Here is an 83,842-nt window from a genome sequence, read left to right on the forward strand (position 1 = left end):
TATTCATGACGGACTCCTTTTGTTGGTTGATCCCCATGCCCATGCGAACCAGTACGTCTACTTTGGCGCAAAAAGACGGAGGGAGTCCATCCCATCAATCAACATTTATCCTATTGGCGTACGACAGAAGACTCAGCCATCTTATGATGAGGAGGTGAAGTCAAGGTCATGACCTCGATCGCTTCGGTATCGGTGGCGAAAATTCTTTCAGTTCCGATTGCCTGGATCAGGCTTGCACGGTCCAAGACGTCCCACACCTGCTTTTTCACATTGGAGAGATAAAGCTCGACGCCCTGACCGCGAAGGGTTTGCTCCAGCGACTCAAGCATTTCCACACCGGACGCGTCAATGTCATTGATGCCCGATGCACCCAGCAATATGCGTCGGACTACGCGGCCGCTATTGAGCCTGTCGTTAATAAAACGCTCCAGGGTCGCGGCAGTCAGGAAATTGAGCGCCGAATCCATGCGTACTGCCAGCACATCCGGGGCCAGGGGCGGCAGATCGAAACGCTGGCGATCTCTCAGCGTGCCGTCGCCATGCCTGCCAACTTCGATAATGCGGGGATGCGTACGACGATACAGGAAGGACACCATGGTCAGTCCGAGTCCGGCAAATACGCCGTAATGCAGCTTGGGTGTAAATGTCAGGGTCACGACAAAAGTTACCGCCGCCACCCAGGCATCATCGCGCGATATGCGGAACAAGCGGCGCAGCCCCGCAATGTCGATCAGGTTAAGCACCGGCACAACGATCATCGCCGCCAATACCGAATAAGGCAGGTAAAAAACGAATCCGGTGAGGAATAACAGGCTTAACAGGACGCATAGCGCGGCGATCAGCGACGCCCATGCACTTGTAGCGCCGGCGTAGAGGTTTAATGCTGATCGCGAAAACGAACCGCTGACCGGGAATGCGCCGACAAAACCGCTGGTGATTTTGGCCAGACCCTGACCAATGAGTTCCTGGTTTTCATCCCATTGCTCATTCGTCTTGCGAGCCAGCACTCGACAGCTTGACATCGCTTCAGTGAAGCTGATCACCGCCAGAATCAGTGCCGCAGGCCAGAGTTCACGGTGACTATCGAAAGAAATCGCCGGAGGCAAAGCCAACGCTGGCAGCCCGGCGGGAAGCGCGCCGACAATGGCGCCGCCATATGATGCATAGTCGAGCGCCTTGCTGGCCGCAATGCCGACGACTGTGACAACCAGGATACCGGGCAATCTTGGAAAGAAGCGCTTGAAACCGAACAGCAGGAGCAGGGCGGTACAGCCAAACGCCGCGGTCATCAAGGTACGCGATGATGGCATCAACAATTGGTTTGCGATCTCGGCGGCATCACGCGACTTGACCTCAATTCCAAGCAGGTGCGGTAGCTGCGACAGAATAATGATCACTGCAGCGGCGTTGATGAAACCCAGCACCACAGGCTGCGACACCAGGAACGCCGCTTTGCCGAGTCGGAAGGCGCCGAGCAGGAATTGAATGAGTCCCGAATAGACGGCGAGCCAGATCGCCAGCGCGACCCATTCGGCGCTGCCCGGGCTTGCGAGCGACGATAGGGAGCCAAATACCAGAATGCTCGTCAGTGCGACGGGGCCGACCGCCAACAGCGCCGAAGATCCCCAAAGCAGACCGACAACGGTGGGCAGCATTGCAGCGTACAAACCGGTATGCGGCGGCATGCCGGCAAGCGTGGCATAGGCCAGTGCCTGCGGAATCAGCACGAGACCGACACTGATACCCGCCCAGATGTCCGCTTTCAGGGAGGCGGGTGACGGGCGAGGCCAGCGTAGGAAAGGAAACAACCGGGCAGCGGCGGACCGTGTGCTCATACTTGCATCGTTCTTTGTAATTTGGGTTGGCGCATGGTCCGCCAGGGACGTCGAAATGACGGCGATGACAATGATAAACGCAAGGATGCATTATCCATATCGATGCGGCTTGAGAAATTCTCGGTCAGGGTAATATTGCCAGAATGCGCGGAAAAAGGCTTCCCTGGAAAACGTATGCCGGAAGGAAAATGTGCTTTGATTTAACCGAGGCTGGATCGGGAAGCCTGTGCATCCCAGACATCATCCGGGGCCGAAAAGAAATATCAGGCCAACTTACCGGATGGATTTGCGGGAGGGGAGGTTTAATGAGATTGAGTCACATTGACAACGACAATGTATGACGACTCTGACTACCCGAACCCGGCATCGACAACCAGGACAATCCACAGCAGGATTGTGTTGCCGACGCCGGTTTATATGGCGTCCCCACGGGGATTCGAACCCCGGTACTCACCGTGAAAGGGTGATGTCCTAGGCCTCTAGACGATGGGGACAGAAACCTGTGCTGAGTGCGGGCGCCATTCTACTCGAAGTCTTGCGGAACGCAAAGAGGGATTTTTGTAATTCGGTAAACGCGAGACGCGCAAAAGTGCCAATGACGATTTGAAAGCCGCTTTGAACAATGGAACTCGTTGAGTTGCGCCACATCTGAAGTTTCAGCGTGCCAAATATTTCTGCATTGCCTGCTTCGGTTGTGAAGCTTCTCACGTAACGGGGAACGTGCAGGTGCATATAGCATTGCGAGTGTCTTTGTATTTTTCGAGGAATGGCCAATGCCGCTAATCGACTACGAATCGATCACTATTCCTTCCAATTACCTGGACTCACGCGAACGCTTCATCGCTGAAGGCCTTCGCCTGGGTGCGCAGGCGCGATGCTTTTATCATGCATCTGATGCGGTTGCGGCAGATACGCTCACAACCGATGTGGTGTACCTCGGCGCGAGGGATGCAGCAACGCTGGTCATTGTCTCAAGCGGCACTCACGGCGTGGAAGGCTACGCAGGCGCTGCCTGTCAATTACACTTCATGCAGGCTTATCGCGCGCACTTTGAGAAAAGCGATATTGCCTACCTGCTTGTGCATGCCGTCAATCCATGGGGTTATCTGCATTGCCGCCGCGTTACGCAAGAAGGCGTCGACCTGAATCGCAATTTTGTCGATTTTCCCCTGGAGTCAACGACGCCTTCCATTTACCGTGATTATCACGACATACTGGTATCGCAATTTCGGCCACTTCCAGCAGGCCTGTGGAATGAACTATCGTTGCTGTCGCGTGGATTGACGCGCCATAGCAGACGGCAACTGCAGGCAGCGGTGACGGCCGGCCAATATGATTGTGACGATGGACTGTTCTATGGCGGCTCTGCACCCACGATCAGCCGTCTGGTCTGGGAAGACATTGTGCGCACTTATGCAACGGATCGCGGGCGGGTTTTTCTGCTCGACCTGCACACCGGCCTCGGGAAGCGTGGCGCGGGCGAGTTGATCAGCTATTTGCCGCCGGACGCAGCGGATTTTCAAGAGATGTCAGGTTGGTTCGACGGAGAGTTGCGTTCAATGCAGGGCGGTGAATCGGTGAGCGCGGCAATCAGGGGAACCTTGACTGAGGGCTTTGACAAGTCGCTCGATGGACAGAGCTATGCGGTGGGATTGGAGTTCGGGACGGTGTCGGGGCTAGCCGTGCTGAATGCCTTGCGTGCGGACCAGTGGTGCCGCAATCATGCAGCCACCGTTGCGCCATGGCGGCGCGAACAGATCCGGCAGCGAATGAAGCAAGCTTTTGTCCTGGATGACGAAGAATGGCGTCGCCGTGTGGCAACAAGATTCGATGATGTCATGTGCCGGTTGATTACCGGTCTTTCGCGGACACCAGCGAATTCATGAGCTGAGCGCAGCGCGATCGAAGTGAAAATGGCGGCTGCAAATTCAATGCAGCCGCATACGGATTCATCGCCGACGCTGATGCATGTCGGGAGTCGGCCCACGCTTTTCCAGATGGCGGAAGGTGATCCGTCCCTTGCTCAAATCGTAGGGCGAAAGTTCAATGGAAACCTTGTCGCCGGCAAGGATACGAATGTGATTCTTGCGCATCCGTCCGGATGAGTAAGCGATCAACTGGTGGCCGTTCTCGAGGTTGACGCGGAAACGTGAATCCGGCAATACCTCTTCAACCATGCCTTGCATTTCAAGAAGTTCTTCTTTAGCCATTTTTTATCCAATATAAAACGCAACCGTCCCTAGATCCCAATGAGTTCGAGGCTCGGCTGGTAATGCGGTGATGCGGCCCTTGTCGCCAAGGGTACGTAACAGGATCACAGGCCGTGGCTGGCCGGTACGAAGATTCGTACCGATATCCGAACCGGATCTGGCACTTGCATCGCTGCGTGTATCATGCGTGACGCACGCGGACGGTACTGTGAAACTTCAGGACTGCCGTGCTTCCGCGCAGAGAGGAAACGCGACCGTGGAATGAGGGGTTATAGAAAAGTAAGCAGTACTAACACCAAAATACTGCCTATGAAAACAGACGAGCTAGTTTATCACATACAGACCGAACACGCTCCGGTGAGTCACAGATGATGACTGTTTGCCTCGCTTTTGCACCGCTCGCTCAGGCGAGGACTGTTTCATCGACGTTAATGATGACAGGCGAATCGCCGACTTCACCAAGATCAAGCTTTGTCATTGCGTCCTGAATCAACCGAATCGCGCGTCGGCCCATTTCCATTGCACGCTCTTCACTGGCGGTGGCAAGCGCACCTATGACAAACGGTGTAACAACGACAACAAAATTACGGCTGCGCCTGTTTGGCTTCTCTTCGGTTGGAATGCGTTTAACAAACCGGAATGCACCGCGCGATATGGGCTCTACCAGAAAATAAGGAAAGCAGGCGACGACGTACTGCTCGGCCCACACATCGACATTCACCATCTTCGGCTTCTTTTATCAGTCTTGTTCGTCCATCACTCATGTGCATGATAACGACAAGTTGCCGATACCGCACGGAATGCATGTATAAACTTTCAACTGGCGGACAACAACAAGCGCGAGTCTGGATTAAACCAGGGCAAGCGACAGGAAATCCTAAGGTTTCACCATGCTCCGCTCACCACCGAACAATGATCCGCCACGCCGGACCAGATCCTGAATGCGAATGAACATGGCAGCACGGTCGGCATACACAGCATCGACAAACTGTTTGGGCGCTGTAGTCTCTGGATCATAGGTGGCGCTCCATCCTGACATTTCAAGGAGGATGGGGATCAAAGCCAGACCTTTTTCTGTCAACGCATACACTTCCTTGCGACGGTCCGATTCGTGTGGTCCCTTGCTGAGTATTCCTTTGCCCTCAAGGTGTGCAAGCCGTGCGGCCAGAACGTTCGTCGCGATGCCTTCGCCAGAATCGAGAAACTCTCCGTACGTATGTTTTCCCCAAAAGACGATATCGCGCACAATCAGCAGCGACCAGGCGTCCCCGAAGGTTTCCAGCGCAAAGTTGACCGGGCAATGCGATTTATTTTCAGCACGTTTCATGCAGCCACTCTAACACACTTGCATCATGCAAGTAGATTGCTATACTGTCCTCACCTTCTCGCCATCAAGTAAAAAGCTGCGGCAAGGTTCCAGCGATTTCCTCACCACGAAAGGAAGGCATCATGTATGTCCAGCCGTATCTGTTTTTTAATGGCCAGTGCGAAGAGGCACTTGAGTTCTACCGCAAGTCACTGGAAGCCGAAGTGACGCAACTGATGCGTTTCAAGGACAGTCCTGAGCCGCATACTCCGGGCATGCTGCCTCCCGGCTCGGAAAACAAGGTCATGCACGCCAGCTTCCGCATCGGTGATACGACCGTGATGGCATCGGATGGCATGTGCACCGGGACGAGCAGCTTCGGGGGCATTTCCTTATCGATTGCGGCGCAGGACGATGCCCGGGCGGAGCAACTGTTTGCGGCACTGTCCGAAGGTGGCAAAGTTACAATGCCGATGTCCACAACATTTTTCGCGTCCCGTTTCGGTATGGTGACGGATCGCTTCGGTGTCGGCTGGATGGTGATTGTGGCATCCTGAAGCAGGCATACGAGACAAGCGAACATCGATAACTTGACGTAGCACCGGCGAATACGCGACAAGCTATGAGCCGAGTGGCATTGCAAAAAAAGCCCGCTACCGGTAACGGCTAGCGGGCCAAATCCATCCTTTTTGGGAAGGTGGAAGACAAGCTCGGACCTCGGGTCCCGATCCAAAAAAATACCCGCTTGCCTTGCGGCAGCGGGCTCATAAGATCATTTTTACTGCTGGGACCTTCAATATATGGCTCGGCCTCCCGCGCATCTGTGATGACGGTCACGAAGGCGAAATAAGGGGCTCCTCCCATTTCAACGACGGCTTCCACGTTGTATCGACGCAGCATGTCGTAACGCCACTACCAGATAACATTCATAACATGCGCGCTATTTCAGTTGCAGCAGCACGCTCCAGTATTGCAAGTTGAAGTTTTGCCGCTTGCAGTATTTGCTGGTCAGACAATCCTTTTCCTCCGCCTGGGGAAAGATCTCAGGAGAATGGTTCCGCGAAAGTACCCCAGCTTCGTTTAACCTGAGCCGGCGGCGAGCGACGGATTGCAGAACATTGCCCCCTATCGTATCGATCTTGCGCGCGGGCGCATCGACATCGATCACGACTTCACAGTGCGAGGCACTGACAAAACGTGACGACTGAACAGCCCGTGTCCAGTCAGCAAAACGCTTCAGCGGCCGATTGCCGCGCGAGTAACACAGCAGGTCGCCGATACGCGGTTTCACGGTTGCAGGATCGCATGCCCGATACGCGTAGCTGTCCGACCCATCAAACGCCGCCTTGATATAGTCGGAATGTGTGGCGGTATAGCGAAACTGTTCGCCGCTCAGGCCTGCGCGATCCATTAGAAAGGATATGAATGCGGCTGACCATGCCGAGTCATTGAGCGCTGCGCGTACCGCGGCTTCTCGCAAGGCACTGCGAACACGATCGTCCTCTGCGACCAAACCTTCTAATACCTTTGCCAGTTCGATTTCCCTGGTTCGTTCACGCGTGCCTGGGTCTTCGAGCAGTTCTGGTACGAACACCAGTTTCCGATGCAAGGGTTCGCCATCGACATGGCGACCTAATGTAATCCAGTACTCCCATACCCTGCGCCACGCAAAGCGACCGGATTGTGTCGGTGACGCTTCGCCGGACACTGGGTCATGCAACAGCTCGGTTTCGGATTCAGCGGAGCCGAACTTGAGAAGATGGCCGTCGTCGCCGATGCGATGACCGTTAAACTCGCGATATTCGCGGTCGGCAAGCGCGACAAGTCTGGTGGCGAACGCGACATTGTGTTGTGATGCCCTACAGTCCGCTGCAATAGCCGTTCCCGGCAGGGATAACAGGGAAAAGGCAAACAGACAGAGTGACAAGGGCCTGCGGATGAACATAGGGAGTCCCCGGGACGAAGCAAGGCTATTTTATCCGGCTCCGGTTTCGATCTTTGCAACACGCAAGCTGAATAATCGGCGCAGATGTGCAACTGCTGGACGTGATACTCAACCGATTGCGTCCAGTGCATCGATTTCGCTGGCCGCCCATTTTACGAAACTCGATACCTTGGATTTCATTTCACGTAGAAGAGCGGTGTCGTCAGGCGCGTGCATGCAGTTGAGCATCAGGTTCCAACCTGTTGCCGTTTGCACGAGATTTTCAAGAATCTGACGGCGGTTCTGCATCATGCGAATCTTGAAATCGTCCATCATCGGAACTTGCAGGTCCACTGATTTTCGCCATATGTCGAGCATGTCGTCGAGACGATCGAGATCAAGTTCCACTTTCATTTTTTGCGCTTCCGTTCAAAGGCGATGATTACTTATTCAGGATTGACTATGTGGCCAAGATCATGCCCCGATGCAAGTATTAACGACGCAAACTACGATAACTACGGTCAGTAAGCTTGCGAAGGATATGAGGCATAACTACGTTTGCTACACACGTAACCTGTGACATCGATATCTTAGCTCGAAGGAAGGCTAAAGCTTCATTTCCATTTGGCATGACAATCTGCGTATTATCAATTGCAACCATTTGTAATTCGGAAATTGCCTACACGATATTCCGCGCATTCCGATTTATTTCTATGCGCCAAAGCTGGATACTCTCCTTCATCACGTACCCTATTCCCGTACGAACAACAAGGAGCCCATATGTTCGCGACACAGACACCGTCCAACCAGTTCGTTTCCTCGCACACTGCCCAGGCACTGCCGAACGGAACACGCCAAACCAAGCTCTGGTCTTCGCTCGAAGAAGTATGCCAGTTGATGCAAGTGCCGGTATCGCAGGCTGACGACACGATACGCTTTCAGCATATGCAGTTCCGTGCAGGTCAACGTATTTACACCATTGGTCAGCCGTTCGACATGTTGTACGTGGTGTACTCCGGCTTCCTCAAGACCGTCGCGATTGACGAATCCGGTAACGAGCTGGTACTCGGCTTTCCGATGAAGGGCGACATGTTCGGCATCGATGGTATCCACGGCAAGGCATACACCTCGGAAGTCGTTGCGCTGTCCACCTGCGACGTTATCCTTATCCCATTCAAGACCCTGCTGACCATCGGCAAGGCATCGCCCGACGTCGAACAGGCAATGTGGGGCGCCATGGGTCGTGAACTGATTCGCGAACAGCGCATGATCAGTTCGATCGGCTCGCTGGGTGCCGAAGCACGCGTCGCCCGCTTCCTGATTTCGCTGTCCGAGCGCTTTGCGGAAATTGGTTTTTCCAGCAAGCAGTTCAACCTGCGCATGACGCGTCAGGAGATTGGCAGCTATCTTGGTCTCACACTGGAAACCGTCAGCCGTACACTGTCGGCATTCAATGCACTCGGCCTCATTTCTGTTGAGCAAAAGACCGTTACCATCCATGAACCAGATACGCTAAAGACCTTGCGTCGTTTGCCGCCGTCAAAAAACGGTGTTCGTGGAATGGTGAAACTTGCCGCTTGACCGGACGCCCATGCGAAAGATATTGCACAGCGCCGCTACGGTAGTGGCGCTGGTTGTGGGCACAGCTCTTGGTGGTTGTGCCGTAATACCTGTCCCGATTCCGGTCAGTAGCGGAAACGACAGTGGCTTCTGTCCTCCCGGACAGGCAAAGAAAGGCGCTTGCTGATCGCAGCCAGATAGCCTGCGTGTGGACCTGTTTGCATACTTACGTGTCCCAGCATTAGATCGGCTCAAGCCGGTCAAAGCTGGTCTCACGTATGCGAATGATCTTTGCCGTATTTGCTTCGCTTTCAAACACGGCGATAAAGGAATGATCGACCAGTGAAGGTTCGAGCCGTACCAATCGCAACTCTTCTCCCGCTGCAAACACCTGGCCAGCGTTGGTCTTTAGTTCTCGTACCATTTTCACACGGCCTCCGTTGCCGAGCCACTCAAAAATAGTGTTGATTCTTTCCAGCTCATTCATGACACGATAGTGTTGTAAGACAATGCAGCCACCTATGCTGAGCTGCACCTGTTTAGGATTAAGCCCTATCAGTTGAAGAGAAAGATGATAGCAGCGGGCAAGCTGACTTAACATTCCATACCGCAACGATATTGACGTAATCTTACCCATTACAAATTACGCGGTGAAACTTTTTACCCTTCATCGTTGTCTGTACGCCGCAATGGCTCCCTGATTTGATGTCAGCTTCAGTCGCGCACTTCTACTTTGCCGCGATCGTCTTTATCATGGATGCTAATCCATTCCGTTTTTTCGACACCCACCATGATGAGATGCCCGTGATCCGTGCACGCGCCCTTTTGTTTGCCAGTCTTTCAATGCTCGTTGCCGCACCGGCGTTCGCGCAGGCATCTGCCAGTTATGTGCAAGCGGAAAATAGTATTGCCGCAATTGATCCAAAATGGGCACCGAGCTTTGCCGCCTTTGAGCAAGCCGATAAGGAGAAGACCCCACCGCCAGGCGGCGTCCTGTTTGTAGGTAGCTCGTCGATTCGTTTGTGGGATGGACTTGAAACACAGTTCGATGCTTTGCCGGTGGTAGTCAAGCGCGGCTTTGGCGGTTCCAGGATGGAAGATTGCAAAACTTATCTTGGTCGCCTGGTTGTTCCGTACAAGCCGCGAATAGTACTTGTCTATGCGGGCGATAACGACCTTGCCGAAGGGCGTACACCGGAACAGGTGCGACAAAGCTTTGTCGACTTTGTGAAAGGCGTGCATGCAAAATTGCCCCAGACCCGCATCGCTTATATTTCCATCAAGCCGAGCCCCGCACGCAAAGCACTGCTGGGCAAGATCCAGCGTGCCAATACGTTGATCAAGGATTACGTTGCTTCAGACAACAGCCTTCAGTTCATCGATATCTTTACCCCGATGCTGGACGTCGACGGTACGCCCCGCAAGGAATTGTTCCGGGAAGATGCGCTACACCTGAATACCACCGGCTACGCGCTATGGCGTTCGGTTATTTCTTCCTACATACTACGATAACGACGACATGGCGCAAGTATCTAACCGGGTGCCGTCCTCGTCTTCGGCCTTGCTTCGGCATCGAAACGCAAGGTAATCAGCGCGGCAACGTACAGGCAGGCGAGTCCCCCGAAAAGCAGCATGACATCGGTCCACACTGCTCGTTGTGGTGTGCTTTCCCCATACACCGACAATGCCAGCAGGACCGCCACAAGGTGCATGCAAAACACGGGAAGCGACGCGGCACCCAGCGTTTGAAGAAAAGGCAGACGAGGCACATGGGCCTTCAGCCATTCTCCGAAGTGCATGATCAATATAAGCAACGCGAAGAAGTTGAGCAGTCGGAAGGGACCGAGATGCCATTTGTCGAAAAGATGATTGATGATGCTTTCACCTTCGACAGGAACCTGTCCCGCAATATAACGCCAGATCAGCAAGGGCATGGCGAACGCGAGGCACGCGGTGATCAATGCTCGTGAGAAGGGTTTGCGATTCTTCATCTGGCCTGTCGCGGTCAACGCTCCCATCCACAAGCCGAGTATCCAGAGGAACTGCCAGGCAAAGGTTTCGAAGGCACCGGTTTCCTTGTATGGCACCTGCAGATCGGTCACTGTAACAAACGCATCGTACATTTTTTCGGAAACAGCAAATTGCGATACCGCCCATAACACAATGCTGACAGCAAGTATTCCGCGCCAGCCATGCTTGAGGCCGCGCTCAAGCACGATGGGGCTGACCAGCATCAGTACGATATACAAAGGCAGGATGTCGAGCAGCGGCGGGTTATAAATCAACAGCAAGCCGCCGGTCAGGCCAGCAAGCGGTTGCTCCAGATAAAAGCCGATCAGGTTCTTGAGTGCGGGTTCATCCCGCGAGATACCCAGCGCAGCAATGATGGTAAACAGCAGCAGCAACAGTGCTGCATGACAGGCATAAATTTTCAGGGCACGCGCCAGAAAGGCGTTCCGCATCGCCGGAATGCCATCGCGTTCAGCCTTGCTGGTATAGATCATTCCCGCCATGAAAGCGGACAACATCACGAAACCCTCGGCGGCGGAGACATAGCCGAATGGTTGGCCCAGCATGCTCGAAAACCGGGTCGGCATGTGCGTAATGTACATCAGCACCAGCATCAGGCCGCGTAGTAAGTCGAGCTCCCAGCGTCGATTCATGCAATTCCTTGTTGGTGTTATAAATGGTTTCAACGACAAATTGATGCCTTCACAAAAGGCATTTCTCTGACGGCGAGACAAGTGACGGCAATGCGAAAGCTTGCCGGATTACAGCGTCGTCCTTAATCCGATAAACACCCGACGGCCGGCTGCCGGTTCGAAGAAGCGCCCATTACCGTCATTGACGATCACCGAGCCGGCATACTGCTTGTCGAATACATTGTCGAGCCTGCCGTACAGGTACCATTTCGTGGCACCGGCACGGAATTCCCGACCCGCGCGCAGGTTGACCACTGCATAGCCAGGCGCAGCATCGGTATTGAGATCATCAACATAAGCTTTGCTTTCCAGCCGCACTTCCATTGCCGTGCTGAGTCCAGGCGCGGGTCGGTATTCCAATTGCGTGAAGAGACTGTGCATTGGTGCGCCAGGCAGGCGGTTGCCCGCCGCAACGACAGTGTTTTGCCCTGTCAGGAAGCTTTGACGGAACTGCGCGTCGAGCAGCGTATAGGCAAGCTGCGTATTGAACCGCCCGATGTCGTTGCGCCAGCTGGCTTCAATGCCGCGACGCTGCACCTTGTCAATGTTCTGGAAGATCGAGCGGCCGTTTTCCGTTGCCTGCGGAACGATCTCATCGCGACTACGCGCGTTGAATAGCGCAAGGTCCAGGCTCTGTGCACCAGAACGCCATTTCATGCCGACTTCACCCTGCAGGCTGCGCGAAGGCTGCAATCCGAGGTTGGGACCTGTCGCGCCGGCACGGTAGGCGGACTCGGCCAGTGTCGGGGTTTCGAATCCACGGCCGAGGTTGCCATAGATATTCAAGTCGTTACTGGCATACCAGACAAGGCCGAGGACCGGACTCGTGTTGCGATAGTCGACGCTGCCACTGTCGTTCGGGCTGGCGACAGTAACGTAACGATCATCCACCGACAGGCGCACGCGACTCGAACGCACACCGACAGTCGCCTTCCACTGCGGCGCGAAAGTCCAGTCCACCTGACCGAAGAGGTCGACGTTGCGCGCGCCGTCAAGCTCATCGCGGCGCAATGCGCCGCTGCTGCCGTTGTTGTTGACGAACCCTTTGCGTGCCTGATCAAGATCATCTGCTTCCATGCCGATGGTCCAGTTCAGCGGCATGCCGTTGGCCCTGGTTGCATGCGTCCAGCTCACACCGATGCCGCGATAATGGTTGTCGAGATCGACCACGCCGCCCGAAGAGTTTGCGGCCGCGCCGCTAAAGGCCAGGGTTTGATTGACCTGCCGGGTTCCCGCGTAAAGACGGCCATTGAGGGTATTGCTGCGATCAAGCTTGTGTTCGAGGACAAGGCCAGCCTGTTGCTGCTCAACGGATTTGCGCGTATCGAACATCAGCGCCGCAGGGACCACCTGACGCGGATTCTGCTCAAACTGTGCACGTGTAAGCCCTAACGGATCCTGTGCCAGCGGCTGCCTGAACACGTTGACGACGCCGGTTATCCTGGTGTCATTCGTAGGACGCCACAGTACTTTGCCATTGAGCTGAGTGCGTTCAGCCGCACTGTGGTCGCGATACCCGTCGGTTTCGTAGTGCGACACATCGAGCAGGCCGCCGAGCTCGCTGCCGCCACCGGCGACGGTAAAACCGGTTTGGCGTTGGCCGTCGCTGCCGGCACCAAGCGACAAGCTGGCCATTGGAGGTTGCGGTGCGAGCGGCGGATCGTTGGTGAGTACCTGAACCACACCGCCGGCCGCGTTGCCGTACAACTGCGCCAGTGGGCCACGCAGGATTTCGATGCTGCGGGTGGAGTTCAGCGTCGCGGTGGCTGCCTGACCCTGCCCGTCCGGCATGGTCGCCGGAATGCCATCAATCAGAATGCGCACACCGCGCACGCCGAAAGTGGAACGCGTACCGAAACCGCGTACCGACAACTGCAAGTCCTGCGCATAGTTTTGCCGCTCACGAATCTGTATGCCGGGCACAGTCGACAACAGCTCCGACATGTTGACCAATGGAGAAGCCGCGCGGAATGGATCGTTCGTCACGGCATCAACCGAGGCGGCGGCATCAAAGCGTTTTTGTTCGGTACGGCTGGCCGATACGACAACCGGGTCGAGCTGCTTTTCCTGTTGCGCGCATGCATTGACCGTAAAGCCGAGGAGTACGGTACCTGAAGCAAGGGACAGCAGGAGATCGGAGTGATTCGGTTTTCTCATGTTGTTGCTATCGTGGCCCGTGCAGCATTGCGCGTCACCGACGTAGCCAATGTGATCAATTCCGGTTATCGATTGGAGAACAATTGCCGAAGCCGCCAAGGCCAGCTCGCCGCTGCTTTGCGTACCCTCGAATGATAGCGATTCCTGCGCCGTCGTTGATGAGCTGCATCAGGATGACGCAACATAAGCCTTGTTGTTTTCTGTCGGTACAGACAGATTAGCTGCCTGCGCAGCATGACGGTGTTTGCCGCCGGCAGGTTCGATGTAAGTGGACGTAACAGGCTTTGGGATTTAGCGTATCGCGACCGATATTGAATAGTGAGTGAGCGTGCCTCACTCATGCCGCCTGGCATGTTTTGTCCACACTGTTGTCCACACTGTTGCATTGGGGACATGAAATGAATGCGTACCGCACTTTTCTCGCTTCAGCAATTCCCGCTACGATCCTTATTGGACTTGTTTCGTCCACACTTGCAGAGGAATCGCTACAAGTTGTCGTTGACATCAAAGCTGTTTCTTTCGACGTCGCAAAAAACCTGCGCGTGGAACCCAGCCAGATTCCACTCACGGTACAGGCCCCTCTTGAGGTGGCAGCAAAGGTCTGCGATGTGGCGGTCACAACGCTGGGCGCGCAAGGTGGCAGCGGTGCGGTCGGATGCATGGCGACGAAAAGCTCACCCGCACTGGAGAAGCTGGTGCAGGAAAAGCTCGGTCAGTAACACGTAGCGGATAGCAAAGAACCAGCGGTGCTCCGGGTTTTATTTCAATCGAAAAAGCGGGTGAACTCTTCCACCGGTGTCCGTTCGGTAACCAGTTGGCTTACGATCGCGTCAGTATCCTCATATCCAAGCGACATGCTACACACCATGGCTTCGTTGTCCGGCCATTGCAGCAACTCGCGCAGAATGGAGTGGTACTCATTAATAGCTGCCTGTGGGCAAGTCTCCAGCCCATGGGCGCGTGCGGCAAGCATCACGTTCTGCAGGAACATACCGTAGTCGAGCCAGCTGCCCTTTTCCATAATGCGATCAATCGTGAAGAACAGCGTGACCGGCGCACCAAAAAACTCCACATTGCGCCGGTGCTGGACTTGCATGCGCGCCTTGTCGCCTTTGGCAATACCGAGCAAGCTGTACAGGTCCCATCCCACCTTGCGGCGGCGTTCGATATACGGGGACTGCCACTGACGCGGATAGTACGGGTATTCCTCGTGATACTTGGTTGATGCTTCAGGATCATTGAATGCGGCGACCAGTGCGTCAATCACGCGGCGCTGCATGTCGCCGGTCACGACGGTGACTTTCCAGGGCTGCGTGTTGGTGCCCGAAGGCGCCCGGCTTGCCAGCTCAAGGATGGATGTGATGGTTGCCTTGTCGACCGGGGTCGACCGGAAGGCGCGCACCGAGCGGCGTCCGCCGATCAGTTCGGCCGCCATCCGCAACATCGAGCGGTCGTCGGCTTCACTCATGCTTGAATTCCGGCTTGCGCTTTTCGAGGAAGGCCTTCATCCCCTCCTTCTGGTCCTGGGTGCCGAACAAGGCATGGAAGGTACGGCGTTCAAACAGCACACCTTCGGTCAGCGTCGATGCATAGGCACGGTTGACAGCCTCTTTGGCTGCCATCACGCTCGGCAATGACATCGCGGCGATGACGGTGGCCGCTTCAATCGCTTCCTGTTCAAGCTTGTCGGCCGGCACGATACGCGACACCAGGCCTGCACGTTCCGCCTCCTGAGCGTCCATCATGCGGCCGGTCAGCACCATGTCCATCGCCTTGGATTTTGAGACGGCGCGAGGCAGGCGCTGTGTACCGCCCGCACCGGGAATGATGCCAATCTTGATTTCCGGCTGGCCGAACTTGGCATTGTCAGCGGCGATGATGAAGTCACACATCATCGCAAGCTCACAGCCACCGCCGAGCGCGTAGCCGGCAACAGCCGCAATCACCGGTTTGCGCAATTGAAGAATCGTTTCCCAGTTGCGCCCGATAAAGTTATTGCGCACCACGTCGATGTAATTCATCGGTTGCATGGCGGCGATATCCGCACCGGCTGCAAATGCTTTGGTGCTGCCGGTCAGTACGATGCAGCCGATGTCATTGTCCTGCTCCATCGCCAGCAACGCTGTACCGAGGGCATCCATCAATGCGTCGTTAAGCGCATTCAGCTGGGCCGGACGATTAAGCTGGAGAATGCCTACGCGGCCTTCCTTACGGGTCAATACCAGATCTTCTTGCATACATCCCTTTCTAGGTGCCAATGCTCTACCATGGCGTGCCGGGCCAGGCCCAGCTTAATTGATTAATTTTCTCCGCACCGTCGCCGTCATGGCCTGACGAATAACGCGCTGCAGTTCGGCGGGCGCCATACGGTCGGCAACTTGCTGGCAATAGTGTAACGTTTCCGGCATCACCTTGACGCCGAGTTGCTCCGCCTGCAAACAGCGCAGCAGCGCCAGCCGCTTATGACCGAAGCGAACTGAACGCTCAAGGAGTACTTGCATGGCCTGCGCGTCGTTGCCATCCGACACGGCGCGCTTGAGCTGACGGATCGCTTCCCGCTTCATGTTGCCGAAACGTATCTACATCGAACGGCGGTATTGTCCGCCGACTTCGAACAGCGCGCCGCTGATCTGGCCCAGCGAACAGATGCGCACTGCATCCATCAATGTTTCGAACACGTTCTTGTCGTCGATGACAGCCTGCTGCAATTTCCGCAGCATGGCTGGCGCACGGTCCGCATTGCGCGCATGGAAATCGGCAAGCCGCTTGAGCTGCGACTGCTTTTCGTCATCGGTGGAACGGGCCAGTTCCAAGGTTTGCGGCGTTGCATCGCCCTTGGGGTTGCGGAAAGTGTTGACACCGATGATGGGCAGCGTACCGTCATGCTTGAGCTGCTCGTAGTACATCGATTCTTCCTGGATCTTGCCGCGCTGATAGCCGGTTTCCATCGCGCCGAGCACGCCGCCGCGTTCGGCGATACGCTCGAACTCCTGCATCACCGCTTCTTCGACGAGATCGGTCAGCTCCTCGATGATGAAGGAGCCCTGGTTCGGATTTTCATTTTTTGCCAGTCCCCATTCGCGATTGATGATGAGCTGGATCGCCAATGCACGGCGTACCGATTCGTCGGTCGGCGTGGTGATCGCTTCATCGTAGGCATTGGTGTGCAGCGAATTGCAGTTGTCGTAGATCGCGATCAGGGCCTGCAGCGTGGTGCGAATATCGTTGAAGTCGATTTCCTGTGCATGCAGCGAACGGCCGGACGTCTGGATGTGATACTTGAGTTTTTGCGAGCGTTCGTTGGCGCCGTATTTTTCGCGCATCGCGACTGCCCAGATGCGGCGCGCCACGCGGCCGAGCACCGTGTACTCCGGATCCATGCCGTTGGAGAAGAAGAACGATAGGTTGGGCGCGAAGTCATCGATATGCATGCCGCGCGCCAGATAGGCTTCGACGAAAGTGAATCCGTTGGACAGCGTGAACGCCAGTTGCGAAATTGGATTCGCACCGGCCTCGGCGATGTGATAACCGGAGATCGATACCGAATAGAAATTACGCACCTGATGGTGAACAAAATATTCCTGGATGTCGCCCATCACCTTGAGCGAAAACTCGGTCGAGAAGATACAGGTATTCTGACCCTGGTCTTCCTTGAGGATGTCGGCCTGCACGGTGCCGCGCACATTCTGCAATACCCATGCCCTGATCTTGGCGGCTTCGTCAGCAGTCGGCTCGCGCTTGTTATCGGTGCGGAACTTGTCCATCTGCTGATCGATCGCGGTGTTCATGAACATCGCAAGGATAGTTGGCGCCGGCCCGTTGATGGTCATCGATACCGAGGTCGACGGGCTGCAGAGATCAAAGCCGTCATATAACACTTTCATGTCATCGAGCGTGGCAATCGACACCCCGGAGTTGCCGATCTTGCCGTAGATATCCGGACGCGATGCGGGGTCCGCGCCGTACAGCGTGACCGAATCGAAAGCGGTGGACAGGCGCTTGGCATCCATGCCTTCGGACACGAGCTTGAAGCGGCGGTTGGTACGGAAGGCATCGCCCTCGCCGGCGAACATGCGCGTCGGGTCTTCCCCTTCGCGCTTGAAGGCAAACACGCCGGCGGTATAGGGGAAAGAACCGGGGACGTTGTCCAGCATCAGCCAGCGCAGGATTTCACCGTGGTCCTGGAATTTCGGCAACGAGACCTTGCGGATCTTGGTGCCGGATAAGGTGGTTTGCACGAGGCGTGTGCGGATTTCCTTGTCGCGGATCTTGACGACGTAATCGTCGCCTGCATACGCGGCTTGCATGTCGGGCCACATTGCGATCAGCTTCTTCGCTTCGGCATCAAGGCGGTTGTCGCGATCGCTGATGAGGTCGTTCATGTCGATCGTCTTGCCGGCCGCTTCCATCATGCGCGCCGCTTCCTGCAAATGCTGGCGCTCGCGAGCCAGTGTCACCTGCTTGCCGACATGCTGATGGTAGCCGCGCACCGTGTCGGCGATCTCTGCCAGGTAACGCGTGCGTGCCGGCGGCACGATGGCGTTCTTGCCCGACGAGAAGCGCACTGAGACCGGCGCCAGCTTACCCGGTTTGGCCTTCAGGCCCAGATTGGTCAGCGCCGGCAGCAGGCCCTGATAAAGCGCCGTGACGCCGTCATCATTGAAGCGCGACGCCTGGGTGCCGTAAACCGGCATCTCGTCCGTCTTCTTGCTCCACAATTCGCGATTGCGCTGGTACTGCTTGGCGACATCGCGCAGCGCATCCTGTGCGCCCTTGCGGTCGAACTTGTTGATCGCGACGAAATCGGCGAAGTCGAGCATGTCGATTTTTTCAAGCTGCGATGCGGCACCGAATTCGGGTGTCATCACATACATCGACAGGTCGACATGCGGGACGATGGCAGCGTCGCCCTGGCCGATACCGGATGTCTCCACAATGACCAGATCAAATCCTGCAAGCTTGCAGGCGGCAATCACATCAGGCAGCGCCTGCGAGATTTCCGACCCGGCTTCGCGGGTGGCGAGCGAACGCATGAAAACACGCGACTGACCGTTCCAGGGATTGATTGCGTTCATGCGGATGCGGTCGCCCAGCAAGGCGCCGCCTGATTTGCGGCGCGAGGGGTCGATCGATACCACGGCGATATTGAGCGCGTCGTCCTGGTCGAGGCGGATGCGGCGGATCAGCTCATCGGTCAGAGACGACTTGCCCGCGCCACCAGTACCGGTGATGCCGAACACCGGGGTCTGGATGACGTCGGCGGCCTTGTGCAGTTCGGTCTTCAATGCGGGGGCGACCTTGTCGTTTTCCAGCGCGGTGATCAGTTGCGCCAGCGGACGCTGACGTTCCTGGATGTCGCCTTTCGTCAGAACATCAAGCGACGCAGGTGCATAGGTCGACAGGTCGACATCGCAGGCCTGGATCATCGACAGGATCATTCCCACCAAGCCGAGCCGCTGGCCGTCTTCCGGCGAGAAAATGCGGGCTACGCCATACGCATGCAAGTCGGCAATTTCGGCGGGAACGATCACGCCGCCGCCACCGCCAAAAACCTTGATATGGGCGCCGCCGCGCTCCCTGAGCAGGTCGATCATGTACTTGAAGTATTCAACATGCCCGCCCTGGTAGCTGGAGATGGCGATGCCCTGTGCATCTTCCTGCAGCGCCGCGGTGACGATTTCATCGACCGAGCGATTGTGGCCAAGATGGACCACTTCGGCGCCATTGGCCATCAGGATGCGGCGCATGATGTTGATCGAGGCGTCGTGGCCATCGAACAGCGAGGCGGCGGTAACAAAGCGCACCTTGTTCGCGGGCTTGTATTCGGTCAGTTTTTGAGCGATGGAAAGGTCGGTCATGATGATCCTTATTGCAACTGTCGCAACTATTGCGACTGAGATTTGCCGAGGGCTGCAAAAGGCAGCCCGGGATGGTCGGAAAATGGCTTGGACCAAGTATAAAAACTCTGCTCGTCACCTGCCATGCCTGAAAGCGTCAAAGAGTTTGCGCGGATTTGCCATCCCGTCGCGTTTTCTTTGCTGCTTTTCCGCACCGCCAGGTCACTGCTCTGCTTTCGTATCAACCCAGGTCTTCTTCCCAGAATTCGTTTGTACCGCGCTGGTCATTGCCGCTCCGTGCCTGTTCATGCTTGCGCAGTTCGACGCGGCGTATCTTGCCGGAAATCGTCTTTGGCAAGTCACTGAACTCCAGCCGGCGAATCCGTTTGTAAGGTGCAAGTTTCTCTCGTGCAAACTCAAAAATGGATAAGGCCAGTTCGCGGCTCGGTTGATGACCTTCGCGCAGGGAAATGAAGGCCTTGGGTACGGACAGGCGTAATGCGTCGGGACTCGGAACAATGGCTGCTTCGAGCACCGCTTCATGTTCGATCAGGACGCTTTCCAGTTCAAAGGGGCTGATGCGGTAATCGGACGACTTGAATACATCGTCGTTGCGGCCGACATAGAAATAATAGCCATCGGCGTCGCGGGTGGCAGTGTCGCCGGTATGGTAGTAGCCGTCACGCGTCACTTCGGCGGTCTTTTTGGCGTCGCCTTCATAGCCGAGCATCAAGCCGATCGGACGAGCGTTGGTGTCGATGCAGATTTCGCCTTCATCGGCGGGCTGGTCATTGTGGTCGAGCAAGGCGATGCGATACCCCGGCAGCGGCCGGCCCATGGAACCCGGCTTGAGCAGCTGTCCCGGCGTATTGCCAACTTGCGCGGTCGTTTCAGACTGGCCGAAGCCGTCACGGATGCGGATGCCCCATGCGCGTTCAACCTGCTCGATGACTTCCGGATTGAGCGGTTCACCCGCGCCGACCAGTTCGCGCAGCGGCAACTTGTAGGCGGCCAGGTCTTCCTGGATCATCATGCGCCACACCGTCGGTGGCGCACACAACGAGGTGACGCCGCAACGTGCGATCACGTCCAGGCAGTTCTTCGCACTGAAGCGCGCATAGTTGTAAACAAACACTGTGGCACCGGCATTCCAGGGCGCGAAGAAACAGCTCCACGCATGCTTGGCCCAGCCTGGAGAGCTGATGTTCCAGTGGACATCATTTTTCTTCAAGCCTATCCAGTACATGGTGGACAAATGGCCGACCGGATAACTTTGGTGGCTATGCAAGACCAGCTTGGGCTTGGAAGTGGTGCCGGAAGTGAAATAGAGCAGCAGCGGATCGGTCGCCGGTGTTTCGCCGTCCGGAACAAATTCCGTGCTGGCCGGGGCGCTGTCCTCGATTGCATGCCAGCCTTCTGTCTTGCCGCCGACGCTGATCCGGGTATAGCTGCCGGTAAGCGACGCAAACTTGGCGGTCTCGGAAGCTTGTGCAATCACATGCCGCACCTGGCCACGTTCAAGTCGGTCAGCCAGGTCTTCCGTTGACACCAGCATCGTAGTCGGTACCATGACCGCACCGAGCTTGATGCCGGCAAGCATGGTTTCCCAGAGCTCGACGCGGTTTGGCAGCATCAGCAGCACCTTGTCGCCACGGCCGACACCCAGTCCGCGCAAATAGTTGGCGACCCGGTTGGACCGCTCGGCCATCTCGGCAAAGCTGATTTTCTGCTCACTGCCATTTTCATCGACAACCCACAAGGCAGGCGTCTGGTTGCCGCGGGCTTGCACATCGAAGAAATCGAGTGCCCAGTTGAATTTGTCGAGGATTGGCGCCTGATAATCGCGGTAAGCGGTGTCGTAGTCTTCGCGATGGCGCTGGAGGAAATCGCGGGCTTCTAAAAATGCCTGTGTGGCCTTCATGCTTTCACCTTGTCTCCGAGATGAACATAAACGAATTTCCGGCGCGGTCTTGCGTGGCCTTGAGCGACATGCCCGGTGCCTGGTGCCTGGTGGCCCCATGGTGTCGATGGCTCTTGTTGTGCACATGTGTCGCTGTCGCGACGCCGGCCCGGCTTTGAGTATAGGCAAGCCACGGCCCCGCAGCCATGTCCAAAAGTGCCATTATTGCTGAAAGTATTTGCCAGTTCCCGGTCGCAGGGCAAGGCGTGGCCCGCCATCCGGGATAAAATCTATCCCAACAGCATTTTTTTGAGTTTGAACTAGCGCATGGAAAAGGGAAGTATCTCGATTTACTTCGTCCACTCCGCCCTCGATCCCATCGTGGAACGCGGCCTGGATGCGGAAGCCATCCTGCGCAACGCGGGGATCTCCCCCACCCTGCTCCACAGCCCGCAGGGGCGGGTCACGGCACAGAACTTCAGCGCCTTATGGCTGGGTGTTGCCCGCGCACTCGATGACGAACTGTTCGCCCAGGATGCACGGCGCATGAAAGTCGGCAGCTTCGCGATGATGTGTCATCTGCTCGTGCATTCCCCGACCCTCAATGACGCGCTGCAGCGCATGGCGCAATTCTTCAACCTGATTCTCGATGATTTTCATTGCAGCCTGGAGACAGACGGACGGCATGGCCGCTTCATGATTCGCGAAAAGCCGGGACCGCGCGCACCCCGCGTCTTCGGCCATGAGACGCTGCTGATGATGCAGCACGGCGTGGCCTGCTGGCTGGTTGGCCGGCGCATCCCTATCCTGTCGGCGGCATTTGCCTATCCCGAACCTTCGCGCAGCGCCGAATATCCGTTCATGTATTCGCAGCAATTGCGCTTCAATGAAGATGCCACCGCACTTAGTTTCGACCGCAGCTATCTCGACCTGCCGGTGATCCAGAACGACGTCACGGTCAAGGACTTTCTGCGCGTGGCGCCAGCCAATATCGTGCTCAAATACAAGAACACGACCGGCCTCGCCGCGCAGATTCGACGCCGCCTGCGCTCAGCCGCGCGCACGGAATGGCCGGACTTCGACAGCTTTGCGCAAAGCCTCCACATGACACCGTCAACGCTCAGGCGCCGCCTGGAAGATGAAGGTCAGTCGTTCCAGGCCATCAAGGACCAGCTGCGGCGTGATATGGCTATCGACTATCTCTGCCATACCTCCAAGAGCGTGATGGACATCGCGATGGAGCTCGGCTTTGCGGAGCCCAGCGCCTTTCATCGCGCATTCAAGAAATGGACAGGCACCGGGCCTGGGGAATACCGGCAGCGGATGAACCCGAGGTAGCGGGTTGAAACCGCTTATTGGTTTGGATAGTTGGCTCCGACTATGCATCGGGACGCACGAATGACCGTCGCGAAAAACTATTTCTTCGGCGCCTTTGCTGCCTTCTGCTTTTTTGGAATGGCAGGCTTTTCTTTCTCACCTTGATCGAGACATAACAAGGTATCGGCGTACGACATGAACCGGTTGAGATAATCCGGTGAGATATCGCGCATCAATGCCAATGAGCGCAGCACCAGCATGTGGGAATTAATCGGTCCGGCATTGGCTGGCGCTTGCTCAAGTGCCTGCGCCACTTGTTTGTCGGCGCTTAGTTTTGACCAGGTATTCCTGAACTTGCGTATTGTCTTCAGTTCCGATCGCGTCTTGGGCGGCGACTCGGCATGCATCTCGGTATTCGTCCTCGCGTGCGTATCAACACCTCCAGCACCTTCAGCACTTTCCGAAGAATGATGCTCAAGCCGGTGCACCAGCGCGCTCAACGAAGCGCATTGTTCACGCGCCTTCAGTGTCGCGATAAATTGCCGCAATCCCTTGAAGTCGCCTGCGGCCAAGAGCCGCTGCAGATCGCTGGCCGCATGGGGATACTGCCGTACGTTGCAGGCGGCGGTTTCCCTGGCGTCGCACTGCGCTTGTTCAAAGCGCTCCCTGAACGCGGCCAGCGCTTTTGCCAGTTTTGCGTCGAGCATGCGCCTGACGCTTCCCTGATGCGCCATGGCACGTTTGGCGAGCACGTCAATATAGTGCAGACGCACTGGATCAAACCGGTCCGCACCTGCGGCGCGCAGGGAAACGATCAACGCGTTCAGATCACGAGATGCGTCCAATGACGCAGCCGCAATTTCCCTGAAATCCGATTCATCCATGAGGTGGCGTATTGGCATTGGAGGTTTTCGGCACAGGCGCCATTTCCACCCGCCGGTTTTGCGCACGCGCCGCTTCATCGATGTTGGGCTTGACCGGCTGCTCGGAACCAAAAGCGGCGGCGAATACCATGGAAGACGGCATCCCTTCGTCGATCAGGGTACGCGTGACCGTCAAGGCGCGTTGCGCGGACAACTCCCAGTTGTCCGCGAAGCGGCCGCTGCGTATGGACTTGTCGTCGGTAAAGCCGCTCACCATGAGCATTTCATTGCGTGCGCCCAGATACGCACGCAGCGGTGTGACAAGGCTATTTAGCAGCTGCCGGCCTTCGGGCTGCAGCTGATCCGAATTGACTGCGAACAGTACCTGCCCACTGATGCCGATGCGCCCATTATTCAAGGTGATACGGCCCGACGCCAGGGGGATCGCCAGCGCTTTTTCCAGGCTCATGCGGCGCTGCTCTTCAAGCTGGCGCTTTTTCACTTCATCTTGCAGATGCGAGGTCAATTCCATCTGGACGGCCACGACGCCCATCAGTATCAGCACAAAAGCGCCCAGCAAGCCTGACATCAAGTCGCCAAAGACGGCCCACACCGGCGCGGCGTGCTCCGCACCTGCGTCAATGTCTTCCATTACCTAACCTCTTCCGCAAGCACGGCCTGCTTTGCGGGCAGTTGGCGCAACTCTTCCAGCATTTCTTTTTGCGATGTCATGCTGAGGTCGATGATTTCACGTGCCTGCGCCACATAATACGCAAGTTGTTCGTCGCTTCTCGACATGGACTTGTCCATCGCGCCTTCGATGCGCTGCAAGTTGGCGATGAGCTTTTCATTGGCTTCGCCGAAAGCCTGTACCGCAAAACTGAATGCCTCACTCAGGCTCGATACTTCCACGGCGCTACTGGTCACATGTGCGGCAATGTCGGAGAGCTTGGCGGCTTCGGTCGATACATTTTCAGAGAACGCGTTAGCGGCTGCGTTAAGCGCCACCGCCGAAGAGGCTACCAGGGAATCGATCACCGAGCGCTGTTCAGCAGAAGCATGATTGATTGCATTGAGCAATGCATTGAGTGTTTCCATGATGCGGCTGCGTTCTTCCAGCAGTTCATTGTCGCGCGCAACGCTGCTGGAAATTTCCTGACGCAATTGCCCGATAACTTCCGCCGCGGCACGCGGCGCTTCCGAGGCTGTCTCGATCAGTCGTGTGATCGGCTCCTCCAGGGCAGTGCCCAGCGTTGTCAGATGGCTCGTCAGTGCGGTTTGCAATTCTCCCAGCCTGTCGACTGCCGCATTGCCACGCAAGGCTTCCTCATCCTTGAGGGCGCCGAGTTCGGTACGTAACAGCTGGGCCAATTGATCCATGCGTTCGCGATGCTGGTCGATCCAGTGCGCTTCGGCGGTCATACGAGAGTGCATCAATTCTTCGGCGCAAGTAATCAGGCGCGTTGTTTCAGACAGCGTATTGCCGGCACTCGCCTGTGCCTGTTCGGTGATGTCTTGCGCAGTCTGGATCAAGGTGTCGCAGATTTGCTGTTGCTGCGCAAGCGTCTGGGCACCGGTCTGCGCCAATTCGTGCTTCAGCGTCACTGCCATCGCTTCCAGGGACTGGGTCCAAGCCTGCTGTCGCTGTTTATCACGCTCCGTCTGATCGGTTTGCAGGCTGGCGTAAGTCTCGCCGACGGTGGTTACAAGCGCGTGTGAACGCTGTTCGAATGTTTCGTTGAATGCATCCAGCGAACGCCCCACATTCGTGACAATGCCCGCGCTTGCCTGTTCGTGACTCTTGAGTGCCGCGGTCCAGGTTGCGGAAACGTTGGCGGCGGTGTCGCTGAACCGCGCAGACAAACCATCGAGCTGCATCTGTACTGTCTGGGCCAGGCGTTCGTGCATCACCGTCGCTTCACGTGCGATGCCGCTCATCGCAGCTTCGACGACGGGCTTGATGCTGTCGCCGGCCGCCTGCGCGCTGAGGCTCAGACTTTCACGCAAGGATTTGTCCACTGCGGATGCCAGACCGGTGTAGACCACTTTGACATTGCTATGGAAGTCTTCCTGATTGCTGAGCAGGCGCTGGTTTAACTGTTGGCTCATGCCATCCATCTGCGCCATCATCGCGTGCAGTTTATCGACGACTTCGGGCAAGGCCTGGGACTGCAACTGCAAAGCCTTGAAGGTTTCCTGACGCTGATGCGCAAGTGAAAAACGGCGCAGTACGGTGGCAATTCTGGTGTCGAGCATTTGCGCTGCCAGCATTCTTTCGCGTCGGCAGAGCGCTGCCATCAGGCCCAGCATCGCGGATGCGGCGACCCCGGCCACCGAGGTACCAAATGCCAGCCCCAGGCCCGAGACCGGCACTGCCAGTGCGGAGCGGATCGCCTCGAGATCGGTGGTTTTTTCCAGCGCAAAGACGGCGCCCTTAAGAGTGACTACCATGCCCAGGAACGTACCGAGCATCCCCAGCATCACCAACAGACCGACCAGATAAGGTGTGAGGGCCGGACCGGGCAAACCGACACGTTCTCCCTCGACGCGCAAGCGCACGGGATTTTGCAATGAAGCGTGCACACTGCCCAGCCAGTCGCCGAGGTCCGTAAGGTTTTCAGGAATCGCTGCCAGCGCTGCCGTCAGGGTAGACGTTGCATGCCGAAACTGACGTAGTTCCAGGGCGCCAAAGCCATAGACCACGCCAATAATAGCCGTCATGGCGATTGCCAGAAAACTGGAGTCGATAAACCCGACACCCACCCAAATGACCGCAAGCGCACCCACAAAGAAGGCGGCGGTAAATAAATGTCTATTCATTGCATATCTTGCTATTGAATGCTTCAATGAGCCCTAAGGTCGGTTGCAGGCGAAGTTCCAGTTCAGCCAGCAGCAGCATTTGCATGTCATTGCAAAAGCGCGCCAGCCAGCCTCCCGCCTGCGTCCAACTGGCAGGGTCGTCTGCCTGCTGCGTATCAACAAGCAACTGCTGATGTGCTTTAAACAAATGCTCAAAACGTTTTTTGAGCAGCACCGGTAACTTCGGGAGCAATTTAGCCTCACGATCGCGCAGTATTTTCTCAAGCGCTGCGTCCAGCTCGGCAAGCTTTTTGAGGGCTGGTGACGCTTGCGCGAGTGCTTCCCTGACATTGACGCGCAATGGTTGGATACCCAGTTCCATGTCGCGTTGATGTGCCTCGTAGAACCGGCGATATGGCACATAAGCCGCCGCAAGATCTATCGGCAATTCGAGTTTTGGGGTAGGCAATGCTATGTGTGTCTTGCCCGAAGCGGGCGAACAGCTCTTTCTGATTGAATTGACAAGGAATGCCTGTATCCGGTCGAATTCGATACCCAAGTCAGTACGCGTGACGGATCGCGTCTGCGGCTGCTTATTTGACGAGCTTGCAATACCTTCGCCGTGCACAGCGGACAGCGTGATGGCATCGGTAAAGTGAATCCACAGACCCAGCTTTTCAGCGAATGCATTCTCAGGCTCGACAGAATCGACAATAGCCAAGTCGGCAAGACAACGAATAAGTTCTGAGCTGTGGAAATTTGTACGCGGTAAAACTCGCGTCATATGCAGGTGCGATCAAAATTGAAAAAACGGGGGAATGGTACTTCACGCGCAACCCGCATGGCCCCTTGCTTTGGCCGGCCGCTGATGAAACTGAACCACTTCTGGCCGCCATTTCATGGCACCTAGCCAGTCGGGATTATATCGTGGAGGAGTGGAAACTCAAACGAACGGGACGTGGAAGTCGTACCAATAATGCGTTGACAGACATGAACCTTCTGTTCATCAGGCAATTTTGATAATTCCCATCGGCAAATGCGCGGATGACCGGTCGTTACTCCGGCTGCTATGTACACACCACTGTGTCGGGCGATGCTTCCGACCATACGCTGGCGAGTGATGCGGACCTTCACACCTGCGGCGCGCTAATGCGCTAACCAGCCAGGCACCCGTGCTTTGTCATTGTGCGCCATCCGAATTGATTTCGCATGCGCTTCCCTGGTTGATTATGGAGAATCGCCGGACGTGCGAGCAGCCATTGATTCTCCTGAAACGAGCTTCTGCTTCTATCCGTCTTTCCGTGCCGCGCTGTATCCTGCGAACGACTCTTTCAGCGTCGCATGGTTGAGCAGCATTTCTGCTTTCAGGCGCTGCCCGCCCGCGTCGTAGATGCGCGTGCGCACCCAGTAGGACTCGGTCCGCTTGCTCTCCGACAAAGCCACGATTTCACGCCGGATCAGATAATCTTCGCCGACAAAGAGCGGTCCCTCGATCATGCGGATTTCCTGATCGGCAAAGAGGCCGACGACAGGCTGCTTTACCGGGAATTTCGCCTTGGGGTTGCTGTACTCGGCGAGAACGCTGACCATTTCAAGTGGAATAACCGCGCGGCCCCACGGCGATGCCGTTCCGTCCGCATACCAGGGCGAACTTTCGGTGATCCGGGCAAGTTTTTGCTTGAGCGAGAACGGATAGAGTTTTCCCATATGCTGATCCGCATCCATGCGCACCGGCTCATCTTCGGCTCCGGTCATGCCGACATGCAGGTCCGATAAAATCACGAGCCTCTCGGGCGGACGAAGCTTTGCCATGCGCTCTTCCAGCAGCGTCGTCCCGTGGTCTGGTCCCAGGCTTGCGCTGGCTTCCAGCACCGGGGTACCATCCGCCTTTTCGGCCCATGCGCGTGCCCGTGTCGCGCCCGGCGCAGGTAGCTCAACGAAAGCCCGTACGGATTCTCCCTCGACGACCATGTTCTGGAAGTGTGCCGAGAAGCAGCCACGCTCGAACCAGGCGTTGCTCCACAATTGCGTCAGCAAGGGCACGAACTGGCTGAAGTGCGTTGGCCCTTCGATAGGCCCGGCCCGGAAGCCGAGTTTCTCGGCCATCGCATCGTCATGGATGGAGGTATGGCCGCTGTACTCCTGTTCGGCCAGCATCTGTTGCGGTTGCCGTAATGGCCCGCAGAGTGAAAGTGGAGTGTCAAAGCTCATTGGCATGTGCTCATTGGCGTGTGGTGTCACAAGTAAATTGATTGTGTATATCGGTACGAGCCTCATGCGAACGGAGGCTCATCCCACCAGGGAAAGAACGGCGGCATGTCGGTCGACACCTTGTTGGGAAAAACTGCCGGGCGCTTTTCCAGGAAGGCAGTTACGCCCTCCCGGGCATCGGCGGATTGTCCGCGTGCCTGGATTGAGCGGCTGTCGATGCGATGGGCATGCATCGGGTGCGGTGCGGCAGACATGCGCCATAACATCTGACGCGTTAAGGCAACGGACACCGGGGCTGTGTTGTCGGCAATTTCACGGGCAAGCGCATAGGCGGCAGGCAGCAGTTCGTCGGGTGCATGCAGCGAGCGCACCAGGCCCCGCGCAAGCGCCTCGTCGGCACCGAAGACCCTGCCGGTCATGCACCACTCAAGCGCTGTTTGCATGCCCACCAGCTGCGGCAGAAACCATGACGATGCCGCTTCGAGCGTGATGCCGCGTCGCGCGAAGACGAAACCGAAGCGCGCCTCGGTGGAGGCCAGCCGCACGTCCATGGGCAACTGCATGGTGGCGCCAATGCCTACGGCGGGACCATTGATTGCGCCGATGACCGGCTTCCGGCTCTGGTATATGCGCAAGGTATTCGTGCCGCCGCCATCGCGGTACACGTCCCCGACCTTCAAGGATTCGCGGGAGAGCTCGCCGGGGTTGGCCTGGCGGTCGAACGTCGCACCGCCCGATGACAGATCGGCACCCGCGCAAAAAGCCCTGCCGGCACCGGTGATGACGACCACGCGTACGTCATCGTCCGCATCGGTTTCGTCGAACAACGCGATAAGTTCTTCGCGCATCTTTGCATTGTAAGCATTGAGCTTGTCGGGTCGATTGAGCGTGATGGTGGCAATGCCCCGGTCAACGCTGTAGAGAGTCGTTTCAAGAGTAGGCAAAGGCATGGTGTCTCCGGATGGTATAGGAACAGCGCCCGCGCAATAGTCAGGCCGCGACCGTGATGCGGGCATTCTCAAGGTCTGACTACCAGGTCGGTGTCAACCGGCCAGCATCCCTGCCAGACGCTGGCGAACCAATCCGTCAGCCTCTGCCATGATGCGGTCGATGAGCTCCTTGACCGTGGGGACGTCACGGATCAGGCCGGCCACCATTCCACAAGACCACGCGCCGGCATCCATCTCACCCTCCAGCATGATGCGCGGATAGACGCCCGCCACTTCATTGGCAATGTCCTCGAACTTCAGCGATGCGCCGAGCTCCCGTTCCTTTTCCAATAGTCGCTTCACGGCGTCGTTGACCAGCACGCGTTCCGTATTGCGCAGCGGGCGCATGACGAGCCGTGTGTCGAGTTCGCTGGCAGCGACAATCGCCTGCTTGACGTTGTCGTGCACCGGCGCTTCTTTCGTGGCAATGAAGCGGGTTCCCATGTTCATGCCGTCGGCGCCCAGCGCAAGCGCGGCTACCAGGGATCGACCGTCGGCCATGCCGCCGGAAGCGACGAATGGAATGCTGAGCTCTTCGGCTGCGCGTGGCAGAAGGATGAAGTTAGGCACGTCGTCTTCACCCGGATGTCCGCCGCATTCGAAGCCGTCGACGCTCACCGCGTCGCATCCGATGGCCTCGGCCTTGAGCGCATGGCGGACCGCGGTGCACTTATGGATTACCTTGATGCCCGCTTCCTTGAGCGCCGGCATCCACTTCTGGGGATTGTTTCCGGCGGTCTCGACCACCTTCACGCCGCCTTCGATAATGGCGTTGATATAGCCCGGGTAGTCGGGCGAGTTCACTGCGGGAAGAAAGGTAAGGTTGACACCAAAGGGCTTGTCCGTCATTTCCTTGCAGCGACGTATCTCGTCGGCGAGTGCCGCAGGGGTGCGCTGGGTCAGGCCGGTAATGATGCCCAGTCCACCAGCGTTGGAGACCGCCGCTGCGAGTCGAGCGTAGCCGACAAAGTGCATACCGCCCTGAATGATGGGATGCTGGATGCCGAATAGTTCAGTGATTCGTGTCTTCATAGGTTCCTAATGAAACGGCTGTCGTTGTAGTCCGAAACCGACCATCACCTGATCAATGAACGGACCAGAAATTCTTCAGAGGCCACCCGGCTATCATGTAGCGACTGTAATGTCCCGCAACGTGAAACGGATAGTCACTGGCATGTTACCTCAAAGCTGAAAACCCCTGCCCTGGCCGCCGAAACCGCCCTGATCCCTTGGACTTGCAATTCAAGTTTCCTGTAGGAAAAGCCCTAAATGTTTAAGATTCGTCTGTAAGTGCTTGTAACATCAACACTTTTTAACTAATCCACACTCCCTGTGGATAACTTTGTGAACAACTGCATGTTGACGACCGGAAAGTCTAGATTCCATGCGGGTTTCTCTTAGAATGGCTAAATTATGAGCACAGGAAAGATCTCAGAAAAATCAATGACTTACGTCAATGGTATTTATCTGTACCAATAGAGGCTGATCAAAATACAACTACCATGTTTATGGTAACTTTTGTTGTGCACAAGTCTGGTGATTTAAAGATGATCTAATACCGATCCCAAGCTATAACGTGACAAATGAGATCGATGGATTTTTTTGACTGGCAAGGCGCAGGAGGAGTCAATAGCGGGCTATTGACGACGAGTGCAACGCGTGCGTTATGGGGTGGGATTGGTATAAAGCACCCAGGATGACTTCGACCTGCAAGCGGCAAAGGCAAACTATCACGTCGAGTTCCTGTCCACAGAATCATGGCTAGGCAGCAATGCAGAATCTGCCTGATGGCTAGCCGCTATCGGGTGTACAAATCGCGTGTTCAACTCGTTGCCTATCCGTATTCCAGGCGTATTTGGCAATTCCCTTATAATCGTATGCGACCGCCCGTGCCGATCGGGTGTCCTCTCAATGGAAGCACATGTGGTGCACAGATCCAAGAAGCACATCGATTTCTGTGATGAAATCTTTTGCCGGCGCTCCGATCAATAACCCCGCAATTACGATTGCTTCGTCCGTATAGTCGACCATGACAACCCTTTCTTCCGCATCCGTTTTCCATCGCAACAACGTCATGATCACAGGTGAAGGCAGTCAGGTAATGCTGTTTGCGCATGGCTTTGGCTGTGATCACCATATGTGGCGACATGTGACGCCGGCGTTCGAGGGCGACTATAAGGTCATTACCTTCGATAACGTGGGCGCAGGAGATTCCGACGCCTCCAAATTCGATACGGGCAAGTACGCAACACTGCATGGCTATGCGCAAGACATCCTGGACATCCTGCACGCGGTGGATGCACGCAAGGCAATCTTTGTCGGCCATTCGGTCAGTGCCATGGTTGGCATCCTCGCGGCTATCGCGGAACCGGATTTGTTTGAACACCTTATCCTGGTCGGACCTTCACCCAGCTATATCAACGATGACGGCTACACCGGTGGATTCACTCGGCAAGATATCGAAGAAATGCTTGAATTCCTGGATGGGAATTATCTAGGCTGGTCCAGTGCGATGGCACCGGCAATCATGGGCAACTCGGACCGCCCTGCTTTGTCAAACGAGCTTGAAAATAGTTTTTGCCGTACCGATCCGACCATTGCCCAGCATTTTGCACGCACGACTTTTCTGTCCGATCATCGCGACGACCTACCCAAACTTGCCGTACCCGCATTGATCCTGCAATGCTCTGACGATGTGATTGCCCCGGACGTAGTAGGTCGTTACATGCATGCGCGGATACCGGGCAGCAGTTTCGTGCAAATGAAGGCAACAGGCCACTGCCCTAATCTGAGCGCTCCGGAAGAAACTGTGAGCGAGATGAAAAGTTACCTTAGCCGATCGCGTTGATGAGTGTCGATCCACAACCAAACCCCGATCCTTACTCGTTCGAGGACGACCCTGCGGAACTCTACGAGGACGCGCCTTGCGGATACCTGTCGATTCTGCCAGACGGCACCATCATTAAAACCAACGCAACCCTTCTGGCGTGGACCGGATATCGGCGCGACGCATTGATTGGCAAGAAGCGCTTCCAGGAACTGCTGCCGCTGGTCGGGCGCATGTTCTATGACACCCACTTCCATCCCTTGTTGCTGATGCAAGGCTTCGCCAAAGAGCTTGCATTCGAGATTGTCTGCGCCGACCAGCAGCGCATCCCGATCATTCTCAATTCCACGCTGAAGCGCGACAGTTCCGGCAATCCGCTGGTCATCCGGATAACGCTTCTCGACGCCCGCGGCAGGCGTGCGTATGAAGAAGAACTGCGCCGCGCAAAACGCAAGGCCGAAGAGGCGCAGAACGCGGTAAAGCTACTTAATGCTTCGCTTGAGGAGCGTGTCGCGCAGCAAGCTCAGGAACGGGACCGGATCTGGCGCATGTCGCGCGATATGCTGGTGGTTGCAACGATCCAGGGAAAACTGATCAGGACCAATCCGGCCTTCTACCGCACGTTGGGCTGGATTGATGAAGAGCTCGAAGGCATGACTTGCTGCGATCTCGTGCATCCTGAACATCTCCAGGCCTTCGGGGCCGCACGCGTGCAATTGCTGGCGGGACTTCCCATCAATCGTCTGGAAATGCCTTACCGTCACAAAAACGGCACCTATCGATGGATTTCCTGGACGATCATGCCTGAAGGCGAGCTTATCTATGCAGTCGGGCGCGATGTGACGGACGACAGGATACAGGTGGAAACGCTGCAGAAGACAGAAGCGGCGCTGCACCAGTCCCAGAAAATGGAAGCGATAGGCAAGCTGACCGGCGGTGTTGCCCATGATTTCAATAACATCCTGCAGATCATCTCGGGCAATATTGATTTGCTGAAGCGGGATTTCGCCGGCATCCTCCACGCACAGGGCCGATTGAAAAACGCGACCCAGGCCGTCGAACGCGGCGCAGCAATTGCCGCGCAACTACTGGCCTTTGCACGCCGCCAGCCTTTGCAACCCGTGCCAACCAACCTCGGGCGGGTTGTCCGCGAGATGGAGGACTTGCTGTGCCGTGCGTTGGGTGAAATGGTCAACATTGAAGTGATCGTAGGCGGCGGTTTGTGGAACGCAACCGTAGACCGGGGCCAGTTCGAAAACGTCGTTCTCAATCTTGCCATCAATGCGCGCGACGCAATGAACGGCAACGGCAAGCTGACGATACACGTTGGCAACGCCATGCTGGACGAACATTATGTGCAAACGCATGCGGGCGCGGTTCCCGGCCAATACGTGATGCTGTCAATGACCGATACCGGTTCGGGTATGTCGCCGGAAACCCTGGAACGCGCATTCGAGCCTTTCTATACCACCAAGCCGCAAGGTGAAGGAACTGGTCTCGGCTTGAGCATGGTATTTGGTTTTGTCAAACAAAGCGGCGGTCACATCAACGTGCAGAGCGAACTCCACAGCGGCACCACGTTCGAGCTCTACTTTCCGCGTACGCATCAGGACGAAGTACCCATTGCCGAACCGCGGAGTGTCAATGTCACCGGCGGAAAGGAAACGATCCTGGTGGTCGAGGACGATCCGGCTGTGCAGGCGGTGGTGGTGGATATGCTATCGGGACTGGGTTATCACGTACTCAAGGCCAAAGATGGTGAGAGCGCACTGACAGTCTTGCGTAGTGGTCTCGCCATTGATCTCTTGTTTACGGACGTGGTGATGCCTGGACCGATCCCGGCACCCGAAGTGGCAAGGCAGGCGAAAGCACTGCTGCCCGAGATCGAAGTCCTGTTCACCTCGGGATATAGCCGGGACGCCATCGCTCATGGCGGCAAGCTGGACCCTGGTGTGCAATTGATCAGCAAACCCTATCGCCACGAACAGCTTGCTCAGCGGATTAGACACATGCTTGAAAAAAAGAACGCAGCGCCTGTGCAGGCGGCGCGGTCACAGCCTGGCGATGACGCATCCCGCAGCGCCATGAGCCCGCCATCGCATCGTATCCTGGTTGTCGAGGACAATGCAGACGCTCAGCAAATGCTTTGCCAACTGCTGGCTTTAATGGGGCACACCGTCGAGGGCGCATCGAATGCGGAAGACGCGCTCACGCTGCTCGGTTCAAAAGATTTTGACGTATTACTGACGGATGTTAACCTGCCCTTCATGTCCGGAACGGAATTGGCGAAACAGGCCCTGGACATCGATGCGTCGATAAGAATTATCTTTTCATCCGGTTATGGCGCTGTCGAAAGCGAGGGAATCCAGGCGCTCTCCTTGCCGAAACCTTTCGGCCTCGTACAACTGAAAGAGGTCTTATCGAAGCTGTCGCAAGAGGTGGGGTAGCGATTGTGCCCCCGCTCTCACGGCCTGGTGAGGTCGTTATACCAATTCCATCCCATAACGCAACATGACAGCGCGTCTTTTTCCGCCTGGCTGAAGCCAGAGGCGCGGCTGAGCCTGAAATACAGGGTACGCAAGCCATACCAGGTTGAAATCACGCACTGTCGCGCTCAACGATGGAAAAGCCGATGTCGTGGATGGGATCCAGGACGGCCTGGCCATCGGCGCGGGAAATGATGAATTGCGCTGCCTTGCGTCCGATCGATGTGCCGTCGATGCGCACCGTTGTCAGCGCCGGATGCAGGTCGCGCGCAAAACTCAAATCGCCGAAGCCGATCACGGCAAGCTGTTCGGGGACCTTGATTCCACTCGCCTGCGCCTCGGTCAAAACACCGAGAGCAATCAGGTCGGAACTGCAAAACACCGCGTCAACCGCGGGCTGCCGCTCCAGCAGTTCACGTAATGCGCTGCGACCGCTACCCAGTGTGGTCGGTGCCGGCACCACTACCCCCGGGACCGCGGATTGGTCCTCATGGCACATGCCCAAGCTCATTGCGGCGTCCGAAAATGCCTGATGACGGCGTATTGCGCGCTCGTCATTGCCATTGATGGAAGCGACGCAACGTTTGCCGCGCCGATGAAGAAAATCCGCGACCGCCGCGCCTATTTTTTCATGAGAAAAGCCGACCAGCATGTCAATCGGCGTGGGAGTCAGGTCCCAGGTTTCCACCACCGGAATGCCACTGGCCAGCAAGCGGCGGCGCCCGTCGGCGGAACGCATGATGCCGGTCAGGACCACGCCGTCCGGACGCCGGCCAATGATCGCTTCAAGCAGCGCATCCTCACGTGAGTCCCGATAACCGCTCTGGCCGAGCATCAGTTGATAACCCCGTTCGGCAAGGGCTTCGGTCAGCGACTGCACCATCTCCAGGAAGACCGGGCCGGCGATCGTGGGGACAACAGCAGCGACCAGGCGGCTCTTGCTGGAGGCAAGGCCGCCGGCCAGCATATTGGGCACGTAGCCGGTGCGTTCGACCGCATCCTTCACCTTGCGTAATACCTCCGGTGATACGGCGTCGGGGGTGTTCAGCGCGCGCGATGCGGTGATGGGTGCGACGCCGGCAAGCTTGGCAACGTCGCGCAAGGTGATTCCGCCGCCACTACGGCGACCGCGTCGTTCACGCGGTTCTTCGGTCTGATCGGGAAGTGATTTGGTGGCCATCCATGAATTATACCGAGCATGCCGATGGTAGCGCTATCAACACCATGCTATATGGCGTCGGGCTGTCGTGGCAATGCGTCATCCGGTCCTGAAAAGGTCATGCTGATCAAGGATGGCGTAGACGATTTCAGGATGCCTGTCCATGCATCGCCGCACCGCCGCGGGAACCGACTGCCGGATCTTCCGGCACAAGCCAGGGCGGTCTTCGAGTTCAATAATAAGTCCGCGCACGGTGCGCACCTCATTCGACCCTGGCGCAATCTTCAGGGTAAGGCCAAGCTGAGCCTGTATCCGTTCACAGACATGCAAGAGTTCGGCATAGCTGCAGACGCGTTCGATACGTTCGATGAGCCGCTTTTCTTCTTCCCTGGTCAGGCGGAGGACGCGCAAGTCCGCTTGCGGATCGGCGAGCAGAAGCTCACGATTGCAGGTGCAGGCACCTGGCGGGCATTCTTTGCGAATCGGAAAAGAAAGCGCTTGCAACATCGTCATCTTGCGAAAGCGGACTGCTCCCTGTTGGCTGTGGCGTCATCCCGGTGTGGGCCGGGAACATAAGGCAGTATACTGTGCACGGGAACCAGAAACTTGGCAATGCGCAGCGATCACCGGTCGTGACAGTAGAGCCGTATCCGATTGCAGTATATGCAATACATCGCAGCCAGCTGCAAGCAAGTACACTTGACCACCATTCTGACCACCATTGTTCCCGATTCATCAATCCTGAGATTCGCCGTGACCGGCGCGAATCGCATTTCGCGTAACCCCGGCCCTGTTTTCTTTCATGCAAATCGAACTGATCCACGAGCGCCTGCGAGCATTGGGCGCCAAACCGACACATGCGCAGCGCGTGCTGCGCGACTGGCTGCAGGCGCGGCCATATGACCACGGTCGGCGACGTCCGCAGGACTTTTTGCCAAAATCACTGCGTGACGGCTTGCCTGCAATGGACGCCGACTTGCATGGTATGGCGAAGCTGTTGTCGTCCCATCCAACCGACGACGGCTCGGCGCGCCTGCTGGTCGCGCTACATGACGGACAAACCGTGGAAAGCGTATTGCTGCCGCGTGGCGGCCTGTGCGTCTCCAGCCAGGTGGGTTGTGCGGTAGGATGCCAGTTTTGCATGACTGGACGCAGCGGCCTGATACGCCAGTTAAGCAGTGGCGAAATCCTCGCGCAGCTTGCGCTGGCGCGCCGCCAGCGTGCCGTGTCGAAGGTCGTGTTCATGGGCATGGGCGAACCCGCACATAATCTTGATAACGTCATGGACGCGATTGAATTGATGGGCATGGAAGGCAACATCGGCCACAAGAACCTGGTGTTTTCGACAGTCGGTGACCCGCGCGTATTCGATCGCTTGCCACGTGGCCCGGTAAAGCCGGCGCTTGCCTTATCACTGCATACCACCAAGCGGGCATTGCGCGAAAAGCTGCTGCCGCGTGCACCACGTCTGTCGCCGCAGGAACTGGTGGAACAAGGCGAACACTATGCACGCGCAACGGCCTACCCCGTGCAATATCAGTGGACTTTGCTTGAAGGCATCAACGATGGCGACGATGAACTGGAAGGTATCGTTGCGCTCCTCAAAGACAAGTATGCGGTGCTCAACATGATTCCTTACAACACCATCCCGGATCTTGCGTTCAAGCGTCCATCATGGGAGCGTGCTCGCGATATCGCCCGCTGGCTGCATCGCCGCGGCGTGCTTTGCAAGCTGCGCGATTCGGCAGCGCAGGAAGTCGACGGCGGTTGCGGTCAGCTAAGAGCGCGGGCACTTGCCGCCGACACACGGACGATTGCCGTTTATCCGGCATGAAGCGCATTAATGTGCGTGACAGGTAATCGTCACATTCCCTGTATTTTTTAATTTTTTGCAAGCCAACTTTTTCTGATGACATTTGCTTCCCTTGGCCTGATCGACCCACTCCTGCGTGCGCTGGACGCCTTGCACTATACGCAGCCAACTCCGGTACAAACCAACGCCATACCCGCCATTCTTGCCGGCCGTGACGTGATGGCTGCGGCGCAGACAGGCACCGGGAAAACAGCCGGCTTCGCATTGCCGCTGCTGCAAAAACTCAGCATGGAAGGCGCACCCGTTGCCAGTAATTCAATACGCTCGCTCATCCTCGTGCCGACGCGCGAACTCGCTGAACAGGTACACGAAAGCATTCGTGCCTACGGCAAGAACCTGCCGCTGCGCACCCATGTTGCCTACGGCGGCGTGAGTATCAATCCGCAAATGATGAAGTTGCGCAAAGGACTGGACGTCCTGGTCGCGACGCCGGGTCGGCTGCTCGACCTCTATCAGAAAAACGCCGTGCGCTTCAACCAGTTGCAAATCCTGGTTCTGGATGAGGCGGATCGCATGCTCGATCTTGGCTTCTCCAGGGAAATCGATGCAGTGCTCGCTGCCTTGCCCGCCCGCAGGCAGACCTTACTGTTCTCGGCAACTTTTTCGGAGGCGATCCGTGCGCTTGCCGCAAGATTGCTCGTCGATCCGCTCAGCATCGATGCCGGAAAGCGCAATACGACCGCGAAGGCAGTCAAACAATGGATTGTTCCTGTCGACAAGAAACGCAAGACCGAACTGTTTTGCCACCTGCTGAAAAAGAAGGCATGGACTCAGGTACTGGTTTTTGTAAAAACCCGCAGGGGTGTGGAAGAACTGGTCGAAGTCCTTGCTGCCCGCGGCGTCAGCGCTGACTCGATCCACGGCGACAAACCGCAGCCGGCGCGCTTGCGCGCTCTCGAACGCTTCAAACGTGCGGAAGTACAAATCCTGGTGGCGACGGACGTTGCCGCACGCGGACTGGACATCGACGATTTGCCGCAAGTCGTCAACTTCGATTTGCCGATCGTTGCCGAGGACTATGTGCACCGTATCGGCCGCACTGGTCGTGCGGGCGCAACGGGTGAAGCGATTTCATTAGTGTGCGCGGACGAAGTGCAATTACTGTCCGCGATAGAGACGCTGACACAACAGCTCTTGCCACGATTTGAGGAGGCTGGCTTTGAGCCAGATCATCGTGTTCCACTGACGGACGCGCGCGGCCAGGTAGTAAAAAAACCGAAGAAACCCAAAAAACCGAAAACTGGCAAACCCGCCTTGCCTGCCAAGGCGTGAACAGGATTGCGCTCTACGGCATTATCGGATTCTCCCACGTCGTCCGCTACCTCACCAGGGCTGCACCGACATTACGCTGTCCTTGTAGAGATTACATTCACTGACCTTGACATGGCCTGCACCGTGTAAAAACCACTGCGCCCCCGGGCCGCAGCCTGACGACGTTTGCGGCAGATCTAGGCCTGGCTAGCGAGATCGGCACAGCGTTTGCTAATGAAGGACTATGTCCGTGAATAGCACGGCTAACGAGAACGTGCTCTCTCATTTTATTTCGGAGAAAAAATATGGCTCAAGACAAAGTCGCAATCGAAGCAGTCAACGCAGTAAGCAAGCTCTTGCAAAGAATGCCCGATGCTACCGCCAAGGCGGATGCGCTCGGCGTATTGATGATGACCAATTACAACCTGCTACGCGATGTAGAGGGAGACGACTTTGTTCGCGCCTGGCTGCAGACAGCCTTGCGCGATTTGGAGGAGAACCCGCCGGTATTTGGCGTCGAAACCAGGCACTAAGTCCGGCATTGCGGCTGCAGCGATTGTCGCCCATTCCACGCATCGTCCGGGTCTGTCCTGCTTCCAGCTATTGTTCCGACAGTTGCGCAGCCTTATAGGCTCGTGCCTACGCAATACCGCAAACGCATTGACTGACGAAGTGCCCGGCGCAAATGTCGAATCATTTTTACTATCGACGTCAACGCTATGGCGAATACACCGGCACACCGGCCACAAGGTGCCCCCTCTTCAATGTCACACGATAAATCATGCGAGAGATTTTTACACCGGACGCACCATATATTCCCGCAGGGGCGCAAGCCTTTCTGCCCGCCTGTGAATGGGTGCTCCCGGCATCCGCGAATTCTCGTCGCAATGCCTTCACCGTTCGAAAAGCTTTGCCAGCAGGCATGCCTGACTGCCTTGAAGTGAATATCCTCTACCTCGACAACGGCATAGAACGCTGTACCGCTGCGATCTATTCGGGGCACGCCTATGTCGTTCATTACGAATTCAAGGCGCGTTGACGCACAACCGGGCATGACGGAAATAGTGACTGGGGGATGTGCCTTCAGTGCCTTCAGTATGCAAATGTACATAACTATAAAAAGGACAGACAGAGAGTGAATAACGCATGGATCATGCTGGCTCTGGCCATCGTCGCGGAAGTGGTCGCAACGAGTTCAATGAAGCTATCCAGTGGCTTCACGCGTTTCTGGCCTTCCCTGGCTACCGTATTCGGTTACGCCATATCGCTGTATCTTCTTTCACAAATCCTGAAAACGCTGGAAGTAGGCATCGTTTATGCAATATGGAGCGGTGTCGGTCTCGCGTCCGTTGCGTTGATTGGTGTTATTTGGTTTGGCGAAACGGTCACCGTAATCAAACTCGCTGGTTTGTTTGCCATCCTGGTGGGCGTAGTGTTGCTGAATCTCGCAGCTAAAGCATCCTGATTTATCTTTTGACATCAGATTCAGCAGGCGGGCAGGGAAATAATTTTCAATTGACAAGAAATCGCGGTTCGACCTGATGGTATAGCGAGACTTCTTCGTTTTTTCCGAAGAAAGCCAACTGAATTCTTCGCTTCTATCCATGTGGCGACACGGGTAGGATAATGACTTTCAATGTTTAAGTGCTGGAGCGCAAAAATGCCTGAACATACCGAATGGGAAATCGTCGATACCCCGTCCGCACCGAATGGTCGCAAATCGTTTCGACAAATGATGCAATCGGTACTAGGACGCCGTTGGCGGTGGAAGGTCGCCGGTGTCGGCACTCTCGCGGTGATATCGCTGACGTTGTTTGCCATGCTGACCGGGGTGGTCATTCTTTTCATGACGCTTTTTGGACTTCTGTCGGTGGGTGTGGCGAAGCTCATGCAGTGGATGAGCGGCCATCATGCAGGGACACATGCCAGCGTGCCGAGCACGCATGGCAATCCATGGCAAGATTCGCGGCGCCGCTGATGATGATCTAAAAGGTATCCGGGCGAAGGCGCAGACCGTCACCGTGGTGCTGTACCTGTGCAGCGCCACACGCTCAACTCGGCGCCTGCGCTATGGAACCAACGATGGAAACCTGATGCGACCCTGCGTCAGGTCACGCAGCGCAGCGCGGGCGGCATCGAGCGCACCCGCTGGCAAATGCACCAGCAGTCTTACAACTGAGCTGTGGCTACTTTCTGCGAGGATGTAAGCTTGCTGCTCTACCCAACGCCGCACACGCGCTTCGTCCGCGTAATCAATCTCTATCTGCAAATTGACCAGCGCAACGCGTTCTATGCGTTCCGCATTTTTCAAGGCCGCCGCTACGGCATCGGTGTAAGCCCGCACCAGCCCACCCGCCCCCAGCTTCACGCCGCCGTAGTACCGGACTACTGTTGCCAGCACGCCGTCGAGTTCATGATGGCGCAACACTTCCAGCATCGGTCGACCGGCGGTCCCGGACGGCTCGCCATCGTCCGACATCCCTGATTGTCCTCCCGCCATCAATGCCCAGCAAACGTGCGAAGCCGCCCGGTGCTGCGCACGCAATCCGTCAATAATGCGCATCGCCGAGACACGATCGGCAACTGGCACCACGAGGGCAATGAATCTGCTCTTTCGGATGTCGAGTTCCGCATTGACCGCTGCGGCAAGGGAATACGTGGGCACGTTGAGGAATGCGCGGGATGAATGGTGGAAGGAAAGGGAAAGCGTGTTGGCAAGTGTATCAGCGTTGTCGTCCGGCCTTCCAGATGCTGCCGGCCATCACTGCCTCACCGCGTCCACGCTGTTTTCATATGCAGGCGAGCATTCCGCGTTTCGGCATTTCTGACAGGATAAAAAAAAGCCCGCAGACCTTGCGGCTGCGGGCTAATCCAATTCAAGAAGAGTTGGAGGAGACAGGTGCAATGGTAAGCAGCCATCGCCATGCTGTCTGCTTTTTATCTGTGATAGCAGATATATCGCCGCGTAATATCAGGCAACGGGGATCCGGCATTAAACATCAGACAGTGCGAAATGATGGCGTCAATGCCGCCGCGCCAGGCTTTCAGCCGCAGTGCATGGACTGGGCCTGATGCATGCGACAGTAGACAGTAAGTCGATGCCGTCGACTGCTGGAACAACACTTTGGCGGGTCACTCTATGAACGTCGGGCAAACGCAAAGCGCACTTTGGTGTAGTCTCAACACGTTGTGCACCACCGTCACATCACTCTCAGGCAAGCTTTCCATCGATAAGCAGGCTTTGACAAGCATACCGCGAGTGCACTACCGCAGCAGCCAACCAACGTCATGCCAGGCATGACGACTTTGAACAGGGGCTTGCCATGAACGAACAATTCGACGCCATCGTGATCGGTACCGGGCAGGCCGGCCCTTCTCTGGCGGTACGTCTCGCGCAGTCCGGAAAAAAGACTGCAATCATCGAACGCAACTTGTATGGCGGCACCTGCGTCAACGTGGGCTGCACGCCGACCAAGACGCTGGTCGCCAGCGCGCGTGCCGCCCATATGGCTAGGCATGCCGAGGCCTACGGGGTGATGATCGACGGCACGCCGCGCGTTGACATGGCGCGCGTCAAGGCGCGCATGGATGCCGTCGTCAGGCAATCCAGCGACGGTGTGCGCAAGTGGCTGCATACCACGCCGGGCCTGACGGTGATTGAAGGCCATGCCCGCTTTGTCTCGAACCATGCGGTCACCGTAAATAGCGCAACGCTGGAAGCGCCACAGATCTTCATCAACGCAGGCGGTCGGGCCGCCATTCCCGACATCCCGGGTTTGACGCAGGCCGGTTATCTCACGAGTTCGACCATCCTGGAACTCGACCATCTGCCCGAACATCTTCTGATCATCGGCGGCAGTTATATCGGGCTGGAGTTCGCGCAGATGTACCGCCGTTTCGGCAGTGCGGTCACGGTATTCGAAGCCGGTCCGCACCTCATCGGCCGCGAAGAGGCGGAGGTGTCGCTAGCCGTACAGCAGATTCTCGAAGGCGAAGGGATCCGGTTCCACTTCAACGCCAGCAAGATGCGCATTTCCGGTGCCGGAAACGTGAGGACCCTGCATGCCGAATGCGACAGCTCACCGGTCGACAGCAGCGGCTCGCATGTGCTGATCGGCGCCGGCCGTATGCCGAATACCGATGATCTCGGATTGGAGCAGACAGACATCGTGACTGACAAGCGCGGCTACATCGTTGTCGATGACCGGCTTGCCACCAATGTGCCCGGCATCTTTGCGTTGGGCGATGTCAACGGCCGTGGCGCCTTCACCCATACGGCCTATAACGATTACGAAATCCTTGCTGCCAATCTGCTCGACGATGATCCGCGCAGGCTAAGCGACCGCATCCCGGTCTATGCTTTATATACCGATCCCCCACTGGCGCGGATAGGCATGGATGAAAAGGAAGCACGCGCATCCGGCAAAAGAATTCTGAAAGGGAAGATGATGATGTCCCGCGTCGCACGAGCGCGGGAACGCGGCGAGACAGATGGCTTCATGCAGGTGCTGGTCGACGCCGACACGAAAAAGATCCTCGGCGCAACGCTGCTCGGAATCGAGGCCGATGAAGTAATCCATTTGCTGCTGGACGTCATGTATGCCGGCGCGCCCTACACAGTGATACAACGCGCCATGCATATTCATCCGACGGTGGCGGAACTGATTCCAACCTTGCTTGGCGATCTAAAGCCGCTGGAAGCCTAGGCGCGGCCGTGCTTCCGTACCTCATGCAACAGCAGTTCCGGGCGTGATTTCCATCCCGCATCTACCTACGCGCACCCGGCATGCCGCAGGCTTTTTCGATTAGCCGTACACTGACCGCTGATCGTCTAACCGCAACCAGCCCAACCTATGAAAGGATGTTTCCATGATGCGCAACATCGGCTCTTCCGATATCGCAGTCGCGCCACTGGCATTTGGTGGCAATGTTTTCGGCTGGACAGCCGATGAAGCAACTTCTTTTTCGTTGCTCGATCATTTTGTCGCTTCGGGCATGAACCTGATTGATACCGCCGACGTGTACTCGGTCTGGGTACCGGGACATACCGGCGGCGAGTCCGAAACCATCATCGGCAAGTGGCTCAAGCGCAGCGGTAAGCGTGATCGCGTCGTCATTGCAACGAAAGTCGGCATGGAAATGGCGCCCGACAGAAAGGGCTTGCGCAAGGCATATATCCAGCAAGCGGTAGAGGATTCGCTGCGCCGCCTGCAGACAGACTACATTGACCTCTACCAGTCCCACAGCGATGATGCGAACACGCCGCTGGAGGAAACGCTGGGAGCGTACGCAAACCTGGTGAGGCAAGGCAAGGTAAGGATCATCGGCGCGTCCAACTACAGTGCTGCGCGGCTGGAGCAGGCCCTCGAAGTCAGCCGCCAGCACAAGCTTCCGATGTATCAAAGCCTGCAGCCGCATTACAACCTGGCCGAACGCAACGAATTCGAAAGCACGCTGGAGCCGGCCTGTCTTGCGCATGGCATTGGCGTCATCCCTTACTACAGCCTTGCCAGCGGCTTCCTGACCGGCAAATACCGCTCGAAGGAAGATCTCGGCAAAAGCGTGCGAGGCAAAGGCGTTAGCAAATATCTTGACGAGCGCGGCATGCGCATCCTCGCAGCACTCGATGATGTGGCGCGCGATACGCGTTCAACGCCTGCACAGGTGGCCCTGGCATGGCTTATCGCGCGCCCCAGTATTACTGCCCCGATCGCCAGCGCCACCAGCATTGCCCAGCTCGACGAGCTGATCGGGGCCACCAGGTTGCAGCTCGACCCGGCCATGATCGATCGTCTGACAAAGGCATCGACCTAAGGACTGACTACCTCGCCTGTGATCCATGCTGCGAGTTCCGGGGTATAAATGTCGATGTATGTCATCGACATTTACGCTCTGGAACTTGCAGCAAGGGGTGTAGTCGTATCGGAACCCATGCTTCTGGCGAAGGACGACAACATGCAAAGCATCAATCCGCATTCGGGACAGGTAGTCCGCTCCTACGATCCGCAAGACGATGCGGAAGTCGACCGTCTGCTCAGTGCGGCGGAAACGGCGTTTCATGATTGGAAAAAGAGCTCGTTCACTGACCGCGCGCAGTTGATGAAGACAGCCGGTGCCACGCTACGCGACCGCAAGGAGCAGCTTGCGGAACTCATGGCCGATGAAATGGGCAAGGTCATGCGGGACGGCATCGCGGAGATTGAAAAATGCGCGGGCTGCTGCGACTACTACGCCGATAACGCGCAGCGCTTTCTTGCCAGTCATGCGGTGCCAACCGATGCCGAAGATAGTTATATCGCCTTTGATCCGCTCGGACCGGTGCTGGCGATCATGCCCTGGAATTTTCCGTTCTGGCAGATTTTCCGCTTCGCTGCGCCGGCACTGATGGCCGGCAATGTCGGCGTGCTCAAGCATGCTTCCAATGTGTCCGGTTGTGCGCTCGCCATCCAGGACATTTTCAAAACCGCCGGTTTTCCCGCGCATGCGTTCACCTCGCTGCTCATTGAAAGCGCGCGTGTCGAGCGCGTGATCCGCCATCCGGCGATCAAGGCCGTGACGCTGACCGGCAGCACGCCGGCCGGCCGCTCGGTTGCCACGACAGCGGGCTCCGAACTGAAGAAGACAGTGCTCGAACTTGGCGGCAGCGATGCCTATGTGGTGCTTGATGATGCGGACCTGGACGCTGCGGTCGACATCTGTGTGAAGAGCCGTCTGATCAATGCCGGTCAGAGCTGCATCGCGGCCAAGCGCTTCATCGTGGCAAAGTCCTTGCGTACGCAATTCGAGAAGGCATATGCGGAGCGCTTCGAAAAAATTCGTTATGGCAATCCGCGCGACGAAAATTCCAACATCGGCCCGATGGCTCGCGTTGACTTGCGTGACGAAATTCATCGGCAGGTGGAGGAAAGCATACGGCAAGGTGCGCGCCTGCTTACCGGTGGAAAAATTCCGGCCGGCGAAGGCGCCTACTATCCGCCGACGGTGCTGACCGACGTCATGCCGGGCATGGTCGCATTTGATGAAGAAATTTTTGGCCCGGTCGCGGCAATTATTGAAGCAAGCAACGAAGACCATGCCATCGAACTGGCGAATCAGTCGCCCTTCGGTTTGGGTGCGGCGCTATTTACGCGGGACAAGGAGCGGGCAAACCGGCTTGCGCGCCGTATCGAAGCAGGTAGCGTGTTCATCAACGCATTCGTGAAGTCCGATGTACGCCTGCCATTTGGCGGCGTCAAGCAGTCGGGCTACGGACGGGAGCTGTCGTGGTTCGGCATTCAGGAGTTCGTCAACGTCAAGACGATCTACCACGCCAGGATAGAAGCTGCGACTGGCGCCGCGTCAAAGGCATCAGGCGGCGCGCTCGAGTAATACCAATCCCTGCCTGCACCATCCCGGTAATTTACGGAATGCGGCTTGTTCAACGCTTATTCTATGTACTCAGGCGCAACGATGCGCTTGCCGACAAGGAAGGCATCGGCAACGATGCGCAACGGCGAGAAATCGGCGTCTGATTTCCCATTGCGCACCAACTCGGCAAAGTGGGCATACAGGCCGGGATATTCGGTTTCCTTTTCCTGCAGGACGAGCTTGCCGTCGATCTCCAATCGCGTACCGCCCATGTGCAGTGCCAACTTTTCAGCTTTCGTCGATTCGACGAAAATACTCCAGGTCTGTTCGTTTTCCTGCAGGAAGTCGTAATCGGCGCGTACGCTCACACCGGTGTCAGTCATCATGTCCATGCCAACCTGTATCGGCGCATCGCAATTGACGGGAATATGCAGGTCGGCTTTCTGCACAAAGACCGTGTCACTGAGGATGCGCGTCAGGATGGAAAGTGAATTGATGCCCGGGTCGAACACACCCATCCCGCCAGGTGCAAAGATCCAGGTCTGGCCCGGATGCCACTGCCGCACATTTTCCTTCCAGACGATCTGTACGCTCCGGAGACTGCGCTGCGCGATCCAGTCCCGCGTGGCTTCCACCGCCGGTGCAAAGCGCGAATGCCAGCTGGCGAGCAGCGAGATACCCCTCGCTTCCGCGAGGCGCCTGATGGCTTCGGCTTCGCCCAGCGTTGCAGCTGGCGGCTTTTCCAGGAATACATGCTTGCCGGCGTCGATGGCTTCCTTCGCGATCGCATGGCGGACCTGTGGTGGCGTACAGATGGCTACGGCTTCTATTTCAGGATGGGCCTGCAACATCTCCGTCATGCTTTTGTAAGCCCGGACACCTTCGGGACGCGCATGCGGCGAGCATCCGGCCACGAGTTCCAGGTGGGGGTTGGCGTTAATCGCCGGAATATGCTGATCGATAGCGATCTTGCCCAAACCAACCAGGCCGATGGAAAGCGGTTTGCTGTTATTCCTGCTTGACGAGTTGGTCATATCCTTGTGCCTGTTCTTGCATGCGCCGATGCGTCGGCCTGTATGGAAAAATATGGCAATAACACCTCGCGTATGGCGCAGGCGCAATAGTTCGATGTGCCGCTGCATGCGGCATGGTGCCGATCATAGCAGCCGATCTTGCGATGCTCTTTCCATCCCTTTTGCAAGTTTGAAGAAGCGCAAAGGGCAAGAAAGACACGGCAAAGTATTTTCCCGGCAGCAGGACTTTTGTGAGGATGAATATGTCACGAAAAATTGCTGAGGAAAATTGCTTTTCACTGCACCTATCAGAACGTTAACCATGCTTTCGGTTCAACCTTGCCGAGCCGCTCGGCAAGCATGCGCTTCGCTCACGTACAGCGATTATCTGCAATGCGATTTCAAGGGTTTATGCACTGCAAGGCGTTGTTGTACGTCGTGTGCCCGTCACTGATAAACTACGGGAACCGTCAAAGCGGTACCCCGACAAGCAAGGCGTTGATGCAGGCAATCGCTTTCTCCCTGAGCAACGCCACACCATTTGATCGCGTCCATGTATCCGGCAGCTCGCGCAGGCCTGCCAGATCCTGCGCGGCAGCTTGATCCACTGATTCGCTCGTCCTGCGTTGGCCAAAGTGAGTACAACATGACTTATCCAAACACCCAGCTCTTTATCAACGGCCAGTGGCAAGATGCCGCCGATGGCCGCACGCTTGCTGTTCATAATCCCGCTACTGGCCAGGAAATCGGCCGCGTCGCGCATGCCAGCCGCGCCGACCTGGACAAGGCGCTGGAAGCGGCGCAAAAGGGTTTTGAAACCTGGCGCGACATGACACCGGCTGAACGCAGCAAAATCATGCGCAAGGCTGCCGGCTTCATGCGCGAACGCGCCGAAAACATTGGCCGCGTACTGACGCAGGAGCAAGGCAAGCCGCTGATCGAAGCCAAGGGGGAAGCGTTGGCTGCGGCAGACATCATCGAGTGGTTCGCGGAAGAAGGCTTCCGCGTGTATGGCCGTATCGTGCCGTCGCGTAACAACCTGGCCATCCGCCAGATGGTGCTGAAGGATCCGGTCGGCCCGGTGGCTGCGTTTACGCCATGGAATTTCCCGATCAACCAGGTGGTACGCAAGGTCGGCGCCGCCCTCGCCGCAGGCTGCTCGATGCTGGTCAAGGCGCCGGAAGAAACACCGGCCGGCCCGGCGGCATTGATCCAGGCTTTCGTCGACGCCGGCATTCCGCCCGGTGTGCTGGGCCTGGTCTACGGTAACCCGGCCGAGATTTCGAGCTACCTGATCGCACATCCCGTCATCCGCAAGATTACCTTTACCGGGTCCACGCCAGTGGGCAAGCAGCTCGCCGCGCTGGCAGGCCAGCACATGAAGCGTGTGACGATGGAACTGGGGGGGCATGCGCCGGTCATCGTTGCCGAAGACGCCGATATCGCGCTCGCGGTGAAGTCCGCCGGCGCCGCCAAATTCCGCAACGCCGGACAGGTTTGCATCTCTCCGACACGCTTCCTGGTGCATGAAAGCATTCGCGGCGAGTTCGAGCAAGCGCTCGTCAAGCATGCGCAAGGTTTGAAGGTTGGCGATGGCTTGACCGAAGGCACACAGATGGGACCGCTGGCCAATCCACGCCGCCTGACCGCCATGGCAGAATTCACCAAGGATGCGGTCGAGCGCGGCGCCAGGGTGCTTGCCGGCGGCGAGCGCATCGGTGACGGCGGCAACTTCTGGCAGCCGACCATCCTGGCCGATGTGCCGCTGGAAGCGAAAGTGTTCAACGACGAACCGTTTGGCCCGATGGCCGCGATCCGTAGCTTCAACACCCTGGAAGAAGCGATCGCCGAATCCAACCGCCTGCCTTATGGCCTGGCCGGCTACGCGTTTACCCGTTCACTCAAGAATGCCGATCTGCTGGCCCGCAAGGTGGAAGTCGGCATGCTGTGGGTGAACATGCCTGCCTTGCCATCGGCCGAAATGCCGTTCGGCGGACTCAAGGATTCCGGCTATGGTTCCGAGGGTGGTCCGGAGGCAGTGGACGCGTACCTGAACGTGCGCGCTGTTGCGGTGATGAACGTTTAAAGCGATGTAAATAAATGGCAGAAATGGCAGGCAGGCTTTGTGGAGCCTCGCCTGCCCTGCTAACAACCGCCATTCAAATTACTTTGGGGGCGGTAATCCGGCATACCCCATGTTCATGGGCGAGCCGCTGTAGTGGAGGGTTGCTGGCAATCAGTGCGCCACTATGGCGAAGGCAGGAACGTCGCTGACGTGTGGCCAGTCGATATGTGTTGATGCCGTACCCTGGTACTGCTGGTACAGATTGCTGTTCATGTATTCGTCAACTATAGTGAGCTCACCCGGGCGCCGGGTGTTTTCTCGTGACGAGGTCGCCGTGCAGGAAGCAGCTCCCCTCTCGATGCCGCGGTTGCACAGGGATACCCTTTATTACCGCCATCGCCTGCCAGTGCGTCTGATGCATTGGATCAACGTCCTGTGCCTCATCGTCCTGTTCATGAGCGGCCTGTCCATCTTTAACGCGCATCCGGCGCTTTACTGGGGGGATTCGTCCTACAGCGGTCGTCCTGCCATCCTGCAGATCACCTCAGTCGACATCGATTCTGCGCCAAAAGGTGTCGTCCGTATTGGAGGTTATCAGATCGATACCACGGGTGTCCTGGGCGTCAGTACTGGCCGTGACGGCACGCCAAGCAGATATGCCTTTCCGTCATGGATGACGCTCCCCGGATATTATTCATTGGCATATGCACGGCAGTGGCATTTCTTCTTCGCATGGCTGTTCGTTTTCAATGGCGTGGCATTCCTCGCGTACAGTATCTGGAGCGGTCATCTTGTACGTGATCTTGCACCCGGCAAACAGGAGCTGAGAGGAATCGGCGAATCGGTCAAGGATCATCTCCGTTTCCGGCATCCGCATGGCGAAGCGGCAAAGCATTACAACGTGCTTCAGAAGCTGGCTTATCTCACTGTCATTTTCATCCTGCTTCCGCTTATCGCACTGATGGGAATGGCAATGTCGCCGATGCTCGACAGTGCCATCACTGGCTGGGTCGACTGGTTCGGCGGGCGGCAATCCGCGCGCACCATTCATTTCATCATCGCATGGCTGCTGGTCGCGTTTGTACTGATTCACGTTTTTGAAGTGGTTGTCAGCGGCTTGTGGAACCATCTTCGCTCAATGATTACCGGCTACTACGACACCGGCCCCGAACCAGCCTCTGGAGCGCGCCGTGAAATCACATAAATCGGGCAGGCGTGCATTTCTGCACCGTTCCGTGCAAGCCTTGGGGCTGCTGGGAATTGTCGGGTGCGACCGCCTCAGTCAAAATGAATCGTTTCAAAAACTACTCTCCACCGGAGAAACATTAAGCCGCGTGGCGCACAAAACATTATTGCCACGCAAGGCAATGGCACAGGAATTCGGCGAACGTGATCTGTCGCCGTCCTTCCGCAGCAACGGAACAAGCAATCCAGAGAATCCCGTCTATCAAGCCTTGGCCGCAAACGGTTTTCAGGGATGGAAGTTAACCGTAGACGGCATGGTGGAAAAACCACTTCAACTGTCGATAGCCCAGCTGCGCGGGATGCCGAGGCGCACCCAGATTACACGCCACGACTGCGTGGAAGGTTGGAGCGCCATTGGACAATGGACCGGCGTACCCCTTGCCCATGTTCTCGATGCCGCGCACGTGCATCCGGATGCACGCTTCGTCGTCTTCCATTGCGCCGATCCCATGGATGGTCCGGGATCGGCACATTATTATGAAAGCATCGACTTCGATGACGCCTTTCATCCTCAGACTATCCTCGCTTACGAATTGAACGGCCGTGAATTGCCGATCGCAAATGGCGCTCCACTACGTCTGCGGGTTGAACGCCAGCTTGGTTACAAGCATGCCAAATATCTCAGCCGCATTGAACTGGTTGACAGCCTGCGCAATATTCGGGGCGGAAAAGGCGGCTACTGGGAAGATGGGCATGGCTATCAGTGGTACGCCGGTATCTGACAAATCCCTTCAGATCAAATCAAGATGGCTGTGATGAGTCGCTAACGAGTCGTTCACCGAGAGCGCGCAACAGGTTTGCTCCATCTCCCTTCCACGCACTCCCATGCATGCACGCTAAGGTGTCGGGTAATTCGGATGCCAGCTTTTCCATCAATTGGCGGGTATTTGTTGAATGCGAAAAATAATCCAGTGGCTGTCGAAACGCCTCGCTTGTCTCCAGAATGTCCTCCTCGGTCAGGGCACGTGCGCCGATGCCGCCTTGGGTGAAGAGGTCTCCACAGAACATCGTTTTGGTTCCGGTATCCATCAGATAACCTGTTTCCCAGCCATGAGGCAAATGCGGTGCATCAAGCCACTTTACCGAATGCTTCCCCAATGTAAGCTCTTCGCCGTCGGCCATTGCACGGGCTGGCCGGTCCGCAATATCATTCACTGACACCATTGCTGCAATCCGACTGCACAACGGTACAGAATCAGGTGCAACAGCAAGCCACTCATTCAGAGAACCACATTCATCCGCTTCGAAATGTGACAGTGCAACGAACCGCAGACGGCTGACAGGAATGACGCTTTCAACGGCTTCGCGAACCAAAGGAAACATCTTCCTTGGCCCTGTATGAAAAAGAAGGGGCTGGTCATCCAGAATCAGATATTGATTGAATGAGAACCCGCCGGGTACGATGTCCACCGGCGTATTAATACGATATATGCCGTCAGCGATCTCATGAACATTCGTGCCGGTAGATGCATTGGTAGTGGCCATATCAACCTCCAGGCAAAGTAGCTAAAGGAGAGGGTGAGACAGGTGTAGAGACAGGTGTAGAGACAGGTGTAGAGACATGGGAAGGCTTAGCGATTTGCAGCCCGACAGTTTATGTCGGGCTGCAAATCGCTAAGCCTTCAAATATGGTCTTCTCACCAAATCTGGTCGGCTTGATGCACCGCAAAGAACAGCGGCTACGGACAATAAGAACTCGAGCGCCGCCAGATGCAGACAGTCTCAATCCGTTCAATGGAAAGCCGGCATTGCCGCTTTTCCGGTACGAACGATCGAGCAAAAAACGCTGCGAACAAGGGCTGCCTGCGCGACAACTTTCGGCGCAGGCAGCTTCGTTCAAACAGCTTTTGCGTACTTCCTGAGCTTCTGTATTGCGCGCTCAGGCGCGCTTGATATCCGACGCCCCAAGGAATATCCGATTCCACGTCGGACTGATCGTAATTTCGTTAATGCATGCATGTGAGGGCATCTCTGCGATGAACCGGATGGTGCGACCGAGATCTTCCGGCTGCAGCATCTTCGCGCGTTCTTCGGGCGAAGGCGGTATCGGCCGTTTGTCCATGATCGGCGTTGCGACTTCTGCGGGACACACAGCACATGCACGAATACCGTTGATGCATTCCTCCTGATTCAAGTGCTCGGTCATGGCCACCACCCCATGCTTGGCTGCGTTGTAAGCAGGTCCGGTCATATAGGTATCGTACTTGCCGGCCCAGGATGAAATATTGATGATCAGGCCTGATTTGTGTTCACGCATGGACGGAAGCACCGCTGAAATACAATAGAAGCTGCCGTCAAGATTGACACGAATGACTTCATTCCAGCCGCGGGCATCCTGATTCTTCCAGAATCGGTTCGGTACATTCAGACCGGCACTGTTGATCAGGATATCGATGCGGCCATGCCGGTCCAGGATGGCTTGGCTTGCCTGCCGTACTGACTCGGAATCGGTGACATCAAGGACCTCGAATTCTGCCTTCCCGCCATTGGCAACGATGGCTTCGGCTTCGGCTTTAAGCAGTTCGGGGCGACGCCCCGACATCACCACCGTCGCGCCTGCTTCAGCCAAGGCCTGTGCACCGGCCAACCCGATTCCCGACCCTGCGCCAGTAATCCAGGCGATGCTGCCTTGAAGAACCGTCATATTTGTCTCCTCGAAATCAGTTTCAACATTGTTATAGGAATGGACGATCAAGCATTGCGTCGCCGAAGCTTCCCGCTACGCGCTGCCTTTTACTACGGCGCATGCTATAGGCCGTGACATTGATTTAAAACAAACTTAGTCATCACCGGGCCATCCAATAATAGGAACTGCCAGGCTAAACATTGTCTGTGCAGCATGCGGATGCAACTTTAATCAAACTCTCGGAAGCGACTACCATGATACATTGGTAAGGCCACTTTGCATGTCGCGTGTTTTCCAGTTGGCCAGTTCGCAGAGCGGCGAAGAATGAGGTTGCGTTACTTCGGGATGCCATGACGGCGATCGAAGCTTGTCACGGCTTTCAATATATAAATATAGAAGGAGTGAGACAAATGACCGATTCTTTGTGGGCCGGCGCGCCCTGCCTTGCGATGCGCGCTTTCCGCTTATCCCGTGTTTCGCGCATTCCGATTGTGATGAACATCCGCATGGCCGTGGTCGCCGTTGCGGCCAGTCTGACGCTGGCAGGCGTTCCTGCGATCGCTCAGGATAAACCGATCAAGATCGGCGTTCCGACTGCCGTGCAACTACAGGTCGGACGCGACACGCAGGAAGCGATCAAGATGGCGATGGATGAGATCAACGCCAAGGGCGGCATTCTTGGCCGCAAGCTGGAGATGGTGGTTGCGGATGAGACCGAAAATCCGGAGACCGGTATCAGTGCGATCAAGAAATTGACCGCCGATGAAAAAGCCGATGTACTGATCGGCGGCTACACCAGCGGCGTGACCCTGGCCCAGTTACCACATATCTCGCAGGCCAAGACCATCTACCTCGGCATAGGCGCCGCGTCACCTTCCATCACCGCAAAGGTGAAGCAGGACTACGAGAATTACAAGTACATATTCCGCACCGGCCCGATCAATGCGGCACATCAGGCAAGAGGTGTGGTCGACTTCATTTCCGGCATGCTGATCGGCGAATTGGGTTTCAAGAAGATCGCCATCGTTGGCGAGAACGCCAAATGGGTCCAGGACTTGGTGCCGGTACTCAAGAAGGGGGCGAGCGAAGTCGGCGCGGACATCAAGCTCACCGAATTCTTCGACACCAGCACATCGGACTTTTCGCCGCTTCTGTCGAAAGTGCGCGCTAGCGGGGCACAGTATCTGATCGTCATTCTCTCCCATGCTTCGAGCGACACATTTGCCAAGCAATGGCATGATGCGCGCGTCCCGATTCCCTACGGCGGCATCGACGTCAAATCGCAGGACGGCGACTTCTTCGACCGCGTCGGCGGCAAGTCGATCAGCGAGATCGCGGCAAACTTCGCCGTCCGCGCTCCACTGACGCCCAAGACCGTTCCATTCTTCGACGAGTTCAAGAAGCGTACCGGCCGCGTGCCGGTATATACCGCGTTCGGCGCCTATGACTCGGTTTACGCTTATGCGCAAGCAGTGGAACGCGCGAAAAGCTTCGATACCGATGCCGTTATCAAGGCGCTCGAAAAAACGTCGATGCCCGGCATTGCTGGCACACTGGAATATGACGAGTCTCATGACGTCAAGGCGGGCGGAAAATATATGAACCTGCTGTTCGCGCAGTGGCAGGACAAGGGCAACCGCGTGGTCATGTGGCCCAAGGAATTGCGGACCGGGAAAATGATCATGCCTCCGTGGATGAAGCAATAAGGTCGCAGTGATGCCGGGCATAAGCCCGGCGCCGGATACCGATTCCCGCATTTTCAGTTTGCCCTATTGTTTCCGGAATGGATTTCCATGCATTCCGATTTGCGCCGGCGTGCCAATGGCTGCTCCGGCCCAGGAGACGTCCTTGTCAGAAATTCTTATATTTGGCGCGGTTACCGGTTCGATCTATGCGATGCTCGCGGTCGGCTTCACGCTTATCTTCGGGGTCGCCCGCATACTCAATCTTGCGCATGGATCGTTCTACGCGCTCGGCGCCTATGGCACCTATGCGCTGACTTCGATCGCCGGACTGCCGCTCTGGCAGGCCGCCGCGTTATCAGTGTTCGCAGTGGCGATATTCGGTGTGCTCGTCGAACGCATCCTGATCCGCCCGATGCGAAAGTCGCAGCTGGCAGTACTGATGATTTCTCTGGCCGTGGCATTGATCGTCGAGCAAATGCTTTTCCTGGTTTTCGGCTCCGAATACCGCAACGTCCCCTCGTTCATCGACGACAAATTTACGATTGCGGGCGTGGATATCGCCGGGCAGCGGCTTCTGACGCTGGCGGTTGGCGCGGTGGCCATTGGTGCGCTGTATCTTTTCATCCAGACGTCCAGGCTGGGGAGCGCGATCCTCGCCATTTCGCAAGACCCTGAAGCGGCGCAATACATGGGCATCCCCGCTGATCGGGTGTTTTCCCTGGTGATGGCGCTATCGGCTGCGCTGGCAGCTTTGGCGGGCATCATGGCCGGGCCCTTTCTTTCGGTGAATCCGTCGATGCACCTGCTGCCCCTCGTCAAAGCGTTCGCCATCGTCGTGGTGGGCGGGCTCGGCTCGATCCCCGGGAGCATTCTGGCGGCATTCATGCTCGGCTATGCCGAGACGCTGGTCGCCTACCTGGTATCGACATCGTGGACGGAGATCGTATCGGTGCTGGCAACACTGCTCATGCTGGTGCTGCGTCCCGCCGGCATGTTCGGCAGGCGCGCCGCATTCTAGACCCTTGGCCAACATCGGGAGACATATGAGAAACAAGACGATTGATCTGACCGGCGCGGGCTTCATGCTTGCGCTGCTCGCCGTGCTTCCCTTGATCTTCGGAAGCGGGTATCTGATCGGGGTGCTCACGGTCGCGGCGATATACGGAATCTGGGCGGTAAGCTGGGACTTCATGTCGGGCTTGACGGGGCGCGAGAACTTCGGCCATTCGCTGTTCATCGGCGTCGGCGCCTATGCCGCGGGCTTCCTGAATACGTCTTTCGGATTGGGGCCATGGTGGAGCCTGCCTGCGGCAATGGTCGTGGCGGTACTGTTTGCCCTCGTCATGGGATTCCCGACGCTGCGGCTCAAAGGACCGTATTTTGCGCTGGCAATGTTGTCCGGCGCCGTCATCATGCAGCGCCTGATGCTGATTTTCTGGGAACACACCGGCGGCGAGGAGGGCATCACTGGCATTGAGCCGCTGCTGCGTTCACCGCTGCATTTCTACTGGCTGGTGCTGGCGACGCTGGCGCTCGTGACCTTGCTGCTGCTAGCTATGGCTCGCTCGAACTGGGGGCTGATTCTTCGCGCAATCCGGGGCGACGAAGCAACCTGTCTTGCCGCGGGCATCAATGTCACGTTCTACAAGATAGCGTCGCTCGCGATCAGCGCTGCGTTTGCCGGGCTTGGCGGCGCCTTGTATGCACACTACCAGTTGCAGGTCAGCCCTCAACTGTTTGCCGTGGTAACGTCGATTACCGTCATCACGATGGTCTACGTCGGAGGCATGACGTCGATCTACGGCGCAGTCGGCGGCGCGCTTCTGCTGACGTTGATGACCGAGTTGCTGCGGGACTTCGGCGAATGGAGATTGATGATTTACAGCCTGGTGCTGATCGCCATTTTGTTCTTCCTGCCGAACGGGTTCGTTGCACCTGCCTGGACATGGTTGCGCAACCGTCTCGCCGGCGGGGAGGCGCCCGAGCGCAAGCGTGCATCCGGAGCCCTTGCTTCCGATCGCCGTGATATCGGCAGTACAGCGTCAGGGAGGGAGACGGCATGAGTCTGCTCATGGTGAAAAACCTGGACAAACGATTCGGCGGCCTGCATGCCGTCAAGAATGTCAGCATCAATGTTGAGCAGGGTGAAATCGTCGGCATCCTGGGGCCAAACGGCGCCGGCAAGACCACCTTGTACAACCTGCTCACCGGTTTCATCCCTGCCGACAGCGGCGAGATCCGCTTGAATGGCCGTTCACTGCGCGGCCTCGCGCCGCATAAGATCGTGGGGTTGGGAATGGCACGCACGTTTCAGCTCTGCCGGCCTTTCGTTGGTATGTCGGTGCTGGAGAATGTGCGTGTCGGAAGCCTCGGGCCGCGCGTCCCCGCCGGCGATCTCGACAGCCGGGCGCGTGGACTGCTTGCCGATGTAGGACTGAAGGGTAAGGAAGATGTCCCGGCGGAGCAGTTATCCTACGGCGACCAGCGCCGACTGGAGATCGCACGTGCGCTTGCCACTGAACCGCTTATTCTGCTGCTCGACGAACCTTTTGCGGGTCTGGGCTCGGCAGAGATCGCGGAACTGTCGGCATTGATACGCCGCCTGCATTCGCAAAAGGGGCTGACCATCCTGCTCATCGAGCACAAGCTGCGCGAATTCATGAAACTTGTCGCCCGCGTGGTGGCGATCGATTTCGGCGCGGTGATCGCGACCGGCACGCCGGAGGAGATCGTCGCCCATCCGGGCGTTATCGAAGCCTATATCGGACGGCAGGAGGCTGAACATGCTGCTTGAAATCGAACATCTGTCCGCCTCCTACGGCAAGGCGCTGGCGCTGGAAGATGCGACATTGAACGTTGGTGACGGCGAGATGATTGCGGTACTCGGCCCCAACGGTGCCGGCAAGACAACTCTTCTCAAGGCCATTTCACGCGCCATTGCCGCCCAGGGCAGACTGAGCTTCAATGGCGACTCGCTGCATGACTTGCCGGCGCATGCGGTGGTCGGCCGCGGGATCTGCCATTGTCCGGAGGGGCGCCGCCTGTTCTCGGAGTTATCGGTCCGGAAGAACCTGATGCTTGGCGCTTATCTACGCAAGGACCGCGACGCGATCGCCCGCGACTACGAGCGCGTGGTCGGACTGTTCCCCATTCTGCGCGAGCGTGCCTCGCAGATCGTGAGTACCCTGTCCGGTGGCCAGCAGCAGATGGTCGCCATCGGCCGCGCGCTGATGGGCGCCCCCAAACTGTTGCTGCTCGACGAACCCTCGGTAGGTATTGCACACCGCCTCAAGATGGAGATCTTCGGCGCGATCAAATCCATCCGCGACAGCGGCGTCGCCATCCTGATGGCGGAGCAGGACGCGCAGTCGGCGCTTCGCATTGCTGATCGCGTCTATGTACTGGAGCATGGACGGGTGGTGCAGTGCGGGACCGCGACTGAAATGGCCAGCAACGACCGCATCCGTCAGATTTACCTTGGGGTTGAATAACCCGATCAGGCCGGATCGACCGGTGCGGGCGGTACGCCACCCCGCTCGATCGACTCGCCGGCAAGCAGGCATAAATCTTCTCGGTAACGGTCTGCAACGAGCTGGACGCCAACCGGAGCCGTGCCCGCCATGCCGGTGGAAACCGTTAATCCCGGCAAGCCGAGGAAAGGCAGGCCGATCTGTGTCATTTGCGCGGCCCACACGCGAGCGTAGGAAGCGTCCCCTTGCAGGTCAAGCCCGTCGGGAAAAGGTAGTTCGGCCGATACCGGAAGCAGCAGTACCGGATAGTCAGCCAGAAATTGCCGCCATTGACGCAAGAGTGTCGCCCTGCGCGTGAACGCATGCGAGAACGAGGACAGATCGAGCGATTTCGCTCTCGCCTTATGCCCGGCAAGCGCGGTCAGCGCACCGGGGTCGTTTTCCCTGATGGCGGCGGCTTCCATGGCATCGAAGCCGTCCCCAAGCCACAGGACGATCTGAAGATCGGCCGCCTCTTTCATCGGTGGAGTATTGTCAATCTCATCGACGCGCCAGCCGTCCTCCCTGAGCCGCTGCGCCGCCTCAACCAACGCCGACTCGACTTCAGGCCGTGTCTGCAGACCATCGGGCCGTAGGCAAAGCGCTGCGACACGCGGCGCTGCGGGACCTTGCAAAGGCGCCGGCACCCACCACGGATCCCGCAGGTCAGGCGCCGCCATCGCGGCAAGGCCGAGCCGCACATCCTGAATGGTGCGGCCGATCGGGCCGGAGACCGCCGTAAGCTGAGGCCCTATCGCCCGTTCGGGTAACGACGCGTTATAGGCGGGCACCCGTCCGAGCGTCGGCCGCAGTCCGTGCACGCCGCAAGCGTACGCGGGATACCGGATCGATCCGGCGATATCCGTGCCGTGTGCAAGGTGTCCGATTCCTGCTGCCACCGCAGCCGCCGCGCCGCCGGACGACCCGCCAGGCGTCAGTGCGGGATCGCGCGGATTGCGCGTGTTCCCGTGCAATAGATTGCTCGTGAACCAGCGGTAGCTGAACGCAGGTGTATTGGTCCGTCCCAGTATGATCGCGCCCGCCTTGCCTAGATTGTCCACGACCGGGCTGTTCGATTGCGCAATCAGATCGCGCTGCAGTGCGACGCCATTGGTGGTCGCGTAGCCTGCCTGATCCACATTGACCTTTACGGTTACCGGAACGCCGGCGAGCACGCCCAGAACTTCGCCGCGCGAGATGGCGGCGTCGATGCGTTCAGCCTGCGCCAGCACCTCCTCCGGCCGGTATTCCACCACAGCATTGATCGAGGGGTTGACCGCAGCCAGTCGTTCCAGTGCAGCCTGCGCGGCCTCACGCGCCGAAATCTCTTTTGTCTGGACTTTTGCGGCCAACTCCGAAGCCGACAGGCGCCATATGCTAGACATGTTTTCCTCCGCTCTGGTTATGCGAATTATGCGAAAACGTTTGTTCGACATCATCGTGGCAGGTTTGCCCGAACCAGGTTTCGCTAGCCTTCGCCGACCGCGCAGGCATATGGCTTCACTGTAACCAGATAACTCGGTTGCCATTTTGAACAAAGGCAAAGTGCCGTCCTTGAACTGGTCCGGAAAAATGTCTAGTCGTTCGCGCCAGCACCTTCAGGCGCCTGTTCGGCCTCCCGGAAATTTAAGTGTTGGCTGTTCTCCGACGGCCGCCCAAAAGTGTTTGGGAACATCCCATACTCAGCCCGGAAAAGCCGTGCCCCGGTCCATTTTCTACGCAATCCCACCAGCAAAAATACCTTGAATATTCAAGTGGTTAACGGCTACTCCCTCGCGCCCGCCCAATATTGGCACGCTTGCTGCAAGTACTTCCAGCAAGTGCAATAACAGACGCATTGGAATGAAAGCAGGCTGCGCTTCCGTCCATGGGATACAGACCGCATTTGAGTTTTTCAGGAAGACAAGTGGCACCTGCGTCGCCATCCTATGGAGCACTTCTACACTTTTAACGGAGAAATCCCATGAGAACCACACGCACCCTGCTTTTTGTGATCGCCCTGCTGCTCAGCCCTTGCTGGGCTCTGGCGCAGTCCGCATCCGCCGTCTCCGGCAACGCCACCCTGACCTACCACAAAACCAGCAACAATCGTCCCCTGGTGCTTCAGTGGAACGTCCAGGGGCGCGGGGACATCTGGATCTTTCCGGCTGGTGGCATCTTCACTTTCAATTTCCACGCAGACCATTTACATCCAGGCGCTCATGTCGGCCCGAATCAGATACACGTTCAGGGTGTCTTGGATACACCCGGGATTTCCGGCGTTCCTGCAGGCCAAGTATTGGCAGGGATCATCTACACGGTGGACGGTGATACGCCGGAGAGCGGTTTGTCGCGTATCTCGGAGAAGATACAAGTTATTAACAAGTCCTCCGTTGATATTCCGTTGGATGTGATCGGCATGGGGTCGAAGCCGGACGACAGTGAGTACGCCGGTCCTCCAGTGACGGATCTGGAATATCCAGCGTTTCAAACCATGATGGGAACAAGCGCACTATTCTCTGAAAAAGGTTCGACCGCAGAAGCGCCCTTTGGACCGCTCACGATCAGTCGGGTAATTACCGTCAGGGGATTCAATCCACAATCCTCGCGCCAGCGTGTGACGGTACGTGCCGGCGAAACCATGACGATTCTTACCGAATTAAGCCTGGTTGCTTTTTCAGCACCGACAACGCCGGCCCCATCGGCGGCCCCCCAGTAACTTAGCGTGATTTGCACTTGACAACGAAAAGACGATGTATCAACACTGAATCATGAGGAAAGGAGGCCACCATGTCCTTGTATCTCACTCGCTTCAGTTATACGGCAGAAACCTGGAGCGCTATGATCGAGCGCCCGGAAGACCGACGGGATATGGCTCGCGTGATCATCGAGTCGGTCGGCGGCAGGCTCCACGGCTTCTGGTACGCCTTTGGCCAGTACGATGGCTATACGCTCTGGGAAGCGCCTGACAATGTCAGGATGGCGTCCGTCGCCCTTGCCCTTTCCTCCCGCGGCGCGATCAAGTCACAGGAAACACATGTCCTTATGACCGTCGAGGAAACCCTTGAAGCCCTGAAGGGAGCAGCACAGGTACCCTATCGCCGCCCAGGTCACAGCAACTAGAGCCTGAGCCGGGACTAGCTTCGAGTCACAAAGTTGCTTCCGGCGGAAAGTGGATAGCAAGCAAAGCGCTGATCAGGGAAGTGGGCTTGTCCACCTAGGAACGGTGCCAATGACCACGCGCTCAATGCAGGCAGTTTACGGACGGATAATGTCGCAGAGGTATCTGCTTCCCGCTCGCAGCTGGGTGACGTGACCTGCCGATAAAGTTTTTCTGATCCCGATCAATGAGGATAAATATCCTGCGTTGACAGTAACCGGCCCCGGCGCGCAGGCTTCAATATGGCTCGGCCAGCCCGGCCGGAAGTCATTCCCTCGTCTCTATCCTCTCGGCTCCCTCGGCATTTCGCACTTCTCTTGCACAAGGAACTATCATGCTGCAAACATTGCGTCCCGATCCCACATTTCATCCATCGGCGCGGTTGGCGATGGAAGCGGAACCTGAACATATTGCCTATACCGTGCTTCTGTCACCGGATCGTTCGCGGCCCGATGCCTTAGCCGTCATCGACGTCAATCCGCAAAGCGGGACTTATGGCTCGGTGGCAAACCAACTCGCGATGCCACACGCCGGCGACGAATTTCATCACTTTGGCTGGAATGCCTGCAGTTCTGCTCTTTCCCCCATGTCGGGCCATGCCTTTCTGCAACGCAGGTATCTCATCATTCCCGGTATCCGCTCGTCACGCGTCTACATTGTCGATACCCAGCCTGATCCGAAAGCCCCTAAACTGGTCAAGACCATTGAACCCGAAGAGATAACGCGCAAGACCGGGTATTCACGTCCCCACACCGTACATTGCGGACCGGAAGGCATATACATCAGCACACTGGGTGGTGCCGGCACGGACGGCACACAGGGACCGCCGGGTGTATTCATCATGGATTGTGAAACTTTTGAAATCCTTGGACGTTGGGAAATTGACCGCGGGCCGCAAAAACTGCACTACGATTTCTGGTGGAATCTGCCACGTGACTATATGGTGTCGAGTGAATGGGGCCTGCCGCCGCAGTTTGAAAACGGCATCGTTGCTGAAGACCTGCTGGCCAACAAATACGGTCACTCGGTGCATTTCTGGAGCCTGCGCGAGCGCAAGCATCTTCAAACTATCGATCTCGGTGCAAATCACCAGATGGCGCTCGAGATTCGCCCGGCACACGATCCCACGCGGGAATACGGCTTTCTTGGCGTAGTCGTCGATACGACCAATCTGGAAGGATCAATCTGGACCTGGTATCGTGAAAATGGCAAATTCCAGATCAGGAAGACTGCTACGATTTCGCCCGAACCGGCTGACGCGGGGCAACTTCCGACACTGCTGAAAGGCTTTGGCGCGGTGCCGCCGCTGATCAGTGACATCGACCTTTCTCTTGATGACCGCTTCCTGTATGTCGCGTGCTGGGGGACCGGCGAACTGCGGCAATATGACGTAACCGACCCGATGAAACCGGCGCTGGCAGGCAGCGTGCGCATCGGCGGCATCGCGCAGCATGCAAAGCACCCGAACGGTCGGCCATACGGCGGCGGCCCGCAGATGACTGAAATCAGTCGGGATGGCAAGCGCGTGTATTTCACCAACTCGCTCTACAGCAGTTGGGATACGCAGTTTTATCCGGACGGTGTGCCGGGCGTGCAACTGATGTGCAATGTCGGCGAGAGCGGTGGCATCGAACTCGATCCATCGTTTTATGTTGACTTTGGGCCCCATTACGCCGCGCACCAGATCCGCCTTCAAGGCGGTGATTGCTCAACCGATTCGTTCTGCTATCCCTCAGTTTGAACACCACTGCGCTCTGGCTCATCGTTGTTGTGCTTGGTCTCTATCATGGCATCAACCCGGCAATGGGATGGCCGCTAGCGGTCGCCAATGGCATGGCGAACCAGCGCGCCAGTTCCGTCTTTACGACCCTGCTGCCATTGGGCGGTGGGCATTTCATGGCGATGGCCATCGTGCTGGTGCCGTTCGCCTGGCTCAGCTGGTATGTAGAATGGAGCCGTGCCATCCGCATCGGCGCCGGCATGGTCGTGCTGCTGTTTGGCGCTTTCAAACTGATCAACCGGCGCCACCCGCGCCTGCTGGCGCGCATTCCCCCGACCCGGCTTGCATGGTGGTCGTTCTTGATGGCTACCGCGCATGGAGCAGGATTGATGCTGGTGCCGTTCATGCTAGGCCTTTGTGTGACGCCGGCACCCGGCACGAAAGCGGATGCCGTGACGATGGGCCATACCGCCGTGATGACTTATATGGCGCGATCGGATCTAGGTACTGCAGTGCTGGTGGCAACGGTGCACACCCTCGCGTCCATTCTGGCCGGCACAGGCGTCGCATGGGTTGTATATCGCTATCTCGGCTTGCGCTTCCTGCGGCGTGCCTGGCTTAACCTTGACCTGGTATGGGGCGCAAGTCTGGTCCTTGCCGGAGCAACCGGAATCGGGCTCGCGATGTGACAGCATCGGCGAATATCATGTTCCGACGCCCTTCGACCGGAATGAACAAAGCTGCCACTATCCTCGCATCGTAGTACGGCGTAGGTATGCGCGCATCGTTGATGCCTGATCAGGCCTCTGCTGTCCTAAAGCACTGCCGAACTGCCGCCGTCCAGATTGATGCTGGTGCCCGTGACATAACTTGCCGCTTCGGAAACGAGAAAGGCGATCACGTTGGCGGCTTCTTCGGCGCGGCCGACTCGCCCCAGCGGTATGTCTTGCGCGACTTGAGCGTAGAACTGTTCCACCGGAATTCCTGCCTTAGCCGCCTTCCTTTCATGCTGTCCCGCTTGTATCAGGCCGATGCAGACGGTGTTGACCAGAATGTTGTGCGGTGCGTATTCCTTGGACAGCGCCTTGGTGAAAGCAAGTCCCGCAGCGCGGGTCACAGTGGTCGGCATGGATTTGGCGCGCGGCTGCTTGGCACCGATATTGGTGACATTCACAATCCGCCCCCAGCGCTGCTGTTTCATGTAGGGTACCGCCAAGCGTGACAGCCGAATTGCGGCAAACAGCTTCAGCTCAAAGTCGGTTTGCCATTCCTCGTCGGTGACCGATTCGAATTCGCCGGTAGCGGAAGTGCCGGCATTATTGACGACGATGTCGAGCCCTCCGAACGCTTTGATCGTTTCATTGACCAGCCTGCTGCAATCCTCGGCGCGGCTGACGTCCGCCTGCACTGCGGCGACTTGGCCGCCTGCGGCACGAATCTCGCCCGCCACCAGATCCAGCAGTTCCCGGCCGCGTGCGGCGACAACGACACGTGCGCCCTCATGCGCGAGCCGTAGGGCAACCGCTTTGCCGATGCCCTGAGAGCCGCCGGTGACGAGTGCAACTTTGTCTTTCAATTGCAAATCCATTTTTCTTTCCTTATCGAGTCATCACGAAGGTCTTCGTTATTTTAAATAAGGTGAAGAATGTCCGCTGCGGGTCGCGTCCCGCGCTTTCGTTCTGTGATACCGCCGTCCGGAAAGTGGCGCCGAGCCGCCGCTGGCTCTGGACGCGCATAAGGACGCACGCCGGGGAGAATAAACTGGCGCACGAATGGAAATCGGGCAAGGCACTTCGTTTAGTTTACCAAACCGGCAGCATCCCAGCCGGTATGTTCTGTCATGGATGGCTGTAAAGCCCCCGATCTGAGAGCTCGCGCTTTTAGTCGCATATGATGTTACTGCTGATCGAGCGCCGTAAAATGATCGGCTTCCCTCCCAGGCGGCGCTTGCACAACCAGTGCGCTAGCGCCGAGTCGAGATGGGTGGCATGGTTCGGGAACCAGTCGGCCAACGCCTGCACCAAGGCACGGCATACCTCGGTATTGCCCTGAGCAAGCAGTTCCTGCACCTCATGCACCGACTTGAGCACGGCATCATGTTGCTCGATGTGGCAGTCACGCGGCGGGAAATCGGTGTTGCGCATCCAGGCGTTTTCCTCGCCAAAATGCGCCTGAAGATGCTCTTCCATGGCGCCAAGCAGCTCGGGCAGTTCATCATCCCGCGCTGCCTGCAGGCGCGCGATTAGCTGCACGAATTCCTCATGGATCTGATCCATCGGCGCGTAGCCCAGGATATGGGCATCGCTCCAGTTCAGTGGTCCGTTTTCATTCATGGCGCTGCCTTGCCTTAATGCGTAAGGAAATCCAGCACCATGCGGTTGAAGGTGTCGGCATGTTCCCACTGTGCCCAATGGCCGCAGCGATTGAAAATGTGCATCTGTGCATTCGGGATGCCGGCGATCAGGCGCAGGCCCACGTCCATGGGCACAAAGCGGTCCTCGCGTCCCCAGATGACGAGCGTGGGTGAGGCAATCTCGCCCAGGCGGTGCCCCAGATCGGGGAACTGCTTGGGATTGACCTCGGAACTCTTGACGAAATTTTCCAGGTGGTCGCGTCGTGCCAGCATGTTGTTCAGGCGCGCCTGGAACAGCTCCTCGGTCAGTTGGCTTGGGTCGTACACGAACACATTCATCATGCGCTTGAGGTTCTCGATGGTCGGATCCCGGTAGAGCGCGCCGATCAGCTTGATGCCTTCGGTCGGCATGGCGACGAACTGGCTCGGTCCGCCGGTGCCGCCGCCCATCAAGATCAGCTTGCCCACGCGCGTCGGGTTGGCCAGTGCAAAGGCCACGGTGCTGTGCGCGCCCATCGAATTGCCGATGATATGGGCCTTTTCCAGTCCGATGGCATCCATCAGGCCCTTGAGCGAGCGGGCGTTGAGGTCCGAACGTGAACCGCTGTTGACGATAGGATCGCTCTTGCCCCAGCCCGGGCAGTCGAGCAGGACGACGCGGTAGCCGGCGTTCACCAGCGGCTCGATGTTGCGATTGAAATTGGCCCAGCCGCTGGCGCCCGGTCCGGAGCCGTGCAGCATGACGACGGTCTCGGCGCCCTGGCCGACGTCGTTGTAGTGCAGCTGGAGATTGAGCTCGCCGTCCTGGATGCGGACCAACTTGCTGGTGGAAGCTTCGGTCAGCGCGATGTTATTTGCAGACATCATCATATCCTTCTTCATTAATTAGTTCATGAGTTCGACGGCCGCCACCGCGGCGGTAGCGACCAACGTCGGGGCAGGGATCTCAGCCCGCCTCGGCCGCGATCGGTTGCACGTGCTCGCGCGCCCTGCACAGATCTAGCGCCACGTCCACAATCATGTCTTCCTGGCCGCCCACCATGCGGCGCTTGCCCAGTTCCACCAGAATATCGACCACCTTCAGGTCGTACTTCTTCGCTGCCGCTTCCGAATGGCGCAGGAAGCTGGAGTAGACGCCCGCATAGCCGAGCGCCAGCGTCTCGCGGTCCACGCGCACCGGGCGGTCCTGCAAGGGGCGCACGATGTCGTCGGCCGCATCCATCAGTTTGTACAAATCGCAGCCGTGGTTCCAGCCCATGCGATCGGCCGCGGCGATGAATGCTTCCAGCGGCGCATTGCCCGCTCCAGCGCCCATCCCCGCCAAGCTGGCGTCAACACGGTCGCAGCCCTCTTCGACGGCGACGATGGAGTTCGCCACGCCAAGGCTCAGGTTGTGGTGCGCATGCATGCCGGTCTGCGTCTCCGGCTTGAGCACATCCTTGAATGCGCGGAACCGGTCGCGCACATCGTTCATGTTCAGCGCGCCGCCCGAATCCACTACATAGCACACGGTAGCGCCATAGCTTTCCATCAGCTTGGCCTGTTCGGCCAGGCCCTTGGGCGTTTGCATGTGGCTCATCATCAGGAAGCCCACGGCTTCCATGCCGAGGTGGCGCGCGTATTCGATGTGCTGCCTGGAGACATCGGCCTCCGTGCAGTGCGTTGCCACGCGCACGATGCGGGCGCCGGCATCGTAGGCCGCCTTCAGGTCGTGGACGGTGCCGATGCCTGGTAACAGCAGGGTAGCGATCTTGGCATGCTTGACGACGCTGGCCACCGCTTCGATCCATTCGATGTCAGAGTGGGCGCCGAAGCCGTAGTTGAAGCTGCCGCCTTGCAGGCCGTCGCCATGGGCCACTTCGATGGAGTCAACCTTGGCCTCATCCAGGGCTTTGGCGATCTGCTTGGCTTGCTCGATGCTGTACTGGTGGCGGATGGCGTGGCTGCCGTCGCGCAGGGTCACGTCGGAAATGTAGATCTTTTTGTCCATGTCAGTTTCTCCGTCAGGCGGCAAGTGCGCGTTCAGACAGCATGCGAGCAGCCATCTGCTCGGCCGTGCGCAGGCCGGCGCTGGTCATGATGTCCAGGTTGCCGGCATAGGCGGGCAGGTAGTGGGCGGCGCCTTCGACTTCCAGGAAGATGGAAGTCTTCAGGCCGCTCATACGGGGGCCGACGCCCGGAATGTTGAGTGGCGCGCCGGCTTCGATGCGGTCGAACTGCACTTTTTGCTTCAGGCGGTAGCCGGGTACGTAGGCCTGCACGGCGGCGGCCATGCGCTCGACCGATTCCGCAATCTTGTCTTCGTCAGCAAACTCGCTCAAGGTGTAGACCGTGTCGCGCATGATCAGGGGCGGCTCGGCAGGATTGAGCACGATGATGGCCTTGCCCTTGGACGCGCCGCCCACTGCTTCAATGGCCTTGGATGTGGTTTCCGTGAATTCGTCGATGTTGGCACGGGTGCCGGGGCCGGCCGACTTGCTGGAGATGGAGGCGATGATTTCGCCGTAGTGCACCTTGGCGACGCGATTGACGGCGGCCACCATCGGAATGGTCGCTTGACCGCCGCAGGTCACCATGTTGACGTTCAGGGCATCAAGATGGTCTTCGCCGTTGACGACTGGAATGCAGTACGGGCCGATGGCCGCAGGCGTCAGGTCGATCATGCGAATGCCGGGTTTGATGCCGCGCAGGAAGGCGTCGTTCTTGACGTGGGCGCCGGCGCTGGTGGCGTCGAACACGAAGTCGATGTCAGCGAAGTTGGGCAGGCGGCTAAAGCCTTCCACGCCTTCATGAGTGATCGGCACACCCATGCGGGCGGCGCGCGCCAAGCCATCGGAAGCCGGGTCGATACCGACCATGGCGCCCATTTCGATGTTGATGCCGTGGCGCAGGATCTTGATCATCAAGTCCGTGCCGATGTTGCCGCTGCCGATGATGGCAGCCTTGAGTTTTCGGGTCATGGGAATCTCGCGTGTTTTCGGTTATTCATGAGCCAAAGCGTGCGCGCACGCTGCCAACCCCGCTGATGCGGGCTTCGAAGGCGTCGACGGGTTCCACGGCCACCATCGGGCCCAGAGCGCCGGTCATCACCAGATCGCCCGCACGCAGGGGCTGGCCCAGCGTGGCGAGCTTGCGTGCCAGCCACACCGCAGCGTTCAGCGGATGGCCTAGGCATGCGCTTCCGCTGCCTTGCGAAACGACGGAGCCTTTGCGTTCGGTGGTCATTTCGCACAGCTTGAGGTCGAGCCCATCGAGGCGCACAGGCACTGCGCCGAGGACGATCAGACCGCTGGAGGCGTTGTCGGCCACGGTGTCGACGAACTTGATGTTCCAGTTCGCGATGCGGCTGCCCACGACTTCGATGGCAGGCAGCACGTATGCCGTGGCATTGATGACATCCACCAGCGTGGCATCGGCCAGGTCGAGGTCCCGCTCGAGCACCAACGCCACTTCGGCTTCGACTTTCGGTTGCAGCGTGCGCGTCCAAGGGATTTCCTCATCATCGCCGTAAATCATGTCGGCGAACAGCGTGCCGAAGTCAGGTTGGTCGACGCCCAGCTGTTTCTGGACGGCGGGGGACGTCAAGCCGATCTTGCGGCCCACGATGCGACGGCCTTGCGCCTGGGCGTGGCGTACATTGGCCAACTGCACCGCATAGGCGTCGTCACCGTTGGTAATCTCGTCGCGCAGGGGCGCGATCGGGGTACGGGTCTGCTCGGCATTGCGCAGCCGTTCGGCCCATGCATTGATCTGTTCGTTGGTACTCAAAAGATTCTCCTAGGTTTGCGTGTCTGCGGTGTGCATGAACAGGATTCCATAGCCCGCGATCAGCTCGGGAATGGCTTGGTAGTAACGTAGTAAGCAGGGCAGGCGGTGATTGGCCGGCAACGCCGCGCGCGCAACCAGCCATGTTTTGGATTCGTGCGCGGACAGACCTGCATCCTGCTCGATCGATTCTTCTTGCAGCTGCGTCAGACGGTCCAGCTCGCCGGACTCCAGCGCGTCCATCCAGCGGGCATCCCATTCGGGGTTGAGCGGTTTCATGTTGGACGTTCCGTTTGCGAGAGCCATGCCGGCGGCCATCACGCGCTTGGTTTTGGCGTCGCGTTCGGCTTGCGTGGGCTCCCGTTTGACGGTAATGCGTTCGCGTATATCGGGGTCCGGGTGAGCCAAGGTGGGCACCGGTGGCTCATGGGATAGTCCCCCGGACCCGATCAAAAGCGTGCGGCGTGGTTCGTCGTTCAAAAAGCGGCCGATTGCTTCCCCCAATTGGCGACAGCGTCGCAGGCGTGCAATCCCCGGCTGTGCAACGGCATTGAGGAAGATCGGGATCACCGGCGGTGTCGCGAGGCCGCCCCAGATAAACTGGAGCGCCTGCACAAAACCGTGATCCACCTGCATACGCCTGGACACTGCAATGTCAAAATCGTCATCCATCAAGTGCCCGGCCAGAGCTAATGCTGCCGATTCCTCGACGTTGAGGTTGCCTGGAGGGGTCAGGTAATCACCCACTGAGGTGGCTTGGCTGCCGATACAAAACGGAGGCATCAACTCATTGAAAAATCCATTGTAATGGTCCGGTCCAATGAGCACGACGAGCTCGGGATCAAAGGTCGCGACCTGCTCGCGAAGCCGGGCAATGGCGTCCTGCATATCCTTTTCGAGTTCGCTGCCGATCGGGTTAAGTCCGAACAGCGGCGAATGCGACATACCCAGGAAGGCACGTTTTGCTTTCATGTCTGCCTCTCCTCGCCTAACGCAGATTAACGCTTGCGTTGCAGAATTGATCATTCAAATCATCAAGGCGCGTGAGATCGGCGTCCAAGTGCGGAGCTTCGAAATTGGGGACGGATAGTTTGATCATATGGGTGTCCGGTGCAAACGAATAGTCGGGCGGCTAAATGCCTTTCAGGCCAGCTAAATATACTGTTTAACGCCCTCCGATAGGGTGCACACTGCGCACCACAACAGATGTCGCCATTGCAAAAAATCAAGAAAAAATACGCCGCAAAGCCCTGTGGCTGCTAGCGGGTGCGCATTGTGCACTCAAATCGTCGTTCATATTGCTTCCGGCGGATGCAGGTCATAGGATTCACACACTTGTTAAAGGAGATGACCGCAATGAACGCGAGATTGGATACCAGCCCCTTCGCCTCCATGGTGGATGAGCAACCTTACGAATTCCGCGTGGCGACCAGCGCCTACCGTGGTCCCGAAACTTTTGCGCAGGAAATGCAGCAGATCTTCTATAAGACCTGGATCTACCTGTGCCATGAAAGCGAGATCGCCAACCCTGGCGACTTCAAGTCCACCCAGATCGGTACCCGTCCCGTGATCGTGTCCAGGGGACGCGAGGGAGGTATTCACGCCGTCCTGAACGCCTGTACCCATCGCGGCGCGACCATCTGCCGGGAAGAAAAGGGCAACACCCGTGCCTTTGTGTGCCCCTACCACGGCTGGTCGTTCCGCCCGTCGGGCGAATTGATTGGCATTCCCGACGAGGCGCGCTACCACGAGAACTTCGATAAATCCGACAAGAACCTCAAGCCTCTACCGCGGATCGCCTCCTACGGCGGACTGGTGTTTGGCTCGTTCAACCCGGACGTCGAAGACCTGGAAACCTTCCTGGGCGGCGCCAAGCAGCACATTGACATCTGGCTCAGGCGCACCGCGGGCGGCACCTACAAAGTCGCCACTTCGCACAAATACGGCTACCAGGGCAACTGGAAGTTCCAGACTGAAAATGTCTATGACGGCTACCATCCCGGCTTTGTTCATCGCTCGGCCTTCAATACCGTGCGCAAGTTCGAAGGTTCGTTCGAGAACCGGGAACTGAATGCGTCGGTGCGCCAACAGGGCTTCACCCGCGGCTATCCCGAAGGCCACGGCACGCTGGAAGCCGGCGCTCCTTTGGAATCCGGCGGCATTGATCCCGCCGTCCGGCAAGCCTATAACGACAAGCTCGCCGCTCTTTATGGTGCCGAAGGCGCGGCGGAAGCGCTGACCAATCGCCAGTTTTTGATTTTCCCGAACCTGGTCATTTTTGACTTCAACATTCGCGTGGTGCAACCGATCTCTCACGATTGCACGGATGTGTATTCGTACCCATTGCTGATTGAAGGCGCGCATGACGACATCAATAGCAACCGCATGTTGGACGCGCAAACGCGAGTAGGTACCGCCGGCATCCTGTCGGCCGACGACATCGACGTCTTTGCAGGCGCTCAGAATGCACTGAAGACCGAGGTTGTCGAGTGGATTACGCTCAGCCGCGGCTTGGGCAAGGAAGAGATCAAGCCCGATGGCGAACGGGTCGGCGTCTACAGCGACGAAGCGCCGCAACGCGCTTTCTGGCGCAAATGGCGCGACCTGATGACTTCCGCCTCTTAAGCACTTGCCGGATTCCCAAGGAGACCCCATGACCCACCCCGTCCAGAAACTTATCCTGCGCGAAGCCCGTCTGCTCGACGAAAATCGCCTCGACGACTGGCTCGCGCTCTACCTCGAGGACGCCAGCTACTGGGTGCCGATCGACGAAAACGCCGATCCACTCAAAGAATCGTCCATCATTTACGACAACCATTCCCGATTGGCCATGCGGGTCGAGCAGATCATGCGCCAGAACCGCGTTGCGCAGAACCCGGGATCGCACACGTTGCGCATGGTGTCGAACATCGACATCGAGGATGTCGATGCCGCCACCGCCACCGCCACCTTTGCGTTGCTGCTGACCGAAGTGCGCTCCGGCGACTGGCGTCAGCAGGGGCTCGGTGAAATGCGCCTGTTCCCCGGCCACTGCAAAGTAGTGTGCAAAAAGGTAGGCGACGACTGGAAGATCCAGCACAAGACGATCGTGCTGCTGAACCGCAAACAGCCGATCGTGGGACTATCCTTCATCCTCTGATTGATGTAATGCCTGGCATGCCGCTTGAAAAGGCGGCATGAACAGGCGGATATAGTTTTTGGTTTTAAGCAATCAATTCCTTTTTGCCAGCACAGGCCACCTTGCCCGAGGTTGAAACAGAGTATGCGCGGCATAGGCCAACGGCCATGCCCGGTTCCTCAAACAACGTTGGCCGCCTTGCATGCGTTTGTTAACTAACCGTACGGGCAACCTCATCCAATCCTTCAACACCGCCCGCAACTGAATCAGGAGACTCGGTATCATGAACACCCCACGTCGCACATTCCTTGGTTTCGCCGCTGGCGCGCTGCTTCTGGCCGCCGCCACCTTGCCTACCGCCGCGCAAGCGGCATACCCGGACAGGATCGTCAAGATCGTCGTTCCCTTTGCTCCGGGCGGATCGTCGGACAGCGCGACGCGCATCCTTGCCGAACAACTCGGCAAGCAATGGAAGCAACCGGTCATGGTAGAAAACAAGCCGGGCGCCAATGGAACCATCGGCGCCGCCCAAGTCGCCAGATCGGAGGCCGACGGCTACACGATTCTGCTCGCACCAGTCTCCATCGGTACCGTCAAGCTCTTTGTCAAGAATCCCGGCTTCGATCCCGCCACTGACCTGCTTCCGGTCACCCAGATCGCACGCGGCGACTACGTGCTGTCAGTCCATAAGGATGTGCCCGTCAATACGATGGGCGAACTCGCCGAATACGCGCGCAAGAATCCCGGAAAATTGTTTGACGGAACATTCGGCCAAAGCTCGATGCTGGCGTTCCAGCATTTTGCGGACCTGATGAATTTCCAGCGCGAGAACGCCCAATACCGCGGCGAGGCGCAAGCAGTGAATGCACTGGTGGCAGGCGAGGTCCAGGTCGTATTGTCCACCTTGACTGCAGCCAAGCCTTTCATCGATAGCGGTCGCATCAAACCGCTTGGCATCCCGGCCAAGGCGCACTCGCCCATCGCGCCAAACATCAAGACCGCGGACGAGAGCGGCGCCAAGGGTTTCTATGTCGACTTCTGGTTCGGCTTGATGGTACCCAAGGGCACGCCCGATGATGTGCGCAAGAAAATTGCCGCGGATGTCGCCGAAGCGCTCACGAAGAAGGAAGTCAAGGAACGCTTGTACAGCATGGGACTGATTGCCAAGTCCTCGACGCCGGAGGAATTCAGCAAGTTGATTCAGTACGAATCCGTGCGCTGGGTAGAGACGGCCAAACGCGCCCGCCTGGAACCCCAATAACCACCCGAGGGGCAAATAATGCTAGCTTTGAATAAAGTGCAGGCGGGCGTGAATGGGCTTGCCGTGATGGAGCGCGACGTGCGCGAACCGGGCGCCGGCGAAATGCTGGTCAAAGTGCATGCCGCCGGCGTATGCGGCACAGACATGCAGATCTACCATGGCCAGGGCGCGTTCGCCAAGCGCGTCGCGCTGCCCACCACACTCGGCCATGAGATGTGCGGAACCGTGGTCGCGCTCGGCCCCGAATCCATAGGAAGCCATGGCGCGGGTCGCGTGAAAGTCGGCGATGTGGTGAGCCTGGAGAGCCATATCCCCTGCTGGAACTGCAAGGCATGCCGGACCGGCCGGGCCCATGTATGTCCCAATACGAGGTATCCGGGCATCGACATTGACGGCACGTTTGCTGAATACGTCACCGTCCCTACCTCGATCGCCTGGGTGAATCCGCCGGGCGTGGCAAAGGAGATGGCCGCGCTGCTGGAGCCCCTGGGCATTGCAGTGCATGCCACGATGGAAGGCAGCGGCGTGTCCGGGCAGACTGTCGTGGTCAATGGCTGCGGTCCGATCGGATTGATGAACGTTGCGGTGGCGCGGCATTTCGGCGCCCGTCGCATCATTGCGGTCGATCCTAATCCGAAGCGTCGCCAGACTGCCCTGGCAATGGGCGCCGACCGGGCGGTTGACCCGGTGACGGAATCGCCCGCCGATGTGGTGCGCGACATGACGAATGGCGAACTGGCCGACGTGGTATTCGAGTACACGGGCAGTCACGATGGCGTCAGGAACTGTTTTGCGATGGTCGGTTCTTTGGGCGACGTGCGCTGGTGCGCCACGCCCGGCAAGCCGATGGATTTCGATTTCGGCGCCTGGCGCAAAAGCCGGCCCACGATCTACAACATCCATGGCCGCCGCCTGTGGGATACCTGGGAAATCGCCGCGCCGCTGGTGTACGACAACAAGATCGACTTGCGTCCGATCGCCAGCCATCAGATTCCCTTGTCTGAAGGCACGCGGGCGTTCGAGCTCATCTTATCCGGTGACGCGGTCAAGCCCCTGATTCTTTGTTCCTGAAGAGGAAGCCATATGGACACCAAAACTCCCTTGCGCGTGCAGCGCATTCACGATGCTGCCTTGGGCGTCAAGCTCTTTGACCTGGTGCATGTGGATGAGTGCGCCCTGACGCCGTTCGAAGCCGGCGCGCACATCGAGTTGCAGTTGCCTAATCACGTATTGCGCAGCTATTCGTTGCTCAATGCGCCGGGCGAGCAGCACCGGTACCAGATCGCCGTCCACAATTCGCCCGACAGCAAGGGCGGATCGCGTTACATGCATGAGTCGCTGCAAGAGGGCGATGTGCTGTTATCCAGCCTGCCGCGCAACAATTTCCTGTTGGATGAATCTGCCGAGTATAGCTGCCTGATCGCTGGCGGTATCGGCATCACGCCGCTGCTTTCAATGGCGCGCCGCCTCAACGCGCTGGGACAGCGCTGGGAACTGCATTACTGTGCCCGCACCGGTGCGCATGCAGCCTTTGCGGACGAGGTGCGCGCGCTGGCCGCCGCTTCCGGGAATGCCGCCTATTTCTATTTCGACCAGGAGCCTGGCGGCCAGGCGCTGGATCTAGCCGGCCTTTGCCGGAGGGTGCCCGGCAATGCCCATCTCTACTGCTGCGGTCCCAAAGGAATGCTCGATGCGTTCGAGCAAGCCACCGAACATTGCCGCGACCGCGCCCATGTCGAATATTTCACTGCCAAATCCGAAGCGGCGCTGGACGGAGGTTTCACCGTCGAACTGGCGCGCAGCGGCACGACGCTGCATGTTCCGGCAGGGCGCTCGATTCTGGACGTGGTGTTCGATGCGGGTGTCTCGGTGCCATCCTCTTGCCGCGAGGGTATTTGCGGAACCTGCGAGACACGGATTCTTGCGGGCGAGGCAGACCATCGTGATGCGTTGCTGTCCGATGCCGAGAAACTGGCGAATAAATCAATGATGATTTGTTGCTCGGGCGCCAAGAGCAAGGTGCTTGTGCTAGATCTCTGAGCGAGGCAAGGGGCGCGAAAAAGGAAGCGACTGGCCGTATAATCCGGCATCATCGTGCTGACAGAGAAACGCAACCATGGAACAGGAATCCTCAAGTAGCTACCGGCATTGCCAGTCGCTGGTCAAGGGCCTGGACCTCCTGGCAGCGCTCAATCGCAGGCCCAGCGCCTCCGCCTCGATTACCGAGTTGGGCCGGATGACAGGGCTGCATCGCACCACCATCAAGCGCTTGCTCGAAACCCTGCGCCAGGAAGGTTACGTGGAATGCGATGCGGCTACCAACATTTATCGCCTGACATTCCGTGTACAGCGGTTGAGTTATGGATTCCGGGATAACGTACAAATCTCGGAAATTGCATGGCTTCAAATGCGAATAATTTCCAAGGCCTTGGTCTGGCCTTGTTCCTTGATCACGCTGGAAGGGGATGAGATGGTAGTCCGCGTCTCCACGCGGCCTTACAGTCCATTGTCATTTCACTCAGGTATGCCCGGCAGACGCATGCCGTTGCTGACCACCGCCGCAGGACGCGCGTATCTCGCCTTTGCTCCGGAAGCGGAGCGGAAGATCTTGCTTGACATGCTGCGTCAACGTTCGGACATCGACGCTGTCCATGCTAAAGATCCTCACTTCATACGCACGTTGTTGTCCGAAACGCGGCAACGAGGATACGCCATCAATCAGGGAGAGTGGGGGGCCGAGCCCAAGTTTGGCGGTGTTGCCGTGCCTTTGAGATTTCAGGAACGCGTCCTGGCCTGTCTCAATGTGATTTTTCTGGTCCGCGCAGTCAAAGATGATGCAGCCTTAAGTGCCATTGCCTCCAAACTTCTTGCGCACGCCAAAATAATCGAGCATGACTTCGCCGCACATCAAGAGCAATTGGCATGAGGCCGAAACAACTCGGTTCCTGCCACTACTGGAAAAGTCACCCCGCCAATACAAGCGCCCGGTGAGAGGAAATTGGCGCATGGATGAGACCTACATCAAAGTAAAAGGTGCTTGGCAATATCTCTATCGCGCGGTCAAACGAGTCACCCGGCCGATGCTGGGTGTCAAATCGTTTCGAGGGCCCAATTCATCATCTCAGTCATTGAGTTGATGCATAGAATTTACAAAGTCCAGTTCCTGATTCAAGGTTGCGCCAGGACGTCGTTTGCCGACCAGTTTTACACGTTGGCAGGACAAGTCCGTCAAAATTAAACGGCCATGTGGCAGCCGGCAGCGCTCCATCTTTAACGTGCTAACGCGACAGAACCAAGCTTTGCCTGGCTTGCTGGAATGCTTATTGCTGCGTACCGTCCCTGTCGGCGCGCCGGGCAATGCTATGCCGTTTTGGCGCCGGCCTACCGCCACATCTTCCAAGGGACGTCATATGGCTTTTGGGCAGTCAGCAGCGAGCTCGGTGGACGCCGGCCGCCTTGCCGGTTTGGAAACAGGCAGGGATGACACAGTGTTGCAGGAATGGCGCACCCGGGCACTAGCAATGGAGGCAGCCGTGGGCCGCGCCGTGATCGGCCAGGCTGAACCCATCCGGCTGATCAACATCGCTTTGTTCACCCGCGGCCATGTGCTGCTCGAAGGCGATGTCGGCGTCGGCAAGACCACGGTGCTGCGGGCCTTTTCCAAGGCCGTCGGCGGAAAGTTCGAGCGGGTCGAGGGCACGGTGGACATGATGCCGGGCGACCTGGTCTATCACACCTATGTCGACGCGGAGGGCCGCCCGCGCATCGACCCTGGACCGCTCTTGCGGCATGGCGAGGAACTGGTCACCTTTTTCTTCAACGAAATCAACCGCGCCCGGCCGCAGGTACAGGCCCTGCTGCTGCGGGCCATGGCGGAGCGCACGGTGTCGGCGTTCGATCGCGAATACCGCTTTCCGCATATGACCGTGTTCGCTGATCGCAACCGCATCGAACGGGAGGAAACCTTCGAACTGGCTTCTGCCGCGCGCGACCGTTTCCTGTTCGAGGTCAGCATGACCACGCCTACCTCGCGCGAGGTGCGGCGCGCGCTTGCGCTGGACCCACTCTTTCATGACGCTGACGCCCTGGTCGACAGTGTCGAGGCCGGCATGTTGCCATGGACCGGGATGAATGCGTTGGCGGCATTGGTACAGCGCCAGGTGTCGGCCAGCGAGACGCTGCAGGACTATGTGCTGGACCTGTGGCAGGCCACCAGCGCGCCGCTCGGGTACGGCATACGGCTGGACGGCGTCGACATGGACAGGCTGATCCTGGCGGGCGTGAGTCCGCGCGGCGTCAGCGCGCTCATGCGCGCGGCTCGCGTGGCGGCCTGGCTGGACGAGCGGCTGTATGTGACGCCGGAAGACGTGCAGGCAGTGCTGCGTCCGGCCTTCATGCACCGGATCTTCTTCACGCCCGTCTATGCGCTGCGCCACGCGGAAATTGCCGATGCGCTGCTGGGCGAAATGGTTTCCCGTATCGCCGCACCCTGAACGCAGGCGGCACGCACCATGGACGACATCGCCTTTTTTTACCGCATCCCCGGCCGCAGCGGCGGGCACCGGCCGGGCGCCCACCAGGCCAGCACGAATGGCGCCGGTCATGCATTTCACAGCCACGCCCGGCTGCTCGATCTTCCCGATTCGCGCCGGCTCGATGTGCGCGCTAGTCTGCGCGCAGGCCGTGGCGAATGGCTAGTGCGCGCCTACCGGCAGCGCGCGGCGATCTCACTGCGGCTGGTGGTGGACGTCTCCGCCTCCATGCAGGTGGGCGCGCCGCTGCGCAAGCTCGACATTGCCGCCCGGATCGCCGAGTCCGCGGCGCACAGCGCCTTTGGCGTAGGCGACACGGTCGGCATGCTGGCGTTCGATGCGGCGCACCGCGAAGACCTGTATTTCCCGGCCATGCACAGCCGAGGCGCCGGGCAGCAGATGCGCCTGGCTATTGCTGCCTGCAATCCCAGCAAAACCGCCGGTTGCGCCCTGGTGGAAACGGTGCGCCAGCTTGCCGGACGCCGCGAGCTGGTCTTCCTGGTATCGGATTTCCACTGGCCACTGGCGGTAATGGCCGAAGCGATGGACATGCTGAGCCATGCATGGGTGGTGCCGCTGGTGGTATGGGACCAGACCGAGCTTGCGCCGCCGCCGGTGGACGGCTTCGTCACCCTGCGCGATGCCGAGACCGGAGCGGCCACGCCGGTCTGGGTCAATGCGCGGCTGCGCCAGCGCTGGGCGGCGCAGCTTGCCAGCCGTCGTCGCGCGCTCGACGCACTATTCGGCTCGCGCAACCTGCTACCCCTTTATCTTCATGGCGGCTTCGATGCAGCAGCGCTGTCGCGCTATTTTCTGGAGCTTGTGCCATGATGCGCCGGCTGCGCGCCTGCCTGCTGGCGGCCTGTGCCGCATGGCTGACGCTGCCGCCAGTCGCTACGGCCGAGGGCTTGCCGCTGGCGCCGCGCACCTTTGGCTACACAATCGGCGACATCCTTGTCCAGCAGGTATTGCTAGTGCGGGACGGCAAGGACTTCAAGCCCGAGTCGCTGCCGCCACAGGGCCGGGTCGGGCGTTCGTTCTGGCGCCGCGATGCGCGCGTTGCGAAGGATGCGGAGGGACGCAGCTGGCTGCTGGTGGAGTACCAGATCATCAATGCGCCGCCTGCACTGGAAGTGTGGTTCCTGCCGCCACTGCAAATCAAGGGCGCCGGCGCCGCCGGCATGCTCGACGTCGCGCCGTGGCGCTTTTCGATCGGCCCGCTGACGCCGCCAGAAGCATTTAATGCACAGGGTCTAGGCGCCATGCGGGACGACCTGCTGCCCCCGGCGGCACCGCTGGCGCCGCTGGCGCGGCGGATGTGGTTGGCCGCCGGTGCGCTAGCGGTGACGCTGCTGTCGTGGGCGACGGCGCTGGTTCTGCGGCGCCGGTGGCTGCGCGGGCGCCTGCCGTTTGCGCGCGCGCTGCGCGACTTGGCCCGCCTTCCCGACGATGCGCCGCAGGCATGGCGCCGCCTGCAGCATGCGCTCAATGATGCCGCCGGGCAGGTGGTCCGAACCGACAATGTCGATCAGCTGCTGGCGCGCGTGCCGTACCTGGCGGCAGAGCGCTCCGCCATCGAGAAGTTCTGCCGCGAAGCCAGCGCGCTGTTCTTCAGCGGTGCGGCGCCGGAGGGCGACGTGCGCGCGCTGGCGCGCCGGCTGGGACGCCTGGAACGGCGGTATGCGGCATGAGCGGCGTCGGCTTTGTCCAGCCATGGTGGCTGCTGCTGTCGCTGCTGGCCCTGCTGCCGCTGCTGCGGCGGCCGCAAGACGAGCAGGTGTTCAGCTGGACTGAGCTGCTGCCGCCCGATCCTGCCGGCCGCTGGCGGCAGCGGCTGGAAAAGGCGCTTGCCGTGGCTGGCCTGCTCGCGCTGGCGCTGGGCATGGCCGGCATCGGCCTGCCGCAGACCGTCGCCACGCGCCAAGGCAGCGGCGCCGAGATCCTGGTGCTGCTGGACCGCAGCGCCAGCATGGACGCGGCCTTGGTGCCGCGAGGGCAGGTGCCGCGCGTGGACAAGTATGCGGAACCGAAAAAACGCAAGATCGCGCGCCGCGCGCTGGCCAAATTGGCCGCCGGAAGGCCGCACGATGTGTTTGCGCTGATGATGTTCAGCATCAACCAGTTCCAGGTGCTGCCCTTCAATTCGCAGCCGGAGATGATCCAGGCGGCCATCCAGGCCGGCGGCGTCGGTTCCGGCCTGGGCGACACCGATGTCGGCGGCGCCTTGCTGGCGGCGATTGCCCGCTTCGACGACAGGCCGGCCAATGGCAACCGCATCCTGCTGCTGGTCTCGGACGGCGGCGCGCCGATCACGCCGCAGACGCGCACCGAGATTGCCGCCAACCTGCAACGCAACAAGATCACGCTGTACTGGATCTACCTGCGCTCGTTCAACCAGCCGCCGCTGGCTGAAAGCGCCGACCCGGCGTACGACCGCAGCGTCGAGGTGGCGATGCACCGTTTCTTCAGCACGCTGGGCACGCCGTACCGGGCCTTTGAAGCGGAAAGCCCATCGGCGATGGACCACGCCGTCGCCGAGCTGAGCCGGCAGCAGATGCTGCCCATCAGCTACCAGGTCAAAGTGCCGCGCGCCGACGGCGCCTGGCTGGCTTTCCTGTGCGCCGCACTGGCATTTGTGCTGCTGCTGGCGCTGCGGATGCGCCACTTGGCGTTGCCGGCAGCGCGACAAGCTTCGTCGCCGGCGCCATGAGAACCCGGACCATCCACTGGCTCTTTGCGGTGCTGGCCGTTGCCTGCCTAGCGGTGCTGGGCCAGGCGCTGCTGGCGCAGCGCGCGGCGACCGCCTATAACAGGTCGCTAGCCGACCCGCAGGCGTCTGCAGGATCGGCGCCTGCAGCGGCCTTGTCGCGCGGCGTGCGTCTTGCCGCCGCCGGTGATGTCAACGCCGCACAACAGGCATTCCAGCTGGCCTTGCAGCAGGGCGATCCCGCGCTGCGCAGGATGGCGCGCTACAACCTGGGCAATCTGCATTTGCGCCAGGCGTTGGCCATGCGGCGCGACGATATGGAGGCGGCGCCGCTGGTCGAGCTGGCCAAGCAGTATTACCGGCAGGTGCTAGCCGAGGAACCATCGCACCAGGAGGCCCGCTACAACCTCGAGCGCGCGCTCTGGCTGCAGCCGGAGAACGTGACTTGGTACAGTGCCAAGGACAAAGCCGAGGCCCGCGAACGCCGGGCGACAGCGTCCAAAATCGAGCCGGGGGAACTGCCATGAGGGGATGGGCGCGTGACTGGCTGCTGGCGCTGGCCACGCTGTTGCTGGTGCTGGCCGCGCTACTGCCGCCGGTGACCATGGAGCGCCGCGTTTTTTCGCATCTGCTGGTCTTCGATATCACTCAGAGCATGAATGTGGCCGACCAGTCGATTGACGGCGCAAGCCTGACCCGCCTGGCCTGGGGCAAGCGCATGGCTTCGCAGGCGCTGGCGGACCTGCCCTGCGGCTCACGCCTCGGGCTCTCGGTATTCGCCAGCCGCCGCACGCTGATGGTGCTGGCGCCGGTCGAAATCTGCGCCAATTACGACGAGCTGGAGCAGGCCATCAGCCAGATCGACAGCCGGATGGCCTGGAACCAGGCCAGCGTGATCGCGCGCGGACTCTACACCGCCATCGAAGCCGCGGCCGAACTGCCGCAGCCGCCGTCGGTGCTGTTCATCAGCGATGGCCATTCGGCGCCGCCGGTGGATGAAGAGAACGCGCCCGAGTTTTCCTCACCGCCTGTGCCAGTGCGCGGCGTGGTGATGGGCGTGGGAAGCCTGATGCCGCAGCCGATACCGCGCAGCGACAGCAGCGGCCGTTTCGTCGGCTGGTGGGAAGCCGACCATGTGGTGCAGCGCAGCCGCAGTGAAGACGCACCGGACAGCCAGGAGCACCTGTCGGCGCTGCATGAAAGGCATCTGCAGGCGCTGGCCCGCGTCACTGGCCTGTCCTATGCGCGCATCGATTCCGCCGCTGCATTCCGGCGCGCTTCGCAAGACCCGGCGCTGGTTCAGACGCTGCGCGTGCCGACCGACGTACGCTGGATTCCGGCCCTGGTCGCTGCGCTGCTGCTGACCACGTTCTTCCTGCCGCGGCGCGCCGCCGTCTCCTCCGATCGTGTCCAAACGGGCGCCTGATCGAAGCCCGCTGCGCACAAGTGTCTCGACGGTTGTGTCGCGTTCAGCGAGAAGGTCCTCGCCGTCCGGTAGACCGCTGCCATTCGGCCATGGAACAAGGGCAAGTTCGTCGGTCAAAAAGCGCCCCTGAAGTTGAAGGAAATCTGGGGCATCCGTACTCGGCTGCAACTGGAGCACCAAACCCGCGACCTGGCGTTGTTCAACCTGGCTATCGACAGCAAGTCCGCAGCTGCGATCTACTCAGCATCCGCGTCAGTGAAATCACACAGGGTAATCGAGTGCTTCCGCGAGCCATCGTAATGCAGCAGAAGACGCATCGGCCGGTGCAGTTCGAAATCACCGAGCAGACACGCAACTCGATTCTTGTTTGGAATCAGTGTGCCCATCTGGCTAACAACGATTTTCTTTTTCCAAGCCGTATTTCGGCTTCTCCTCATTTGTGACGCGCCAGTATGCGCGTATCGTTGATGGCTGGATTGAGTTCATTGGGTTGGATTCGACAGCGTATGGCACCCACACGATGCGAAGAACAAAAGCCACGTTGATCTACCGGCGCACGAAGATTCTGAGGGCAGTACAGTTACTTCTTGGCCATACGAGGTTAGAAAGTACAGTTTGCTATCTGGGCATTGAGGTCGACGACGCACTGGAGATCGCGGAACAGACGGAAGTATGACGTATAGCCGCCGGTCGGTAGCTAGCGTTTCAGACGTTGACCGGCCATAAGCGGATATTAGAAGTACACGACCATATGACCGCTTCCTCGCACATTTCGGGCGGCGCGACTACATAAAGGTTTAGAGTAGATTGTAGAGAAAAGCAAGGTATCGCTTTTGCCGCATATTGGAAGTTTGCCCCTTATGCGATCCTTCATCCGCGCCATGCTGTCCCTACCAGTACCAGCCCGCGCCGACTGTATGCGATCTTGCTCTGCTGCCTGAATAACGAAAGGAGTAGACATCCTGCTCGTTTCCTGTATGGTGGGCAACTGGACTTCGGGTCCCATCAAGCTGTATTTCGTTGTCAGTCTCTTCCCTCGTCTCGTTCTTCAACAGAGCGACTCCGTTTGAATCCCTTCAGTTAAGCCCCCTTGGTAGGGAGTCGCATTGGACATTATGTCCTTCA

The 83,842-nt window shown here is 58.1% G+C and carries 78 protein-coding genes, 1 tRNA gene and 2 pseudogenes; 44 read left to right on the plus strand and 37 right to left on the minus strand.

What is annotated here, in order from left to right; all coding sequences use genetic code 11:
- Positions 1-110: 110 nt before the first annotated feature.
- Complete coding sequence (locus ASE07_RS11675; RefSeq protein ID WP_057291005.1) at positions 111-1,835, minus strand: SulP family inorganic anion transporter; 1,725 nt, start codon at positions 1,833-1,835, stop codon at positions 111-113.
- A 418-nt stretch (positions 1,836-2,253) separates the two neighbouring features.
- A tRNA-Glu gene (locus ASE07_RS11680) sits at positions 2,254-2,329 on the minus strand.
- A 279-nt stretch (positions 2,330-2,608) separates the two neighbouring features.
- Between ASE07_RS11680 and ASE07_RS11685 the strand changes: the two genes are divergently transcribed.
- On the plus strand, positions 2,609-3,721 hold the full coding sequence (locus tag ASE07_RS11685) for a DUF2817 domain-containing protein (protein WP_057291006.1): 1,113 nt from the start codon (positions 2,609-2,611) through the stop codon (positions 3,719-3,721).
- Between the two features lie 63 nt (positions 3,722-3,784).
- Here the strand turns inward: ASE07_RS11685 and infA are convergent, their stop codons facing one another.
- The 3 genes from infA to ASE07_RS11700 form a co-directional block, all read right to left on the minus strand.
- Complete coding sequence (gene infA, locus ASE07_RS11690; protein ID WP_057291007.1) at positions 3,785-4,045, minus strand: translation initiation factor IF-1; 261 nt, start codon at positions 4,043-4,045, stop codon at positions 3,785-3,787.
- Positions 4,046-4,448: 403 nt separating this feature from the next.
- Entirely contained in the window at positions 4,449-4,769 is a 321-nt protein-coding gene (locus ASE07_RS11695) for a hypothetical protein (protein WP_057291008.1), read from the minus strand.
- Positions 4,770-4,922: 153 nt separating this feature from the next.
- Positions 4,923-5,372: a winged helix-turn-helix transcriptional regulator gene (locus ASE07_RS11700; RefSeq protein WP_057291009.1), complete on the minus strand. Its 450-nt coding sequence runs from the start codon at positions 5,370-5,372 to the stop codon at positions 4,923-4,925.
- 122 nt (positions 5,373-5,494) lie between these two features.
- On the opposite strand from ASE07_RS11700, the gene ASE07_RS11705 reads away from it, so the two are divergent.
- Positions 5,495-5,908 (plus strand): VOC family protein, encoded by a 414-nt coding sequence (locus ASE07_RS11705; protein WP_057291010.1) that lies wholly within the window; start codon positions 5,495-5,497, stop codon positions 5,906-5,908.
- A gap of 383 nt (positions 5,909-6,291) precedes the next feature.
- Here the strand turns inward: ASE07_RS11705 and ASE07_RS11715 are convergent, their stop codons facing one another.
- Entirely contained in the window at positions 6,292-7,296 is a 1,005-nt protein-coding gene (locus ASE07_RS11715) for a DUF2272 domain-containing protein (protein WP_057291012.1), read from the minus strand.
- A 108-nt stretch (positions 7,297-7,404) separates the two neighbouring features.
- Entirely contained in the window at positions 7,405-7,689 is a 285-nt protein-coding gene (locus ASE07_RS11720; protein ID WP_057291013.1) for a hypothetical protein, read from the minus strand.
- A 366-nt stretch (positions 7,690-8,055) separates the two neighbouring features.
- Between ASE07_RS11720 and ASE07_RS11725 the strand changes: the two genes are divergently transcribed.
- A complete protein-coding gene (locus ASE07_RS11725; protein WP_057291014.1) occupies positions 8,056-8,856 on the plus strand; it encodes a Crp/Fnr family transcriptional regulator in 801 nt (266 codons plus the stop codon).
- Positions 8,857-9,076: 220 nt separating this feature from the next.
- Here ASE07_RS11725 and ASE07_RS11730 read toward each other — a convergent pair whose 3' ends face one another.
- Positions 9,077-9,436, minus strand: coding sequence for a hypothetical protein (locus ASE07_RS11730; protein ID WP_156396548.1), 360 nt, complete (start codon positions 9,434-9,436; stop codon positions 9,077-9,079).
- A 104-nt stretch (positions 9,437-9,540) separates the two neighbouring features.
- On the opposite strand from ASE07_RS11730, the gene ASE07_RS11735 reads away from it, so the two are divergent.
- A complete protein-coding gene (locus ASE07_RS11735; protein ID WP_235548438.1) occupies positions 9,541-10,347 on the plus strand; it encodes an SGNH/GDSL hydrolase family protein in 807 nt (268 codons plus the stop codon).
- A gap of 20 nt (positions 10,348-10,367) precedes the next feature.
- On the opposite strand, the gene opgC is transcribed toward ASE07_RS11735, so the two are convergent.
- A complete protein-coding gene (opgC, locus tag ASE07_RS11740; protein WP_057291016.1) occupies positions 10,368-11,498 on the minus strand; it encodes an OpgC domain-containing protein in 1,131 nt (376 codons plus the stop codon).
- A gap of 108 nt (positions 11,499-11,606) precedes the next feature.
- Positions 11,607-13,694 carry a TonB-dependent receptor family protein gene (locus ASE07_RS11745; RefSeq protein ID WP_057291017.1) on the minus strand — a complete coding sequence of 696 codons (2,088 nt, stop codon included), beginning with the start codon at positions 13,692-13,694 and terminating at the stop codon, positions 11,607-11,609.
- 398 nt (positions 13,695-14,092) lie between these two features.
- Between ASE07_RS11745 and ASE07_RS11750 the strand changes: the two genes are divergently transcribed.
- Entirely contained in the window at positions 14,093-14,413 is a 321-nt protein-coding gene (locus ASE07_RS11750) for a hypothetical protein (protein ID WP_057291018.1), read from the plus strand.
- A 44-nt stretch (positions 14,414-14,457) separates the two neighbouring features.
- Here the strand turns inward: ASE07_RS11750 and ASE07_RS11755 are convergent, their stop codons facing one another.
- From ASE07_RS11755 to ASE07_RS11780, 5 genes are all read right to left on the minus strand, one after another.
- On the minus strand, positions 14,458-15,162 hold the full coding sequence (locus ASE07_RS11755; RefSeq protein WP_057291019.1) for a nitroreductase: 705 nt from the start codon (positions 15,160-15,162) through the stop codon (positions 14,458-14,460).
- Positions 15,155-15,931 carry an enoyl-CoA hydratase gene (locus tag ASE07_RS11760; RefSeq protein WP_057291020.1) on the minus strand — a complete coding sequence of 259 codons (777 nt, stop codon included), beginning with the start codon at positions 15,929-15,931 and terminating at the stop codon, positions 15,155-15,157. Before ASE07_RS11760 ends, ASE07_RS11755 begins: the two co-directional genes overlap by 8 nt.
- A gap of 54 nt (positions 15,932-15,985) precedes the next feature.
- The gene (locus tag ASE07_RS11765; RefSeq protein WP_057291021.1) at positions 15,986-16,258 is read right to left on the minus strand and encodes a hypothetical protein; all 273 of its coding nucleotides are present in this window, start codon (positions 16,256-16,258) and stop codon (positions 15,986-15,988) included.
- A gap of 15 nt (positions 16,259-16,273) precedes the next feature.
- Positions 16,274-19,552: a fused isobutyryl-CoA mutase/GTPase IcmF gene (gene icmF, locus ASE07_RS11770; RefSeq protein WP_057291022.1), complete on the minus strand. Its 3,279-nt coding sequence runs from the start codon at positions 19,550-19,552 to the stop codon at positions 16,274-16,276.
- Between the two features lie 220 nt (positions 19,553-19,772).
- Positions 19,773-21,452 (minus strand): AMP-binding protein, encoded by a 1,680-nt coding sequence (locus tag ASE07_RS11780; protein ID WP_057291024.1) that lies wholly within the window; start codon positions 21,450-21,452, stop codon positions 19,773-19,775.
- Between the two features lie 306 nt (positions 21,453-21,758).
- Between ASE07_RS11780 and ASE07_RS11790 the strand changes: the two genes are divergently transcribed.
- Positions 21,759-22,769, plus strand: a complete 1,011-nt coding sequence (locus ASE07_RS11790) for an AraC family transcriptional regulator (RefSeq protein ID WP_057291026.1) — start codon at positions 21,759-21,761, stop codon at positions 22,767-22,769.
- Between the two features lie 77 nt (positions 22,770-22,846).
- On the opposite strand, the gene ASE07_RS11795 is transcribed toward ASE07_RS11790, so the two are convergent.
- The 7 genes from ASE07_RS11795 to ASE07_RS11825 form a co-directional block, all read right to left on the minus strand.
- Complete coding sequence (locus tag ASE07_RS11795) at positions 22,847-23,650, minus strand: DUF2894 domain-containing protein (protein WP_162256875.1); 804 nt, start codon at positions 23,648-23,650, stop codon at positions 22,847-22,849.
- Positions 23,625-24,263, minus strand: a complete 639-nt coding sequence (locus ASE07_RS11800; RefSeq protein ID WP_057291028.1) for an OmpA family protein — start codon at positions 24,261-24,263, stop codon at positions 23,625-23,627. Before ASE07_RS11800 ends, ASE07_RS11795 begins: the two co-directional genes overlap by 26 nt.
- Positions 24,263-26,431, minus strand: coding sequence for a DUF802 domain-containing protein (locus ASE07_RS11805; protein ID WP_057291029.1), 2,169 nt, complete (start codon positions 26,429-26,431; stop codon positions 24,263-24,265). The genes ASE07_RS11800 and ASE07_RS11805 overlap by 1 nt, the downstream gene beginning before the upstream one ends.
- Entirely contained in the window at positions 26,424-27,194 is a 771-nt protein-coding gene (locus ASE07_RS11810; RefSeq protein ID WP_082584097.1) for a DUF3348 family protein, read from the minus strand. The genes ASE07_RS11805 and ASE07_RS11810 overlap by 8 nt, the downstream gene beginning before the upstream one ends.
- A gap of 503 nt (positions 27,195-27,697) precedes the next feature.
- On the minus strand, positions 27,698-28,621 hold the full coding sequence (locus tag ASE07_RS11815; protein WP_156396551.1) for a hypothetical protein: 924 nt from the start codon (positions 28,619-28,621) through the stop codon (positions 27,698-27,700).
- 62 nt (positions 28,622-28,683) lie between these two features.
- Positions 28,684-29,571 (minus strand): crotonase/enoyl-CoA hydratase family protein, encoded by an 888-nt coding sequence (locus ASE07_RS11820; protein WP_057291032.1) that lies wholly within the window; start codon positions 29,569-29,571, stop codon positions 28,684-28,686.
- Between the two features lie 93 nt (positions 29,572-29,664).
- On the minus strand, positions 29,665-30,642 hold the full coding sequence (locus tag ASE07_RS11825) for an NAD(P)H-dependent flavin oxidoreductase (RefSeq protein WP_057291033.1): 978 nt from the start codon (positions 30,640-30,642) through the stop codon (positions 29,665-29,667).
- A gap of 997 nt (positions 30,643-31,639) precedes the next feature.
- Between ASE07_RS11825 and ASE07_RS11830 the strand changes: the two genes are divergently transcribed.
- Positions 31,640-32,458 (plus strand): alpha/beta fold hydrolase, encoded by an 819-nt coding sequence (locus tag ASE07_RS11830; RefSeq protein ID WP_057291034.1) that lies wholly within the window; start codon positions 31,640-31,642, stop codon positions 32,456-32,458.
- Positions 32,458-34,884, plus strand: a complete 2,427-nt coding sequence (locus ASE07_RS11835) for a hybrid sensor histidine kinase/response regulator (protein ID WP_057291035.1) — start codon at positions 32,458-32,460, stop codon at positions 34,882-34,884. The genes ASE07_RS11830 and ASE07_RS11835 overlap by 1 nt, the downstream gene beginning before the upstream one ends.
- A gap of 151 nt (positions 34,885-35,035) precedes the next feature.
- On the opposite strand, the gene ASE07_RS11840 is transcribed toward ASE07_RS11835, so the two are convergent.
- Positions 35,036-36,103, minus strand: coding sequence for a LacI family DNA-binding transcriptional regulator (locus tag ASE07_RS11840; protein ID WP_057291036.1), 1,068 nt, complete (start codon positions 36,101-36,103; stop codon positions 35,036-35,038).
- Positions 36,104-36,181: 78 nt separating this feature from the next.
- Positions 36,182-36,589, minus strand: coding sequence for a hypothetical protein (locus ASE07_RS11845; RefSeq protein WP_057291070.1), 408 nt, complete (start codon positions 36,587-36,589; stop codon positions 36,182-36,184).
- A 295-nt stretch (positions 36,590-36,884) separates the two neighbouring features.
- Between ASE07_RS11845 and ASE07_RS11850 the strand changes: the two genes are divergently transcribed.
- The 6 genes from ASE07_RS11850 to ASE07_RS11870 all read left to right on the plus strand — a co-directional run bounded on the left by ASE07_RS11850 (position 36,885) and on the right by ASE07_RS11870 (position 41,184).
- Complete coding sequence (locus ASE07_RS11850; protein ID WP_057291037.1) at positions 36,885-37,916, plus strand: RNA methyltransferase; 1,032 nt, start codon at positions 36,885-36,887, stop codon at positions 37,914-37,916.
- A gap of 75 nt (positions 37,917-37,991) precedes the next feature.
- A complete protein-coding gene (locus tag ASE07_RS11855; protein ID WP_082584098.1) occupies positions 37,992-39,227 on the plus strand; it encodes a DEAD/DEAH box helicase in 1,236 nt (411 codons plus the stop codon).
- Between the two features lie 284 nt (positions 39,228-39,511).
- On the plus strand, positions 39,512-39,739 hold the full coding sequence (locus ASE07_RS11860) for a hypothetical protein (protein ID WP_057291038.1): 228 nt from the start codon (positions 39,512-39,514) through the stop codon (positions 39,737-39,739).
- A 248-nt stretch (positions 39,740-39,987) separates the two neighbouring features.
- Entirely contained in the window at positions 39,988-40,245 is a 258-nt protein-coding gene (locus tag ASE07_RS28735; RefSeq protein WP_156396553.1) for a hypothetical protein, read from the plus strand.
- 114 nt (positions 40,246-40,359) lie between these two features.
- On the plus strand, positions 40,360-40,671 hold the full coding sequence (locus ASE07_RS11865; RefSeq protein ID WP_057291071.1) for a DMT family transporter: 312 nt from the start codon (positions 40,360-40,362) through the stop codon (positions 40,669-40,671).
- A gap of 195 nt (positions 40,672-40,866) precedes the next feature.
- Positions 40,867-41,184 carry a hypothetical protein gene (locus ASE07_RS11870; protein WP_057291039.1) on the plus strand — a complete coding sequence of 106 codons (318 nt, stop codon included), beginning with the start codon at positions 40,867-40,869 and terminating at the stop codon, positions 41,182-41,184.
- Positions 41,185-41,274: 90 nt separating this feature from the next.
- Here ASE07_RS11870 and ASE07_RS11875 read toward each other — a convergent pair whose 3' ends face one another.
- Positions 41,275-41,871 (minus strand): IMPACT family protein, encoded by a 597-nt coding sequence (locus ASE07_RS11875; RefSeq protein WP_057291040.1) that lies wholly within the window; start codon positions 41,869-41,871, stop codon positions 41,275-41,277.
- Between the two features lie 83 nt (positions 41,872-41,954).
- Between ASE07_RS11875 and ASE07_RS11880 the strand changes: the two genes are divergently transcribed.
- The 4 genes from ASE07_RS11880 (at position 41,955) to ASE07_RS11895 (ending at position 46,574) form a co-directional block, all read left to right on the plus strand.
- On the plus strand, positions 41,955-42,278 hold the full coding sequence (locus tag ASE07_RS11880) for a hypothetical protein (RefSeq protein WP_162256876.1): 324 nt from the start codon (positions 41,955-41,957) through the stop codon (positions 42,276-42,278).
- Between the two features lie 251 nt (positions 42,279-42,529).
- A complete protein-coding gene (locus ASE07_RS11885; protein ID WP_057291042.1) occupies positions 42,530-43,912 on the plus strand; it encodes an FAD-containing oxidoreductase in 1,383 nt (460 codons plus the stop codon).
- Between the two features lie 163 nt (positions 43,913-44,075).
- Entirely contained in the window at positions 44,076-45,020 is a 945-nt protein-coding gene (locus ASE07_RS11890) for an aldo/keto reductase (RefSeq protein WP_057291043.1), read from the plus strand.
- A gap of 48 nt (positions 45,021-45,068) precedes the next feature.
- Positions 45,069-46,574 carry an NAD-dependent succinate-semialdehyde dehydrogenase gene (locus tag ASE07_RS11895; protein ID WP_235548439.1) on the plus strand — a complete coding sequence of 502 codons (1,506 nt, stop codon included), beginning with the start codon at positions 45,069-45,071 and terminating at the stop codon, positions 46,572-46,574.
- A gap of 56 nt (positions 46,575-46,630) precedes the next feature.
- On the opposite strand, the gene ASE07_RS11900 is transcribed toward ASE07_RS11895, so the two are convergent.
- Together ASE07_RS11900 and ASE07_RS28740 are read right to left on the minus strand one after the other, a co-directional pair.
- Entirely contained in the window at positions 46,631-47,587 is a 957-nt protein-coding gene (locus ASE07_RS11900; RefSeq protein ID WP_057291073.1) for a Gfo/Idh/MocA family protein, read from the minus strand.
- Between the two features lie 449 nt (positions 47,588-48,036).
- Entirely contained in the window at positions 48,037-48,174 is a 138-nt protein-coding gene (locus ASE07_RS28740; protein WP_156396557.1) for a hypothetical protein, read from the minus strand.
- A gap of 38 nt (positions 48,175-48,212) precedes the next feature.
- Here ASE07_RS28740 and ASE07_RS11905 point away from each other — a divergent pair, with 38 nt between their 5' ends.
- The 3 genes from ASE07_RS11905 (at position 48,213) to ASE07_RS11915 (ending at position 51,598) form a co-directional block, all read left to right on the plus strand.
- On the plus strand, positions 48,213-49,652 hold the full coding sequence (locus tag ASE07_RS11905) for an NAD-dependent succinate-semialdehyde dehydrogenase (protein ID WP_057291074.1): 1,440 nt from the start codon (positions 48,213-48,215) through the stop codon (positions 49,650-49,652).
- Between the two features lie 268 nt (positions 49,653-49,920).
- Positions 49,921-50,835, plus strand: coding sequence for a cytochrome b/b6 domain-containing protein (locus ASE07_RS11910; RefSeq protein ID WP_235548440.1), 915 nt, complete (start codon positions 49,921-49,923; stop codon positions 50,833-50,835).
- Positions 50,822-51,598, plus strand: coding sequence for a molybdopterin-binding protein (locus ASE07_RS11915; RefSeq protein WP_200960924.1), 777 nt, complete (start codon positions 50,822-50,824; stop codon positions 51,596-51,598). The genes ASE07_RS11910 and ASE07_RS11915 overlap by 14 nt, the downstream gene beginning before the upstream one ends.
- A 19-nt stretch (positions 51,599-51,617) precedes the next feature.
- Here ASE07_RS11915 and ASE07_RS11920 read toward each other — a convergent pair whose 3' ends face one another.
- Both ASE07_RS11920 and ASE07_RS11925 read right to left on the minus strand, forming a co-directional pair.
- A complete protein-coding gene (locus ASE07_RS11920; protein ID WP_057291045.1) occupies positions 51,618-52,361 on the minus strand; it encodes an FprA family A-type flavoprotein in 744 nt (247 codons plus the stop codon).
- Positions 52,362-52,755: 394 nt separating this feature from the next.
- Positions 52,756-53,520 carry an SDR family oxidoreductase gene (locus tag ASE07_RS11925; RefSeq protein ID WP_057291076.1) on the minus strand — a complete coding sequence of 255 codons (765 nt, stop codon included), beginning with the start codon at positions 53,518-53,520 and terminating at the stop codon, positions 52,756-52,758.
- A gap of 392 nt (positions 53,521-53,912) precedes the next feature.
- Here ASE07_RS11925 and ASE07_RS11930 point away from each other — a divergent pair, with 392 nt between their 5' ends.
- From ASE07_RS11930 to ASE07_RS11950, 5 genes are all read left to right on the plus strand, one after another.
- Complete coding sequence (locus ASE07_RS11930; RefSeq protein ID WP_235548441.1) at positions 53,913-55,208, plus strand: ABC transporter substrate-binding protein; 1,296 nt, start codon at positions 53,913-53,915, stop codon at positions 55,206-55,208.
- A gap of 142 nt (positions 55,209-55,350) precedes the next feature.
- Positions 55,351-56,205 carry a branched-chain amino acid ABC transporter permease gene (locus tag ASE07_RS11935; RefSeq protein ID WP_057291078.1) on the plus strand — a complete coding sequence of 285 codons (855 nt, stop codon included), beginning with the start codon at positions 55,351-55,353 and terminating at the stop codon, positions 56,203-56,205.
- A gap of 25 nt (positions 56,206-56,230) precedes the next feature.
- Positions 56,231-57,250, plus strand: coding sequence for a branched-chain amino acid ABC transporter permease (locus ASE07_RS11940; protein ID WP_082584099.1), 1,020 nt, complete (start codon positions 56,231-56,233; stop codon positions 57,248-57,250).
- Entirely contained in the window at positions 57,247-57,981 is a 735-nt protein-coding gene (locus tag ASE07_RS11945; protein ID WP_057291046.1) for an ABC transporter ATP-binding protein, read from the plus strand. Before ASE07_RS11940 ends, ASE07_RS11945 begins: the two co-directional genes overlap by 4 nt.
- Positions 57,971-58,678 (plus strand): ABC transporter ATP-binding protein, encoded by a 708-nt coding sequence (locus ASE07_RS11950; protein WP_057291047.1) that lies wholly within the window; start codon positions 57,971-57,973, stop codon positions 58,676-58,678. Before ASE07_RS11945 ends, ASE07_RS11950 begins: the two co-directional genes overlap by 11 nt.
- 5 nt (positions 58,679-58,683) lie before the next feature.
- Here ASE07_RS11950 and ASE07_RS11955 read toward each other — a convergent pair whose 3' ends face one another.
- Positions 58,684-60,081 carry an amidase family protein gene (locus ASE07_RS11955; RefSeq protein WP_057291048.1) on the minus strand — a complete coding sequence of 466 codons (1,398 nt, stop codon included), beginning with the start codon at positions 60,079-60,081 and terminating at the stop codon, positions 58,684-58,686.
- Positions 60,082-60,659: 578 nt separating this feature from the next.
- On the opposite strand from ASE07_RS11955, the gene ASE07_RS11960 reads away from it, so the two are divergent.
- From ASE07_RS11960 to ASE07_RS11975, 4 genes are all read left to right on the plus strand, one after another.
- The gene (locus tag ASE07_RS11960) at positions 60,660-61,394 is read left to right on the plus strand and encodes a hypothetical protein (RefSeq protein WP_057291049.1); all 735 of its coding nucleotides are present in this window, start codon (positions 60,660-60,662) and stop codon (positions 61,392-61,394) included.
- Positions 61,395-61,465: 71 nt separating this feature from the next.
- Positions 61,466-61,798 carry a GYD domain-containing protein gene (locus ASE07_RS11965; RefSeq protein WP_057291050.1) on the plus strand — a complete coding sequence of 111 codons (333 nt, stop codon included), beginning with the start codon at positions 61,466-61,468 and terminating at the stop codon, positions 61,796-61,798.
- A gap of 371 nt (positions 61,799-62,169) precedes the next feature.
- Positions 62,170-63,576, plus strand: a complete 1,407-nt coding sequence (locus ASE07_RS11970; protein ID WP_057291051.1) for a selenium-binding protein SBP56-related protein — start codon at positions 62,170-62,172, stop codon at positions 63,574-63,576.
- A complete protein-coding gene (locus tag ASE07_RS11975) occupies positions 63,540-64,244 on the plus strand; it encodes a hypothetical protein (RefSeq protein WP_235548442.1) in 705 nt (234 codons plus the stop codon). Before ASE07_RS11970 ends, ASE07_RS11975 begins: the two co-directional genes overlap by 37 nt.
- 125 nt (positions 64,245-64,369) lie before the next feature.
- Here the strand turns inward: ASE07_RS11975 and ASE07_RS11980 are convergent, their stop codons facing one another.
- The 7 genes from ASE07_RS11980 to ASE07_RS12010 form a co-directional block, all read right to left on the minus strand.
- Complete coding sequence (locus ASE07_RS11980; protein ID WP_057291052.1) at positions 64,370-65,143, minus strand: SDR family oxidoreductase; 774 nt, start codon at positions 65,141-65,143, stop codon at positions 64,370-64,372.
- 292 nt (positions 65,144-65,435) lie between these two features.
- A complete protein-coding gene (locus tag ASE07_RS11985; protein WP_057291053.1) occupies positions 65,436-65,888 on the minus strand; it encodes a bacteriohemerythrin in 453 nt (150 codons plus the stop codon).
- Between the two features lie 14 nt (positions 65,889-65,902).
- Positions 65,903-66,772, minus strand: a complete 870-nt coding sequence (locus ASE07_RS11990) for an alpha/beta fold hydrolase (protein ID WP_057291080.1) — start codon at positions 66,770-66,772, stop codon at positions 65,903-65,905.
- 82 nt (positions 66,773-66,854) lie between these two features.
- Positions 66,855-67,898 (minus strand): 4-hydroxy-2-oxovalerate aldolase, encoded by a 1,044-nt coding sequence (gene dmpG / locus ASE07_RS11995; protein WP_057291054.1) that lies wholly within the window; start codon positions 67,896-67,898, stop codon positions 66,855-66,857.
- A gap of 13 nt (positions 67,899-67,911) precedes the next feature.
- Positions 67,912-68,868: an acetaldehyde dehydrogenase (acetylating) gene (locus tag ASE07_RS12000; protein ID WP_057291055.1), complete on the minus strand. Its 957-nt coding sequence runs from the start codon at positions 68,866-68,868 to the stop codon at positions 67,912-67,914.
- A 25-nt stretch (positions 68,869-68,893) separates the two neighbouring features.
- Entirely contained in the window at positions 68,894-69,676 is a 783-nt protein-coding gene (gene mhpD, locus ASE07_RS12005) for a 2-keto-4-pentenoate hydratase (protein ID WP_057291056.1), read from the minus strand.
- 9 nt (positions 69,677-69,685) lie between these two features.
- Complete coding sequence (locus ASE07_RS12010; RefSeq protein WP_057291057.1) at positions 69,686-70,645, minus strand: 3-carboxyethylcatechol 2,3-dioxygenase; 960 nt, start codon at positions 70,643-70,645, stop codon at positions 69,686-69,688.
- A gap of 384 nt (positions 70,646-71,029) precedes the next feature.
- Between ASE07_RS12010 and ASE07_RS12015 the strand changes: the two genes are divergently transcribed.
- From ASE07_RS12015 to ASE07_RS29685, 14 genes and pseudogenes are all read left to right on the plus strand, one after another.
- Positions 71,030-72,298 carry an aromatic ring-hydroxylating oxygenase subunit alpha gene (locus ASE07_RS12015; RefSeq protein WP_057291058.1) on the plus strand — a complete coding sequence of 423 codons (1,269 nt, stop codon included), beginning with the start codon at positions 71,030-71,032 and terminating at the stop codon, positions 72,296-72,298.
- A gap of 28 nt (positions 72,299-72,326) precedes the next feature.
- A complete protein-coding gene (locus ASE07_RS12020; protein WP_057291059.1) occupies positions 72,327-72,812 on the plus strand; it encodes an aromatic-ring-hydroxylating dioxygenase subunit beta in 486 nt (161 codons plus the stop codon).
- Positions 72,813-73,074: 262 nt separating this feature from the next.
- Positions 73,075-74,052 carry a tripartite tricarboxylate transporter substrate binding protein gene (locus tag ASE07_RS12025; protein WP_057291060.1) on the plus strand — a complete coding sequence of 326 codons (978 nt, stop codon included), beginning with the start codon at positions 73,075-73,077 and terminating at the stop codon, positions 74,050-74,052.
- 18 nt (positions 74,053-74,070) lie between these two features.
- Positions 74,071-75,123: an alcohol dehydrogenase catalytic domain-containing protein gene (locus tag ASE07_RS12030; RefSeq protein ID WP_057291061.1), complete on the plus strand. Its 1,053-nt coding sequence runs from the start codon at positions 74,071-74,073 to the stop codon at positions 75,121-75,123.
- A gap of 12 nt (positions 75,124-75,135) precedes the next feature.
- Positions 75,136-76,092, plus strand: coding sequence for a PDR/VanB family oxidoreductase (locus ASE07_RS12035; RefSeq protein WP_057291062.1), 957 nt, complete (start codon positions 75,136-75,138; stop codon positions 76,090-76,092).
- A 76-nt stretch (positions 76,093-76,168) separates the two neighbouring features.
- Positions 76,169-76,978 (plus strand): IclR family transcriptional regulator domain-containing protein, encoded by an 810-nt coding sequence (locus tag ASE07_RS12040; protein WP_057291063.1) that lies wholly within the window; start codon positions 76,169-76,171, stop codon positions 76,976-76,978.
- Between the two features lie 13 nt (positions 76,979-76,991).
- Positions 76,992-77,114 (plus strand): annotated as a pseudogene (locus ASE07_RS28745) (DDE-type integrase/transposase/recombinase); the annotation flags it as partial.
- Between the two features lie 459 nt (positions 77,115-77,573).
- Complete coding sequence (locus ASE07_RS12045; protein ID WP_057291081.1) at positions 77,574-78,545, plus strand: AAA family ATPase; 972 nt, start codon at positions 77,574-77,576, stop codon at positions 78,543-78,545.
- Positions 78,546-78,563: 18 nt separating this feature from the next.
- A complete protein-coding gene (locus ASE07_RS12050; protein ID WP_057291064.1) occupies positions 78,564-79,415 on the plus strand; it encodes a DUF58 domain-containing protein in 852 nt (283 codons plus the stop codon).
- The gene (locus ASE07_RS12055) at positions 79,412-80,275 is read left to right on the plus strand and encodes a hypothetical protein (protein WP_057291065.1); all 864 of its coding nucleotides are present in this window, start codon (positions 79,412-79,414) and stop codon (positions 80,273-80,275) included. Before ASE07_RS12050 ends, ASE07_RS12055 begins: the two co-directional genes overlap by 4 nt.
- Entirely contained in the window at positions 80,272-81,294 is a 1,023-nt protein-coding gene (locus ASE07_RS12060) for a vWA domain-containing protein (protein ID WP_057291066.1), read from the plus strand. The genes ASE07_RS12055 and ASE07_RS12060 overlap by 4 nt, the downstream gene beginning before the upstream one ends.
- A complete protein-coding gene (locus ASE07_RS12065) occupies positions 81,291-81,818 on the plus strand; it encodes a hypothetical protein (RefSeq protein ID WP_057291067.1) in 528 nt (175 codons plus the stop codon). Before ASE07_RS12060 ends, ASE07_RS12065 begins: the two co-directional genes overlap by 4 nt.
- Entirely contained in the window at positions 81,815-82,717 is a 903-nt protein-coding gene (locus tag ASE07_RS12070; RefSeq protein ID WP_057291068.1) for a VWA domain-containing protein, read from the plus strand. Before ASE07_RS12065 ends, ASE07_RS12070 begins: the two co-directional genes overlap by 4 nt.
- Before the next feature lie 81 nt (positions 82,718-82,798).
- Positions 82,799-83,393, plus strand: a pseudogene (locus tag ASE07_RS29685) (tyrosine-type recombinase/integrase).
- Positions 83,394-83,842: the final 449 nt, after the last annotated feature.

The organism is Noviherbaspirillum sp. Root189 (genome assembly GCF_001428545.1).
Classification (GTDB): Bacteria; Pseudomonadota; Gammaproteobacteria; order Burkholderiales; family Burkholderiaceae_D; genus Noviherbaspirillum.

Excerpts from the sequence above, each read along its gene's own strand:
- ASE07_RS11675 (WP_057291005.1), bottom strand. The coding sequence starts at position 1,835 with ATGAGCACACGGTCCGCCGCTGCCCGGTTGTTTCCTTTCCTACGCTGG.
- ASE07_RS12025 (WP_057291060.1), top strand. The coding sequence starts at position 73,075 with ATGAACACCCCACGTCGCACATTCCTTGGTTTCGCCGCTGGCGCGCTG.
- ASE07_RS12015 (WP_057291058.1), top strand. The coding sequence starts at position 71,030 with ATGAACGCGAGATTGGATACCAGCCCCTTCGCCTCCATGGTGGATGAG.
- ASE07_RS11870 (WP_057291039.1), top strand. The coding sequence starts at position 40,867 with ATGCCTGAACATACCGAATGGGAAATCGTCGATACCCCGTCCGCACCG.
- ASE07_RS12010 (WP_057291057.1), bottom strand. The coding sequence starts at position 70,645 with ATGAAAGCAAAACGTGCCTTCCTGGGTATGTCGCATTCGCCGCTGTTC.
- ASE07_RS12000 (WP_057291055.1), bottom strand. The coding sequence starts at position 68,868 with ATGACCCGAAAACTCAAGGCTGCCATCATCGGCAGCGGCAACATCGGC.
- ASE07_RS11835 (WP_057291035.1), top strand. The coding sequence starts at position 32,458 with ATGAGTGTCGATCCACAACCAAACCCCGATCCTTACTCGTTCGAGGAC.
- ASE07_RS11780 (WP_057291024.1), bottom strand. The coding sequence starts at position 21,452 with ATGAAGGCCACACAGGCATTTTTAGAAGCCCGCGATTTCCTCCAGCGC.
- ASE07_RS11695 (WP_057291008.1), bottom strand. The coding sequence starts at position 4,769 with ATGGTGAATGTCGATGTGTGGGCCGAGCAGTACGTCGTCGCCTGCTTT.
- ASE07_RS11830 (WP_057291034.1), top strand. The coding sequence starts at position 31,640 with ATGACAACCCTTTCTTCCGCATCCGTTTTCCATCGCAACAACGTCATG.
- ASE07_RS11745 (WP_057291017.1), bottom strand. The coding sequence starts at position 13,694 with ATGAGAAAACCGAATCACTCCGATCTCCTGCTGTCCCTTGCTTCAGGT.
- ASE07_RS11730 (WP_156396548.1), bottom strand. The coding sequence starts at position 9,436 with ATGTTAAGTCAGCTTGCCCGCTGCTATCATCTTTCTCTTCAACTGATA.
- ASE07_RS11980 (WP_057291052.1), bottom strand. The coding sequence starts at position 65,143 with ATGGATTTGCAATTGAAAGACAAAGTTGCACTCGTCACCGGCGGCTCT.
- dmpG (WP_057291054.1), bottom strand. The coding sequence starts at position 67,898 with ATGGACAAAAAGATCTACATTTCCGACGTGACCCTGCGCGACGGCAGC.
- ASE07_RS12020 (WP_057291059.1), top strand. The coding sequence starts at position 72,327 with ATGACCCACCCCGTCCAGAAACTTATCCTGCGCGAAGCCCGTCTGCTC.
- ASE07_RS11790 (WP_057291026.1), top strand. The coding sequence starts at position 21,759 with ATGGAAAAGGGAAGTATCTCGATTTACTTCGTCCACTCCGCCCTCGAT.
- ASE07_RS11805 (WP_057291029.1), bottom strand. The coding sequence starts at position 26,431 with ATGAATAGACATTTATTTACCGCCGCCTTCTTTGTGGGTGCGCTTGCG.
- ASE07_RS11930 (WP_235548441.1), top strand. The coding sequence starts at position 53,913 with ATGACCGATTCTTTGTGGGCCGGCGCGCCCTGCCTTGCGATGCGCGCT.
- ASE07_RS11900 (WP_057291073.1), bottom strand. The coding sequence starts at position 47,587 with ATGACCAACTCGTCAAGCAGGAATAACAGCAAACCGCTTTCCATCGGC.
- ASE07_RS11820 (WP_057291032.1), bottom strand. The coding sequence starts at position 29,571 with ATGCCTTTGCCTACTCTTGAAACGACTCTCTACAGCGTTGACCGGGGC.
- ASE07_RS11825 (WP_057291033.1), bottom strand. The coding sequence starts at position 30,642 with ATGAAGACACGAATCACTGAACTATTCGGCATCCAGCATCCCATCATT.
- ASE07_RS11990 (WP_057291080.1), bottom strand. The coding sequence starts at position 66,772 with ATGTCTGCAAATAACATCGCGCTGACCGAAGCTTCCACCAGCAAGTTG.
- ASE07_RS11890 (WP_057291043.1), top strand. The coding sequence starts at position 44,076 with ATGATGCGCAACATCGGCTCTTCCGATATCGCAGTCGCGCCACTGGCA.
- ASE07_RS11970 (WP_057291051.1), top strand. The coding sequence starts at position 62,170 with ATGCTGCAAACATTGCGTCCCGATCCCACATTTCATCCATCGGCGCGG.
- ASE07_RS12065 (WP_057291067.1), top strand. The coding sequence starts at position 81,291 with ATGAGAACCCGGACCATCCACTGGCTCTTTGCGGTGCTGGCCGTTGCC.
- ASE07_RS11865 (WP_057291071.1), top strand. The coding sequence starts at position 40,360 with ATGCTGGCTCTGGCCATCGTCGCGGAAGTGGTCGCAACGAGTTCAATG.
- ASE07_RS11760 (WP_057291020.1), bottom strand. The coding sequence starts at position 15,931 with ATGCAAGAAGATCTGGTATTGACCCGTAAGGAAGGCCGCGTAGGCATT.
- ASE07_RS11880 (WP_162256876.1), top strand. The coding sequence starts at position 41,955 with ATGCTGCCGGCCATCACTGCCTCACCGCGTCCACGCTGTTTTCATATG.
- ASE07_RS11895 (WP_235548439.1), top strand. The coding sequence starts at position 45,069 with ATGTCGATGTATGTCATCGACATTTACGCTCTGGAACTTGCAGCAAGG.
- ASE07_RS11800 (WP_057291028.1), bottom strand. The coding sequence starts at position 24,263 with ATGGAAGACATTGACGCAGGTGCGGAGCACGCCGCGCCGGTGTGGGCC.
- ASE07_RS12035 (WP_057291062.1), top strand. The coding sequence starts at position 75,136 with ATGGACACCAAAACTCCCTTGCGCGTGCAGCGCATTCACGATGCTGCC.
- ASE07_RS11700 (WP_057291009.1), bottom strand. The coding sequence starts at position 5,372 with ATGAAACGTGCTGAAAATAAATCGCATTGCCCGGTCAACTTTGCGCTG.
- ASE07_RS11860 (WP_057291038.1), top strand. The coding sequence starts at position 39,512 with ATGGCTCAAGACAAAGTCGCAATCGAAGCAGTCAACGCAGTAAGCAAG.
- ASE07_RS12055 (WP_057291065.1), top strand. The coding sequence starts at position 79,412 with ATGATGCGCCGGCTGCGCGCCTGCCTGCTGGCGGCCTGTGCCGCATGG.
- ASE07_RS11925 (WP_057291076.1), bottom strand. The coding sequence starts at position 53,520 with ATGACGGTTCTTCAAGGCAGCATCGCCTGGATTACTGGCGCAGGGTCG.
- ASE07_RS11985 (WP_057291053.1), bottom strand. The coding sequence starts at position 65,888 with ATGAATGAAAACGGACCACTGAACTGGAGCGATGCCCATATCCTGGGC.
- ASE07_RS11955 (WP_057291048.1), bottom strand. The coding sequence starts at position 60,081 with ATGTCTAGCATATGGCGCCTGTCGGCTTCGGAGTTGGCCGCAAAAGTC.
- ASE07_RS11810 (WP_082584097.1), bottom strand. The coding sequence starts at position 27,194 with ATGACGCGAGTTTTACCGCGTACAAATTTCCACAGCTCAGAACTTATT.
- ASE07_RS11750 (WP_057291018.1), top strand. The coding sequence starts at position 14,093 with ATGAATGCGTACCGCACTTTTCTCGCTTCAGCAATTCCCGCTACGATC.
- ASE07_RS12030 (WP_057291061.1), top strand. The coding sequence starts at position 74,071 with ATGCTAGCTTTGAATAAAGTGCAGGCGGGCGTGAATGGGCTTGCCGTG.
- ASE07_RS12045 (WP_057291081.1), top strand. The coding sequence starts at position 77,574 with ATGGAGGCAGCCGTGGGCCGCGCCGTGATCGGCCAGGCTGAACCCATC.
- ASE07_RS11905 (WP_057291074.1), top strand. The coding sequence starts at position 48,213 with ATGACTTATCCAAACACCCAGCTCTTTATCAACGGCCAGTGGCAAGAT.
- icmF (WP_057291022.1), bottom strand. The coding sequence starts at position 19,552 with ATGACCGACCTTTCCATCGCTCAAAAACTGACCGAATACAAGCCCGCG.
- ASE07_RS11685 (WP_057291006.1), top strand. The coding sequence starts at position 2,609 with ATGCCGCTAATCGACTACGAATCGATCACTATTCCTTCCAATTACCTG.
- ASE07_RS11965 (WP_057291050.1), top strand. The coding sequence starts at position 61,466 with ATGTCCTTGTATCTCACTCGCTTCAGTTATACGGCAGAAACCTGGAGC.
- ASE07_RS12070 (WP_057291068.1), top strand. The coding sequence starts at position 81,815 with ATGAGGGGATGGGCGCGTGACTGGCTGCTGGCGCTGGCCACGCTGTTG.
- ASE07_RS11855 (WP_082584098.1), top strand. The coding sequence starts at position 37,992 with ATGACATTTGCTTCCCTTGGCCTGATCGACCCACTCCTGCGTGCGCTG.
- ASE07_RS28735 (WP_156396553.1), top strand. The coding sequence starts at position 39,988 with ATGCGAGAGATTTTTACACCGGACGCACCATATATTCCCGCAGGGGCG.
- ASE07_RS11725 (WP_057291014.1), top strand. The coding sequence starts at position 8,056 with ATGTTCGCGACACAGACACCGTCCAACCAGTTCGTTTCCTCGCACACT.
- ASE07_RS12040 (WP_057291063.1), top strand. The coding sequence starts at position 76,169 with ATGGAACAGGAATCCTCAAGTAGCTACCGGCATTGCCAGTCGCTGGTC.
- ASE07_RS12060 (WP_057291066.1), top strand. The coding sequence starts at position 80,272 with ATGAGCGGCGTCGGCTTTGTCCAGCCATGGTGGCTGCTGCTGTCGCTG.
- ASE07_RS12050 (WP_057291064.1), top strand. The coding sequence starts at position 78,564 with ATGGACGACATCGCCTTTTTTTACCGCATCCCCGGCCGCAGCGGCGGG.
- ASE07_RS11945 (WP_057291046.1), top strand. The coding sequence starts at position 57,247 with ATGAGTCTGCTCATGGTGAAAAACCTGGACAAACGATTCGGCGGCCTG.
- ASE07_RS11815 (WP_156396551.1), bottom strand. The coding sequence starts at position 28,621 with ATGAGCTTTGACACTCCACTTTCACTCTGCGGGCCATTACGGCAACCG.
- ASE07_RS11840 (WP_057291036.1), bottom strand. The coding sequence starts at position 36,103 with ATGGCCACCAAATCACTTCCCGATCAGACCGAAGAACCGCGTGAACGA.
- infA (WP_057291007.1), bottom strand. The coding sequence starts at position 4,045 with ATGGCTAAAGAAGAACTTCTTGAAATGCAAGGCATGGTTGAAGAGGTA.
- ASE07_RS11920 (WP_057291045.1), bottom strand. The coding sequence starts at position 52,361 with ATGGCCACTACCAATGCATCTACCGGCACGAATGTTCATGAGATCGCT.
- ASE07_RS11950 (WP_057291047.1), top strand. The coding sequence starts at position 57,971 with ATGCTGCTTGAAATCGAACATCTGTCCGCCTCCTACGGCAAGGCGCTG.
- ASE07_RS11755 (WP_057291019.1), bottom strand. The coding sequence starts at position 15,162 with ATGAGTGAAGCCGACGACCGCTCGATGTTGCGGATGGCGGCCGAACTG.
- ASE07_RS11720 (WP_057291013.1), bottom strand. The coding sequence starts at position 7,689 with ATGAAAGTGGAACTTGATCTCGATCGTCTCGACGACATGCTCGACATA.
- opgC (WP_057291016.1), bottom strand. The coding sequence starts at position 11,498 with ATGAATCGACGCTGGGAGCTCGACTTACTACGCGGCCTGATGCTGGTG.
- ASE07_RS11705 (WP_057291010.1), top strand. The coding sequence starts at position 5,495 with ATGTATGTCCAGCCGTATCTGTTTTTTAATGGCCAGTGCGAAGAGGCA.
- ASE07_RS11735 (WP_235548438.1), top strand. The coding sequence starts at position 9,541 with ATGTCAGCTTCAGTCGCGCACTTCTACTTTGCCGCGATCGTCTTTATC.
- ASE07_RS11885 (WP_057291042.1), top strand. The coding sequence starts at position 42,530 with ATGAACGAACAATTCGACGCCATCGTGATCGGTACCGGGCAGGCCGGC.
- ASE07_RS11940 (WP_082584099.1), top strand. The coding sequence starts at position 56,231 with ATGAGAAACAAGACGATTGATCTGACCGGCGCGGGCTTCATGCTTGCG.
- ASE07_RS11960 (WP_057291049.1), top strand. The coding sequence starts at position 60,660 with ATGAGAACCACACGCACCCTGCTTTTTGTGATCGCCCTGCTGCTCAGC.
- ASE07_RS11765 (WP_057291021.1), bottom strand. The coding sequence starts at position 16,258 with ATGAAGCGGGAAGCGATCCGTCAGCTCAAGCGCGCCGTGTCGGATGGC.
- ASE07_RS11850 (WP_057291037.1), top strand. The coding sequence starts at position 36,885 with ATGCAAATCGAACTGATCCACGAGCGCCTGCGAGCATTGGGCGCCAAA.
- ASE07_RS11795 (WP_162256875.1), bottom strand. The coding sequence starts at position 23,650 with ATGCCAATACGCCACCTCATGGATGAATCGGATTTCAGGGAAATTGCG.
- ASE07_RS11715 (WP_057291012.1), bottom strand. The coding sequence starts at position 7,296 with ATGTTCATCCGCAGGCCCTTGTCACTCTGTCTGTTTGCCTTTTCCCTG.
- ASE07_RS11845 (WP_057291070.1), bottom strand. The coding sequence starts at position 36,589 with ATGTTGCAAGCGCTTTCTTTTCCGATTCGCAAAGAATGCCCGCCAGGT.